The organism is Maribacter sp. PR1, from assembly GCF_028464145.1.
Lineage (GTDB): Bacteria > Bacteroidota > Bacteroidia > Flavobacteriales > Flavobacteriaceae > Maribacter.
The window spans coordinates 1-115343 of the sequence record NZ_JAQPCG010000009.1; the positions used below are offsets into that span (position 1 = coordinate 1).

At 39.4% G+C, this 115343-nt stretch carries 96 protein-coding genes and 1 pseudogene (1 of these 97 running past the window's edge); 40 read left to right on the forward strand and 57 right to left on the reverse strand.

All coding sequences use genetic code 11. The annotated features are described in order from the left end of the window. Positions 1 to 126: 126 nt before the first annotated feature. From PP182_RS17415 to PP182_RS17450, 8 genes are all read right to left on the reverse strand, one after another. Positions 127 to 522 carry a VOC family protein gene (locus tag PP182_RS17415; RefSeq protein WP_272652548.1) on the reverse strand — a complete coding sequence of 132 codons (396 nt, stop codon included), beginning with the start codon at positions 520 to 522 and terminating at the stop codon, positions 127 to 129. Between the two features lie 29 nt (positions 523 to 551). Next, complete coding sequence (locus PP182_RS17420; RefSeq protein WP_272652549.1) at positions 552 to 974, reverse strand: helix-turn-helix domain-containing protein; 423 nt, start codon at positions 972 to 974, stop codon at positions 552 to 554. Positions 975 to 1285: 311 nt separating this feature from the next. Continuing rightward, the gene (locus PP182_RS17425) at positions 1286 to 2008 is read right to left on the reverse strand and encodes a head GIN domain-containing protein (RefSeq protein WP_272652550.1); all 723 of its coding nucleotides are present in this window, start codon (positions 2006 to 2008) and stop codon (positions 1286 to 1288) included. Positions 2009 to 2029: 21 nt separating this feature from the next. Further along, a complete protein-coding gene (locus tag PP182_RS17430) occupies positions 2030 to 2173 on the reverse strand; it encodes a hypothetical protein (RefSeq protein WP_272652551.1) in 144 nt (47 codons plus the stop codon). Next, positions 2173 to 2838: a hypothetical protein gene (locus PP182_RS17435; RefSeq protein WP_272652552.1), complete on the reverse strand. Its 666-nt coding sequence runs from the start codon at positions 2836 to 2838 to the stop codon at positions 2173 to 2175. The genes PP182_RS17430 and PP182_RS17435 overlap by 1 nt, the downstream gene beginning before the upstream one ends. Positions 2839 to 2912: 74 nt before the next feature. Continuing rightward, positions 2913 to 4001, reverse strand: a complete 1089-nt coding sequence (locus tag PP182_RS17440; RefSeq protein ID WP_272652553.1) for a hypothetical protein — start codon at positions 3999 to 4001, stop codon at positions 2913 to 2915. Beyond that, entirely contained in the window at positions 3979 to 4518 is a 540-nt protein-coding gene (locus PP182_RS17445; RefSeq protein WP_272652554.1) for a hypothetical protein, read from the reverse strand. The genes PP182_RS17440 and PP182_RS17445 overlap by 23 nt, the downstream gene beginning before the upstream one ends. Further along, positions 4518 to 5060 carry an RNA polymerase sigma factor gene (locus PP182_RS17450; protein ID WP_272652555.1) on the reverse strand — a complete coding sequence of 181 codons (543 nt, stop codon included), beginning with the start codon at positions 5058 to 5060 and terminating at the stop codon, positions 4518 to 4520. Before PP182_RS17450 ends, PP182_RS17445 begins: the two co-directional genes overlap by 1 nt. 169 nt (positions 5061 to 5229) lie before the next feature. On the opposite strand from PP182_RS17450, the gene PP182_RS17455 reads away from it, so the two are divergent. From PP182_RS17455 to PP182_RS17465, 3 genes are all read left to right on the forward strand, one after another. Then, the gene (locus PP182_RS17455; protein ID WP_272652556.1) at positions 5230 to 7635 is read left to right on the forward strand and encodes a TonB-dependent receptor; all 2406 of its coding nucleotides are present in this window, start codon (positions 5230 to 5232) and stop codon (positions 7633 to 7635) included. Between the two features lie 2 nt (positions 7636 to 7637). Next, on the forward strand, positions 7638 to 8486 hold the full coding sequence (locus PP182_RS17460; protein WP_272652557.1) for a DUF4249 domain-containing protein: 849 nt from the start codon (positions 7638 to 7640) through the stop codon (positions 8484 to 8486). A 205-nt stretch (positions 8487 to 8691) separates the two neighbouring features. Next, positions 8692 to 8994 (forward strand): hypothetical protein, encoded by a 303-nt coding sequence (locus PP182_RS17465; RefSeq protein ID WP_272652558.1) that lies wholly within the window; start codon positions 8692 to 8694, stop codon positions 8992 to 8994. A 263-nt stretch (positions 8995 to 9257) separates the two neighbouring features. Here PP182_RS17465 and PP182_RS17470 read toward each other — a convergent pair whose 3' ends face one another. Continuing rightward, positions 9258 to 9650 (reverse strand): DUF1398 domain-containing protein, encoded by a 393-nt coding sequence (locus PP182_RS17470; RefSeq protein ID WP_272652559.1) that lies wholly within the window; start codon positions 9648 to 9650, stop codon positions 9258 to 9260. A gap of 882 nt (positions 9651 to 10532) precedes the next feature. Between PP182_RS17470 and PP182_RS17475 the strand changes: the two genes are divergently transcribed. Further along, positions 10533 to 15335, forward strand: coding sequence for a RecQ family ATP-dependent DNA helicase (locus tag PP182_RS17475; protein ID WP_272652560.1), 4803 nt, complete (start codon positions 10533 to 10535; stop codon positions 15333 to 15335). 60 nt (positions 15336 to 15395) lie between these two features. Here the strand turns inward: PP182_RS17475 and PP182_RS17480 are convergent, their stop codons facing one another. Both PP182_RS17480 and PP182_RS17485 read right to left on the reverse strand, forming a co-directional pair. After that, on the reverse strand, positions 15396 to 16124 hold the full coding sequence (locus tag PP182_RS17480; RefSeq protein ID WP_272652561.1) for a toll/interleukin-1 receptor domain-containing protein: 729 nt from the start codon (positions 16122 to 16124) through the stop codon (positions 15396 to 15398). Between the two features lie 295 nt (positions 16125 to 16419). Further along, positions 16420 to 16653, reverse strand: a complete 234-nt coding sequence (locus tag PP182_RS17485) for a helix-turn-helix domain-containing protein (RefSeq protein ID WP_272652562.1) — start codon at positions 16651 to 16653, stop codon at positions 16420 to 16422. 350 nt (positions 16654 to 17003) lie between these two features. Between PP182_RS17485 and PP182_RS17490 the strand changes: the two genes are divergently transcribed. From PP182_RS17490 to PP182_RS17505, 4 genes are all read left to right on the forward strand, one after another. Continuing rightward, entirely contained in the window at positions 17004 to 17126 is a 123-nt protein-coding gene (locus PP182_RS17490) for a hypothetical protein (RefSeq protein ID WP_272652563.1), read from the forward strand. Between the two features lie 318 nt (positions 17127 to 17444). Beyond that, on the forward strand, positions 17445 to 20477 hold the full coding sequence (locus PP182_RS17495; RefSeq protein WP_272652564.1) for a SusC/RagA family TonB-linked outer membrane protein: 3033 nt from the start codon (positions 17445 to 17447) through the stop codon (positions 20475 to 20477). 11 nt (positions 20478 to 20488) lie between these two features. Continuing rightward, entirely contained in the window at positions 20489 to 21979 is a 1491-nt protein-coding gene (locus PP182_RS17500; RefSeq protein ID WP_272652565.1) for a RagB/SusD family nutrient uptake outer membrane protein, read from the forward strand. A gap of 15 nt (positions 21980 to 21994) precedes the next feature. After that, a complete protein-coding gene (locus PP182_RS17505) occupies positions 21995 to 24985 on the forward strand; it encodes an amidohydrolase family protein (RefSeq protein WP_272652566.1) in 2991 nt (996 codons plus the stop codon). 82 nt (positions 24986 to 25067) lie between these two features. Here the strand turns inward: PP182_RS17505 and PP182_RS17510 are convergent, their stop codons facing one another. The 5 genes from PP182_RS17510 to PP182_RS17530 all read right to left on the reverse strand — a co-directional run bounded on the left by PP182_RS17510 (position 25068) and on the right by PP182_RS17530 (position 28501). Beyond that, the gene (locus PP182_RS17510) at positions 25068 to 26129 is read right to left on the reverse strand and encodes a hypothetical protein (RefSeq protein ID WP_272652567.1); all 1062 of its coding nucleotides are present in this window, start codon (positions 26127 to 26129) and stop codon (positions 25068 to 25070) included. Positions 26130 to 26187: 58 nt separating this feature from the next. After that, positions 26188 to 26478: a DUF6520 family protein gene (locus PP182_RS17515; RefSeq protein WP_272652568.1), complete on the reverse strand. Its 291-nt coding sequence runs from the start codon at positions 26476 to 26478 to the stop codon at positions 26188 to 26190. Between the two features lie 87 nt (positions 26479 to 26565). After that, positions 26566 to 27009, reverse strand: coding sequence for a MauE/DoxX family redox-associated membrane protein (locus PP182_RS17520; protein ID WP_272652569.1), 444 nt, complete (start codon positions 27007 to 27009; stop codon positions 26566 to 26568). Between the two features lie 99 nt (positions 27010 to 27108). Next, on the reverse strand, positions 27109 to 28074 hold the full coding sequence (locus tag PP182_RS17525) for a helix-turn-helix domain-containing protein (protein ID WP_272652570.1): 966 nt from the start codon (positions 28072 to 28074) through the stop codon (positions 27109 to 27111). 49 nt (positions 28075 to 28123) lie between these two features. After that, entirely contained in the window at positions 28124 to 28501 is a 378-nt protein-coding gene (locus tag PP182_RS17530) for a DUF7793 family protein (protein WP_272652571.1), read from the reverse strand. Positions 28502 to 28705: 204 nt separating this feature from the next. Here PP182_RS17530 and PP182_RS17535 point away from each other — a divergent pair, with 204 nt between their 5' ends. The 5 genes from PP182_RS17535 to PP182_RS17555 all read left to right on the forward strand — a co-directional run bounded on the left by PP182_RS17535 (position 28706) and on the right by PP182_RS17555 (position 33733). After that, entirely contained in the window at positions 28706 to 31111 is a 2406-nt protein-coding gene (locus PP182_RS17535) for a bifunctional aminotransferase class I/II-fold pyridoxal phosphate-dependent enzyme/GNAT family N-acetyltransferase (RefSeq protein ID WP_272652572.1), read from the forward strand. Between the two features lie 15 nt (positions 31112 to 31126). Continuing rightward, the gene (locus tag PP182_RS17540; protein ID WP_272652573.1) at positions 31127 to 31966 is read left to right on the forward strand and encodes an RteC domain-containing protein; all 840 of its coding nucleotides are present in this window, start codon (positions 31127 to 31129) and stop codon (positions 31964 to 31966) included. A 283-nt stretch (positions 31967 to 32249) separates the two neighbouring features. After that, the gene (locus PP182_RS17545) at positions 32250 to 32528 is read left to right on the forward strand and encodes a helix-turn-helix domain-containing protein (protein WP_272652574.1); all 279 of its coding nucleotides are present in this window, start codon (positions 32250 to 32252) and stop codon (positions 32526 to 32528) included. Positions 32529 to 32534: 6 nt separating this feature from the next. Beyond that, entirely contained in the window at positions 32535 to 33074 is a 540-nt protein-coding gene (locus PP182_RS17550; protein ID WP_272652575.1) for a hypothetical protein, read from the forward strand. Beyond that, a complete protein-coding gene (locus PP182_RS17555) occupies positions 33071 to 33733 on the forward strand; it encodes an ATPase (protein WP_272652576.1) in 663 nt (220 codons plus the stop codon). The genes PP182_RS17550 and PP182_RS17555 overlap by 4 nt, the downstream gene beginning before the upstream one ends. Positions 33734 to 33958: 225 nt before the next feature. On the opposite strand, the gene PP182_RS17560 is transcribed toward PP182_RS17555, so the two are convergent. The 13 genes from PP182_RS17560 to cobA all read right to left on the reverse strand — a co-directional run bounded on the left by PP182_RS17560 (position 33959) and on the right by cobA (position 48613). Further along, entirely contained in the window at positions 33959 to 34159 is a 201-nt protein-coding gene (locus tag PP182_RS17560; protein WP_272652577.1) for a hypothetical protein, read from the reverse strand. Between the two features lie 33 nt (positions 34160 to 34192). Then, on the reverse strand, positions 34193 to 34441 hold the full coding sequence (locus PP182_RS17565; protein ID WP_272652578.1) for a RidA family protein: 249 nt from the start codon (positions 34439 to 34441) through the stop codon (positions 34193 to 34195). After that, entirely contained in the window at positions 34438 to 35184 is a 747-nt protein-coding gene (mddA, locus tag PP182_RS17570; RefSeq protein WP_272652579.1) for a methanethiol S-methyltransferase, read from the reverse strand. The genes PP182_RS17565 and mddA overlap by 4 nt, the downstream gene beginning before the upstream one ends. A gap of 26 nt (positions 35185 to 35210) precedes the next feature. After that, positions 35211 to 36254 carry a hypothetical protein gene (locus tag PP182_RS17575; protein ID WP_272652580.1) on the reverse strand — a complete coding sequence of 348 codons (1044 nt, stop codon included), beginning with the start codon at positions 36252 to 36254 and terminating at the stop codon, positions 35211 to 35213. Positions 36255 to 36264: 10 nt separating this feature from the next. Next, a complete protein-coding gene (locus tag PP182_RS17580) occupies positions 36265 to 36840 on the reverse strand; it encodes an OsmC family protein (RefSeq protein WP_272652581.1) in 576 nt (191 codons plus the stop codon). A gap of 99 nt (positions 36841 to 36939) precedes the next feature. Further along, a complete protein-coding gene (locus PP182_RS17585) occupies positions 36940 to 37806 on the reverse strand; it encodes an AraC family transcriptional regulator (protein WP_272652582.1) in 867 nt (288 codons plus the stop codon). Positions 37807 to 37998: 192 nt separating this feature from the next. Next, positions 37999 to 38517, reverse strand: coding sequence for a GNAT family N-acetyltransferase (locus PP182_RS17590; RefSeq protein ID WP_272652583.1), 519 nt, complete (start codon positions 38515 to 38517; stop codon positions 37999 to 38001). 312 nt (positions 38518 to 38829) lie between these two features. Beyond that, entirely contained in the window at positions 38830 to 40269 is a 1440-nt protein-coding gene (locus PP182_RS17595; RefSeq protein WP_272652584.1) for a rubredoxin, read from the reverse strand. A 10-nt stretch (positions 40270 to 40279) separates the two neighbouring features. Then, a complete protein-coding gene (locus PP182_RS17600) occupies positions 40280 to 43810 on the reverse strand; it encodes a nitrate reductase (protein ID WP_272652585.1) in 3531 nt (1176 codons plus the stop codon). 162 nt (positions 43811 to 43972) lie between these two features. Then, positions 43973 to 44641, reverse strand: a complete 669-nt coding sequence (locus PP182_RS17605; RefSeq protein ID WP_272652586.1) for a response regulator transcription factor — start codon at positions 44639 to 44641, stop codon at positions 43973 to 43975. Between the two features lie 170 nt (positions 44642 to 44811). Continuing rightward, the gene (locus PP182_RS17610; RefSeq protein WP_272652587.1) at positions 44812 to 46104 is read right to left on the reverse strand and encodes an alginate export family protein; all 1293 of its coding nucleotides are present in this window, start codon (positions 46102 to 46104) and stop codon (positions 44812 to 44814) included. A gap of 75 nt (positions 46105 to 46179) precedes the next feature. Next, on the reverse strand, positions 46180 to 47595 hold the full coding sequence (locus PP182_RS17615) for an MFS transporter (protein ID WP_272652588.1): 1416 nt from the start codon (positions 47593 to 47595) through the stop codon (positions 46180 to 46182). A gap of 247 nt (positions 47596 to 47842) precedes the next feature. Further along, positions 47843 to 48613, reverse strand: coding sequence for a uroporphyrinogen-III C-methyltransferase (gene cobA / locus PP182_RS17620; protein ID WP_272652589.1), 771 nt, complete (start codon positions 48611 to 48613; stop codon positions 47843 to 47845). Between the two features lie 126 nt (positions 48614 to 48739). Between cobA and nirB the strand changes: the two genes are divergently transcribed. From nirB to PP182_RS17650, 7 genes are all read left to right on the forward strand, one after another. Beyond that, the gene (nirB, locus tag PP182_RS17625) at positions 48740 to 51271 is read left to right on the forward strand and encodes a nitrite reductase large subunit NirB (RefSeq protein WP_272652590.1); all 2532 of its coding nucleotides are present in this window, start codon (positions 48740 to 48742) and stop codon (positions 51269 to 51271) included. A gap of 88 nt (positions 51272 to 51359) precedes the next feature. Further along, positions 51360 to 51737, forward strand: coding sequence for a nitrite reductase small subunit NirD (gene nirD / locus PP182_RS17630; RefSeq protein ID WP_272652591.1), 378 nt, complete (start codon positions 51360 to 51362; stop codon positions 51735 to 51737). Between the two features lie 20 nt (positions 51738 to 51757). After that, complete coding sequence (locus PP182_RS17635; RefSeq protein ID WP_272652592.1) at positions 51758 to 52351, forward strand: DUF4202 domain-containing protein; 594 nt, start codon at positions 51758 to 51760, stop codon at positions 52349 to 52351. Positions 52352 to 52369: 18 nt separating this feature from the next. Further along, a complete protein-coding gene (locus PP182_RS17640) occupies positions 52370 to 54211 on the forward strand; it encodes a PAS domain-containing sensor histidine kinase (protein ID WP_272652593.1) in 1842 nt (613 codons plus the stop codon). Further along, positions 54198 to 54479, forward strand: a complete 282-nt coding sequence (locus tag PP182_RS21070) for a hypothetical protein (RefSeq protein ID WP_419197741.1) — start codon at positions 54198 to 54200, stop codon at positions 54477 to 54479. The genes PP182_RS17640 and PP182_RS21070 overlap by 14 nt, the downstream gene beginning before the upstream one ends. Further along, the gene (locus PP182_RS21075; protein WP_419197739.1) at positions 54457 to 54537 is read left to right on the forward strand and encodes an NAD(P)-dependent oxidoreductase; all 81 of its coding nucleotides are present in this window, start codon (positions 54457 to 54459) and stop codon (positions 54535 to 54537) included. Before PP182_RS21070 ends, PP182_RS21075 begins: the two co-directional genes overlap by 23 nt. A gap of 240 nt (positions 54538 to 54777) precedes the next feature. Beyond that, positions 54778 to 55149 (forward strand): DUF7009 family protein, encoded by a 372-nt coding sequence (locus PP182_RS17650; protein ID WP_272652594.1) that lies wholly within the window; start codon positions 54778 to 54780, stop codon positions 55147 to 55149. Between the two features lie 528 nt (positions 55150 to 55677). Here the strand turns inward: PP182_RS17650 and PP182_RS17655 are convergent. Together PP182_RS17655 and PP182_RS17660 are read right to left on the reverse strand one after the other, a co-directional pair. Beyond that, positions 55678 to 59076 (reverse strand): hypothetical protein, encoded by a 3399-nt coding sequence (locus PP182_RS17655; RefSeq protein WP_272652595.1) that lies wholly within the window; start codon positions 59074 to 59076, stop codon positions 55678 to 55680. Beyond that, positions 59069 to 59446, reverse strand: coding sequence for a hypothetical protein (locus tag PP182_RS17660; RefSeq protein WP_272652596.1), 378 nt, complete (start codon positions 59444 to 59446; stop codon positions 59069 to 59071). Before PP182_RS17660 ends, PP182_RS17655 begins: the two co-directional genes overlap by 8 nt. Before the next feature lie 605 nt (positions 59447 to 60051). Here PP182_RS17660 and PP182_RS17665 point away from each other — a divergent pair. From PP182_RS17665 to PP182_RS17740, 16 genes are all read left to right on the forward strand, one after another. Then, on the forward strand, positions 60052 to 60660 hold the full coding sequence (locus PP182_RS17665) for a DapH/DapD/GlmU-related protein (RefSeq protein WP_272652597.1): 609 nt from the start codon (positions 60052 to 60054) through the stop codon (positions 60658 to 60660). A gap of 27 nt (positions 60661 to 60687) precedes the next feature. Further along, entirely contained in the window at positions 60688 to 61602 is a 915-nt protein-coding gene (locus PP182_RS17670) for a hypothetical protein (protein ID WP_272652598.1), read from the forward strand. A gap of 59 nt (positions 61603 to 61661) precedes the next feature. Beyond that, positions 61662 to 61904 carry a type II toxin-antitoxin system ParD family antitoxin gene (locus PP182_RS17675; RefSeq protein WP_272652599.1) on the forward strand — a complete coding sequence of 81 codons (243 nt, stop codon included), beginning with the start codon at positions 61662 to 61664 and terminating at the stop codon, positions 61902 to 61904. Then, the gene (locus PP182_RS17680) at positions 61891 to 62184 is read left to right on the forward strand and encodes a type II toxin-antitoxin system RelE/ParE family toxin (protein WP_272652600.1); all 294 of its coding nucleotides are present in this window, start codon (positions 61891 to 61893) and stop codon (positions 62182 to 62184) included. The genes PP182_RS17675 and PP182_RS17680 overlap by 14 nt, the downstream gene beginning before the upstream one ends. A gap of 19 nt (positions 62185 to 62203) precedes the next feature. Next, a complete protein-coding gene (locus PP182_RS17685; protein ID WP_272652601.1) occupies positions 62204 to 62590 on the forward strand; it encodes a hypothetical protein in 387 nt (128 codons plus the stop codon). Positions 62591 to 62674: 84 nt separating this feature from the next. Then, entirely contained in the window at positions 62675 to 62917 is a 243-nt protein-coding gene (locus PP182_RS17690) for a hypothetical protein (RefSeq protein ID WP_272652602.1), read from the forward strand. Continuing rightward, on the forward strand, positions 62910 to 63206 hold the full coding sequence (locus tag PP182_RS17695) for a type II toxin-antitoxin system RelE/ParE family toxin (RefSeq protein WP_272652603.1): 297 nt from the start codon (positions 62910 to 62912) through the stop codon (positions 63204 to 63206). Before PP182_RS17690 ends, PP182_RS17695 begins: the two co-directional genes overlap by 8 nt. 245 nt (positions 63207 to 63451) lie before the next feature. Next, positions 63452 to 63739 carry a hypothetical protein gene (locus PP182_RS17700; RefSeq protein ID WP_272652604.1) on the forward strand — a complete coding sequence of 96 codons (288 nt, stop codon included), beginning with the start codon at positions 63452 to 63454 and terminating at the stop codon, positions 63737 to 63739. 1 nt (position 63740) lies between these two features. Beyond that, complete coding sequence (locus PP182_RS17705; RefSeq protein ID WP_272652605.1) at positions 63741 to 64031, forward strand: hypothetical protein; 291 nt, start codon at positions 63741 to 63743, stop codon at positions 64029 to 64031. Continuing rightward, on the forward strand, positions 64012 to 66432 hold the full coding sequence (locus tag PP182_RS17710) for a TraG family conjugative transposon ATPase (RefSeq protein ID WP_272652606.1): 2421 nt from the start codon (positions 64012 to 64014) through the stop codon (positions 66430 to 66432). Before PP182_RS17705 ends, PP182_RS17710 begins: the two co-directional genes overlap by 20 nt. Positions 66433 to 66463: 31 nt before the next feature. Continuing rightward, positions 66464 to 67024, forward strand: coding sequence for a conjugal transfer protein (locus tag PP182_RS17715; protein WP_272652729.1), 561 nt, complete (start codon positions 66464 to 66466; stop codon positions 67022 to 67024). Further along, entirely contained in the window at positions 67025 to 67858 is an 834-nt protein-coding gene (locus tag PP182_RS17720) for a hypothetical protein (protein ID WP_272652607.1), read from the forward strand. It abuts the gene before it with no gap. Between the two features lie 45 nt (positions 67859 to 67903). Next, a complete protein-coding gene (locus tag PP182_RS17725) occupies positions 67904 to 68539 on the forward strand; it encodes a conjugal transfer protein TraK (RefSeq protein WP_272652730.1) in 636 nt (211 codons plus the stop codon). 4 nt (positions 68540 to 68543) lie between these two features. Then, complete coding sequence (gene traM, locus PP182_RS17730; RefSeq protein ID WP_272652608.1) at positions 68544 to 69485, forward strand: conjugative transposon protein TraM; 942 nt, start codon at positions 68544 to 68546, stop codon at positions 69483 to 69485. Positions 69486 to 69502: 17 nt separating this feature from the next. Then, a complete protein-coding gene (locus PP182_RS17735; RefSeq protein WP_272652609.1) occupies positions 69503 to 70309 on the forward strand; it encodes a DUF4138 domain-containing protein in 807 nt (268 codons plus the stop codon). Positions 70310 to 70926: 617 nt separating this feature from the next. Further along, positions 70927 to 73098, forward strand: coding sequence for a TonB-dependent receptor (locus PP182_RS17740; RefSeq protein WP_272652610.1), 2172 nt, complete (start codon positions 70927 to 70929; stop codon positions 73096 to 73098). A gap of 478 nt (positions 73099 to 73576) precedes the next feature. Here PP182_RS17740 and PP182_RS17745 read toward each other — a convergent pair whose 3' ends face one another. The 10 genes from PP182_RS17745 to PP182_RS17790 all read right to left on the reverse strand — a co-directional run bounded on the left by PP182_RS17745 (position 73577) and on the right by PP182_RS17790 (position 99761). After that, entirely contained in the window at positions 73577 to 76267 is a 2691-nt protein-coding gene (locus PP182_RS17745; RefSeq protein ID WP_272652611.1) for a DUF5695 domain-containing protein, read from the reverse strand. 39 nt (positions 76268 to 76306) lie between these two features. Next, positions 76307 to 79366: a beta-L-arabinofuranosidase domain-containing protein gene (locus PP182_RS17750; protein WP_272652612.1), complete on the reverse strand. Its 3060-nt coding sequence runs from the start codon at positions 79364 to 79366 to the stop codon at positions 76307 to 76309. A gap of 109 nt (positions 79367 to 79475) precedes the next feature. Beyond that, complete coding sequence (locus PP182_RS17755; RefSeq protein ID WP_272652613.1) at positions 79476 to 82757, reverse strand: VCBS repeat-containing protein; 3282 nt, start codon at positions 82755 to 82757, stop codon at positions 79476 to 79478. 2 nt (positions 82758 to 82759) lie between these two features. Next, positions 82760 to 86107 carry a VCBS repeat-containing protein gene (locus PP182_RS17760; RefSeq protein WP_272652614.1) on the reverse strand — a complete coding sequence of 1116 codons (3348 nt, stop codon included), beginning with the start codon at positions 86105 to 86107 and terminating at the stop codon, positions 82760 to 82762. Further along, positions 86104 to 86697, reverse strand: a complete 594-nt coding sequence (locus PP182_RS17765; protein WP_272652615.1) for a hypothetical protein — start codon at positions 86695 to 86697, stop codon at positions 86104 to 86106. The genes PP182_RS17760 and PP182_RS17765 overlap by 4 nt, the downstream gene beginning before the upstream one ends. 10 nt (positions 86698 to 86707) lie before the next feature. Beyond that, positions 86708 to 90091: a VCBS repeat-containing protein gene (locus PP182_RS17770; protein ID WP_272652616.1), complete on the reverse strand. Its 3384-nt coding sequence runs from the start codon at positions 90089 to 90091 to the stop codon at positions 86708 to 86710. 86 nt (positions 90092 to 90177) lie between these two features. After that, on the reverse strand, positions 90178 to 91704 hold the full coding sequence (locus tag PP182_RS17775; RefSeq protein WP_272652617.1) for a RagB/SusD family nutrient uptake outer membrane protein: 1527 nt from the start codon (positions 91702 to 91704) through the stop codon (positions 90178 to 90180). Positions 91705 to 91720: 16 nt separating this feature from the next. After that, positions 91721 to 94678, reverse strand: coding sequence for a SusC/RagA family TonB-linked outer membrane protein (locus tag PP182_RS17780; RefSeq protein ID WP_272652618.1), 2958 nt, complete (start codon positions 94676 to 94678; stop codon positions 91721 to 91723). 738 nt (positions 94679 to 95416) lie between these two features. Continuing rightward, the gene (locus PP182_RS17785; RefSeq protein WP_272652619.1) at positions 95417 to 97396 is read right to left on the reverse strand and encodes a glycoside hydrolase family 127 protein; all 1980 of its coding nucleotides are present in this window, start codon (positions 97394 to 97396) and stop codon (positions 95417 to 95419) included. Between the two features lie 49 nt (positions 97397 to 97445). Continuing rightward, positions 97446 to 99761, reverse strand: coding sequence for a glycoside hydrolase family 127 protein (locus PP182_RS17790; RefSeq protein WP_272652620.1), 2316 nt, complete (start codon positions 99759 to 99761; stop codon positions 97446 to 97448). Between the two features lie 605 nt (positions 99762 to 100366). On the opposite strand from PP182_RS17790, the gene PP182_RS17795 reads away from it, so the two are divergent. Beyond that, positions 100367 to 101059 carry an NUDIX hydrolase gene (locus PP182_RS17795; RefSeq protein WP_272652621.1) on the forward strand — a complete coding sequence of 231 codons (693 nt, stop codon included), beginning with the start codon at positions 100367 to 100369 and terminating at the stop codon, positions 101057 to 101059. 224 nt (positions 101060 to 101283) lie between these two features. On the opposite strand, the gene PP182_RS17800 is transcribed toward PP182_RS17795, so the two are convergent. After that, entirely contained in the window at positions 101284 to 101412 is a 129-nt protein-coding gene (locus tag PP182_RS17800) for a hypothetical protein (protein WP_330098007.1), read from the reverse strand. 506 nt (positions 101413 to 101918) lie between these two features. Between PP182_RS17800 and PP182_RS17805 the strand changes: the two genes are divergently transcribed. From PP182_RS17805 to mobB (PP182_RS17815), 3 genes and pseudogenes are all read left to right on the forward strand, one after another. After that, entirely contained in the window at positions 101919 to 102242 is a 324-nt protein-coding gene (locus tag PP182_RS17805; RefSeq protein ID WP_272652622.1) for a BfmA/BtgA family mobilization protein, read from the forward strand. Positions 102243 to 102305: 63 nt separating this feature from the next. Then, on the forward strand, positions 102306 to 102503 hold the full coding sequence (locus PP182_RS17810; RefSeq protein ID WP_272652623.1) for a hypothetical protein: 198 nt from the start codon (positions 102306 to 102308) through the stop codon (positions 102501 to 102503). Between the two features lie 32 nt (positions 102504 to 102535). Then, positions 102536 to 103520 (forward strand): annotated as a pseudogene (mobB, locus tag PP182_RS17815) (MobB family relaxase). 346 nt (positions 103521 to 103866) lie between these two features. Here mobB (PP182_RS17815) and PP182_RS17820 read toward each other — a convergent pair. The 15 genes from PP182_RS17820 to mobB (PP182_RS17890) all read right to left on the reverse strand — a co-directional run. Then, a complete protein-coding gene (locus tag PP182_RS17820; RefSeq protein ID WP_272652624.1) occupies positions 103867 to 104484 on the reverse strand; it encodes a hypothetical protein in 618 nt (205 codons plus the stop codon). 30 nt (positions 104485 to 104514) lie between these two features. Then, a complete protein-coding gene (locus PP182_RS17825; RefSeq protein ID WP_272652625.1) occupies positions 104515 to 104955 on the reverse strand; it encodes a DoxX family protein in 441 nt (146 codons plus the stop codon). Further along, positions 104952 to 105413 carry a pyridoxamine 5'-phosphate oxidase family protein gene (locus PP182_RS17830; RefSeq protein ID WP_272652626.1) on the reverse strand — a complete coding sequence of 154 codons (462 nt, stop codon included), beginning with the start codon at positions 105411 to 105413 and terminating at the stop codon, positions 104952 to 104954. Before PP182_RS17830 ends, PP182_RS17825 begins: the two co-directional genes overlap by 4 nt. 9 nt (positions 105414 to 105422) lie before the next feature. Continuing rightward, entirely contained in the window at positions 105423 to 105875 is a 453-nt protein-coding gene (locus tag PP182_RS17835) for a carboxymuconolactone decarboxylase family protein (RefSeq protein WP_272652627.1), read from the reverse strand. A gap of 81 nt (positions 105876 to 105956) precedes the next feature. After that, entirely contained in the window at positions 105957 to 106529 is a 573-nt protein-coding gene (locus PP182_RS17840) for a Crp/Fnr family transcriptional regulator (protein ID WP_272652628.1), read from the reverse strand. Positions 106530 to 106669: 140 nt separating this feature from the next. Next, positions 106670 to 107113, reverse strand: coding sequence for a DoxX family protein (locus tag PP182_RS17845; protein WP_272652629.1), 444 nt, complete (start codon positions 107111 to 107113; stop codon positions 106670 to 106672). A gap of 10 nt (positions 107114 to 107123) precedes the next feature. Further along, positions 107124 to 107477 carry a nuclear transport factor 2 family protein gene (locus tag PP182_RS17850; RefSeq protein ID WP_272652630.1) on the reverse strand — a complete coding sequence of 118 codons (354 nt, stop codon included), beginning with the start codon at positions 107475 to 107477 and terminating at the stop codon, positions 107124 to 107126. 110 nt (positions 107478 to 107587) lie between these two features. Then, positions 107588 to 108160: a Crp/Fnr family transcriptional regulator gene (locus PP182_RS17855; RefSeq protein WP_272652631.1), complete on the reverse strand. Its 573-nt coding sequence runs from the start codon at positions 108158 to 108160 to the stop codon at positions 107588 to 107590. A 392-nt stretch (positions 108161 to 108552) separates the two neighbouring features. After that, on the reverse strand, positions 108553 to 109512 hold the full coding sequence (locus PP182_RS17860) for a nitrilase family protein (protein ID WP_272652632.1): 960 nt from the start codon (positions 109510 to 109512) through the stop codon (positions 108553 to 108555). 75 nt (positions 109513 to 109587) lie between these two features. After that, a complete protein-coding gene (locus tag PP182_RS17865) occupies positions 109588 to 110385 on the reverse strand; it encodes a helix-turn-helix transcriptional regulator (RefSeq protein WP_272652633.1) in 798 nt (265 codons plus the stop codon). A gap of 322 nt (positions 110386 to 110707) precedes the next feature. After that, a complete protein-coding gene (locus PP182_RS17870) occupies positions 110708 to 111052 on the reverse strand; it encodes an Arm DNA-binding domain-containing protein (RefSeq protein WP_272652634.1) in 345 nt (114 codons plus the stop codon). Positions 111053 to 111293: 241 nt separating this feature from the next. Next, positions 111294 to 112313 (reverse strand): acyl-CoA dehydrogenase, encoded by a 1020-nt coding sequence (locus PP182_RS17875; RefSeq protein ID WP_272652635.1) that lies wholly within the window; start codon positions 112311 to 112313, stop codon positions 111294 to 111296. Further along, entirely contained in the window at positions 112282 to 112881 is a 600-nt protein-coding gene (pnuC, locus tag PP182_RS17880; RefSeq protein ID WP_272652731.1) for a nicotinamide riboside transporter PnuC, read from the reverse strand. The genes PP182_RS17875 and pnuC overlap by 32 nt, the downstream gene beginning before the upstream one ends. Positions 112882 to 113119: 238 nt before the next feature. Next, positions 113120 to 114616, reverse strand: coding sequence for a type IV secretory system conjugative DNA transfer family protein (locus PP182_RS17885; protein ID WP_419197740.1), 1497 nt, complete (start codon positions 114614 to 114616; stop codon positions 113120 to 113122). 131 nt (positions 114617 to 114747) lie between these two features. Beyond that, a protein-coding gene (gene mobB, locus PP182_RS17890) for a MobB family relaxase (RefSeq protein WP_272652637.1) crosses the window boundary here: on the reverse strand, positions 114748 to 115343 show its 3' portion. 424 nt of this gene lie beyond the right edge of the window; the window shows 596 of its 1020 coding nt (coding positions 425–1020); its start codon lies off the right edge, out of view; the stop codon is at positions 114748 to 114750.

A 115343-nucleotide genomic window follows, 5' to 3' on the forward strand; every position in this document is an offset into this window, starting at 1 on the left:
CAAGCCGAAATTTGTCATTGACTTTTGATTGATAAAAGAAAAAGCCGCTTAGAGCGGCTTAAAAGGACATGCTTTTTTGAATATTAATGGCTTGTGCAACGGTTACCAATGTTGGCAGTAGTGTTTTTACAATTCCTCCACAAGTTGAATATTATTTCCACAAGTATCATTAAAAACTGCAACTTTTACAGTTCCCATTTCAGTTGGTTTCATACTGAATTTTACTCCAAATTTTGTCAATCTTTCATATTCTTCATCAACACTTTTAACGTCAAATTGAGTGTATGGCATTCCTGCTTCCATCAGTGCGTCTTGATAGATTTTACACGGCTCAAAATGATTTGGTCCTGGTTCCAATAATAATTCTGGTCCATCCTGCCATTCTGAAGAAACCAAGGTTAGCCATCTATTTCCACCTCCTAATGGTAAGTCCTTCTTTTTTAGGAAGCCCAATTTTTCTGTATAAAATTTTAAAGCTTTTTCTTGATCTCGAACTGGAATGCTAATTAGTGTTACTTTCATTTTTGATTTATTTATTAATTTTCCAAAGTTCAGAACTCTGAATCTAATTTGCTTCTCGAAAGTTGCTCTTTTTGAAATTCACTTGGTGATTTCCCCGTTTTAGTTTTAAACAAAGTACTTAATGAACCTAAGCTTTCAAATCCAACAGCAAAACAGGTTTCAGTTACCGACATTCCATTTTTCAGCTGTTCTTTAGATTTTTCAATCCTATTGTTTATTAAGTATTGTCTTGGTGTTAGACCATAATGCTTTATAAATAAGCGTAATAAGTGGTACTTGGAAATAAAACGTAAACGAGATAATAAATCCAAATTCAAATCAGTGTCATAGTTGTTGTCAATATAGTTTCGAACGCCAATTACAGTTTCTATTTGCTCTTTGTTCGAGTAAATAATGCTGTTAATTCTATTTAATTCTCTTTCGTAAAATGTCATTATTTCGTTTTCCTTCATTACTGCCAACGTAGGAATATAGATCATTAATGATCTATTTATCTTCTTATATGCATAACAAGATACTTCTTTTCAAAAATTGAACAAATACGGCATAACACTAGGCTATAATATGTTATCAACCTTTCTATCAAAAAAGGCTACTATAAAACCAAAAACATTTTTTAAAAGTATGTGTACCTCTTTTGCACCAAAGCATGAAGGCATTTTGTTCTATGAGGTGAGAGGATGGGCTTCCCCGATAGAAACAACTCCCCAATCCGGTTGGCCCTGGAGAGTTATTTTATACAGCTATTAAAAAGGTATTCCGGCTAGTTACGTTGCCGTACCTTGGAATCCCCAGTAAGGTGTTGATGTACAACAGTGGCATTGCCTTGATAGTTTAGGACACTGTCGCCACTCGCTTCCATATCAATTGTTCCATTTATGTAGAGGGAAGCTTGGCTATCCCCAGTAAGGTCAATGACAAGGTCAACCACCTGCAGGTCATAGTCCCTTAAGGTACTATCACCGCTTAAACGGGCATTGACATTTTCGGCATACCCAAACAGATCCGCCGTGGAATCGCCGCGAAGGTCCACCCGCAGCCGGTCAACATCCATTTCTCCAGTAAAATGGCTATCCCCATGAACGGTAACGGAAGCGTTATCGGCTAGGATAAGATCTTCAACATTCACAGAGGAGTCTCCGTACACTTCAAAATCCGTAATGTTCCTTGTGGTAATATACGCTCTTAGGGTAGGATTTCCCCGTACGATAACCTTGTTCTCCAGACCAATCTTTAAGGTGTTGCCGCTCTTTAACACGTCAATTTTTCTATGTAGGTTGTCGTTGGCCGTTATCGCTATGCTTTCCTCAGTTTCAGAAAAGCGAACGTACACCTCAAAATCACCGGCTATTTCCAGCTTTTGGTAATCGGAGAAGCCATACTCCACGGTGGTTACTTCGTCCAATGCGGTAAAGACCTGATGATCACAGGAGCTAAAAAGGATTGTTGCGGCCATACAAAGGGCCATGATAATTTTTGTTTTCATTGTGTTTATGATTGATGATGATTAACTAAGTGATCCTACGGGCAACCAACGGAACGCTACGGGTGACCATTCCTCATCTTTGTTCAACGTGTAGACCTGGTTGTTCTGGGTAAACACCCTAACCGTGGCAATGGTTTCGAGCATTGACAGATATTCCGTTTCCATTAGTCCAATTTTTTCTTATACCGGTTGCGCCCCATGTTGAAAACGCCTAGTTTTACCCCGATACCCCCGGAGAAACCGTTGATCCTATCCAAAGGACTGTCCGCCAATTCAATTTCACTGGAGAATCTATACCGTACCCCGGCTTCTAACTGCACATACCTGGAAATATTAAAAAGGACGTTCATCCCCGGTTCCAGAATAAAAACGGCATCTATATCGTCCTCGGTCAAATCCACGTCCTCTTCTTGGACAATGGCGTCATGATTGACATAGCCCACGCCACCCCCTCCGATAAGCACCGGGAAGGATAGGCTTACCTTGGATTTCCCAAAAAGAATGGGCTCCAGATGTAGGCCTCCATAGATGGCAACGATATCATCGTTGCTACGGTTTCTAGGGTTGAAAACATCCTGTTCCGAGTAAAGGACATTGGCCATAAAACCCACCTCGAACTGTCTGTTGGCAACGTAGGCGACTTTTAGTCCGCCAATGTAGGTGTCTTTGTCGTCAATTTCGCCAAAATAGGTGGAAAGGCCCAGATATACACCGTGTACCACATTTTTTCGATCGTTAAAGGTGATGTAATTCTCTTCATGGTCTTGGGAAAAACCAAGGATGCCGAATAGAAGAAAAAGTAGGAGTGCTGTTGTTTTTTGATTGTTCATTGTATTAGGATTGATTGAATGATGTATACTCAAAGACAGTCCATTTTTTTAAGGGTTGCATGGACAAGACTTTTTTAATCGTTAATTGTTACAATTCCCTTACTACCGCTAATGGAAATGTGTCCGGTTTTGGAGTCACCGTAGGTAGCTTCGATTTTTCTTAGTTTTTTTCCATTATCGAGCATATCAGATCGTACGTTTTCAAAATTTTTGGGAAGCCTTACCACGCCCTGTTCTAGGGTCGCATCGAACCGATGTGAAAACTCCCCGACATTCAGGGTAATGTCCGAAGATTCCTGTTCAATGATAATTTGGGCATCGGGTTGCCCGATACCGTAGATCACAAAATCGGTAATTTTTAAGTCGAGCCCCACATCGTCCATTAATTTTTGCAACTTAAAGGTGGAAAATTTTAGACTCCCAAAAACGGAACCGACCTCGTTGATGGCAATCTCGTCCTTATTCGAGTCCAATTCCAAAGCATTGGCCTTACCTATCTTTATCTCACTACCTTCCGTGGTTAGGCGTAAATTTTTGGCCTCGTCCATCGTCAATTGCCCATTCTCCAACATAATAGTGGCATAGTCCAGGTCTTTGGCCCTAATCTTTCCAAAGGTCAGTTTAATATCCGCCTTGTTCAGGCCATCGTTCAACCATAAGTCCCCGTGCTCCAAAACCACATGGAGCGGCCCGGTCCAATCCTCGATAAAAATATCCCCGAACCTATTGGTGATATCCAGTTTGGCTTTTTGGGGCAAAAACACTTCATAATCTATTTGCACCCGGCTCCGGTCCATATCAATGGGATTGGCCTTGTTAAAGAAATCTGCGAACCAGCCAGAATTTCGGTTGGCGATGACGGAAACCACGGAAATAAAACTACTGTTGGATTTTATTTCGGGGCGAATACGGTCTAACAATTCTTTCGCGTCTTCCCGCTTTCTGTGGTTCACCTTTACGTCCATGACCACTTTTACCTTGTTCTGGTCCCAACCGGTCAAGGTAATATTACCGTATTTATTCTCCAATTGGAGTTCGCCGTTCTCCGATAACGAAAAACTTTTTTCAATGGTCTTGGATACCCTCTCTTGTGCCGTGCCCACCATTGTGAGCAGCATTAGGGCCGTCCAAAGGAAGCTTTTATAATGTGTATCCGTATTCATGGTTCGTTTTTTTAGATTCGTTAATCTGATGTAATAAGTTCTCAATGAGCTCAATACGTGTTTTATAGTTGGCCACGATGGCCGCCAGCACTTGCTCGTTGTCCAGGTTGTTGTGCATTTCCTTGCGCAGTACTTCATATTCTGCGTCCAGTTCGTCCATAAAGGATAAAAATTCCGATTTATCGGCATCACTTAGATATTGGTTTTTACGGACCAATTCCACTTGGTAGGCAACCAAATCCTGATAGTGCATATCTATTTCAAGCAATTCCTTGGACACATAGTGTTCCTGCGCCGTATTCGTGTTGAAATATGCCAAGCCAAAAATTGTGGCCAATCCTATTAGCAATGTCACACTTGCCGCAACACGGAACATCGGGCGTTTCCAAAGGGGAATGACCTTTGGGGTGTCTTTTTCCAGTTCTGCCGATATGTGGGCCCATAGCTTGGCCTTGTCCGCAGTGTGCTCATTGAACTCACCGGCATTTTCCCTAATATGTTTTTCAAAATTGTCCATTACAATTCCTTTACGATTTCCAATAATTTCCTTTTGGCCCTGTGGTATTGTGATTTTGAGGTACTGGTGGTAATGTCCAGTATTTCCGAAATCTCCACGTGGTCATATCCTTCAACCAGATACAGGTTGATGATTTGCTTATATCCGTCGGGCAATTGTGCAATGCCCTGTTTTACCTTTTTAATATCCACCGCTTCGTTCCCCATCGTTTCTTCTTCCTGTGATAAGTGAAAGGCGTGTTGTTCCATCGGTACTAGGTCAATTCGCTTTGCTTTTAGATGATTGATGCTTTTGTTGATCACGATCCGCTTCAACCAGGCCCCAAAACTGCTTTCGTATTTAAACCGTTCCAAATTTTTAAAGGCATCCACAAAACTGTCCTGCACAATATCCTCGGCATCTTCCTTGTTACCCAAAAACCGAAGTCCCACATTATACATGGCATCCACGTAAAGGCTATAGAGTTCGTATTGTGAACTGCTATGCCCCGCTTTGGAACGTTCCACTAGGGATTGATGTGTAAATCGAATATCGGTTTCCACGTAATTAGGTTGATGCCTTAAGGTTACACTAAAAGACAAAGGAAAAAAGAAAGGGTTGCACTTGGGACAAAAAAAAGTAAAAAAAGCGCAAAGGGTGCAACCCTGTCATTTTTAACCTGTCCCTTGGTATTATAAAAATTAGTTCAACCCTCAAAAACAAAATCAAAAAATGAACAGACAATTAAATGGAATCTCGCCCGTCCGAAGGAAAATAGGGGTGTTCTGGATACTCCTCATGGGTTCCTTCCTAACCATTGGGCAGACTTCCCATACCATAAGCGGTACCATTACAGATCATGCCAACGGTGAAACCCTTTTTGGGGCTTCGGTGTTTTTATCGGGCACCAGCATAGGCGGCATTACGAATGAATATGGATTTTATTCCATTACGGCTCCCGAGGGCGACTATGTACTCCATATTTCCTACATGGGCTATACCGATATCAATCAGAATATCCATTTGGATCAAGACCTTAAACAGGATATCGAAATTTCCGAGTTTGCCACCGAACTAAACGAAGTGGATGTTATTGCCGAGGAACCCGAAAAGGTCCTCCTTAGAAAACCGGAAATGAGCGTTCTTAAAATGAACGTGGGCACGGTGAAACAAATTCCCGTGGTCCTCGGCGAGGTGGATGTACTTAAGTCCTTACAGATGTTGCCTGGGGTCACCAATAATGGCGAAGGCTCAGGAGGCTTCCATGTGCGTGGCGGGGCCCAGGACCAGAATCTGGTCTTGTTGGACGAGGCCATTATCTACAATACCTCACATATGTTCGGTTTCTTTTCCGTGTTCAATGCCGATGCCATAAAAGATTTAAAACTGTACAAAGGAGGCATTCCCGCACGATTTGGGGGCAGGGTTTCCTCCGTGTTGGATATTCGCCAAAAAGATGGCAACAGCAAGAAATTTGCCCTTACGGGCGGCATAGGGGCCATTTCCAGTAGGCTCACCGCAGAAGGCCCCATGTTTGGCAACAAGGGTTCTTTTTTGGTCGCGGGCAGGCGGTCGTATATCGATCTATTTTTAAAAGCCGCAGGGGAGGAGAATAGTGCCATGTTCTACGACCTTAACCTAAAGACCAATTATAGCATCAATGCCAATAACCGACTCTTTTTAAGCGGGTATTTTGGTCGGGACGGTTTTGAGCTGGGACAAACTTTTACCAGCAGTTATGGGAATGCATCAGGCAATCTACGATGGAACCATATTTTTAATGACCGGCTCTTCTCTAATTTATCCGCCATAGTAAGTCGGTACGATTATGACCTGAATCTCGATTTTGAAAAGTTTGAATGGATTTCGTCCATCAATAACTATAACCTCAAATATGATTTTAAATATTATTTGAACGATGTCTTTACCCTTGATTTTGGGGCAAGCGGTCTCTTTTATGAGTTTGACCCCGGACAGATCCAACCAACTTCGGAAACCTCTTCAATTAACCCACTGTCCTTAGATCAAAAAAGGGCCTTTGAAAGTGGCCTGTACATAAACGCCGAACATAAATTGACCGATAGGCTTACGGCCCAATATGGTCTGCGATACAGTGCCTTTAGCCGATTGGGAGGCCAACCTATATCCAATTATGAAAACGGCCTACCCGTGGTGTACAACTCCCGTTTGGGAATCTATGAGCGGGGAAGGGTCATGGGGGAGACCCAATATTCAAATAGTGAGTCCATTAAAAGTTTCAACAATTTGGAACCTAGGGTTTCCTTGGCCTATTTACTTAATGAAAATGCATCTCTAAAGGCCGGGTTTTCCCGTGCCGCGCAGTATATCCATTTATTGTCCAATACCTCTTCCGTGACCCCGTTGGATGTTTGGACGCCAAGCGGACCTTTTATCAAACCACAATTATCCAATCAATATGCCCTGGGCTATTTTCAGGATTTCAAGGACAAAAAGTACTCCTTGGAAGTGGAGGGTTATTACAAGACCGTGGATAATAGGATCGATTACATCGATGGGTCCGAGCTTATCGGACAAAACACCATTGAGACCGAAATACTAAATGGTGAAATGCGGGCCTACGGTTTGGAATTGCTGTTGCGTAAGAACGAAGGAAAATTGACAGGTTGGATTACCTATACACTTTCCAAATCGGAACAAAGAACACTTGGAGGTTCCGCCGGTGGGCCGGGTATAAACAATGGGGATTGGTACAATACTTTTTTTGACCGCACACACGATATTTCTGTTACCGGGACCTATGCGTTCAACGATCAATGGAGTGTAGGAGGCAATATGGTCTTTCAAACGGGAAGACCGGTGACCTATCCCAATGGTCAATACGAATATGAGGGGATGTCCATTGCCAGCTACTCGGCAAGAAATTCCGACCGATTACCTGCGTACCATCGTATGGATGCATCCCTGACCTACAGACCAAAAAAATATGAAACCAAACGCTTTAAGGGGGAGTGGGTCCTGAGTGTGTACAATCTATATCACCGAAAGAATGCGGCTTCCATATCCTTTGCCCAAAACTTTGAAACCGGGGCCAATGAAGCTACCCGAACCGCCATTTTTGGCATTTTACCCTCAATTACGTACAATTTTAAATTTTGATCATGAAAACATTGATAAAACTATATATACCACTAATACTATTCTTATTGGTGTCATGCCAAGATGTAATAGACGTCGAGTTACAGAGCGGTCCCGAACGATTGGTCGTGGAAGCTTCTTTGGATTGGGAGAAAGGAACTTCCGGACAAAAACAAACCATTCGTTTGACAAAGTCTTCCGCCTATTTTACGACCAATTCCGTTGAAGAGGTCCAAGGTGCGCTAGTTACTGTAACCAATACAAATACAGGCGATTCCTTCACTTTTGAAGATCAGAATAACGGTAATTACGTTGCCACCAATTTTCAGCCCATTATCGGTAATTCCTATGCCTTGCGGATTGAAAATGGTGGGCAGGTTTATTCGGCCACAGAAACCATGACCTCTGTGGCGGAAATCACGGATATTTTCCAGACACGTGACGATGGTTTTAGTGATACCGATTTGGAGGTACATGTGGTCTTCACCGATCCGGAGGTAGAAGGGAACAACTACCTTTTAAGGTTTCAAAAACAGGGTGACCTCTTACCCCTTTTTGAAAATGCCGAGGATGAATTTGTAAACGGTAACGAAATAGATTGGTGGTTTGAAATTGAAGAGGATGAAGTGGACGGATTGGAACCCTTTCAGCCGGGAGATGTTGTATCCATTGAAATGTATGGTATATCCAGGGGTTACTACGATTACATTAAGATTCTTATTGATCAAATGGATGGGGCAGGTTTGTTTTCTTCAACTCCCGTACCTGTACGTGGTAATTGTGTCAATGAAACCAACCCAGAGGACTATGCCTATGGTTATTTTCGATTGACGGAGGTTAACCATGCTACCTATACTTTTACGGAAGATTAATTGGGTTGATGCTGGAAATGCCGGGTTTCTAGGGCCTGGCATTTTTTACTACCATACCACAAAGAATTTTTCATATTCGGTTTCGTTTTTTTTATCCAGGCCATATACGCATTTTGTTTAGGTTTTGTACATGCTGCACAAGTTAGCGAAGAAAGCCATTGTTGATTATTGCCGATTCGGGGAAAGATCGTAACTTTAGGTAGGCATGGAAAAAAAGGAAAATCAGGAGAAGTTGTTCAATAGGTTCAATTTAAGAGATCGCGTACCCTATACGAATTTCTATAAGCGTTTTAAGGGTGTTGACGACTTGTGTTTTCTTTACCCCTTACCAAGAATAATCATGGCAACAGCGGCCAGAAGAGCATCAACCAAGTGGGGCAGTCCTTTATTAAAACCACTAGGGCAAGAACGTGAAATCCATAATCGTCAAGGTGGCCCGAAAACTATTGAAATGGACATTGGCCATGATCAAGACGGGATACCCTACAGGATAGGGCTAATCGAATAAAAAAAGAACATTAACCAAGTTCATAAAACAGTAGATAAGCCCGTACTACAAAACAGCAAGGGTGGCACTTTAAAAGTAATCACATATTTCTATCTAGTGACAGGCCCTATTATAAGCTATAATTCCAAGGGTACTGGTAAATCCAAAATAAAGTATATCACATATCGGATACCCAGCAAGTTATATCAAAAGAAAATATCAATCGACTTTGAAGAACTGGACTAGGGTTTTTCATAGGAGCTATTGTTGAGGATCTATTGTTTTTATTTTGAAGGTACAACTTCAGTTAAAATATCATTTCCTTCTTTGTCGTAGTATATACAAGTCATCCTATCTAGATTTGCAACCCACTTTTCAATTCCTGTTTCCGCACAATGCGTACAAAAGGTAAAATAATCTGTTTCACCTTTTTGGTGAATCTTCAAATACGTTTCAAATTTGGCTTTATCAGAAGTATCCGAAATGGTCAGTTCTTCATATTTCGGTTCGGATTTCGTTTGAAAGCCACCTTTTCCAAAATATATGGTATGACTGTCAAATACCCAGGTCTCAAATTCGGCAACTCCCATTTCCTTAATTTCTTGAATATATTTCGGAAAGTCAGCTCCTGACTTGACTTTTCCGTGCGCACGTTCGATTTGTTCTACTGTAAACATATATATTATCTTTTGGTTTGTTCTTCAATTGAGTGTTCTGATGTCAAGCTAAACACAATTATCATCTAGGTTTTAAATTACGTGAATTTATGGATAAACAATTTGAGAAATCTTCCTGATAATGAAGCAAAGCTAAAAAAGTACTCTAAAATGACGATTATCACAGAATAATTGGGAGGGCTACATTTTTGGGAAAGGCTACAAAACCAGATCTTTTTTCTATTTTATTGTATGGTGCTAGATTTACTGGTGTTAGTGAAGAATTGATTTAATTTAAAACATTAGGAATCAATAAACCTACTCATTTCAATCTGGCTTTCCATAAATTAAGCATACCCACTGACAGAATGATTTATGAGTTATTTCACTGATAGGTGTTTTTATAGAAAAATTTATAAACGTTAAGAATATTCCGACTGTGGTGTTCAATGAGACATATACCCCAATTTAATTAATATAGGTCCACGTAACTTCTTTAATGGGATACTACACTAGCAACAACGGAACTAAATCGTAGCGATAAATAAATAGAAGCCTGTACAGTGGATGTGTATAACCATAGCATTTATTGATTGGCATAGTACTTTTCAATGGTTTATTGGTGGTTTAGCAATACTCAATTTACCCAATGATAGCGATGTACCTCCCCACTTACTTTTCCAGCACACTATCCATATTGTTAAAAGATATCTAAAAACCGTAAATTGACGAAGGAAAAACGATGCTCAAAAGTAGGGGAAACCACTAAATTCCATGATTGAAACTATGACCTAACTTTGAACTTGGGCAGTTCAAATCCGTTTGTAGACATATTGATCCAAATAGTTTTTGCGAAAATTGATCAGGTATGTTAGAGTGGACTAGGTGAAACGATCCTATAATATGCAAAACATTCTGTTTTTAGACATTGAAGTCAATCCCAAAACCAATACAATAGATTATGGAGCAACTTTTAAGGGGCTGGAATTGCATGAAAGAAATAGCAATAGACTGGAGCAATGGATTAAGGAAGCTAAATTCATTTGTGGTCATAACATTATCAACCATGACATTCCAAAGCTAAAAAGTACGTTAGGCGAAGAAGTTTTCATAGGAAAGAAATTTATCGACACCTTATTATGGTCCCCCATTCTATTTGTTAAAAGGCCAAACCATAAGCTTACCAAAGGCTACCGTATTGTCAATGCATCAGAAGTCAATAACCCACTTTCAGACTGTAAATTAACGGAAGACTACTTGACCAAAGAGTTGAACAGGTTTATAGAATTAAGTATAGAGGAACAAAGTGTGTATTATGAACTGCTCAAAAGTAATCCTAGCTTTAGCGGCTTTTTTGAAATGGCTGGCTTTAATGGTTCGAAACTGGTTAAAACACACATTGGTCAGCTACTTGGAGAAGAGATATGCTCAGATGTAGATTGGGATTATTATTCGGAGCGGTTTCCTATTGGTCTTGCTTATGTGTTTACCTTATTAAAATTAGGAGATAACGATGCTGTATTGCCTCCATGGGTTAGACAAGAATATCCAGAAGCTGAAAAAATACTCAATGATATCCGTTTTGAATCTTGCCATACTTCGGGATGCCCTTATTGCTCGAACAAGTTGGATCCCAAAAAAGCCCTGTACGAATATTTCAATTATAGCGGTTTCAAAAAATTCGAAGAACACAGAGCCACCAGTTTACAAGAAGAAGCTATTAGGGCAGGTTTGCAAAAAAAATCTTTTGTGGCTGTATTTCCTACAGGTGGAGGGAAGTCACTGACCTTTCAATTGCCAGCCTTAATGCGAGGTGCTTCCACAAGACATTTGACCGTGGTTATTTCTCCCTTGATATCCCTTATGAAAGATCAGGTTGATAATCTGACGGCACGTTTTGGGATAACCAAGGCAGTTGCAATTAATGGGTTACTGTCGCCTCTTGAACGTCAGGAAGCATTTGAAAGGGTTTCGGATGGAAGGGCAGATTTACTTTATCTGTCTCCAGAATCGTTACGGTCTCCATCAATTTTTAGATTGATATTAACGCGTTCTGTGGGTCGAATAGTTATTGATGAAGCACACTGCTTTTCTAGTTGGGGGCAAGACTTTAGGGTCGATTATATGTTTATAGCCGATTTTATAAAAAAAATAGAATCCGAGAAAAATGTAACACAGATACCGGTGTCATGTTTTACGGCCACGGCAAAGCTTCAGGTAATTAAGGACATAAAATTTTATTTTGAGGACCACCTAGGTTTGGAGTTGGACGAGTTTATTACGAATAAAGGAAGAACCAACCTATCCTATGAAGTAATCAATGTTGAAGACCCTGAGCGCAAAATGAGTTATTTATTGCGTGTACTTGAAGATTGTGAAAAGCCAGCAATTGTCTATGCCTCCAGAACTAAACAAGTGGAAAATGTCTGCGCTTTGGTGAATGAGGCTGGTTTTAATGCCACTTTTTTTCATGGGAAATTGGACAAGGATACCAAAAAGACAAACATGAATGCCTTTATGCAGGAGGAGAACGACATCATTGTGGCTACTTCTGCTTTTGGAATGGGTGTTGACAAGGACAATGTGAAGACTGTCGTTCATTACAATATTTCAGATTCACTAGAAAATTATGTGCAGGAAGCAGGGCGGGCCGGAAGGGATGAAAAAATTCATGCCAAGTGCTACATTTTATACAGTGAGGAGGATTTGAACAAACATTTCAGTCTGTTACAGCAGACCAAACTGAACCACAAGGAGATTAAGGATATTTGGAGAGCTATCAAAGGTCAGGCGAAGTTTAGGGTTAAGATCAGTCAATCCGCTTTGGAGATTGCCAAAAAATCCGGTTGGGACGCAGAAATGTTGGACTTGGAAACGAAGGTAAAAACAGCTATCTCTGCTTTGGAGGATCAAGGGTTTTTGGTGAGATCTTTAAATTCACCTCGAGTATTCGCAGATAGTTTATTGGTTAAAAATTTTGGTAATGGGCAGGAGATTCTTAGAAAAAGTAAAAAAATAACAGATCAAGATAAGAAAGACTGTGGCATTGTTTTGAAACGGATAATCACTGATGGCGAGACTAGGGTAGATTATCTTGCAGATACTACCCAGTTGAGTGCGAAAAGAATACAAGATGTTATCCGTATGCTTAGGGACCATGTGATATTGGGGGATGCTAAAGATTTAACCGCATTTTTGAGTTTGGTTCAATCTAAGAATGGTTCAAAAAGAATACTGGAGGACTATTTAAAAGTAGAAAAGGGCATACTTGAAATGATTACCTCCAATAGAATACAAATTCCATTACGGGAATTAAACCAAAAGTTATTGGATAGTGGGGTTGTGGAGTCCAATGTTGCATTTATCAAAACCTTGCTAACGTATTGGGATAAAAGGCGATTTATCAAGAAGAGCAGAACAGACAGGGAAAGGGATATATATGAAATAGCATTTATTAATCGGGAAAATCTCATTGAAGATATTCAATGGCGTCACGATCTATCGTTGTTCACTTTCAGGTTTCTTGAAGATCTTGCCATCCATAACAAGGAACATACAGGAGGAAAGGAAGAAGTGCCTGTTTCGTTCTCCCTACTTGAGTTAAAAGAATCCAACCAGTTTATGGGGAGTCTGGTAGAAGAAAATACCAAAAAATACGAAATCTGTCTGTTGTTCTTAAATGATATAAAAGCTATATCCCTGGAGGGAGGGTTTATGGTTTCGTACAACAAACTGAATATATCGGAAGTGGATACGGACAGAAGAGTGTTCACTACGGATAACTACAGCAAAATCAAAGAATTTTACCTACATAGAACAGAACAAATCCATATTGTCGGGGAATATGCCAAGAAATGTGTTCAAAACTATGAATCGGCTTTAGCCTATGTCAATGATTATTTCACATTGGATTACGAGGAGTTTTTGGCCCAGTATTTTCCCAGAAAGAAAAAAGAAATACAGCGGTCGATAACCCCAAAACGCTTTATGGAAATCATTCAAGATTTGGATACCGACCAGACCAAGGTCATTGAGGACAACAAATCGGATAATATATTGGTTTATGCCGGTCCGGGCAGCGGTAAGACCAAGGTTTTAGTTCATAAAATAGCAAGTTTGTTGCTGATTGAAGATATAAAGCCGGAACAATTTATGATGCTAACCTTTTCCAAGGCCGCTTCATTGGAATTTGCACAGCGAGTTAGAAGCCTCGTACCTGAATATTCAGGGCTTATCAAAATTACCACTTTCCATGGTTTCTGTTTTCAATTGTTGGGTCAATTGGGAGACCTTGACAAGTCTCAAAATGTAATTCAGGATTGTATTCAAGCTATCAAGGAAGGGGAAATTGATATTTCATCCCTTGAGAACAAGAGTATCCTGATGTTTGATGAGTTTCAAGATATAAATAAAGAAGAGTGGGAATTAATAGAATTGATAATCGAAAAGGCAGAAAAACCACGGGTCATCGCCGTTGGGGATGATGACCAGAATATCTATAGTTTTAGGGGTTCTTCCAATGCATTTATGGGTAAGTTTAGAAGTGCCTATGGCGCAACCTTATACACACTTCCCAAAAATTACCGAAGTTATCCAGCCATTGTAGAGTTTAACAATCACGTTCTGGCCTATCTTAGAAATAGATTAAAAAACCAACGGCTAATTCCCGGCCGAAATAAGGGTGAAGGGCATATCAACATTATTAAATACAGTGGGAAATACTTAGAGAAACCTTTGGTTGAATATTTGGCTGATTCGCAGCTACATGGAAACAAAGCCGTTTTAACCAGAACAAATATTGAAGCCTTGCAAGTGAGCTCCATGCTAAAGGGGCTTGGGTACAAGGTAAAATTAATGGCAGGTTTTGAGGGGTTTCGGATTTCCGATCTGTTTGAAATTAGGTGCTTTGATCAAAAATTGAGCAGTGAGGTTGGGGAATCAGGGATGCTATTTGAGGCAACATGGGATTTGGCATTGGATTGGTTTAGGAATGTTTTCAAGCAAAGTTTGCACTTTGAAACTTGTATGGCCTTGATCAAGAAATTTGACTTTATAAATCCCGACAAAAAGTTATTGGTGGATTGGAGGGAATTCTGTAGGGAAATAAATATGGAGGATGCCATACACCCTGATTCCGAAAGTATCGTCGTATCAACGATGCACAAGGCCAAGGGAAAGGAATACGACCATGTACTCATGTTGGTGGTCGATTATGATTATAGCACTGATGACTCCAGAAGGTTGTTATATGTGGCTAGTACAAGGGCCAAGAAGACCTTGCATATCCATACCAATATTAACTTTTATGATAATGTTGAATCAAAAAACATTACCAGAAATGGGTTCACCGGAGAATTGAGTGAACCGTTGAGCTATGAGATGGTTTTGGGCCATAAAGATGTACGTTTAAGTTCTTTTAACTATCCAATCCCGTTATCAATTTTGAAGACGATTAAAACAGGCGATCTACTCGAAAAGGGTGGTAAGACTTTCGGTAACACTGAAGCTCCTGGTCTGGCTAAGAAATCGCAAGGCAATTTGTTATTGTTCTCAAAGAAGTTTGTTGCAGAACACTATAACCCAATGATCAAAAAGGGCTATGCTATAACCAGTGGCACAGCAGAATATATTGTTTATTGGTACAACAAGAATGATGAAAAAGAGTATAAAATCGTTTTACCTAGGTTGAAATTTGCGAAAAACTAACTTTGGAGAACTGGACTAGGGCTTTTCATAGGATACGTTTTTGTACCCGGTACTTTTTACCTAACTTACTAATTCTACCGATACTAATTCTGCAAGTTTACCGGAAATAAGTTCTAAAGTTTCTTCTGAACTATCTAAACCACTTCTTGAAGCTAATAAAGGACTAACATCTCTCAGCTCTTCGTAAGTCGTACCGTGAACTATTGGAACGAGCTGGTCTGTCGCAAGCAAAGCGGAAAGTTCTTTATCCGCAATTCCTGCATTTTCTATTCTTTCTAAAAATTTAGGTGTTACTAATACGATGCCTATTTTAGATTTCGCAAGTCCTTTATCAATTTCGCGCAAAAGGGAAGTTCCTAACGGTACATCTTTTTCGCTGAACCAAACTGAAACACTTTTAGAGATAAGTAAATCATATAAATCTTTCGTACTATTTTTTCTGTCGTCCCAAGCATGGCAAAGAAATATGTCCCGTAAATCAGGTTTTTTAGATCTTTCCTCTACAATTTTTCTTGCAGGTGTAAGAGTTTTGATTTCGGTAGGTGTATAATATATTGAAGAACCAGAATTTGACCAACTTGGTTTTTTAGTCCTTCCCTTATTTACATTGTAATTACTGCTTCTTCCAGATGTACCTCTGGATGAACTTCCAGAAAAATTAGGTGTATATGTCGGTTCATAGTAGGAATATGACCTCGAATAACCTCGAGATTTATATCTACAAACTGGACAATTCGCTGCCGCACTTGCTGATTTGTGACCTCTAATCGGTGCTGTACATCTTGCCATATTCTTATATTATGATTATTAATTTATTTGCTGGTTATGTTTTGAGTTCTTATGTTTTTTCGGAATTACACATAACTAGTCTATATACCCAACTTTATTAAGCTTATAATGCCTATTTAATTGGCTATCCATAACTTTTGCAATTAAATCCACAGCATACTAATCTAATTGTTCAATAAAATTTTGGGGAGATAACGTTAAATGTAAGAATTTTCTAGAAAGGATGATACGGGAATCTGTAAGGAAATTAAAACAGAGATTTTAAGGGAAGAATATTATCCTTAGCTTTTCAACTTCAAAGTCTAACCATATTAAAAAAAGCACTAAGCTTTAAGTCTCTCGCTTCACAAATTTTATGTAAGGTTTCTACCGGTATTCTATATTCTTTTCTACCTTTTATTTTCCTTACTGTACTTTCATCAATATTATGTTTAGCAGCAAAAGAACTCTGGGATTTTCCTTCATTAATCCAAGGAAGCAACCACTCCTTAGTTATATAGCTACATATTTCCACATTAATGTTTGACATCAAGACAAAGAAATAGGATGGGGAATACAATATCTCGGTCGTTCGACCGAAATTGAGATTTTTTTACTATATTGCATGCTGTTATATAAATTTGCGATTCTTCGTTTAGAACATATTTGAAGCTTTCGCTTGGAGTCCCAACTAGAAAACTGGTAATTTTTTGCAACGGGACAATAAGCAGACGGCTCACGACCCGGGCGTGGGCTCGCTTATCGTTGCACGGTATACCAGTACCGCTAGTTGATAAGTTGAGTTTCGCGCCTTTTTTTGCGTATAATCCACTTACCTTCTTCATAGCGTTTGCCCTTATATCCTTTTTTCGTTGTATCGTATCGTTTAATTAAGGTATTATGGCAGACCGCTTTTACAAATTCTCTTTGCATACCGTAAACGGTTCAGTGCGTTCCCAGTATGGCATCGCCTTTACCGCCTATGACCGTTTGTTCAAGAAAAAACCAAAAAATCCGGTCTAACTTTTACCGGCCGTAACCTTGGGCCTACGAATACACTTTTCCGGTTAACGATTACACCCATTACCCAAGGTTTTATCCTAACATTCATGGCATCCGGTCCTAGTCCGTAACATCGGCCACCCCCTTTGTACGCTTTACATATCCAATCCTGCACAGGTGTTGGACAGCCCTACCCTTGCCAAAAGGTAACGGAAAAAAGGTGTTTCCCTTTCCGGGAATTACACCCTTTCGTCCAAGGGTCGCTCTCCAATACCCACACCCGGAAAGGGATAGGCAAGGCCTGTTTTAATCGTATTGTCTAACCAAACATTCTAAATTATGAATAAAAAATCAACATCCAACCCTAGTCTTACCGCTTTAATTACGGTCCTACTGGTGCTCTCCCCTTTTCTCAATACCATTTTGGAGGCAGTTCCCCCAAAGCGCAGGACACCCAGAAAGCATTTCAGAGTACAGCAGACCACCGTCACGGGTACTATAACCAATCCCAACGATCAGCCTGTTCTTGGGGCCACCGTCCGCATTGCAGACTCCAATACCGGTACGGTAACGGACCTAAACGGTACCTATCGCCTACCCGCCCAAACCGGGGACGTGCTTGTCATTTCCGCTATAGGCTTTAAGACGGAACGGGTTACCGTAGGCCAACAACGGACCATAGACCTACAACTTTTCGAGGATATCACCCAATTAGAGGAAGTCACCCTAAACGCGGGCTACTATACGGTTTCTGAGCGGAAACGTACAGGAAGCATTGAAAAGGTGACCGCCGCGGACATTGAAAAACAGCCTGTATCCAATCCGTTAGCAGCCCTACAGGGGCGGATGACTGGGGTGTACATCCAGCAAAACACGGGACTTCCCGGCGGGGACTTTAACATACGTATTCGGGGCACCAACAGCCTTCGTCTCAATGGCAATGCTCCCTTGTATGTTGTAGACGGAGTTCCTTTTCCGTCCGCCTCCATTAAGGATTCCCGAGTGTCATCCGCAACCGTCACTTCAAGTCCACTGAACAACATCAATCCTTTGGACATTGCCAGTATAGAAATACTCAAGGATGCGGATGCCACCGCCATTTACGGTTCCCGAGGAGCCAACGGCGTGGTGTTGATCACCACTAAAAAGGGAAGCAGCGGAACCGTTAAATTCAACGTGCATATGCAAACGGGAACTGCTCGCATAGCCCATAAAATGGATTTGCTGAATACGGAGCAGTACCTACAAATGCGGGAGGAGGCCTTTGCCAACGATAACCTAACACCGACCCCGGCAAATGCACCTGACCTTACCGTCTGGGACAGAAACCGCCATACGGACTGGCAGGACCAGCTCCTCGGAGGCAATGCCTATATGAACAATGTCCAATTATCCGCCTCTGGGGGCAATGAACGGACAACCTTTCGGTTAGGGGGTGGTTTCCGTAACGAAACGACCATATTGCCGGGCTCTTTTGGTGTCAAAAAAATCAATGGTCTTATAAACCTTAACCATAAATCAACCGACAATAGGTTTACGGCATCCGCTTCTGCAAGCTTTGTACACAACCATTCGGATATGATGTCCGGCCTACTACTATTTCCCGCGCTTAAGCTTGCACCAAATGCTCCAGAGCTTTACGATGAAGACGGGAACCTTAATTGGGCGGACAACACCTGGACCAATCCCTTGGCCGAACTGGAAAAGAAATACAAGAGCAACACGGGAAACCTCATCACCAACGCCAATCTTGCCTTTGAGCTGCTACCCGGTCTGGAATTAAGTTCAGGGATGGGGTACAACACCTTGTTTACCAAGGAATCCCAATTTACCCCATTGTCTTCCATACGACCGACATACAGGGCGTTTATTCCAAGATCGGCCAACCAAAATACCAGTAGCATTAGCACATGGATTTGGGAACCCCAATTGAAATATAAAAGAAAATTTGGAAAGTTGGGGATGAACACCCTGCTTGGGGCCACCCTACAGAAAACCACAAATCAGTTCTTTGTAATCAACGCCAAGGGTTTTAACAGCGATGCATTATTGGAAAATATGCAAGCGGCCACTACCCTTGAAGTTTATAAGGACAGTGAAACAAAATACAAATACCAGGCAATTTTTGCCCGCTTAAACTTTAGCTACGATGATACCTATTTTATAAACCTGACCGGTAGACGGGACGGGTCTTCCAGATTTGGTCCCGGCAAACAATATGGAAACTTCGGGGCCCTTGGTGCCGCTTGGATCTTCTCCAACGAAAAGCCTTTTGAGCAGGGTTCCGTGCTGAGTTTTGGAAAGCTACGTGGCAGTTATGGTACAACAGGAAGCGACCAAATAGGAGACTACCAATACCTCAACCTTTGGAGTCCGGTTGCTCAGCCCTACCAGGACCAAACCGGACTCATCCCTTCCCGGTTGTACAATCCTAATTTTGGTTGGGAGACCAATATTAAAATGGAAGTGGCCCTGGACCTAGGCTTTTTTAACGACCGGCTATTGTTCAGCTCCAATTTCTTTCAAAATAGATCCGGGAATCAGTTGGTTGGCCTTGCCCTCCCAGGGACTACGGGCTTCACTACCATACAGTCCAATTTACCGGCAACCGTCGAAAATACAGGATGGGAATTCCAACTGAATACCAAAAATGTGAGTTCCGACACTTTTCAATGGAACACCTCCATAAACCTTTCCGTTTTACGGAACAAGTTGTTGGAATATCCTGATTTGGAAGACTCGCCTTACGCAAATACCTACGTTATAGGGGAGCCCTTAAGTGTATTTAATGGTTACAGGAACACGGGAGTGGATTCGGCAACGGGGGTGTACTCCTTTGAAGACGCGAACGGGGACGGCTTTCTCTCTTTTCCTGATGATGTACAAGTTCTAGGCAACCAATCGGTGGATTTCTTTGGGGGCATACAAAACTCGTTTCAGTTGGGCAATCTAGGTCTGGAATTCCTAATACAGGGAGTCAAACAAACAGGTTCCAGTGCAGAATTTTCATTTGATCCACCAGGATTTCAGTCCAACCAACCCACCCGTGTCCTGAACCGTTGGCAAAACGAAGAGGATGTTGCCCATGTTCAACGGTTCACCTCCACTTATAATGATGCCGCTTTTAAATATTATGACCTACTGGTTAGCGATTATACACTGGTCGATGCCTCCTTTCTTAGACTACGCAATGTTTCCATTGCATACGACGTGCCTCTTCCCGACAAGTCCAATATCGGGCTTCGACTATATCTCCAAGGACAAAATTTGGTCACCATCACAAACTATAAGGGTCTTGATCCAGAAAATCCAGGGGTGAATGAAATCCCTAATCTTAGGCAATACACCCTCGGACTTCAGTTAAATTTTTAAAACATATGATTATGAAATACTTCAAAAGCTTAATATCCATGGTAAGAAACTTACCATTGAATTTAACCCAAGGAAAAAATAGGCAAGGTTCCAAAGTTACTTCAAAACCCCTACAACAAAAGAAAATCCTTGCCTGTACGCTCCTTCTTGTCATTAGCGTTATGGCCTTTCTTGCTTCCTGTGAATCGATAGCAGTGGATGAGCCTACTTATTTGTTGTCAGATACCTCCGTTTTTCAGGATGAAACTACAGCGGAATCTGCCGTAGTCGGCATCTATAGCCAAATTATGGGCGGAACCGCTTTTGCCAGTGGTGGTAGGCAAAGCGTTACCTATTTAAGTGGATTATCGGCCGACACCTTTACCAATTACTCCTTTCTGGCCGATGAAAACCAATTTTACACCAATGCTCTAAATGCCACTAACAATACACTGGAGCAGTCTATATGGAACCAAGGGTACAACCATATTTATACGGCGAACAGTATTCTTGAAGGCCTGGCTAAGGCTACCGAGATTTCAGCGGATACAAAACAACGCTTGGAAGGGGAGGCTAAATTTATAAGGGCTTTTTTCAATTTCTATCTCGTTAATCTCTTTGGGGATATTCCTTTGGTAACCACTACGGATTATTTAATTAACAGTACGATTTCCAGAAGCCCTGTTGCGGACATTTACGAGCAGATTATTGCTGATTTGGAAGATGCTGAAAAATACTTGCCCAGCGATTACTCCTTTTATTCCGGAATGCGCACAAGACCTACCCGTTTTGCAGCTAGTGCCCTATTGGCACGGACATTTTTATATACAGAACAATGGAGTATGGCCGAACAGGAGGCCTCTAAACTTATAGGGGCCACAGATGTGTTTACCTTGGAAAGTGATTTGGACAATGTTTTTCTGGCTACCAGTAAAGAGGCAATTTGGCAATTGGCATCCATAGACGGGACACGGGATACCTGGGAAGGATACAATTTCATTTTGACCAATACACCACCAATCGCTGTAACCTTGGCGGATGGCTTTCTACAGAATTTTGGACCAAACGATTCCCGGTTGTTGCAATGGACCGGCCATATCACGGATGGAACCCAATCATACGGCTTTCCCTTTAAATATAAAATAAGGGCCGGTGGGACGGGAAGCGAATTTTCGATGGTACTTCGCCTCGCGGAACAATATCTGATACGTGCCGAAGCAAGGGCCATGTTGGGAAATCTTCCAAATGCCCTAGCAGACCTGAACACCATTCGTACCCGTGCAGGGGTTGCTAATATCCAGGCAAGCGAGATTCCAGAATTTAGCGATTTACTTATGGAAGAAAGACATTTAGAACTCTTTGCGGAATGGGGACATCGATGGCTGGACTTGAAAAGAACCGGAAGGGCGAATACTGTTTTGTCGCCCTTAAAGCCGGATTGGCAGGAAACGGACGTCCTATACCCCATCCCCCAACAGGAAATACAAACCAACCCAAACCTCTCCCAAAACCCCGGTTACTAATAATTGTAAAATCATATGAAAACTATTCACATATGTATGCTAATATTGGGCGTCCTGAATTCTTGTAATGCGCAGTTGGGCCAAGGGAATTTTTACCGAGACAGTTTGCCTTTAAGTCCAGAACGTTTTTTTACTATCAGGACGGATGAAGGCACCTGTATGGATTTGGACATTTCACCCGATGGAAGGCAACTGTTGTTTACCCTCTTAGGAAACGTTTTTATCTTGCCCAGCACAGGGGGAAAAGCTGTTCAATTGACCAAGGGTCTATCTTGGGACAGGCATCCTAAATGGTCTCCGGATGGGCATAAAGTGGCATTCCTGAGTGATGGTACGGGTACTGAGAACATTTGGGTCATGAACCTCGATGGATCTGAAAAGCACGTTATTTCCAATGAGGGTCTAAATTCGTTTATTAGCGGTTTTAAATGGTCAGGTCCCGAAAATAAGATTGAGGCGAATGGTTTCAATTATGACCCAAACGGGATTAAAAAACCAGAGTCCAAAAATATATCAACATCCATATACCCTTTGCTTCAAGACTTGGAAATTCCCTACAGCAAAGCCATTGTATCCCCGGACAGGGAGTGGTTGGCCTATATAAACCTAAAGGTTTGGAATGAACGCAAAGATGGCAACAACGAGCTCAAGTTACGAAACTTAAATACCGGCGAGGAGCGCTGTTTGGTCTGTCCAATAGACCAGTGGCGGGAAAACTGGGAGCAATTTACATTTTCCAAGGATTCGAAGACCTTATGGATTGGTTATGGGGGTAAAATACATCGTATAGATATTGCTACGGGGGCTAATCTAATAATTCCCTTTACTGCCGACATTCAAGTCGAAATGGGACCTCCCATAAATCACGTGTTTTCAATAAACAACAATGATGATAAGGTTTCCTATATCCAAAGTGGACATCTTTCCCCAGATGGCAAAAACTATGTATTTAGCGCACTTTCCCAACTGTACACGATGGAACTACCTCATGGGAAACCTAAATTATTGGTAGATCAGACTATAGGTCAGTTCGCGCCAAAATATTCCCCAGATGGGTCAAAGATAGCCTATATCACTTTTGAAAAGGACACCATTGGCAACCTTTGGGTAGTCTCCGCAGATGGGGGCCTGCCCAAAAAATTAACCAGTTCGGTAGGATTTTACCAACAACCCAATTGGTCGCCAAACGGCAAATGGATATCCATAGTGAAGGCTAGGGAACCTTATAACATTGTTAGCTCATCCAAAAATACTGGTCAATTAATGTTGTTCTCCAGCGAAGGAAAAATGTCGAAAACTCTACTGGATAGCGTTGAAATCAACCATGCAGCGAACTTTGTAACCGGTGGAAAAGAAATATCTTTTGTGACCCGTAGCAGGGCATCATACCTTAAGGAATTAAAAACGATGGACCTGGAGTCCGGAAAAACCACCATCCAAGCCCATGTGGACCATTTTGCCAAGGAGGTATCCCTTGCTCCTGATGGACGGCATGTGATATATCGAATTGGCCACAGTTTGTATGTATCCGATATTTCCCTTCAAACGGATTTCATTCCAACATTGGACCGTGGTGCCAAAAAGGGACAAATTGTAAAGGTCAACCCAATTCTTGGAGGGCATGGGGCGCAATGGACAAAAGACGGCAAAAGTTTTTATTATATATCCAAATCCAATATACTTAAATCTTCCTTGTTCGAGATAAGCTCGATTCTTGATGTATCAAATTCACTGGATACATGCATAGGGGCCAACAAAAAGCAGGTAGTTCCCCCGGTCACCTTGGCAAAGATCGTACTCCCGTTCAAAAAAAAAGTAGGCGAGGGTATACTGGCATTAATGGGTGCAAGGATAATCACCATGGACGATATTGGAATCATAGAAAACGGTACACTTTTAATCAAGGATGGCCGAATCATGGATATAGCCAGTTCGGATAGTCTATCCATACCACTAAATGCACTGAAAATCGATGTTAGGGGTAAGACCCTTATCCCAGGTCTTATAGATATGCATGCCCATAACCATCCCCCTGAAAACTTTTTCCCATCGGAATGGTGGGCTTTCAATGAAAATATCAATTTTGGGGTAACGACTGTAAGAGAGCTCAATGCACCATTAAACCAACTAGGTTATGCACAATTAATAGCTTCTGGCAGGGAAAAGGGCCCACGACCGTTTGGTTCAATAGCAATTGCCTCCGACCAATTCCAAATCTCCTCTCTAGAAGAAGCCCGGTTTTTAGCCCGTACGGAAAAGGCAAATAGTGCATTATTCCTCAAGGTTCATGATGCCTATTCAAGAAAAGAAAGGCAGTATTTGGCCATTGCCGCTAAAGAGGAAGGTTTAAATATTACCGGACATGCGTCACCCATAAATCTATATGGCATTTATAATCTATCCATGATTCTGGACGGGTTTACAGGTCGGGAGCATAAAACGGGCAATGGCCGTTTATATGACGATGTAGGGCAGCTATCCACCGTTTCAAAGATTTGCCACACCCCTACCCTAATTACTAATTCCGGGGATTTCAGCCCTATACAATACCGCTATACATCGTTATTAAATTATCAACCCATAAAAGGTTTGGACTACGTTGCCGAGGATAATACAAAAAAAGCTATTGGCAATAAAAATCTGATGGGTAAGGACTCAAGAGGTATGTACTATGCCAAGAATTTAGCGGAACTTTTTAAACGCGGGGTATCTATTACGGCGGGGTCACATGGGGACTATCCCGGGTTAGAGTTGCATTGGGAACTTTGGTTACTAAAACAGGGTGGGCTTTCTGCTTATGACGCGCTATGCATGGCCACCATTCGTGCGGCGGAAGGATTAGGTTTACAAAATGATTTAGGGTCCCTTAAAAAAGGAAAAATAGCGGACTTGCTAGTCTTGGAAAAAGACCCTTTACGGGATATCAAGAATACCTTAACTATCGAGTCCACAATAAAGAATGGTGTCATTTATAAGGTGCAACGAGGTCTAATGGAAAAAGAATAAAAGGATTCAAAATAAGTTTTTGATTTAGCTATTTACCTGTCCGGTGCGTTTTCATAGCAATACTGGGCAGGTATAAATCAAATTATGGCTTTAATCGATATGTAACCAAGTGATTTTGATAGAGAGCAAAAACAGTTTGGTCTACAATTTGAAAATAACGCAATGTTCTATTTTGATATTTGGGGATATAGAAACTATATTGGTAAATTCCTTTTTCTGTAGTGTATACGTCAATAACGGAATTATTGGCAAAGGAATCCCAAGATTCGTTATCCGCTTTTATGGAAGAATTCACATAAAGTTTAGAACCAAAAACACAACTTCTACGATTTACTTTGGTAGGGGGTTTACCAAAGGTCCTTTCCCGGCCCGAATTGATGTGCACCAGTTCTATCTGGGCTTTGGAAATAGTGTCTATGGTTTTCGAAACATAGCGTTCCCGCAATAGCGTATCCAGGCTTATTATTTGGTTCCTGTAATAAAAAATGTGTATGATCTGTTCCCTATCCCTATCAATATGAAGCATACCATCACAACAAAATATTCCATCAACCTGCCTTTTAAATGTAAAGGTTGGTGATACCTGCTTATGCCTATTTTTAAGGGTCAGTTTGGTTTCACTCCTTTCAAGTTGCAAGGTTTTAAACAAGGTTGAATTTTTGGATATGCCATAGAAATCATCAAATGAAAATCCATCATATGCAGTTACTTTGAAGTTGTCGGAAATCAGACTCCCTCTCAACACAATCCCTGCTGGTCCTTCGTGCATATATATCGCAGGAGAATCTATGTAAACCTTCAATCGGGCTGCATTGAACCTTGGGTATTTCGTTGAAACTTGAAATTTTAGATTAAAGTGGGTCGTATCCCTTAAGTCGATATCCGCCATTAATATATGTGCCGGAGCCTCCCTATGGCTCAAGAAAAGATTCTTGTTTGTATTTCCGGCAATATAATACCCATCAAACCCTAAATCCAACACCATTGAAACGGATAATATAAAATTCTTAGTTTCAAATCTGCGAACAAAACCATTCTTTTCTTGGGACCTCCGAGTATTTATCATAAAAAGGACCAAAGGAAGCGAAGTTCCAATAACAACGCTAGCACACAGAACTACCAAGGGTTTTGAATAAGTTTTCATTGTAAACTTTTAGTTATAATAAATAGGCCCCAAGTAATTTGGGGCCTAGATCAACTAATCAAGGATCTCTACGTAAAGGGGTGGACTGATCCGCATCAAAAATCTGATGGAGACCGGCTTCTCCCGGAACAGGAAGTAAACATAGATCTGTATCAGTTACCGGGTTACATGCAACTTGCATTTGCCTCCACGGTTGATTTGGAATCTTGTAATACCCTATTTGGGCCATTTCCTCGGTATTGGAAGATGCGATTGTTGATACATCAACTTCTGGTGCCTGGGTAACAAAAGCGCTCCCTACGGCAAACACGATGACAGCAAAAGCTATCGTTAAACTGGATTTTTTCATGATTATAAATTATTATAAGTTTTCCCTACTCTTTTTTTTCAGGTTTTCGGGTTCCCCTGACCTTATTGCGCAATAAAATATCGTTCCTTAATCGAATCTTGTTTTTTTAAGCCTATAGTCACTGATAAGAATAGCAAATACGGCCATCAGGACGAATGAAAGATTGAAAATGAGATGTTCCTCCCAACCTAGGCTTTCCAGAATCCCTCCACACGAGCAGGGTATGTTTTCAGTGAAATAAAGAATCAGTATGATATAGGTCGTAAACCCCACCATTAAAACCAATGAAGCATATAGACTCAAAAAATGAAACCTTGGTACCAATAACATAGCGGAAACCAACAACTCCGATAAGGGGACCACCCAAACAAGCCAATCCGCTGTTAATGAAAGAACCGGAGATTTGCCTATTTGTACTTTGAAATCTTGGAAGTCCAAGAACTTGCTTGTTGCAGTATAAAGAAATAGTACTACAAAAAGCATTTTAATAAAAAATGCGCTCTTGGGAATATACTTTTTAGATGAAATCATTTCCTTTGAATTGATACCATAAAAGTAACGGAGTACAATTAACCCTTGCGAATAATAAATTGACTTACAGGTATTTAATAGAAAATGTATAGATTAATCTTAAGAGAGTTTTCTTAGACTACTTGGTGTTTGGCCATAATTTTTTTTGAAGACCCTGGAAAAATGAGGTATACTTTTAAAGCCCGTTTTATAGGCAATGGTCTTCATAGGAGAATCGGTATGTTCAATCAACATTTTTGCCTTCCTCAGTCGTTCCTGTAAAAGAAAGCGAAATACCGTGGTACCATATAGTTCCTTAAATCCATATTTCAGCTTAAACTCATTGGTACCAAGTTGATGAGCGAATTCCTTTAATGACGGAAAATCCCGTTCCAGGTTGTTCATGATGATCGTTCGCCCTTTTCGTATTTTTCGGATATCCTCATAACTCAAACGGACACGTTTTTCCTTAGCCTCCAATTTCCCCTTTTTAAAAGTTTCATTTGTATCATTACCCGATGCAGATTTCCTTTTTAGTGATTCTTGCCTTTCTAGGGTATCCCGGGTCTGTAGTACCACGGTAATCAGTATTTGCTTAGGTTTCTGTGGACCACCGAGACAGCTGGTCATATGGCAAAACCGGGGAACCAGAAGTCCGTCTTTAGTGACCAGGGTAAGGTCCAAGGCAGCATCATAATGATCTCGCTTGCCTGCCTTCCGTATAAAAGCATCCCATTGGGTCCTAGATGACGGATGAAGTAAATCCCTAAAATCGTAACCGATAAGATCCTTCCTAAGATAGGACAAAATCATACAGGCTTCCTGGTTGACCAAGCCCACCTTTCCCTTGACATCCAAAAGAAAACTCATTTGAACAAGATGTTTTACCACCCCTTCGGTATTAACGAATCCACCATGCACCAACGATTCCTGAATTTCTTCGGCAAGCATATTCAGCATAATGGTCATGGCCTCCACATTATCCGTTCCATAGGTACTATCCAGTCGATAAAAGAAATTACCCTGTGCCATGGACATCAACATTTTATTGATTTTCGCAAGGTGTGCCTTTCTTATTTTTTCCATGGTTGTATTTTTTTTGGATTCCTGTGATTTATACAACAACAATAGTGTACTAATTCGAGGGCCTTCTCAAAAATGCCTTTGCAGCTTCTATATCCGTAAAATTTTTGGAGGGAATCGGCGGCTTGTTGATATGAATATAAAACTCTGAAATGGCCTTTGAAACTGTAGTTTCCACCAAATATGCAACGGCATCGATAAGCAAGGACCCTTCTACGGCCAGGTAATCCCTGGCGGCTTTATCGATAGACCGAACCTCCCTGATATCGCAGAGAACCGGATAAGATAAACCTTCCTGTAATACAAGTCGATCCTCTACAATCTGAATGGCGGTAGGTAGATTGATCAAGATTCCCTTTTTATAGGTGACGAACAAAATATCTTCTTGAATATGATAGGTCGCATATTCATTTTCTGAAAAAAGTGGCATGGACTCGAAAACTGGTTATTACCCTTAAAGATAAAAAATCATTTAAGCCATGATGGACGAAAACCTTCTTATTACTTGATTCAAAAGGATAGTATCATTATTTATCAAGGATTAATAATTATCCATAAAGGATTTTGAAATATCAATAATCCCCATTTTCCTACAATTACCGTTACATTTTACCTCACTCTAAAAATCATAGTCATGGCAAAGATCAAAAACAACAATTTTCTGAACACCGTACATGAGGTATTTACAGACGCCACCCAAGAAGGGGTCTTACACCTATACGCCCAAGGAAACTCCTTTTCAGGTAGAAAGATCCAAGTAAACAACAGTGAACTGTTTCACTTTGGTACCACGGGCTATTTGGGACTGGAACAGGACCCCAGGTTGAAAATGGCCTCCATAGCCGCCATTAAAAACTATGGCACCCAATTTCCACTGTCCAAATCCTATATCTCCAACCCCTTGTATGCCGAATTGGAAGCACTGGTACACGAGATGTACGACCACCCCATCATTATCACCAAGAACAGTACTTTGGGTCATATTGGGGTCATCCCTAGTGCAGTGGATGACGAGGATGTCATTATTTTGGACCATCAAGTGCACTGGAGCGTACAGAATGCCGCCAAGATGTTGAAATCTCGTAGTGTTCCCATAGAAATGATCCGCCATAACCGGCTGGACATGTTGGAGGATAAGCTCAAAAAGTATATCCATTCCAAAAAACATATTTGGTATATGGCCGACGGCATCTATTCCATGTACGGCGATTATGCCCCCATCCGTGAACTTATGGAACTTGGGAAAAAATATCCCCAATTACGCTTTTATTTTGATGATGTGCATGGAATGAGCTGGACCGGAAAGAACGGTACGGGGTATGTCATGAGCCAACTCGGGGAACTTCCACCTAACGTGCTACTCTTTGGTACCCTAAGCAAAACCTTCGGAGCCAGTGGTGCTCTTTTAGCATGTTCGGACCGGAAACTGCACCAAAAAATCAAAACCTTTGGAGGACCATTGACCTTCTCGGCCCAATTGGAACCGGCTTCGGTAGCAGCTGCAATTGCGTCCGCTAAAATACACCTATCCCCTCAAATCTATGGATTGCAAGAAGAACTGAAAGAACGAACCGGGTACTTTAAGATGTTACTTCAAGAGACCGAACTCCCGCTTATTGACGAAAACAACTCCCCGGTATTCTATATTGGCACGGGCATGCCCAAGACAGGCTATAACTTTGTCAATCGCCTTATGAAGGAAGGCTTTTTTGTCAATTTGGGCATCTTTCCTGCCGTACCCGTAAAAAATACAGGGGTTAGGATCACTATTTCAAGACATAACCAAAAGGAGGAAATCGAGGCTTTGGTCGATGCCATGGTCCATCATTTCCCAAAGGCCTTAGCGGAAACCCAAACTACACCTTCGCGAGTTTTTGCCGCCTTTAACATGGAGTATCATGATAACGACATTCCTAAAATCCAAAGGACGGGAATGAAGGTTGAAATCAAGGAAACCATCGAGCAGGTATCCACGGAAACTTGGAACCGACTTATGGGTGGACGAGGAGTGTTTGACTGGGAAGGGCTTCAATTTTTGGAAAAGGTCTTTCAAAACAATGTCCAAAAGGAACATAACTGGACCTTTAAATATGTTTTTGTTACCGATGCGGATAATAAAATAATCCTCGCAACCTTTTTGAGTTTGGCCCTCTGGAAAGATGATATGTTGGCAGGTGCCAAGGTGTCCAAAAGTTTGGAAGAGATTCGGAAGACCGACCCCTATCACCTTACCTCGAAAGTCCTTTCAACAGGTAGTCTTTTTACGGAAGGGGAGCACTGTTTCTGGGATCAAACCCATCCCAAAGCCATGGAAGCCATAGATATCCTACTACAAACCATGGAGGACCTAGCCGAGAAAAATGAAGCCAAGATGACCGTACTTCGGGATTTTAAACAGAAAAGTCCTTGGCATAATCCAATGCAAGGGCACGGTTTTGTACGGGTCCAGATGCCCGAAGCCTGTTATATACGACTTACCGATGTTCACGATATCGAGACCTACATCAGCCAACTTTCCTCCCGTAATCGAAGGCACTACAGAAAGGATATTATTCCCAATTTGGAAAAGGTATATGTGGAAACCAAGAACCATTGTAACCCCAACCAACTAACACAAATAATGCAATTATTCTCCAGTGTACACGGGAACAATCTTGGTTTAAATACATTTTCATTCCCGAAAGCCCTTTTCCATAACATGAACGAGCACCCCCATTGGGAATTTATTCTCGTCTCCCCAAAGGACCGGGATGATGATATCATCGGGGTAATGTTCTGCTACAAGAATATCGGTCGCATTTATGTACCTGCATTCGTTGGTATGGATTATGATAGGCTTATGGATTTCGGAACCTATAGGGTATTGCTGCTAAAGACCATAGAACGTGCCATAGCATTACACATGGATAAAATAGATTTGGGTATGACCGCAGCGTTTGAAAAAAAGAAATTGGGCGCGACCGTCGAAGAAAAATATGCTTATTTACAGACACAGGACAATTATGCACTGGAACTCCTGGGAATCATGGAAGGCCAATGAAAAAGTTAGTTTGTCATGCAATACCAGAAACTGCTTACGGAATTCGAGGCCCAACTGGACCTGTTGGAACGTGGAAAAGAGGATATTCTGCTCAAGGCCGAAATGGGCATCGTCCTCGTAGAGAAATGGATCAAAAAACTACAACGTCGCATCGTCAAAAAAACATTTGCCACCCAAGATGATGAGATTTATTTCTTTAAACATATAAAGCCCCAAATCTTCAGTAAGCTTATCTATTTTGTAAAGCTTTTCAATATCGAGAGCAAGCGTCCCCGAAGCAACCATTCCACACAGATCAAATACCTTAAGAACCACATTGAAAAACTACAGACCTTCTTCAACGATAATCTGGAATTTTATAATTATTACCGTCGTGGCGCCATGTCCCTGGACGAACACTATTTTGTCCGTGGCAACCGCGACCTTAGACTTCCCCTAGAATCTGTCCATTTTTTAACGGACGAACAGTTTTCCACCTGTCAGGATGCCACGGTTTCGACGATCATGGCCTATGACATGCTCATCGTGTACCTAAAAAGAGAGGTGGATGAGTTGGACAATACCATTGAACCTTCAGAAAATATGCCTATGCAAAAACCATCAAAATTGTTTTGGACCGGAAGCAAGACGGACCTCATTGAATTATTGTATGCCCTACATGCCAGTAGTTCCATAAACAGCGGCACAGCGGACATTAAGGAACTGGCCTCCCATTTTGAGCATTTTTACAATATCGACCTCGGCAACTATTATCACACGTTCATTGAAATAAGGTCCAGAAAGACAAGTAGGACAAAATTCCTGGACCGACTGATCGAAATGCTGAACCTTCGCATGGAGTCCCTCGAGGAGTAATCGAATAGTCCCCACCTATGACCCAAGATGGGAAAAGTACTGTCAGGTAAGAAAATAAGGAGTAGGTATTCAAAATGCTGGCTGTAACTTCCCGTTTAAACAAAATATCAACTGATTTACATCAGATTACCAAAGCGAAAAAATCTTTCCCACCTCTACCCTAGCCTTGGAAAAAGAGTATTCAAACACCTTCATATTTACAGAACGAAAGTCAAATCATGGCAAAGTCGCCGCTAAAAAAAGTTAACCATGGCGGCTTTGCTTTTTTTAAAACCAATGTATTATGTCAGCAACTATTATCACTACGGACGATCTTTATGAATTTAAGGCCGAACTCGTCGAGGAAATCAAACAACTTCTCCAGGCCCATGGAGGCCAATCCAAAAAGAAATGGCTCAAATCACCAGAAGTCAGGGAACTATTGGGAATTTCTCCGGGAACTTTGCAAAACCTTAGAATCAATGGTACGCTTCCTTACACCAAGGTGGGCGGTGTCCTGTATTACGATTATCAAGAGATCATGCAGGTATTGGAAAAGAACCGGGTTCAAAATAGGTTTTAATAGGGTTTGGGAGATGTCAATTATATTACCCATCTGAACGGGGTGTTCCAACAATTTTCTAGGGACGGTCGCTTGAATCCGACCCATATAAGTCTATATGTGGCCCTGTTTCAATTGTGGAACAATAACTACTTTAGGGAGGAATTCTTTATCAATAGGGAGGAAGTGATGGACTTTGCCAAGATAGGATCCAAGTCTACCTACCATCGGTGCATCAAAGAACTCAGCCATTGGAGTTACCTGTGCTATACCCCGTCTCACAATCCCTTCAAGGGCAGTCGCATCAAGATGTTCGTTTTTGGGACAAGTAATGGACAAGCTGTGGACCTAAGCTGTACCAAAATCGGGACAAGCGATGGACAAGCAGTGGTACCTATAAACAAACATATACAAACTTTGGAAAACCATAAAAACAAAAACAAACGGCGAATTTTTGAAAATTCAAATTTCCAGAATAAAGAAAACGAAATCAAACTAAAGGGCACTGTACCATATCGAGACAACCTCAGGACTTCCCGGAAAAAAAATTACGACGAGCCCCTATGAAACACCCTTCGCCACATATCATTTCGGAAGGTGGGGTTCAGTTTGAACTAGGTGGGCTTAGGGGCAATTGTATTGAATACGATTTTAAAAAAATGCTCATCTATTTAGAGGCCAAGGGAAAGCTCCTGTTTGGGAAAAAGTTCAAGATTTACCGAAAGGACTATGAAGTCCTTTACAAACTCTGCAATTACCAGATCAAGGATTGGAGTACCTGCAAGAGACTCGGTATCGACCCTAAAAAGGGCCTATTACTGTCCGGGCCTGTGGGATGTGGGAAGACCAGTTTAATGAAACTTCTACGGTGCATGACCCCCCACTACCCTACCTACGAAATCATCCCAGCACGAAATATTTCTTTCGGCTTTAACCATATCGGCTATTCCATCATCGTACAATATGGGGACCATAGTTTCTATTGTTTTGATGATTTGGGTATAGAACCCACAGGACGCTTTTTTGGGAAGGATTGCAATGTTTTGGGTGAAATCCTGCTTTCGCGTCATGAACTATTTCTAAGCCATCGCGTAAAGACCCATGCCACCACAAATTTAAATGCCCAGGAATTGGAAGAGCGTTATGGTAATCGGGTAAGGTCTAGGATGCGGGAAATGTTCAACTTAATCAGTTTCGATGCTGAAAGCAAGGACAAGCGAAAATAATTCAGAATCAAATTCTTAACTATTGATATTATTAAACCACCCTCGGCGATCGCCGGAACCTACTAATTTCTTTTTGGAGACAAAGTCAAATTAAAGGAGGTAATAAATAAACCTCGAGAGAATTTCGCAAATACATTTATTTGAAATTTATATACATTTGCTCCAGCTCCATAAAAGGTTGATTTTATAGGACTTTTCGAAAAAACCAGATTTTAGCTTCAGCACTTACGTTATGCCGTAGTTAGCCTTGTTTTTTAAATCTTCAATTTCAACTATCATATAGACCGAAGCTAAAATATTATTGGGAACACGAACTCTAACGGCTGTTAGAGTATGCTTACCAATTTCATCAAAAACTTGTACAATAAAATTGGACGAACCATTCATCGCATCTGATTGTTCGGTATTTTCTGAAGTAGAATTCACTAATCCGTGAATTGCAAAATGCTCGTTACCTTGTCAAGTGGGCAAATTATTTTTATAGCAGCTAAACATCCAATTGCGCATAGTTTTTGCATTTTTGTTTTCTTCCAATGTTATATCTTTTCCAAGTTTACCTTTTTTAATCACTTCATTTTGAATAGGAATTTGTCCTGCGGTATAAATGACGTTTCCGGTTCGTTTTGCTGGAATATAATTTGCAACGGATTTTGGTGCTTCTGGTAATTGAATACGCAATTCAATTAATTCTGACTCTATTTTACTCATCTGCCCTTGAATTTGTTTCTTGTAAATGGTACGATCATCGGGACCTCTTTTTGGTACGTTTCATATTTTTCACCAATAGATTTACGAAGGTCTTTTTCCTCCAAATATTTCACAGCTACAAAAATGTAAATAGTGGTTACTAGAGCAAATAGTAAATGCCCAACGGTCATGGTAGGTGTTGCCCAAAAGGCGATGATAAATCCTAGCATTAAGGGATGTCTAATGATTTTATATAGATAGTTGGTTTGAAATTTGGGATTGGGAGTTTGCCTGTTTTTTAGATTATCAAAAATCTGTGCCAATCCAAAAAGCTCCAAATGATTGATCATAAATGTTGATAGCAGAACTATAAGCCAACCTAGAAAATATATTCCAGTTATTATACTAGAAAGAATTGAGTTTTCGACTTCCCATACAATAGTAGTGATAGGTTGCCATTGCCAATAAATTAAAAGCAGCGCTAAACTTGATAAAAGTATATACGTACTTCGTTCCATAGCCTGACTAAAAATGGAAATAAACCATTTTTTAAATGATGGGCGGGCCATTATGCTATGTTGTAAAGCAAAAACACTTAACAATATACTATTAACGTATAGGGCCGAAACCAAAGTGGTTTCGGTACCTGAATCTATTGATTTTGGTACAAAAAGGTTACCTACAAAACCAATGGCATATAAAAAAGCGATTAGAAAAACAAAATAGGCTACAATACCGTAAAGTAAGATGATTGATTTTTTCATAATTAATAATTCTAGTAGTTGATTATTTAATTTTTTGTAACAAAAACAGAATTCGCTATTGAGAACTGAGAACCATCTGTTAATGCTGTTTCTATACCATTTTTCCACATTGTTGCTACTTCATTTGTAGTTGTAGTATTAATCTTATATCCCACCACATACACATCTTCTTCAATAGCAAAAACTGAGTTGGCGGCTGAAAATTCAGTAGCAGCAGTTAATGAAGATTCTATACCATTTTTCCAAATTTTGGCAACAGAATGGCCATTAAATTCAAATCCAACCACATATACATTTCCTTTAGCAACACAAACCGAGTTAGCACGGGTGTTTTGACTGGCAGAACTTAAAGGAGTTTTTAAACCATTTTTCCAAATGGTTGCAGTTGCTTTATTGGTAGCACTAATTAGCTCAGTACTTGCAACATACACATCGTTTTCAAAAACAGATACAGAATATGCTTGACCACTACCATTTGTAGGAGAACCTGCGTCATTTTTCCATAGTTTTGATTGCCTAACATTACTGTTAGATGATGTAATGAAACCAGCGCCATACACGTTGGTTTCAGAAACAAAAACCGATCTTACAACTGAGGCTGCTGCATTGTTTTGAATAGCTATTGGGCTACCATTTTTATATATAACAGCCGCTGGACTGCCTGATAAAGGTCTAGAAAAACCTCCAACATAAACATCATTTCCAAATACAAATATTGAGTTGGCACTTGATTCATTCGCAACAGAAATTAAAGATGTTTCGATACCGTTTTTCCATACTTTAGCCTTACTTTTTGTGCCATCATATTCTAAACCAGCTACATATACATCGTTTCCGGATACAAAAATGGAATTTGCAAATGCATCATTAGTACCATCTGTCAATATTGTTTCTACTCCATTTTTCCAATATTTTGCAACAGTAACACTACCATTTGATTCGTATCCTGCTACGTATATATCGGCTACAAATTGAATTGGTTCCGAGGTTATGGTGTCATCACCCTTGCTGCAAGAAAAGTTAAAGATGATCAGAAGTAAAAGTGCGACTTGCTTAAAGATATTTATCATATTTTTTTAATTACTTAATCTTAATGTCTGTATTTAATGTAATCGGGATGCCTTTTTTTATGGTTTGATAAACAATACAACTAAGCTTTGCTCCATTTATTAAGGTCTTCAAGAGCTTTTCATTGGAGTTTTTGGCAATAATTAGCGCATCGATATGCATAGATTGAAACTCAACTGGCACAGATTTATCAATCATCAAAGAGCCCCTTACATCTACTTGAGCATTCGCTCTTATTTTTGTTTCTAAAAGTTCTATTCCTAATTTATTAGAAATCAATCTTATAGTACTTTCAAAACAAGATGCTAAAGAGGCACATAGTAAATCGCCTGGGTTTGGAAAATCATGATCTCCACCAACTGCTTCATGAACTCCAATCCTAAATGGAACCTTCATTTTGTCATTGATGGAAACCGTTGTTCTAAATGGATCTTGTAAATTAATTCCAATAACCTCTGCAGCATCAGTGATCCACGCTGATGTAGAATCTTTTAGATAGGTGACTTTTAGAAGGGTATGTCTTTGGTGAACGACAGAACGGCCTCTAGTGTGTTTTAAGTTATCGGTTGAATATTCTTTTCTTGACATCATCTGTAATTAAGTAATGATGCAAAGGTTGGAGATATAATGCCTTTTAAGATTTCTTAAAAGTCCAAATAATGTTCTTAAAGGTTCAAAAAAGTATAATTATACTTCCTTTTTAGGTATTCTAAATTTATTGGGAGTTACGCCTTCTTTCTTTTTAAAGGCTTGAATAAAATGCGAACTATTTTTAAAACCACATTCAAAACCAATTTCACTTACGGTCAAATTTGTACCTAGTAACAGCATTTTGGAGTGCTCTAATCTCTTATTGATCAACCATCTACTCGGGGTAGTGCCAAAACAGGCAGTGAACGCACGTTTAAAGGAAGATAGACTTTGTCCACAAAGTTTTGCAAAATCAACTATTTTCAAATCGTATTGAAAATTTTCCACCATTATATTTTCAATAGTTGATTTCGTGTTTTGCGTTATTGAATTGAAAAAAGAGAGTATTTCCTTGTTATTTGAATTAAGAACAATATTAAATAGCAGTTCTTTAAATTTAATTTCTACTAGTTCTTTCGGAATTTCTTCCCCTTGTTTTAAATAATGAAATATACTTTCTATTAATGTTTTAAATGCTTCATTTGTAGTAATCTCGAAAATTTGATTATGCTCTAGCTTGTGATCTAATTCTGCTTTGAAAGATGGATTTTCGGTAATGAATCTTTTGATAAATTTATCAGTGATGAAAAACAGCATCACACAGTAATCACTTTCCAAATACTGCCTTGTAGTGTAAACACCTTTCCGGATAAAAAGAGCGTCTCCTGTTGAAAGTTCATGTGTTTTTTTTGATGTAATCCAATCCTTTTTACCACTTATGACATAAGTTATTAAATGATTCTCTATCCATAACTGATATTCTTCAATATTGAGGGGGCATTTATATTCTACGAATAAAAAATCATTGCCAACAAGTTTGTTGAATTTCGGATGATTTTTGAAGTATTCGTATGCATTGATCACAATGGTGTTTTCAGTTTTTTAAATTATGCCCGACAAGGGTATATGGTCCTCAACCATATACATTCTATCCATCTGATAAAAGTAGGCATTTTAGGCCATTGGTTTTACCAATCTAAGAAACCCATAAAAAACCGGTTTTTCAAACCATTTCAGAAATACAGCAAAGTTTTAAGAATCGTTAGTTTTAAAATACTAGTGCGCTTCCAAGGACCTAGTGCTCTTTGCCGGTTTTTTCCTTTTGTATTCATATACAAAGCAATCAGTCCCATCGAATTGCCTTTCTTCGATAAATTTAAATCCAAGCCGTTCGTAAAACTTATGGGCTTTGGTATTCGACTTTAGCGGGTCTATCAGGATTCCTTCTACAGAAGGATTTCTAAAACACCTTTGAATAGCAAGTTTCATCATTTTTGTTCCATACCCTTGATTGAGGTTCCTTTCTTCGCCAATCCAGATGTCGATCGCTCTTTTGTTCCTTTCAACATTACCCCAATAATTTGTTTCCTCTAAATACGGGTCGATTATTAAGATAAAACCTATCGGCTTCCCGTTCAACTCCGCTATCAATTGCTCTCGCCATTCGGGATTCCGATTCAGCTCGACCTCCCAGTTCAACCCATCATCGGGATCACAATCAATGACATGTTGTTTCGTGTCCCAATAGTTCAGTAGCTCAAGGTCCTTCATCGAAGCTGGTCGCAATTCTATCACGTTTGTATTTTTTAGTCCTAACACACAAGTGCATGCAGTGGTTATTCCAGGTATGCTTTATACCTTTAACAGAAGTGAGGAATGTAACAAATATAGTTCTAGGAGTCAAGGTGCTGCAATTGGAATCAAATAACGGATGAAGATAAATGGCTGTTTACCAATAAATGTTCCTTAACTGGTCCTTGGAGGCTGAAAAATTGAAATTTAACTGACTTCTTAATTTTTTCTGAAATCTTGCGAATAAAACCTTTTTGAACTTTTTCGTCCAAGTCAGCTGGGCAAGAACAACACGAAAGGAAACAAAGCCAGATTTCAAATAAGCCTCAACTCGGTCTTTACAAACTTTGATTTAGGGGAATCACAAACAGGACATACATATGAATCGTGAAGATTCTTAAAAACTGTTCCCGCCTTGATGCCAGCTTTAGGATCTCCATACATCTTATCGTATATTGTAAAACATGATTGACATTGAAATACTATCTTGGAGGAGGTTTCCTCTGTTTTCCTGACAACTTTTGGCTTTTCTACGATTCGTCTCAATTGCTCGAAATAATTCTTGCTCAGCTCCATGAGCAGTCCTGGTAGTTCTATTTTATCAACATCTTGGGCATATGAAAGGTATTTCTGTGTGTTGGGATCAAAATTTTGAAAGTGCAAAACATTATAGGTAGGTCGTACCTCAAACTCTTTTACGATGGCCGGAGGACTATTTTTTTCGATAACTATAGACGAAAAATGGGAACGCTTACCCACATCATTGCTAATCCCGAATGTTAAGCCGTAAGTACTGATATCATTTTGGTCAAAACTGCGGACCAAGAATTTTTTGAGCTCCAAAGCTTCCGTATCATCTACTGGTACGTGCCAATTCATTTCCAATTGAGAGTGGCGCACATTGATTCCCCTTTGGCCTAAAAAGCGTTCAAGTTCTGGTCTGCTCTTTTGTTTGATTCCCTTAATGATAAACGATTTCCAAGGGGTAAAACAAATTTTTCCAATACTATTATCCAAACAAAATCCGCAGAACTCCTTTAAAAAAGAAAGGTCATATCGGTTGTTTCTCCAATATAAACCTAGCCAATATTGGTCGATGCCCATGCGGTTCATTCCTTCATAATACGGAAAGGTGAGGTATGGCACGTTCAATTCCTTTTCTATGGCCTTATTGTTCATATCCAATTTTTTATTGACTACAAAAAAAAGTTCTTCCTCATCAACGATATCTTCGTAGATTTCCTCTATTGCTTTCGAGATGGAAATAATGTCCCAACTGTAAATCAATACTGGGTAAAAGGCCGATGTTTTCCAATGGGGAAGCTTTACATTCAAATACCAATATTCTTCATTATCAGATGCAATGAAATTTAGATTACCGCTAAAAAGCGGTACCAGTCGTTGTTTGGGGTCCGTTATATTTATCTTCAATTTTGGCAGATAGTCAAAACCCTCTAAAATATAGAGATAGGTAGAGCCTTTAAGCCAATAGGTCATGTCAAAAACATCTGCAGAAACATATGAGCTTACAATGTTCTGATATCCCCTATTGGTAACAATATCGGTATTGAATTGAGATAATTGCTCTAGCTGTTGTTCTTCATTGGTATCCTTTAAAGGAAACAACAAATCTTGCCGCGACCCCAAATACACTTCTTTCAAGCCTGCAGTTTCCAACATCAAAATGATGTCCTTTAATTCTCCTGGAGAGGTTACCCCCCCTTTTAATAGAATGCGATGTAGGTCTTCGTTCATATTGCTTACTTTAGTGTGCGAGCTGCAATTGGTTATCCAATAGCGCTTTGATTTCGGGCTTACAACTTCCACAGCCCAATCCTGCCCCGGTGTGTGAACAGAGTGCTTTAAAATCGGAGCATCCACCCATTATGGCATCGGCAACATTACCCTCTCCTACTTGACTGCACGAACACACCAATTTTCCTTTTAAGGGAACCGTATTTGAAGACCCTCTTAACAACTCGTTCCGTTTTTCAGAAAGTTCGATTTCTTCTTCTATCAATCGCTTGAATTCCGCAAATTCATTTTTATCCCCCATTAAAATAGCTCCCTTCAGGGTATCATCTTTTACAATGCATTTTTTATAGAAACGCTTGCTGACATCCATTAAAATAATCTCTTCGTAACTGCTGTCATCCTTGGGGGCGTTTACCATACCGATGCTGCACAGGTCTAGATTTTCAAACTTTAAAATATTCATCAAAACAGAACCATTATAAATACTACTGAAATCTCCCAAAATATAATTGGCGGCGATATCGGCCTGTTCTTCAGCTGCGGAAGTGATTCCGAAAAGAGAATTCTCGAACTCCGCTATTTCCCCTAAGGCAAAAATCGACGCATCACTAGTCTTTAAATAAGAATCGACCAGTACCCCTCGCCTGGTTTCTAGATTCGCGCGTTTCGCCAGTTCAATATTAGGTCGCGTACCAATGGCATAAACAATCGCATGACATTGTATGGTACGCCCTGTTTTTAAATTGACCAAAAGGGAATTAGAGCTTTCCTTTTCCTCAAAAACGGTACTTACTTCGTTATCAAAATAGATGTTGATCCCCCTTTCCAAAACATCTTCAGCCAATAAGCGGCTCGCAATATCATCCAATTGTCGCTCCATCAAACGAGGGGCACGTTGTACAATACTGATATGGATATTAATTTTCTTAAGGGCGGCAGCGAGTTCCAATCCCAATAAGCCACCACCAACGATAACCACATGCTGCTCTTCAGTCGTCATACCGGTTTTTTGTAAATATTGTTTCAATTTATCGGCATCGCCACGCTCACGCATCGTAAACCGACCCGGGAAATCCATTTTTACATCGCTTGGCACAAAAGCCCGACTGCCTGTGGCCATTATGAGTAGGTCGTAGGAGTGTACTGCTCCTTCTGTATCGATCACCTCTTTTGCTATTTCATCAATTTTTGTAATTCCGATTCCGGGATGCAGATTGACATTCAACTTCTGAAGCTCCCCTTTCTTTAGTTTTTCAAGGGATGCCCACGATAATTCATCACTAACATATTCAGGAAGCAACACTCGGTTGTAAAAGGGATCTTTCTCTTTTGAAAAGACATGCAGGATGTCTTTTTTATTCTTTTCTCGATACGACTGTATGAAACGGTATGCTGCTGCACCCGCACCGATTACTATAATTTTCTGTTCCGGTTTTACAAATTTTTCGACTTGAACGGCACAGTATTTAAAGTCAGGTTCTTTTGAAACGGGGTCGACCAAATCATTGGTAATATTGTTAGCACGGCCGAAATCATTATTCAAAACCTTGCCCCAATGCATGGGCAGAAAGACCACCCCCTCGCGGATATCCGAGTTGATAACTACCTTAACCTGCACTTCTCCCCTAAGGCTATTGATTATCGCAATATCCCCTTCCTTAAGCTTTCTCAGATAGGCATCTACCTTGTTCATTTCCAGGTAGGGCTGAGGAATATGGGTCAGCAAGCGTTTTACTTTTCCGGTTTTGGTACGAGTGTGCCATTGGTCACGTACCCGACCCGTATTCAAGATTAAAGGAAATTCAGCATTGGTTTGCTCCGAACTATTATAGAGACTTTGAGGAGCATTAAAGTGAGCTTTTTTATCGTTAGTGTGAAATTCAAAATCCGTAAACAAACGAGGTGTTCCGGGATGTGTCGCATGCGGTACTGGCCATTGAAAACTACCTTCGTTTTTGAGCCGTTCGTAAGATAGTCCTGAAATATCGATGTTTGTACCTTTCGTTAATAGACAATGCTCGTCGTACACTTCACTCGCATTGTTATAATCAAAGCCCTTAAAACCCATGGCTTGACCAAAACGCCATAGAATTTCGACATCAGGCAAAGCTTCCGCCGGTGGGTCGATTACTTTGGGTAGATAACTAATACGCCTTTCCGAGTTCGTCATAGTACCTTCCTTCTCCAACCATCCGGCAGCCGGCAAAAGCAAATCCGCGAATTTAGTGGTTTCGGAGTTGTGCGATATATCTTGTACCACCACAAATGCGGCATTTTTTAAAGCCCGTTCTACTTTGTGTACATTAGGCATACTTACAGCAGGATTGGTGCAGATAATCCAGATGGCTTTTAGTTTTCCATTTTCTAGTGCATCGAACATTTCCGTGGCGGTGTAGCCGGGTTTGGCATTTATTTCTTTACCGCCCCAAAAATCGGATACTTCTTTTCGGTGGACGGGATTGTCCAAATCTTTGTGGGCGGCCAAAAGATTTGCCATGCCCCCTACTTCACGCCCACCCATGGCATTCGGTTGACCTGTTAATGAAAACGGACCACAACCGGGTTTTCCGATTTGACCGGTTAAAAGAGAAATATTTAGGAGTGATACATTTTTAGACACCCCGATTACACTTTGATTGAGACCCATCGTCCACATACTCAAAAACTTACTGGCCTGGCCAATATATTGTGCCGCTTTACGGATTTCAGAAGCCGAAATACCGCACTTTTCAGCGGCCTTCCGAATGGTAAGCGAAAAGGCCATTTTTTTGACAGCTTCAAAATTGACAGTACGCTTACTAATAAACGTTTTGTCGATGTTTCTTTTCTCAATCAACCAACGGGCGATGGCATTGAAAAGAACTACATCGGTGCCGGGTAGAATCTGTAAGTGTAAATCCGCGGCGGCGGCGGTTTGTGTTTTTCTAGGGTCGACAACGATTACCTTTACTTCGGGATTACCCGCTTTACGATTCTCCAAACGGCGGTATAAAATAGGATGGCACCAAGCAGGGTTCGCCCCCGAGATCAGAAAAGTATCGGCCAATTCAATATCTTCATAGGAAATGGGAACGGAGTCTTCTCCTACTGTTTTTTTATAGCCCACCACCGCCGAACTCATGCATAAACGGGAGTTTGTGTCAATATTATTAGTACCTATAAAGCCTTTGGTAATTTTATTGGCGAGGTAATACTCTTCGGTCAAGCATTGACCAGACACATAGAACCCGACACTATCAGAACCGTGTTTGGCAATAATACTTTTAAAAACGGCAGCGGCTCTTTCAAAAGCGGTATCCCAAGTCACTTTTTGTAATCGGTGGTTTCTACTCCAACGCATTTCAGGATGCAAAATGCGGTCGCTAGTATCTTGGGCAACATAATTCAGATTTCGACCTTTAGAACAAAGCATGCCTTTATTCACAGGGTGATCTGGGTCGCCTACAACCGATATTGTGCCTTTCGAATCTACATCAACCAAAATACCACAACCTACCCCGCAATAGGAACAAATCGTCTTTTCTGTTTTCTTTTTCTGCATCGCCTGAATGTTTGATGAAATACAACAAAAACTACATGCAAATTAGAAAATTACGTAGTAATACGTAGTTACAATATGGTAATAGTGGGGCTTAATTTTAAAATATCATTAAAAATAAAAGGGACAAAATAAGAATCTCCAAATGAATTTTTAAAATTTGACTTACACTAAATTAAATTCCTGCGCCTTTTTAGAAAGGTCCATCAAATTTTTGACATCCATCTTTCGCATTAGATTAAAACGATGGGTTTCTACAGTGCGTTTGCTGTTTTGTAGTTTTTCGGAGATTTGTTTGTTGGTAAGTCCTGATAAGACCAACTCCAAAACTTGAATTTCCTTTTTCGTTAAGTCGAAAGGGGTGTTAGTCGGAGTAGTTTTTTTTGAAAATTCAGGAGTCTTGGAACTTGGGTTCAGTAAATTATTTACCAACACATTTGAAATATCGCCGCTGTAATATTTACCACCCTCTTGTACGGTGTGAATGGCTTTTATGAATTCTGCTTTTCCGGTATCTTTGAGCAAATAGCCTTTGGCCCCTGCCGCTACCGATTGTAAAATATATTCTTCCGAATCATGCATTGAGAGAATAATGCATTTCACATCTGGGCTTGAGGCACTCAATTTTTCTACCGCTTCAATACCTGTCATGTTAGGCATGCGAATATCAACAATCAATATATCTGGCTTCTTCTCTTTTACAAGTGAAATTGCTTCTAGACCATCGGCGCCCTCGCCTATAACGTCTAAATCTGATTCGCTTTCCAATAGCGCTCGAATCCCATCACGTACTAGGGAGTGGTCGTCTACTAAAATTATAGTGGTCTGGCTCAAAATTTACGTAGTTATACGCACAAAGATACGTTAGTAGGTAAAAAGTATCAAGCATAATGAGATAAACTCTTTGGCTTGGACTCAATACACTCGTCTAAAAATTCAAAGAGCCGCCCCGACCAAAAAGTGATCATGACGGCCCTTCTCGAAGCATCATTATTGACTCTAATTTATTTCGCCTTTGGAGAATTTAGAAATTTTGGTTTTATCGTCAATTGTACCCAAGCCCAGTTTTGGATATTGGCCGCATCTGCTTTGGTGACGCTTTTAAGTTCGTACATGCCATCGCTGGCGAACATATGGGAGTACCCAATGGCTAGACCGTAACCGTTGAATTGCTTTGCAAATACCAAATCTACTTCCGTGCCCAATGATTTTTCTCCGCTAGGTAATTTCTGTTCCCCACTAAAGTTTAAAACTTTTACTAATAGGCTGGACTTCTCGCTCAATGTAAATTTGACACTGGCATGTACATCGAACAGGCCGATAGAATTGGCATGGTTCCCGACGTAGAAATAATCCATAAAACCATTGAATTTATGATTGGTACCATACAACGGAAAGAAAGCTCCCGTTTCACCCGCTTCGCCATCATTACCACTAATCACTTCCACACCTAAACCTAGGCCGACTTTTGCCGTTGCTTTATAATTTAAGTCGAGACCCAATAAGTAAGCTCCTTTCACATCAACTTGATTTTGCCTTTCACCTATTTGAACAAAAGCATTGAGAGCAGCACTGAAACTTGTTTTTTTGTAGTTCAAATGCGTTCCCAAAGTTTGTAGATTACTTGTACCATCAGGCACACGGGTGTCAGTATCCCCCGTGAAATTCTGGAAGCCGTTGTTTAAGAACAAAAGACTTCCTGATAAATTGGCCCATTGTTGCTTTAAATATGCGTATTGCATTGTTTTATAAGTAAAGAAACCACTTGTATTGTAAGCGGTACCAACGGACTGAAATCCAGATGGATTATCAAAGTCTTGACTAAAGGCCAGACCGATATCTATCATAAACTTTTTCTTTTTGTATTTTAAAAGTCCAACATCGTGATTACGTGCCTGTTGGGCCCAATCCAAGCCTCCAAAAATACGTTGGTCGTCATAGGAGAGTACTTGACGGCCCAATTTCGTGGACCATCCTTTTCCTAAGCTGATATTCGCCCAAGCCTCAAAAACCGCAAAGGAATCATTTTGGTCATCAGGTAGAATTTGTCTGTTCTCTCCCCAAACCATAATATCTTGTAAGCTTACATAAAATTGATAGGAATCAAAAGTATAGCCAGCATTCAATCGTATTCTGGTGGAAACTGCGTAACCAGGATCCGCCGCATCTGGAATGATGCTACCAAAACCATTTCTGTATTCGGTTCGGGGCTTGAATTGCCCGTCTAAAGTAAATTGTGCAGAGGTTACAGTAGCGCATAGCAAAGCTAAGACAACTACAAAATGTTGTTTTTTCATAAGAATGTTCTGTGTTAGGTTACAATGAGAATGGTAGAATGACTCAGGATAACATTTACGAAAATGTTCTCCTCTCTATTTATCACCTCCGGTTAATGCCAGATCTCCTTTCATTTCGGCCTCGACCAATTTTTCGTCCGCAGTCGAGAATTTAATAGCCAGGGTTGTCAAGGCACTAATGACCACAAAACCTCCGATCATAAAATAACCGCTAGACACTGCACTTGATGCCGCAGCTGATTGGGCCGCCTTCATTGCCTCTTCCCCTAAATTGGCGTTGGCTGCCAAAGCATTTGTCTCCGCAAAGGCCGACTTTGACTTCAAAAACATCGCAGCCAGGAACGCACCCACATTTCCCCCTGCACCAACAATACCGGAAATGGATCCAATCGCCTTTTTATTAACAAACGGAACAACGGAAAAGGTTGCTCCCTCCGCCATTTGCACTGTAAGGCTAAAAGCGATCAAGAACACCATTCCTACCGCCAAACTAGTTGTGGTTGAGAAAATAGAGAGCATTAGGCCCTCTGCAGCCAAAATCATGGTAAGAAAGAGAACCCTACCTCTTAGTCCTTTTAGTTTTCCAAATCGATCACCGAAAAATCCGCCCAAGGTACGGGCAAAAATATTCATCAAAGCAAATGACAATACCAAGTTACCTGCCATGGAGCGAGTAAGGCCAAAGGTGTTTTGTAAATAATCGTCCATGGTGCCGTACACGGTAAGTTCCATTCCAAAACAAGCTGCGTATACGATAAAAAGAATCCACACGCGATAATCCTTTAGTACACTCATGAAAGATTCTTCATCTTTTTTAAAGGACGGCATCTTGCCTTCTTTCTTTAGTTGGGCGAAGTTACCTTCGGGGGTATCTTGTGTAAAGAAATAATACACCGCGCCCATCAACATCGCAATTACACCTGCAATGACCATCGAGTACCGCCAAGCAATTTCGTCCGCAACTCCAAAACTAATCACGGCAGCGGCAATCAAGGGCATCCCCAAACGGTTGGCGCCTCCACCCAGATTTCCCCAGCCAGCCGAGGTAGCGTTCGCCGTACCTACAATATTGGGGGCAAACATGATAGAGGTATGAAATTGTGTGATTACGAAAGAAGCTCCGATAAAACCAATGAAAAGTCTACAAATCAAAAACTGCATGGGTGTTTGCACAAAGCCAATAGCAATTACGGGAATTGCACCCAGAATCAAGAGATAGGTATAGCACAAACGCGGACCATATTTATCACATAGTTTACCAATTAAAAGTCTTGCGAATACCGTACCTGTTACCGCTAAGATAATAGAATTCCATTTTTGGTCAGGAGTTAACCCAAGGTCCTTCACGACATCGGGCATAAACGGCACGATACCAAACCAGGCAAAAAAGCAGATAAAAAATGCAATGGATGTTATCCAAAAAGTACGGATAGGCATTGATTTGATATCGGTAAGTTTTAAGGTGGTCGCTTTTTTCTTAGTTGTTTTCATAATACGGAATTTTAGAGATTAACGATTATCAAAACTACGTATATAAATACGTATTTATACGTATTTATATAAAAAACATCATCTTTATACGTATTTTTATAGCGATGAAATAAAGTGTAATCAAAAAATTCAGAATTGATAAAAATACGAGCGTCATATTAAGAAATTCATATTTTTAAGGAAATGCAATACCTAATTAATGAGGAATTTTAAATGGTATTTCTATTAAGGGACATCCAACCCATACTTATAAAGCAGAATGAAGAACACGTTGTACTTCTTCTTCAAAAAAGGAAGGATGCTCGGTCACCACTTCACCAATAACGATAATACCAGGTTTTGAAACATCAATACCCGCAAGCTTATTGTGTATGTCATATAATGTTGAGATAGTACAGCTTTCACCCTTCATTGTGCCGCTCTGAATCAGAGCTATCGGTGTCCACGAACCTCGATATTTATTAACTTCTTGGACAATTTCTATTAACTTTCGTACCCCCATCAAGATAACCATGGTTGTGGAAGACTGGGAAGCATATTTTAAATCCTCAGAAAAGGAACCATCTCTTTTGGTAGCGGTCATTACCCAAAAGCTACTACTTGTATTACGTTTGGTCATCGGTATTCCTTGACTAGCTGGTACGGCCAGTGCACTTGAAATTCCTGGCACGACATCAACAGGAATTCCAAAAGATTCCACATACTCGATTTCCTCATAGGCTCTTCCAAAGACAAAAGGGTCGCCTCCTTTTAAGCGTACCACATGTCCATATGTATACGCATTTTCCACAATCAACATATTAATATCATCTTGAGTGAATGAATGCCGATTACATCTTTTACCTACGTATATCTTTGGAATGGCGACATCAACTTGCGCAAGCATCTCCTCGCTCACAAGAGCATCATACAATATGACATCTGCAGTCTGTAAAACCCTTAAACCCCTTATTGTAATAAGGTCTTCACTTCCGGGTCCTGCTCCTACTAAACTTACTTTTGGATTTATATCGGTCATAATATTCTGATATTAATTAGGTTGAATTATCAAATCCACAACAAGAGTACGTATTTATTTCCAAATAAACATATTAAAAATACGTATAAATACGTATTATTGTATTTTATTTTTAAATCGAAGCAAATGAAAACTATAGTCGTAGTTGGGAATGGAATGGTAGGATATAAATTCTGCGAAAAATTTATTTCTCGTAAAGAAAGCAAACAATTTAGACTAATCGTTTTTGGAGAAGAGCCTAGGGCAGCGTATGACCGAGTGCATTTAAGTGAATTCTTTGAAAACCAAGATGCCAAGGCATTGGAGTTGGCGCCTTTAAATTGGTATACCGAAAACAATATTGAATTGGTCGTCAATGAACGCGTTACTGATATACATCGAAAAAGCAAAACAATTACGACTGGAAGCGATCGAGAATATGCATACGACTACCTCGTTTTAGCTACAGGTTCCGTGCCGTTTGTACCCCCGATAAATGGTGTGGAAAAAGAAGGCGTATTTGTATACCGGACCATTGAGGATTTAGAGGCAATGCTCGCCTATGCGGAAAAAATAAAAAGTACCAAATCAGATGGGAAAGCGGCTATACTCGGCGGAGGACTATTAGGTTTAGAAGCCGGTAAAGCGGTAATGGATATGGGACTCGAACCCCATGTGATAGAATATGCGCCAAAGTTGATGCCGCGACAGTTAGACGCTAGAAGTAGTAATGTATTGCAACTTACCTTAGAATCTATTGGCATCAACATTCATTTAGGAAAGGCCACCAACCGTATTTTAGGCAATGGTGCCGTTACGGGAATGGACTTTGGAGAAGATGATGCCCTGCAAGTAGATATGTTGGTCGTTTCCGCAGGTATTCGACCACGAGATGAATTAGGGAAAACCTGTAATCTGGAAATGGGAACGCGCGGTGGCATTATCGTCAACGATAAAATGCAAACCTCAGACCCGTCAATCTATGCCATTGGGGAAGTCGCGCTATACAATCAAATGATTTATGGTCTAGTTGCCCCTGGCTACGAAATGGCCGAGGTGGCCGTAAATCAGATTCTTGAGAAAGAAGTGGTGATGCAACAAGAAATTGATATGTCAACCAAACTAAAACTAATCGGAGTTGATGTTGCTAGTTTTGGTATTCCTTATATGCCCGCAGACAAAGGGCTTTCCATTATTTATGAAAATAAAACTAAAGGGGTTTACAAAAGAATCAATGTAAGCCATGACGGTAAAACACTTCTAGGAGGCATAATGGTCGGTGATGCCGAAGACTACAGTATTCTACATCAGATGTACCTGAATAATATTCCCTTACCGGATAATGCCGAAGAATTGATTGTTGGAGCCCGAGGGGAAGGCGGTTCTCCTTTTGGTAGCGCAATGGATTTACCTGATACCGCAGTCATCTGTTCTTGTGAGGCCGTAACCAAGGGTGCGGTTTGCTGTTCGGTTTTAGAAGATGGCAATGAAACAGTAAAGGCCATCGCAAAAGCTACCAAGGCAACCACAGGTTGTGGTGGGTGCAAACCCATGGTAGCCGATTTGGTAAAGGAAAGTTTAAAGACTTTAGGCAAGACCGTAAAAGAAAGCATATGCGAGCATTTCGATTATTCACGGCAAGAACTTTTTGATATTGTAAAATTGAGGGCCATAGAAGATTATGACGAACTTCTAGATTCGGTCGGTAGAGGTCACGGCTGCGAAGTGTGCAAACCTGCTGTTGCCGCCATTTTCGCCAGTATTTACAACGAAACCGCAAACAAGCAAAACACGATTCAAGATACTAACGACCGTTACCTGGCAAACATACAGCGTAATGGCACCTACTCCGTTGTACCAAGAGTTGCAGGTGGAGAAATTACACCAAAACAATTGATGGCCATGGGTAGAATCGCTCAGAAGTACGACCTGTACACTAAAATTACCGGCGGTCAACGCATTGATATGTTCGGGGCGAAGTTGCACGAACTTCCTTTAATTTGGGAAGAATTGATAAAAGAAGGTTTTGAAACGGGACAAGCATACGGAAAATCTTTGCGTACCGTAAAAAGCTGTGTTGGCTCTACGTGGTGTCGATACGGAATGGATGAAAGTGTGAGTTTTGCTATAGAAATTGAAAATCGTTACAAAGGTATTCGATCACCCCATAAATTCAAGGGAGGTGTTTCAGGTTGTATTCGCGAATGTGCCGAAGCACGTGGCAAGGATTTTGGTTTTATCGCCGTAGAAGGTGGATGGAATGTATACGTGGGTGGAAATGGTGGCGCAAATCCAAAACATGCCATATTACTAGCCGAAAAAGTAGACAAAGCAACCGCCATTAAATACGTAGATCGCTTTATCATGTTCTATATTAAAACAGCTCTACCGCTGCAACGCACCGCCCCATGGTTAGAAAAATTGGAAGGGGGCATTACCTACCTGCAGAATGTGATAATTAATGATTCTATCGGAATTGTAGATGAATTGGATTACGAAATGCAAGCTTTGGTAGACTCTTACAAATGTGAATGGAAAGAAGCAGTAGAAACTCCCGAAATACGGGAACGCTATACCCACTTTGTAAATTCCGACAAAACCGATGACAATATTGAGTTTGTTTCACTACGGGAACAGAAAATGCCAAAGGAATGGGCATCAAGAAGCTACGAGAGTTGAAATACGAAGTGCAAAATACATAAAAACATCTGGTCCATTCTGTCTGACACCCAAGTAAGGGCAGTTGAGACCTAAAACATAGGAAGCAATGATAACAAATCTAAACACATACGAAACGGTGAAACTCAAAGCAGCAAAAATCTGGTACAAAGCGGCACCGGTTTCAAAATTCCCAAAGAACGGAGGCGCCTGTATCAAATACAAGGACAAACAAATCGCGGTGTTCAATTTTTCCCGTGAAGGCACTTGGTACGCCTGTCAAAATCTCTGTCCCCACAAAATGGAAATGGTACTTTCCCGCGGCATGATCGGAGAAGAAAACATGGAAGCTAAAGTAGCCTGTCCTTTACATAAAAACAACTTCTCCTTAAAAACGGGAAAACACTTGAACGGAGATTTAGATGCCATTGCCACCTACCCAGTTAAAGTAGTAGATGACTTTGTGTATATAGGCTTTTCTGAATAGATTTGACGAAACTTCGATCCATGGCAACTGCGGATAAATTACGGCAAGCATACGAACGATTTGATGCGGCCAATCAAGAGGATCCTAATACGGAAGTTTTTCAGGGAAAAGCTTATCCAAAAGAGGTACTCTATGCACAACGGATGACAGCACAATTAAATAGCTTTGCTCCAAATGCCTCAGAAGTATTACAATTAACGGTACGTAGTCAGCATATTTGCCGATGGGAAATCGCTAGGGACTCTTACGATATGAATCGAGAAGGGTATTTAAGATGGCGCCAAGACCTTAAAAAGTTCCACGCCAAAAAAGCGCGGGAAATTCTGAAGGAAGTAGGCTATCATGAGGAAACCATTGCCAAAGTTGCTTTCCTTTTAGAAAAGAAACAACTCAAAAAAAACGAGGATACCCAAACCTTGGAAGACGTCATCTGTTTGGTGTTCTTGGAATATTATTTTGAAGCCTTCTCCAAAGAACACCCAGAGAACAAGGTTATCGACATCCTTCAAAAAACTTGGCGAAAAATGTCCGAAAAAGGTCATCAAGCCGCTTTAAAATTAAAGCTTTCAGAAAGTGCTCTGATTTTAGTTTCCAAAGCAATTAGTACCTTATAAAAAACCTTGAATATAGCAATGCCGAACAAAAGACATGAAAAACCACTTGACACTACAACCTTTCTACGGATTCGTAAGTGGTATTTGTTGGCACTTGCTGGTATCGCATTGACGATTATTATTGCCCAAGTATTGATTCAAACACATTTAAACACTCAGTTGAACGATTCTCGTGTCATCAATGTGGCGGGTCGTCAACGAGCATTGAGTCAAAAGTTGGTCAAAGAGATTTTACTTCTTGAAGAGGCAACAACCCAAGAGCATAGTAAAAAGCTAAGGTCAGAGATACAACAAACATTATCCGTTTGGAAGGCTTCCCATGAAGGACTGCAAAAAGGAAACCTAGAAATGAACCTTCCCACAGAGGAAGATGTCGAAATTCATTCACTCTTTCTAAATCTTAGTGCGCATCATGAGGCCATGGTTAATTCTACGGAAGCAATCTTATCCCAAGAAAAATCAGCTAGTGATTTCGGTGAGCAAAAGGGCATTCTTCTAAAAAACGAAAGAGACTTTCTGCGTTTAATGGACAACATTGTAAACAAATATGATCAACGCAGTAATGCCAAGGTTCAAAACTTGAAACGGAAGGAGTACTTACTGCTGGCTTTTTCATTGTTAATTTTGCTCCTTGAGATGTTTTTTATTTTTAGACCGCTATCAGTTCAAATTCGTAGGACCATCTCCAATTTGATGCGAACTCGAGAAGAATCAGACCACAAAGCTGTAAAAATAGAAACGCTCTTAAATGAAAAGGAAAAATCATTACAAGAATTACAAGAATTAAATTTTGTGATTGATAATGCAGCGTTATTCGCAAGCGCTAGAAAAGACGGTAGCATTGTTTTTATCAGCAAAAAGTTTCTTTCGCTCTTAAATATCAAAACAGAGCATCTCAACAAACCATTATCAGAGTTATTGACTACGGACGAGGGGCAGCAGCAATACCTAAAAGAGGTGCTGAAAAGCAATCGCAAGAACAGTATTCGCAATGAAGAGATACAGGTAACATCTAACACAGGTGAACCTTTATGGTTGGATATTTCTATCATTCCCATGCATCAGGCGAGCAAGCAACAGAGTATCTTAATCTTATGCTCCGATATTACCGAGCGGAAACAAAACGAACAAAAAGTAGAGCAATTGACACAACAAAACTTTGAAGAACGCATGCTTCAAAAGAAAATTCAGGCGAGTCAAATTGTCGAAGGACAAGAGGAAGAGCGAAAACGTATTGCCAAAGATATTCATGACGGTATTGGACAAATGTTGACTGCATTGCGATTTAACATAGAATCGATTGACTTGAAGAATTCGGAAAAAGCAGCAGAAAAAATTTCTTATTTAAAAGCTTTAACTGCCGACTTGATTAAAGGTGTGCGGACAGCAACTTTTAATTTGACCCCACCAGAATTGAGCGACCATGGCATCTTTCCTGCCTTGCATAAAATGACCATTGAGCTTTCAAAACTTACTGGTAAAACGATTTTGTTTGAAAACAAAGTTGAGGAGAACATTCGTTTTGATTCGCTTGCAGAAACTAATATTTATAGGGTCACTCAAGAAGCGGTTAACAATGCTATCAAATATGCTCAAGCAAATTATATTTTGGTATCCATAAATTTTAACGACGGTGTATTGAGCATTGTGATCGATGATGACGGAAAGGGATTTGACACCTCTATTTTAAATGAAGTTCCAAAGAATACCAGTGAAGGTGGGATGGGACTTTTCTTTATGAAAGAACGCATTAGTTACATTAATGGACGTTTGTTCATAAATTCTGATTTAGGCAAGGGAACACGTATAACCATTAACTATAAAACCGATAAAAGTACGGCATTACATGGAGAGGAATGAACTATATCCTGTTTTTCTCAAGGTGCCTCAACTGAACATTTTAATCGAGGGAGGCGACAATCTTGCAGAAGAAAAACTGACGTTTTTGTTGAAATCGAGACCAAGGGCAAATCTAGAAATGGTTTCTCAAGTATTGGGAAGCTACTATAGCACTTGCCAAAAAATTTGGAATTCAAATGTATTTGGCAGCATACGACTCGAATTATTTGCTATGGAATCACCTGGTCATAGCTACCGCCGATATCATTTCGGTAAACGAGAGAGCTAATCAAGACTGTAGAACGCGAAATATTCTGGTTAATGTAGCCGATAAACCCCCATATTGAGATTTTATATGGGAGGAATCTTGAACAATGGAAATGTAAAAGCGGCTATTTCTACAAATGGGAAGTCGGCTACCACCTCAAAACGTTTGCGTCAATTCTTTGAAGATGTGATACCTTAGAATATCGAAGATTTAATAAAAAACTTTACGGTTATAGAAAAACCATAAAATGGGTGTTTTGAAAAAAAAATTGAAACATTGAATTAGTTTACCAAAGGATTGGTTCAAAAAAAGAGTAAGAATGAAGATTCGCATCAAAGGAAATTCGGTACGGTTACGACTGACCAAAACCGAAGTAGGAGTATTTTGTAAAAAAGGCTTGTATGAGGAAAAAACACATTTCCCCGACAAGATCTTTACCTATTCATTGCAAAAGAAAAACGGCATAGACCATATCGAAGCCAATTTTTCGGATGATAGTATAATTGTAAATATCTCTGAAGATTTGGTAATTGATTGGGATATCAACACAGTTGTAGGATTTCAACACTATCAAAAATTGCTAAACGACGAGACGCTTTTTTTATTAATCGAAAAGGACTTCGTCTGTTTGGATGAGACGATAGAAGACCAGTCTGATAATTATCCGAATCCCTTGTCAAGTAAAACCTAAGATATATAAAATGGGAGGTATTCCGGAAAGCATAACTGCTTGTTATTGTTAAAGACTAGAGGTTCTTGGCTAATTCGAAAGTATGTGGATTTTAAGTAATTCTCATTCTTTTTAAAAACGGCCGTTTTGTCTGACTCTTTCTTAAACCACAAGATTTTCATAAAGAGTGTGCCAAACGTGGTCTCTTTTATTGGTTTCGATAATTGACCTTTTATGGGACACTTCGAGTTTATTTAAGCTACCGTTTATATAAACTTTGGACGTTCTACGAATTCACTACCCCCATATAATTCATTGCGACGTACTAATTAAGTAGTTTCTATTTTACCTTTATTTGAACTTCTAGACTATTACTAAAATGACTTTATCTTAGATTTTTACTCTTTACGAAAAGCGGATTTTGTAAAGAGTAGCTCTTTAACGTGCTATATTTTGATGGATTCAATTTCTACACCAACAGTATGACCGACGGGCGTAATGTAAAGAGTTGTAAAAAATTGTACTTTTTAGAATGTCACCTAATCATTACTAATTATAAATGCCTTTTACGTCTTTGTAGATTTTAAGTACTTCATCATAATAATCTCCTAGAAGGACGAATTCCTTCTTCAAAATATTTTCAAAATCCCTTATAATTTCTTTGGGCATACCATAAAATGTATTTCTTAATACTTCAAAAGTATATCTGTTTTTTTGTTCTACCAGAATTGAATTTATTAAGTATAATTCCTTTAAAAATTTAGAAATTACATTTACAATTAAAGGGTTGCCATGTCGACTATAATTTAAATTATCCAAGCATCGGTTGAAGTAATTTTCATTACCGACCAGCATAGCATAAAACTCATTTTTTAAAGTATCTAGGCTTATGCTAACACCGATATAGTTGGCCTTAAGTAAGTGACGGTAAAATTCAGTATTACACTTTTCAGGAAAAAATTTCAATAAATACTTTTCAGGGTTTACAATATTATGCTGCAAATTACCTCTAATTTGAAAAAGAAGTAAGCTACTATTACTACTTATTAAGTTAAAATTTTCTCTCATTGATAAATGCATGTTATCCACGAATAACTTCATTGGATAATCAAAGTCATTCATCTTTTCATCAAGCTTATAGGTAATGTCTAATTTTTCTTCGACTAAATCAGTTTCACAATTATTATTAATCCATACTAATAAAGATTCGAAAAATTCAATTCTATTTTTTTTATAATCTTCATGGTTATAAAACCTTCTAATGCCCTTATCAGTTATCTGCAATGACAAAGGAGATTCTCTCGAATGTTTTTCCTCTGTAAGAAGGAGTCCAATCCACTCTTTCAAAATATATGATAGCGAGAACTTATTTGTAAATTTAAAATCAAGCTCCTTCTCTAGATTAAAAAATAGCATCAATGAAGTTATATCCAAAGCGAATTTTGGGTTTTCCCTTGTCTGTATTTCCTTGGTCATTGAGGAGGGTATGGTGGTAAACATGTTCTCCTTCCCACTCGTCAAGTACAAATAAGCATCAATGGGATTATTCCTAAAAACTACTCTTACAATTTCAGTAAAACCTAATTGGTATGTATAATAATCATTCAAATGCTTCTCTCTAATCTTCTTTTCTTGCGAGCCCTGCATTCCAAATTGTTCGACTAGAAGCTTTTCAAAATCTTCTATTTTTTCAGGAACTTGAAATGATGCAAAACCCAATTCATTGAGAGGGTTCTGAATTTCCTTTTGAATATCATAGCTAAGCTGTAGCTCATCATTATAAATATCAATGATTTCAATTGTATTAATAAGGCCTGTAAGTTTATTCTCTTTTATAAATTTATCTCCCACCTTTCTTCCTATAAATTCTTTGTGTAGACCTGTATCCTTTTCAATTTTTAGTTCCTCTACTTTTTCAATGTCTATAGAATATTTTACCCAAGCTCCTTTTACAACAACTTCATATTTTTTAAAATAATCTTGACCAAATAAATGCGATATTCCTAAGTAATATTTTCTTGCCTCAATATTGGATCTGTTTGAAGCTAAATTATGCATGATATTCCTTCCTTTCTGAATATCAATATTATTTCTAAGAAGCAACCTGCTAACACCTACTCCAGTATGTTCATTTTCAAATTTTTCCTTGATAGACTTAGAAATGTTACTTATTTCGTCAAATTGCTCTAATTTTTCAAGGCATATTAGATAGAAAAAAAGGTAGCTTTCATCGTTTGGAAAAGATTGATATAAGATGTAATCTATTTCTTTTAGTTCACCCCAATCATTTTTTTGTAGATTTAAATTATGCTCAATTCCTAATAATTCCTTGTCGGGATATTTACTTCTTAAACGATATAATTTCAGTAACTCTAGTAATTGCTTATATACCCCTCTTCCTCCTTCTTTGTTTTTTGAAAGCTGTTGTTCAAGTGAAAGGACATACAATTTAAGTGAAGGTGAAGTTTTAGTTTTATCAACATAGGTACTCATAAAACTTATTGCTTCTTCAAGTTTGCCCAGGTTCAAAAGATTCTCTGAAAGCAAATCTTTATAATTAACATCTAGACTATTATCATCAATCAACCCTCGTAAATCTGAATATAATTTTTCAGAATCAAACTCATTTAAATACCTAATTTGACAAGTAATATTATATAGTAATTTTAGTTCCTTACTACTGAATTCTTTGGAAAGAACTTTTGCACAAACCTCCTTAAACTCCGACTCTGTTAATTGACTATACAAAGAATTTAAAAAGGCATTAAGCAAATTAAATCCTACTCTTTCATCAATAATATTTATAGAACTCAAATACTCCCCAAAGGTTTGGGGGATTTCTTGCTTTCTATTAGACAAAAACAATAAAACGGCTTTGAAAAGAAACAGTTCGCTTATTTTTTCACCTCCATCATCCTCATATTTTTTTACCACAGACAATGATTTTTCAAACTCCTCATTATAATTCAACACTTGACAAAAAGTCATTGTGTAAAACCAGTTTAAATTATGTAAGCTATTATAAGTTTCCTCTATGCTTTTCATAAAGGCTTCATCTTTTGTTTTATAATATTTGAAGTATTGATAAAAAAAGCTCTGGTGGTATATGGACTCTTTAATCTCAGTTTCCTCCAAAGGATTGAGAAATGCTTCTAAAAAAGTTATTGCATCATCAATAATCTGTTCATCTTCAAAAGCGAATTTATAACCAGAAATATATCTAATAGGGTTGTCATTAAATATCTTGTTAATCAACAAGTCGATTGCAACTATCCATGCCTGTTTATTTGGATAAGTAAGAGTCTTGTATTTTTTGAGGTCTATGTTTAGTGTTAGTCCATACTTTTCTAAATCCTCAATAAAGTTTAATCGTGAATTTTTAACTATCCAATAAATCAAGTTTAATTGGAAATTGTAGTCCTCTGAAACCAGCTGGGGTAATTCCAATAATGTTTTCTCAAAGTCCTTTGAAATTAGAAGTTTAGCAAACCATGCATTAAGGTTGTTAGCATCAATCGATATGATTTCCTCAATCAACTGTATGGATTCTTCTTCTTTATCTAAATTCAGATATTCAATGCATGCCTTCTCCTTCAACTTCTTATCTTCTTTATTCAAAAGATAGGATTGCACAAATTCATTAGCAGTTACTTTTATTGAATAATCAACTAATTCGCTTTTACATGTGGCTTTTAAAAAAAGTATTTTGCTTGAAATTTTATTGTCCTTGATTTCACCTTCATTAATTCTAGATTCAATTTCTTCTAAAAGCTGTAAGGCTGTTCTGGGTTTAAACTCATTTATGAGCTGCTCAATAGCCTTTAATTGCGCTTTATACTCATTCAATATTATTGAAAGACCATCGATAAAGTAAGTAACATTATCTCCTATCTGTAAGTTTCCTCCCCTTGTATTTATCTGGCCCTGATTAAAATTCTTATTAGTCATATTTATCTCCAATATGAATATCCCCACCTTTAGAATCAATGTTACCAGTATTTATATTCTTATAGTTCTGGATTGTGTTTTTAGGAAGAATGTCAATAATTTCTTTTAAGTAATTTACATGAACAGGATTATCCTCAATGGAGTTTTCTACTATTGCTTTTACCATTGCTTGTTTATCTTCTTTTGTTGGATTTTCTTGTAACTCTTTCAGAGCTTTTTTGGGCTTTCCATTTTTGTATAATAAAGATTTGAACCAATTGACAGCTTCTTCAGAGGCTTTCTCCCCTACGTTTTCAAAGGCACTTTCTAACCCTTTATTCGCCAAAGTTGTTATTAGGGCTGTTAAGGCTGCTGTTGTGATAATAGGCATGTTTTAGTGATTTAATTCCCTGCAAGTTAAATAATAAACTGTAAGAGAAATCACATAGATATTAACAACCTTCGCAATTAAATTTACTAATTAGTTCAACTGGTCATCAATCTTCTTTATTCCCTTAATCTTACTCAAAAACTTTGCACATGAATCCTGTTCGGTTTTGTAGTGTTCTGGCAGTTAAGCGTTAAGCAAAAACCGAATGGAGTGCACCAACTTTGTTATTAAGGTAAGTCATTTGGACTCAGCCCATCTTTTGTACTGTTCTAGCTCCCTTGGGTTCTTAATTAAATAAATGTTATGGTTGTCGATTAAATATTCTTAACTCTTTACAGAATGCACCATTTGTAAAGAGTCTATTACCTAGTAGTAATTTTGTTATCTTCCTTCAAAGTTTAAATAAACGATTCTTTATCATCTAGGGTGGAGGCATAAAAAAGCCGATAACAAATATCGGCCTAGACTAGCTAACTCAAACTTAAGAACGTATCCATGAATGGAACTGCAAAGTTACTAGGGCTAAATAGAATGACAGAAAGATATAGTTGATCAAATGGTTACTAAATTGTATTTTCCAAGTTCAAATCAAGGATTAATTAGAAATGGATTTATCAGATTTTATTAAGGACGTATATCACGATTTGCCCATGTTACCTAAGGAATCGCCTCCCTGGAAAATAATCAGCAATCTTGAGATAATGCTTGAAGATTTGTTTCCCACGTTAGAATCAAAAAACTATATGGTATCAGATTGTGTAGCGGTTCATGAAACTGCTTTGGTTGAAAATGGTGTAACGCTTAAACCAAACACGATAATTGGACCACGTTGTACTATAAAGTCCGGTTCATATTTTCGAAATGGCGTTTATTTGGTAAGTGATGTAGTTATAGGTGCAAATTGTGAGATTAAGCAGAGTATCATATTGAAAAATTCAAGTGCTGCACACCTAAACTACATCGGGAACTCACTAATAGGGGAGGATGTCAATTTAGAAGCTGGATCTATTCTTGCCAATCATTTCAATGAACGAGTAGACAAAAATATTCGAGTCTTGTTAGAAGGTATGATAGTAGAAACCAATATGGTCAAGTTCGGCTCGTTAATAGGGGATCATTCTAGAATAGGGGCGAATTCCGTACTCAACCCTGGAACTATATTGCATCCGAGATCTATTGTTCCTCGCTTAAAACATATAGATCAAATAAAGTAGAACGAAGTTGAAAAGTTCAAGTAAAGGATGAACTCTAATATATTACTAGGTAAAATTTTGCAACGCTTTTGTGATAGTGGAATCTCAAGAGTAGAAGGGTACAATAGTTTTGAGTATTTACGTGAGACCAGTAATTACGTGTATGTAAAGCGCGAAAATGGTCAGGAAATTTCAATTCCTTTTAAAAAGATCATTGTAGGAATTGAAGCATTCAAATTGAATCCAGAATTATTTAATCTAGGACCATCTGAATTGAGACCATATGGTATTACACATATAACAAGCCCAATTTGGTCTCTTTTGCATTTACTTGCGCCTGAAGAATATGGCAATGGCGACATTTTGTTGGATAGGACTCAAAAAAAATCAAGTCTTAATATATATGGAGTTTTGGAACATGAGTTGGAATTGACATGGCGAATCTATGAACTTGCTTTGAAGGCCTATCATCACGCTGACTACTTATTTCATAAAGGTAGAGGTGAAGAAATGAGAATTGTATCCAATTCAATGTCATTAAAATTTATAAGAATAGTATGCGCCAGAACCTGTGTATTAGAAATTTCTAAATTGATAACTGAAGGGCAAAACAATCATTATAGTTTCTGGAATTTAGTGAATAGGATTAAGAATAAAAAAATTGTCGGAAACATCAATATTTCTGCCAATACTTTGAGCGAAATTGAAAGTTCTTTGTTGAAGAATAAAGACAACATTAAAACATTTAAGACCATCAGAGATAAATTAGTGGCGCATGATGATTTTGATAATTATCATATCCCAAGGCCACTATTGAGTGACTTATTACCATTACTAGAAATGACATACAATATACTTTGCAAACTCTGTGTTGAACAATATCAAAAAGAGTGTCCACCTGGACCAAAGAATAATGTCAGTATGGACTTAGAAAATTTCCTAAATATGCAAAAGTTCAAATAAACGATGAATAATTATTATGTGGTGCTAAAAATAACTATATTGCACCATAATTATTATTTATGCAAACTACTAGAAAGTCAATAACATTTACGGACCAACAGGATAGTTGGATTAAGCTCAGAGTTGAGAAAGGGGATTTCACCAACGATAGTGAATACATCCGTGAACTGGTCAGAAAGGACCAGGCAGAGAATATGAAACTCTTGGAACTCAAACAAGCTATAGATGAAGGTCTACAAAGTGGCCGAAGCCCCTTGAAAATAAGCGATATTATCAAGAAGGTGGATAATGGGGAGCTATAATCTTTCCACTAGGGCTCAATTTGATGTTGTTGGAATTTATAAGTACGGGATAAAGTATTTCGGTACCGAACAAGCTGTTGTTTATTTGACCGAGCTAGAAGATTTTTTGGAAGAACTAGCAGAACGCCCAGAACTCGCCAGAGATGCTTCACTAATTGCCAACGGATTAAAGTTCTATAATTTCAAAGGCCATGTAATTTATTATTCATTTGATAATGCTAGTGAAATATACGTGGTCAGGATTCTAGGTAAAAGAATGAATTTCGAAGAACATTTGTAAGTTCAAATAAACGATTCAAATGACACTGAATGATATAATAGAAGAATTTAAAAATGAGTTTGGTATAATCTCGAATAAGTTTGTTGTCATTGAAGAAGACCTGATTAATTTATCAACCTCAGGAAAAAAATATGTTTATCACCCAGGGGTATATGTTTTCTTCTTGGAAGGTGTTGTTGTAAAGGTAGGGAGACATTTGACTAATAGCCGAAAAAGAGCTCTAGAACATATTAAAGACAATACAAAAAATAATGAGTTCGAGATGGCATCTTTAAAAAACAATGTTAAAGCAAAGGTTTTACTTTTTAACTTAGAAAACCCTGAAGATTATCATTGGTCTGCATCTGTGGAAATGTTTTTGGAAAAGAGGTTAAGTCCAATCATAGAATCAAAGCGAAAAGGCTAAAACTAAAGTTCAAAAAAACGATTCCCTGAAAACATCTATTTAATAGTTTGCATGATTTTTGTAATTTTATTTTAAAGAATTGATATGAGCACCTCTGAATTAAATACTACAAAAAAGGAACTCGTTAGCTGGATACAGTCTTTAAAAGATGATACGCTTGTTGGTTTGCTAAACTCAGTGAAGCTTTCTAGTGAGGGTAAATCAAGCGATTGGTGGGATGAACTTACCGAAAGCGACAGAGTGAATATCCTGAGTGGCATAAGGGATTATCAACAAGGTGAGACGCTCGATTCGAAAGAATTCTGGAACGGCCTGGCCAATGGATAACCACTACAAAGTTATTTGGACCAGACGTTCACTGACAAACGCTTTGGCCATCAAAAGTTATCTGAACAAAAAATTCAGCAAGAAAGAGGTAGTCAATTTCGAACGTTTACTCAGACAGTTCGAACTTACAGTCTCCAACTTTCCTACACTATATCCAGAGTCAAACAAACAAAAGTCATTAAGAAGAGCTGTAATACACAAGAACACCACTGTATTCTACATTTTCGATAAAAATCAGGTGACTGTAATTGCGATGAAGGATAACAGGCAAGAGAAGGCAAGTAAATAACAGTTCAAATAAACGATATTCTCATGTTAAGATTGGGTATCTAGATACCATCCTGCCAAGAAAAACTCCCTAATTAACATCATCGCTTTTGCATTTAATTCATTTCGGTACAAATTCCTATCAAATCAAAACATCAAAAACCAAATTTTATTTTATTCACAAACAATTGATTATCAGTTATTTAAATAGATTATTCTTGTACTTTTCGAGTATCAAAAACCGTCAAATTCTAAAACGTTTACGATATGAGAAAAACACTATTCACTACCTTATTGTTGGCCTTTATTTCCAACACATCGTTTGCCCAAATTGGAGGCATCGAGGATTCCGTCAATGATATTTCCGACACTATCAGGGCCATCTTCCCCATCATTCTAGGGGTCATCTTTTTGGTGGGCTTCCTGTTCAACGCAGGACATTTCTTCGGGGAGAATGCCGACCTAAAAAAAGGGATTACCCGCGTACTCATCTTCGTGTTGATCGCCGGGGCGGTCGTGGGCATCTTTACCTACCTCATAGGCATTGTCGTATAGCATGAAAAAATACGAAGTCTATAAGAACATCCGTAAGCGGGCCATCCTCATGGGACTGCCCATCAACCTTTTTGTCCTGATGATGGTCTCAGTCATCGGGTCATTGCTCGTCATCATATTCTCGTTTAGCCTAACCATGATCATTTCATTACTGGTACTGAACACCGTCCTGTACAGTGTGCTTACCTATATGGCCAAAAGCGCACGTACCCCTTCCCTACCCAAGGTATTTCCAACATCCATCAGCAATAAAAAAATCGGTCTAAGCAGTTATGCAGAAAATCAATCTTAACACCTACCATCCCATATTGGACATCCAAAACCATACGGTCTTTGCCACGAATGGCAATGTGGTGCTCTGCTATCGAACGGAACTTCCCGAGGTATATTCCCTTTCGGAATCGGACTTTGACGAGCTGCACGGTCTTTGGTTCCAAGCCTTCAAATCCTTGCCTACGGGAACAGTGGTCCATAAACAGGATATCTATCAAAAACTGGGCTATGATGCCAAGGTATTGACCCATACCACCTTTTTGGAAAAGGCAACCCATGACCATTTCAAGGGACGGGAGTACCTGGACCACCAAAGCTACCTGTTCTTTATCCTGCCCTTGGACAAGACCTTGAACGCCTCCAAATATATCAACCCTTTTAAAAAGACTGAAAAGGGGCTTCACCGCAAATTGGATATGCAGGTTGCGGGGTTTATGACGTCGGTCAATGATGCGGTCTCCTACCTCAACCACAGTCGAAAAATCCAGCTGACCCCTTTGACCCCCAACACGATCATCGGCCTTACCGAGGTCTATTTCAATGGTTTTAACAAGGGCTTTGATACGGATATCCTTTTGGGCAAAAAGCATATCGAGATCGGGGACCACTTTTTTGATGCCATCACCGTTAACAATGAAGGATGCTTTGGAGGTCCGGTCCAGAGCGGCAAGACCAACGAGAAGTTCACCTCTGACGATTTCACCTTCCATCAGGGCTTTATCGATGGCTTGGGGCTGAATTTGGACGAGAACCATATCGTCAACCACATCCTCTATCTGGACGACAAGCATATCTGGCGCAAACGCTTGGACAAAAAAATTGAGGAACTTGCCAAAAGTTCCAATTTCGGCACCCAGAACAAGGTCGTGCTGAAGAAGATCCAGCACATCGTCGACCAAATCAACCAGGACGATAGCGCCCGTATTATCCGTGGCCATCTCAATATCATTTTCTGGCATACCGAATTGGAGCCTTTAAAACGGATTGCTACCCGCATCAATGCGGAATTCAAGGAACTGGATATTGTCCCGTATTATCCCAAGGGGGAAGAACGCAAGCATTATTTTTTGAATTCCTGCCCGTGCCATGCAACCCATTTCTCCAACGAAGACCTTTATGTTACGGACCTCAAGCATGCCCTATGTCTGTATATCAACAACACCAACTACAAATCGGATGCCCAGGGCATTATCTTTAATGATCGGCAATACAATATCCCGGTCATTAAAGATGTCTGGGACGCGCAAAAGAAACGCATCAAGGCAAGGAACTTTGCCATTTTTGCTCCTACGGGGGAAGGCAAGTCCTTTTTGGCCAATAACATTTTGCGCCAGTATTTTGAGCAGCAGGTCCGTCTGGTCATTATCGACCTGGGAGGTTCCTACGCCAAATTCGCCAAGCTCTATCCCGATACCCATATTGTCCTTCGATATGAACAAGGAAAAAACCTAGGCATCAATCCTTTTTATATTTCCGGAGAGGGTGACCTGACCCCGGAACGCCTGGAGGACCTTACCGTATTCCTTTTGGAGCTGTTGGCGGAGACCGTGACCACCAAAGCCCGGCAAGTGGCCATGAAAAAGGTACTCCTGTATTATTACGGGCACGTACGGGAAGGACATTCTCTGGTCTCCCTCTATCGGTTCATCGATAGCCATAAGGACACCCTTATCCAAGAGCTTCAGATTCGAGAGGCCCATTTCAGTGTGTACGACTTTCTGCATATTCTTTCGGAATATGTGGACGGTGGCTTGTACAGCTTTCTATTTCATGTGGACGAGGACCAGACCTACAAGATCGAGGACAAACGGTTGATTGTATTTGAACTGGACGAGGTCAAGGACAATAAGGAGATCTTGTCCGTGATGCTCAAGTTAATCAAATCCGCCATCCAACGCACCATCTGGCGCAACCGCTCCGAAAGGGGCATCATACTCTTTGATGAGTTTGCCAAGCAACTGAAGTTCCCCAATGTGCTGGAAAGCGTGGAATTCTATTATCAGGCCATACGAAAACAGAACGGGGCCATTGGCATCGTGCTACAGTCCATCAACCAGCTGCCAGAGAATTCCACTTCGGTAAGCATCCTGGAAAACACCCAGGTCATCTATAGCCTGAGAAACGAAAAGGGCTATGACGAACTGCAAAAACGCTTGAACCTTTCTAGCCATGACCTGAACCAATTGAAGTCTATCCGCAATAACCTGATCGGGGAACGGAAATACACCGAAATTTTCATCAAAATCGGCAAGGAGAGCAACATCTTCCGCTTGGAGGTGCCTCCCGAGGTCTATGCGGCCTACCTGACCGACGGTACCGAAAACGAGGTCATAATGGCCCTTTATAACGAATACGATTCGATGGAACAGGCCATCAGAACATTTATTAACCCAAAAAAACAGAAACATGAGAACAATTAAAAAACAAGTCGTTAGGAAATGGGCCCTATCCATGGGGTGTGTACTGACCTTTACCCTATTACTGCCCAGCCGTGCTATGGCCCAAGGGATGCCTGTGTATGATAATACCAACTTTATCAGTTTGGTGAAACAGTTGGTCGAATCCGGAAAACAGACCTCCAACCTGATCAAGACCGTCAAGTTCCTGAAGCAACAAAAGGAGAATTTGGAGAAGGTCAATAATGTCATCAAACAGTTGAATGCCGTTAAGGAACTCTATCGCAACAACCAAAGGCTGTATGAAATCGTCCAGGGCGACCTCCGGGAAATCCTGAATTCCCCCTATATCAAACCTGGTGAGGTCGATCGGGTAACGGAGGCCTTCAACAGTATCATCGACAATTCGGTATCGGCCCTCGAATATATCGACCAGATACTTTCCAGTGACCACCTCAAGATGTCGGATGCGGAGCGTGCGGCCATTTTAAAGGAAAAGGAGCTGGAATCCAAGGAAATGGTCGCTGAAATCGAGAGCAAGACCCAACGCTACCGGGAGATCATCGCCTTTCGAAAAATGCAGGACCTGATCAACCACCGCGAAACTGAATACTAAATGTTTATGGGAATAGGCTTGGAATATGTGGATGCGGTCTTCCAGACCATCAAGGGAAGCGACTTTGCCCAGTATACCCTGACCGGTATGAAGGCCTTGGCCGTCCTCTTTTTTCTGGTCAACATCCTTAAAAAATACAATGAGGGGGTCTCGGCCACGGACGGTCACACCTGGGGCCTGACCCCCCAGGAGCTTGCCAAGAACTTTGTCATCGTCCTTTTGGTCATTTTCTCCTCACAGGTATTGGGTGTATTCGATGGCATTCTGGTCGCCATCGAAGGCCAATACCGGAACACGGCCCCGGCACTCCTCCCCTTACAGCTACAGGATGTGGATTTGGAGCGGGAAGTGGGTGCTTTGGAGGCCGCCAAAAAAGCCATGGCCATGCTCTATGAAGCTTTGGTCACCCCCTTGTACGGCATGAAACTATTGGCCTTTATTGGTGGGGTCCTCCTTTGGTTGTTAGATATTTTTATCTACCCCCTGTTTCTCGCCGAGCGTTTTTTCCTGTTGGGCATCATGCAGGCCTTCTTTCCTTTGGTCATCAGTATGGCCGTCTTTGAAAAATTCAGGACCATGGCCTACGGTTTCTTCAAGCTGTATACCGCGGTCTATATGCTGGTACCTGCCTTTTTTCTGGTGAACGTTTTCATCAACAATCTGTACACGGAGGTCGTCACCCAATTTTGGACCAATCTCTTCGGCACGGACTGGGGCAGTGCTTTTTTTGCTCCCCTGCTCGAGTTGGCCACCATCGGTTTTATCGTGATGCTCAAGTTTAAGCTCTACCGCAAGGCCGTTTCGTTTACTTTAAAACTATTTCAGGGAAGTTAACCCTGGGCTACAACCTATTAAAAGCATACCTGACTTATGAAAACTATAGAAACCCCTTTTAAAAACATCTACAAGGTCCTCCGGTTGAACCGATTTATCGTGCTGACCGTGGTCCTTGGTGGCGTAGTAACCTGTATCGTCTCCGTGCTAATGGTCATCAAACTCCATAGAGAGGTGGTGAACAAGGCCTTTGTCGTGAATGGGGAGGGAAACGTCATCCCCTTGACCTTCGTGGCGCAACGGGAGAACCTGGAAGTGGAGGCCTTGGCCCATCTCGAACTGTTTCATTCCTTTTTCTATGACCTCAATACGAGCAACTATGAACGGAACCTTGAAAAGGCCCTTTGGTTGGGCAACAGTTCCGTGGATGCCCTGTACCGTCAAAAAAAGGCCGATGGATTTTATAACCGGCTCCTGCAATATTCCCTGGTCCAAAAGGTCTTGCGCATTACCTCGGACGTAGCCCTTGACCGGGAGCCCTATACCTTCCGGACCACGGTCATCTTCGAAATCAATCGGGGTACGGTAACGGATACCTACGAACTGAACACCACCGGTAAATTGATGCATGTGGACAGAAACTTTCCTAATAACACCCATGGGCTGTTGATCACGGATTTCTTTGAAAACTCCTTACGAAAACTGGAAAACCCCGAAGCCCTATCGGACCCTAAAAACTAGTATTATGTTAAAAATCGAAAAAAGCAAGATCGTATTCTCCCTATTGTTGTTAACCCTGTTGTTGTTCCTGGGCTTTTACTATGCGATGACCTTTGGCGATGCCGAAGAAAACGGTTTGGAACCCAAGGATATTCCCGTGCCCGAACTGGAGGACGAGCAAAAGCAATACGAATCCAAACTGGAAGCCCTGGAGGCCCTGAAGGAGGAACGGGAGCGAACCGCACCTTCGTTGTACCCCGAGCATATGGTGGATGAAAAGGGCTATTTCAATCCCGATTATATGACCTATGAAAAGCAGCGAATCATCGACAGTATTTACGGGCAGGATAGTACAACACCAAAACTGCGAAAGTATGAGTCCCATCTATCGGACAGAAAGGGCAACCAAGGGGCACCAGAAATGCACCGGGACACCCTAATGGAAGAAGCGGTCAGCAAACGTGTGACCAAGGCCAAGGAACTGGGCCTGGAGCATCAACTGTTTTTTGCCTCCGACCCACTAACCCAGACCTACCTGGATAACGCCGGGACCGATACAGAACTATTGGTACGGGTCGATGGCACCCAAACGGTACGGAATAATTTTCGGTTGAACATGCGGTTGGTCCATGAGGTCCAAATCCATGGAAAAGTTTATCCCAAAAACCTACCCGTATATGGCTTTATCAGCTTCAAGCCCAACCGGACCCTGGTTACCATTTTGCATTTAGGCCAAAAGCCTATCTCATTAACGGCCTATGACTATCAGGATCGCAGTGAGGGCATATATATCGAAAACAATTTCAGGGCCCAGGTGTCCCAAGAGGTCATAGGCGATGTGGTGGATGATATCAATATTGCCGGGGTACCCCAGGTCAGCGGGGTTAAAAAGATATTTAAAAATAACCATCGGTCGCCCAAAGTCACCGTACAGGATAATTACTTGATCCTGCTAGCATATCAATAAAAATAAAATCAACGATCATGAAAAATTACCTCCCTTTCCTCCTACTCTTTCTAGTATCCTTCAAAGCCTTGAGGGCCCAGTCGCCATTGGATACCCTCTATGCTAATGAAACCAAAAATGTCGCCTTGTTTTTTCCAAGTCAAATCCATCAGGCGGTGACGGGAAGCTCCCATTTTGTATTTACGTACAATCGGGAAAAAGGGCAATATTTCGGACTGCTCCAGGCCCAGCCCGGGGCGGAGAGCAACCTATTGGTACTGACCAAGGACGGACGTGTGTATTCCTACTTGCTCAAGTATGCCAAGCACCTGTCCCAATTAAATTACTTCGTACCCGTTCATGAAAGCATTGGTCAAGAGCACTCCCAGGTTGTTCCGGAAAGCACCAAAACCAGGGATTCCATTGTACCGACCAGGAAAAAATACTATGAGAGGGCCGCGCAATACCTCTTGAACCTTCCTAGGGAGTCCATAAAGTCAAATCAAAAATCCGGAATCCAATTGGCCCTGGAACGAATGGTTTATAATGGCCCGGAAGTCTATTTAGTGATGTCCATCAGGAATGCCACGGACATCCCTTTTGAGGTGAACTTCCTTAAAGTGTATGTCACTCAGGAGAACCGACAACGAAGGACCTCCTATCAGCAATTGGAACAGCCGATCCTTTATGCCTTCCGAATGCCAGAAATACTCTTGGTAAATCAAGAATACCGGTTCATACTAGTACTGCCCAAATTCGTTTTGGGAACCAAGGAAGAACTGGAAATTATCCTGCAGGAACAAAACGGTAATCGTGCGGTGGACATCAAAACCAAGCGTCGTTGAACGCGATGATAAAAATTATTTTTGGACATAACCCTAATTTAGAAATCGTTTCTGTAAAGAATACTTTGGACCTAATCAGGTACATAATGCTAATTCGGTATCCAATAACAATAATGCATTGGAATCGTCCCCTATTGCATAAAAGTCATCAATCAGTTGTAACCAATTGTTGGAATTTGTCAGATAGGGTAATCAATGATGCATAACCTTTCTATGTTATAAATGTATTATTTTTGAACTATGAATGTTCTTGCCGTTCTTATGGCTATTTTAACGCTCTCCTTGTCAAGCTTTCCTTGTTGTAATGAAGACAAGGCTACCGAACAGGAACAGCACTTGGATTGTGATCATTCCTCGAATCATGAAGATGGACCTTGCGACGAACCTTGCTCTCCATTTTTTACATGTGGAAGCTGCTCTGGTTTTTCGATTCAGGAAATTCCGATAATTCATTTTACTATTGATAAGTTGCCTACCCTCAACATTGAAGCCATCACACATTTTGTTCTTGGAGACTTCTGTCCCTACCTATTCAAACCACCGCGGATATAATTAAAATAGATCTCATAATTCACTTTGTGTGAAAATTGTCTTTTTTAATTATCTAAAATTTCAAAATGTTGAAACATCTTCTATTGATGCTGATGTTGCTTGTATGTAGCACAGCGGTGACTCAAAACCGATTTGAGGCCACCATAAAAAATATTGAAAATGAAGAACCTCTATACGGGGTTTCTGTAACGATTGATACCTTAAGTAAAGGAGCAATCACGGATATGGATGGTTTTGTGGCCATTACCAATATTCCCGATGGGAAGTATACAATTGAGGTACGATATTTGGGTTTTGAAACCCAAACCCTTACTAGAATATTTCCTTTAACCGAGGAAAGCAACAATAAAATAATTTATCTACACCCTGCCGAAGAGGAACTGAACGAAGTAGTCATACAATCTACCCGAAGTTCAAGGACTTTTCAGGATATCCCAACACGGATCGAGTTTATCGCAGGGGAAGAACTATCAGAAAAGGGAAACATGAAGCCTGGTGACATACGCATGCTTCTCAACGAAAGTACAGGAATACAAACACAGCAGACTTCCGCAACGAGTTATAACTCGAGCATACGAATTCAAGGACTGGATGGAAAATACACCCAATTGCTCAGGGATGGACTTCCCCTATATGGAGGGTACTCCGGAGGATTAAGTTTAATGCAAATTGCACCGCTTGATTTAAAGCAAGTAGAAGTAATAAAAGGAGCTTCGTCCACCCTTTATGGAGGAGGGGCCATTGCAGGGCTTGTAAACCTGATAAGCAAAGTACCCGAGAACCAACCCGAACTTAGTCTTATGGTCAACGGAACTTCTGCCCTAGGTCTGGATTTAAGTGGTTTTTATTCTGAAAAATATGGAAAAACGGGAACGACCGTTTTTGCATCCTATAATCTGGGAACTCCTTACGATCCTGCGGATAATGGATTAACGGCCATTCCTAAGTTTGAACGATTCACCTTAAACCCAAAATATTACATTTATTTTAATGAAAGAACCGATTTGAACGTTGGCTTTAATTATGTTACGGAAGATCGAGTTGGTGGGGCCATGGATTTTGTAAAAGGAGATAGTGGAACTGGGTATTTTGAAAGAAATAAAACCAATAGGCTTTCAACCCAATTACTTGGGAGTCATCGATTAAACGAAAAAACATCATTGACCATAAAAAATAGCATTGGCTTTTTTGAGCGGGAAATTGAAATTCCCAATTACATTTTTGCAGGAAAACAGACCTCTTCGTTTTCAGAATTCAATATTTCCACGCTTCAGGATAAAGCGGAATGGATATTTGGGGGAAACCTTTGGACGGAAAACTTTGAACAGCAACAAGGGGACCAAAACCAAGATTTAAGCTTTAGTAATTATACTTTGGGAATCTTTGCTCAAAATACATGGGACCTAGATAAAAAATGGACACTCGAAACAGGATTTCGAACCGATTACCAAAATAATTATGGCCTTTTTGTATTGCCTCGCTTATCGTTGATGTATGAGCCGAGCAGTATGCTCACCTTAAGGATGGGAGGCGGAATGGGCTATAAGTCGCCCACCGTTTTTACGGAGGATGTAGAACGTTTGCAGTTTCAAAGGGTATTGCCCATCAATATCGATAATACGAAGGCCGAACAGTCGGCAGGTTTTAATTTAGATGGAAACTACAAATGGCTTCTATCAAATGACCTTAGTCTTTCTACAAATGTTCTTTTTTTCTATACCAGCATCAACGACCCCCTCATTTTGACACGATCGACAGATTCAAATTATGAGTTTATCCAACCCGAAGGGAAAATCGAAAGCCAGGGTATTGAGGTAAATATGCGCTGGAAGTACAAAGACCTTAAAATGTTTATCGGTTATACCCTGGCGGATGTAAGTCAGCGTATCCATGGAGCTGTCGAGCAATACCCCTTGGTAGCCAAACACCGACTCAACAATGTATTGATGTATGAGAAACACGAGAGCTTTTGGATTGGACTGGAAGGATATTATTATGGTCCACAGCAATTGAATGATGGAACAATAGGAAAGTCCTATTGGATTTTGGGTTTGATGACAGAAAAGAAACTGGGAGAACATTTTTCTTTGTTCCTGAATTTAGAGAACTTCCTTGATACCAGACAATCAAGATTCGACACTATTTATACCGGTTCGTTGAACGATCCCAATTTTAGGGATATTTATGCACCCGTAGATGGTTTTGTGATTAATGGAGGATTCAAAATAAAACTGTAAAATAAATTCATAACCTTGGCTCTAATAGTAAAAAACGGGTCAATCTTTTGAGATTTCCTTCATACCATATTTAGTACGTTGGGCCCAATTGCGCATTACATCGTTCCTTTAACACTTTCGGTCTAGTGTTTCCGTGTTTTGTGAGGCATGTGCTTGAAAAAGATAATATCCATAGTTACCCTATATCCCTTCTAAGCAGACGGTCAAAGGTTCGAACCCTTTAGCGATCACCTGTGAATAAAGGGCCTTGGAGAGTTTTACTTTCTGAGACCTATTTTTTTGCAAACAATTTGCAAACAGGGTTAAATTTTAACGTTTTTAACATAAATTGAAGGTATTTGTCCTACTAGGTTGACGGATTTTGATGATGGAGTTGCAGGTTTAAGGACTTCCTTATGAAAGGATTTCAACAATGGAGAATATTTCTCTTGCCATACCAACAATCTTCAGTATTCACTAGACCGTGTAACAATTACTTCTATAATTTAATTTCAACAGAACTATCACGCAAAGGAATCACATATGCCCCATTAAGCTTACTATAAGATAAGTTCTTTTCTCCATTCACCCTTAAATAGGCATTTGGTGTAAAATCATTCTTCTCATCTAAAGAAATAGTGACTTGTTTCGTTTTTATATTGTAGGTAAACTGTTTAAAGTTCCCTGCATCCAATGTTATCCAAAGATTACTTGGAGCAATGTAAATTTTTGATTTGGAAGCGGTTGTTATATCCACTTCAACAATATCTCCTTCTACGTCGAGATTACCGCCAAAAGAAAGCCACCCCATATCCTCATCATATGTTAGATAGGTGGCTGAATTTATGGCGTAACCATAAAATCCCGAGCCATAGTCACCGGAAATTCCATCAATTCGTAACGTAGATGGAAAAGAATGAAATGCTGCGGGACCAAATCCATCTTGGGTAATATTCGAAATTCCACCTAACAATCCACCATAGCCCACTTTTAAAAGATAAAGATCATCAGACGTTTTCCGGTACTGTGTCAAAACCGGAATCGCGTTCAAGGAAGACCCATAATGATGTATTTGACGCTCCACCCTGGAAGTTTCCCCAGCCTTTCCTCCATACAAAAAGTCCCAATATCTACGGGCATTGCCATTATAGGCCCAATGTGGCATGGTAGGCATATAGGCCAAGATAGCGTTCAGCGTAATTTTAGCCTTTTCGTCATATCCAAAATAACTTGACCATAAGTATACTTCCTCTTGCCCGGTAGAATCCCAGGGCATTTCACTTCCAAAGGGATAATCCAAAGCACGCCAGTGATTGGCACGATCCTTCATTCGGCTCTCCAAATCACTACTTAATTCCGTATAGCCCTCATTTTTCAAATCCTCTAAAATATACAAGAAAACAGAACCTTCCATCTGACCGAAAACCGAGTAATAAGGTGCCTTTTCCAACATGGCAATACTGGTTTGATAGGCATTTTTTAAATACCATTCCCACGACCTGTTATCCACCAAACCTTCTCGGTATCTAGCCAAGCGGTACATTACCCAATATGCGGCAGCTACATGCGGATAGTTATATGAACGTCCCGGATCATTTGCATGTTCATGGCTCCAGGCTGCCCAAGTCTTATAATTGATATCCTTGCTATACGTTCCTTTTGGCAAAGAATCTGGCTCATAGTAAAATATACTTTTTTTAACCCCATAGGTGTTGGGTCCTTCGTTATATTGAATTCCACCCCATAACGTAGAATCAATAAATTGTTCAACTTTTTTTATCTCGGAAGGTTCTGGCTGAATTAATTGTTTCATAACCGCTGCCAACCAACTACCGGCACCGCCTTCATCACTAAGACCACTAATCCAAACCCGACCATCTTGTGTCATCATTTTCTTTTGCTCGTAGTCGTAACTAATAAAAGACTTTGTTCTATGAAATGGATCATTAGGATCATCAAACCATTGATTCGTTGCCAAGAAATTTCCAAAATCTTTGACCACTTCAGTTTCAGGTTTAATTACTTTATAGTTCACCGTTTGTTGCTTTCCATCAGCGTAAGTAATTGCCAGTCTTGCCCTTCCCCATTTTTTTCCAGTGACGCTATATTTTTGTTGACCTTTAGGGGTCTTGCCCAATTCTTTAAGTTCCAAAGCACCTTTTGGTTCAATGCTAATTGATTTTATTTCGTTTTTATAGTCAATGAACAGTTGTGCCTTCACATCATGGGGAAGTACATAACCGGGAAATCCATTAATAACCGGGATTTCTTCTTTTATCAACGTTTCTTGAACTGCCCTGATGCCTTTAGAAAGGACCAATTTAAAGGAGAAATTTTTTGTCTGCTCTGGCTTCAAGATTAAAGATGTTGGCCTGTTCCACTGCTCCACTCCTTTCCATTCATTTTCAGCATACGCTTTACTATACACCATCCATTCATGAAATCCTTCAAAAACAATACTTCGTGGCGTAGGGTCATCCAACAAAGGACGATAGGCTTCAAAAGACATATTCTCTTTAGGTAGAACCAAAAGCACTGAACCTTCACCGGTTAAACGTTTCACTTCCAAATACCCAGCATCTTTTCCAATATAGGGGTCAAAAAACACATTCTGTGCATGGGTTTCTACCAGTGACTTTCCTTCTAAAATATTATTAAAAACCATAGGAACTCCTAAAGCCCCTATTTCAATAGATTGATCTGAGGTATTCCTTATTTCAAATCGAATGACCAAATGATCTCTATCTAATTCATAATACCTGTTTATGGACACCGGTATATCGCTGGGCAAGGTATTGGACAAATCTGCGCCTGCCAATATATCACTTGAAACTTCCAAAGGTTGAACAGTTGCTCGTTTAGCGGCAGTAGAATAGCTTTTCCATGTTCCATTAGTTTTCTTGATTCTTAGGTTGATATCGCCTAAGTGGTACAAACCGTCCTTATCCCTAATCTCAAGTCGGTCACCAGGTGTAAAATCAAAACGTGGATTCTCTTTGGGGCTTAAACTTGCCACAGTTTGCGAAGCTTTAACCAATTTTAATTCGAACTCTGGAGTTTCAAACTTTTGATAGATTTGTGCAATACCTAAAGTTGGTTCCTTTTTCTCTATTTTACTCCAATAGTCCTGCGCTTGAACCGAAAAAGACATTACAAGAAACAACAGTACATTATAAATTCTAAAGTTCATGATCTTTATTTTTTTCGGGGAAATCATTATTTCAATGGATTATTTTAATTCTATATCCAAATAGACCGAATGATGCCCATAGGTCTCATAAAATGGTTTAAAAAGAACCCCATCGATACTAAACTCCAAATTTCCAGATTCTTTTTGAATCGATTTGCCAATATTTTTGGTATCCAAGGTTACCTTACGCCACTCTTTCAGGGGTTCTGTTTCTTGAGCGGCCAATAATACTGGGCCATAAAACAAACTAGCTATATTTTCTTGGTCCATAATTGGATCTAAATGAAATTCAAAAGGCATTTTCAATACGATAGTGTCACCTTCTTTCCAGTTTTGACTCAACTTAAGATAACTACCTGGAACCGCAGATACTTTTTGCTCCTTACCATTTATTGTGACAAAAAATCCTTTGGTGGCCCATTTAGGCACCCGAACATTGATATCAAATTTCCCTTTGCCCTGTATGGTTAGCGCAGTTTGGTCTTTATTAGGAAAATCGGTTGTTTGCTCTATAGTTACATTATTTTCACTCCAATACAGGGTAGAAGGAACATATAAATTTACATACAAGGCTTGGTTGTCCGCACTTCTAAAATAAATGGAATTTTGAAGTTTGGTACTACTTTCCAAAGCAGTACCGTTACAACAGGTAAACCCTTTCATATCTGGATTACCAAACTCTTTAATAGATCCTGGCCGTAAGGGTACGTGATAGGTGTTCGCAGTTGAATTCTCTGCCACAGATGCCAGAATATGATTATAGAGACCACGTTCGTAATAATCCATCAACTCGGCACGTTGGTCAAAAAGAAATAGGTTCCTAGTCAATTTAAGCATATTGTACGTAGCACAAGTTTCGTTCTGACCACCGGCAGATAATCCATTTTCATAAATTGTTGCTGGCTCACTTATAAAGCATTCTGCATTTGCAGGATTGCGTGCCCCGGCTACGCCACCTATACTATACATATAATCATTTGTGGTCTTGTTCCAGAAATTATCCGCAATTCTGTAATATTCTGGGGTTTTTGAATCCCTGTACATTTCAAGTGCTCCCAGAATTTGGGGTATATGCTGGTTGGCATGAAGACCGCGGAAGGTATCCACATTTTTGGCCAACCCGTGGGAATGTTCCGCATCACCATAAAATACTTTGATATTATCAAAAGACTGGGCGACTTCCAAAAACCTAGATTCATCAGTAAGTCGATATAAGCGGGCCATAACTTCATTCATTCCACCAAATTCCCCTGCAATATAGGTGTTCCACATACTGATAAGCGTATCAGTGGATAACTGGCTCATACGGGCATGCACCCAGGTGCCCATATTTTTTGCGATTTCCAATGCTTTTTCATTTCCACTGACTTCATAGATATCCAAAAGGCCTGCTAAAATCTTATGTAACGTATAGTATGGTGCCCAAATTTTGGTGTCCTCAGTTCCGTAAATGGCTCCCTTTTCCAACATGATGAACTGATCTGGCGGATAAGCACTAATGTATCCCAGTCCCCAATTCCAATAATCCGTTCGAATACCTTCAACACTTAAATCGGAATCATATGTTATTTTTCCAGGTCCGGGAGGTACCGCCACTGGATCGAAAACATGATTGCCTCCATTTTTTGTTGGCTTTCCAGACATTTGGGATAATTTGTAAAGAACATCTACCATGTAATCCATCTTGCCTTCAAAATTTTCTTTTAGCGTTCGATCATAACCGGTACTGGCATATGCCTGAGCAATTGCCGTTAGGTAATGACCGGTGGCATGACCCCGCAATTTAGTTTCCTGACTATCCCAAACCCCCAATTCATTTGCGCCTTTAGGTTGTTCTTGACCAAATGCATTTCGGAACATATACAGGAATTCATCAGGATTGGTCCGCGCAAGAGTTGTAATGAACTTGTCCCTATTTTCTATGAATTTTGTGTGATGCCCATGAACATCATTAGTCAAGGAGACTTGATCAAGCTCAAAAGTTTCCAAAACCCTATTTGGAGTATTAGGAGCTTTTAGGTCTTTTACAACAATATTTGCGACAGCTTGGATATCTGAACCTGGGATAGTACCTATTACGGAATAGTTGCCCGGCTTCAGCACCATGTGGTTATCTTTTGGGGCAGGCCATATAACTCGAACGCTTCTTTCTATCAATCCATTACCATATACCGCCTTTATGTAACGCGGTAAGCGTGGTAGAAAGCCCACTTGGGTTTCCAGCCTAATTGCTGGAACGTCCCTTAGGAATTGATTGTAAAGTTGGGGCGTATCTTCCGGAAAAATGGGAAGATTGCCGTCTTCATCCTCCATCGTGTTCACTACGACTTCCTCCTCTCCCAAAGCGTTTTTATAGATTCTTCTGATTTGGGATTCATTTAAAGGAACTCTATATAATCTAAAATCATGCAAATTAGCATTTAAACACCCGTTCTTAGATGCAATGGATCTGCCGATATTTACTATATTGTCACCTTCCGAACTTGAATCAAAAACTTGGTCAAGTTTAATATCCTCTATACCAATCTGCCCGCTTAATTCTCCATTGAGGTAAAGCTGTAAAAGTTTCGAAGGGGTGTCAATGACTAAAGCCAAATGATTCCAAGTATCCGGCTCAATTGCCGATTGACCCAACAGGCCAACACTTCTATTTTTTGTGATAATCTCTACGTTAGTATTGTTATCAGGACCCTTTGGGCCTACCACTAAATGTGAAGAAATATCTTTACCAAAGTCAAATAGGACTTGGCCCTTTTCCGAAGAAAGCGGATAGATCCATCCTGTAATCGTTAACGATTCCTGTTTGGCGACTACTTTACCCGGAATGGAAACAAATGAATTCCCTTTACAGGATAAAAAAAGAACCTTGCCAAATTGTTCATCTATCGTATAGTGAAACTCCCCCTGGCCTTGAGCATGCAGATTATTACGGGACCAGTCCTTTGCATTTCCGTCAAAAATGTACCTGGCCATCAAACCGGTCTCCCCAATTCCATCAAGAATTTGATCCCCTTGGGCTGTTAAATGCAAGACAGACAACAATGTGAAACCTAAAAATAATCGATATAAGCTTTTATTCACTTTCCAATTTACATTCATTTTGAATGATTATTAATTATAAATTTATCTATTTCAAGGAAAAGCTGATAAGACAGGGTTAATTGTAAAAGTAGTACAATGGTTACCTGAACTTGTCTGTCAATCTTTGCTAGTTTGAACTTATTTCAATTGGACCATCACTGTTCCCAGTAATTATCCATTGAATATCACCTACATTGATACTTTTGATATCCCTTGCCATTCCTTTCACAGAAAAACCACTTTCCTTTGGTTCTATATATTTCCAACTTCCTGTTTTATTACCTAATAGAAGATTTCCATGTGAAACATCTTGTTTACCTAATGAGGGTGTAAAACCTTTAAAATTACCAACAGCCATGATATCCATTACTCCATCAGCATTTACATCTTTGGTCAAAAACGCGAATATGGGTGCCATTTGTAATTCTTTGGGTAATGGTATGGACTCGTAGGAACCATTCATATTATTAAGGTAAAGGGTTGAAGACAATATTTGGACAGTTTTAATTTGAGCCGAACTTAAATCATCTTTTGAAAACACGTTTCCCAAATCATCATTGGCATAGGATTCGTAATTACTATATCTTTTTCGTACTAGTGGCATTTGTTTTTTCAATTCATCCAAAGAATTATAAAGCCATTCTTTCCCGTTTTTAAAATAAGTAATGATAGGATCTATAGAACCGTTTTGATCCCAATCTTTTACAATCAATTTAAGGGGCTGATCTATTGTAGCGGACCATGAACTATTAAGACCCAGATTTCCCGCTAATAAATCCGTTTCATTATCACCGTTTACATCTGCCCTATAAACGGTATTCCACAAACCTGTAGAATTACTCAATTCTTGCTTAATAAATGCTGAATTTTCCTTAAAACCTAAGAAGGTTATGGGCATCCACTCACCTACTACGACCAAATCATTTTGCTTGGAATCCCAACTAGCATCCGTTACCATACCCAAATTCTTTAGAACACCAATCTTAAATATTGGATCATTATTCAAATTAACTCCTTTATTCCATAAAATATAACTATCCGGAGATACCCCATAACCACCAAATCGTGATCTTGTACCAACAAAAACGTCAATTGAACCATCTTTGTTAAAATCGCCAGCTTCAACAACAGAACCGTTGGATTTAGGCAATTCGCCGGAATATCTTATGAAGGTCCCATTACCTACATTTAAATATAACCGATCCAAATACTGGGAAGTGTCATGGGTAAAACCACCACCACTAACTACATATAAATCTTGGTCACCATCCGCATCAATATCAAAAAAAATAGCATCTACATCTTCGAAATCACCATCCCTCTCAATGGCCTGGTCGTAAACCCTTTTAAAATAATTTGAATTTTCATCACTCATTTGCATATACAATGCCCCTGGCTGTCCTTTCGCCCCTGCTACAAAGAAATCTTCCATGCCATCATTATTGATATCTCCAACCGCAATTTTAGGCCCTTCAGTCGACAGTTTATGGGGAATTAAATATTCATTGGCAAAGTCGTCAAAATTGTCTTCTTGATGGACGAAATCAACCACTGAATCTTGTATTTTTTTGAAAATTTTGGTTGTAACTTTCCTTTTATTTTCATCCAAATCACTATTGTTATAATCTAAAATTAGCATAGTATTTATGGCAATATCCTCGCGCTCTTCCGTTTGACCGTCGGACCAAATGACTTTTACTTTATCCACTTTATTTGCCTTGCCCAGCCCAAATAGCAAATTGTCATGGGATGAAGATAGCCAGCCTCTTTCAGGGTGCATTTCCTGAACAATGGATTTTCCCGAAACATCAACAATTACCTTAGCCCCTATACCATTTTTATTTTGTATGTCTCCATTTAGTTTTATTTTCAAATAATTGTTGTCATTAATCATCTCCGAATTGTTTCTGTAAATTGTATTGGCCTGATTAAGGTTATTAACCACTAGATCCAAATCGCCATCATTGTCCAAATCGCCATAGGCAGATCCCATAGAACAGCCTACCAAATCCAATCCCCATTCTTGTGAAACATTTTCAAAGGACAAATCCCCTTTATTTCTATATGCATAATTAGATACTTTGCCATCAGGCATAAGCTGAGCTAATTCTAAAGAGGACTTTTTTTCTTCTGAGGCGGAATTATATGTATAATTGATATAATTAAGGTCGTTTGGCCTTCTTAAAATGCCATTAGTAATGTATATGTCCTTTGTGCCATCATTATCATAATCTGCCAAGAGTACGGACCAACTCCAATCTGTGGCATCAATTCCTACCATTTGAGAAATTTCACTAAATTGGGAATACCCTTTAAATAGACTATCCCTATTAAGTTGTAACATATTGCGAGGAAACTGGTCATAATATCCAAAACCTTTCTTGAACTCATAAATATCATATGGATCAGCACCAGCAGATTTTTTACGAATAACCTCATCTTCAGGTTTCATATCCAAGGTCATAATATCCAAAAGACCGTCATTGTTCACATCTGCAATATCACTACCCATTGAAAAGGTACTTGTGCTAGAAGTGCTCTCCCTGATTCCTTCTTTAAAAGTGCCATCACACTGATTATAATACAGGTAATCATTATCGTGGAAATCATTTGATACATAAATATCCGGACAACCGTTGTTATCCAAATCACCTATGGCCACCGATAAACCGTAACCAGTTGCACCACCAAAAATTCCGGCTTTATCACTTACATCAATATACCTGCCTCCTTGGTTTTCTAATAAACGGTCTCCAGCCAAACTATCCCTGATAGCTCTTTTTTCTACATTCACATAAACATCGCGATTATGTATGGAATGATTTAATTGATACATGTCAAGGTCTCCATCATTATCAAAATCAAAAAAAGCAGATTGTTGCGCGTACCCTTTTAGATCCAAACCATACTCCGATGCTTTCTGGTCAAATGTTCCATCTGTATTATTTAAGAACAATTGGTTCCCTCCTTTGAACATATCACCGTCCCATAAATAATTCACATAAATATCCAACCAACCATCTTGATTTATATCAACTATGGTAACGCCCGTACACCAAATTCCAACACCGATAGGGCCAGCTACTTTAGCTTTCTCTGTAAAATCTTCAAATTCCAGATTGCCTTTATTTATAAAAAGTTTGTTGGATTCTTGGTTTGATGTAAAATAAATATCCGGTAGACCATCATTATCGAAATCTGCCACGGCGACACCGCCTCCATTATGGGCATACAAATACGTGTTGATATTAAAACTATCACTTTCAACGACCGTATTCGTAAAATCAATGTGCGTATCACTAGTAGATAATTCAGAAAACAATTTGACCTTGTCCTTACAACTAAAAAAAACTAAAGCAATCGCTATGCAAATAAAGGTGTTCTTAAAAAATGGCTTTTTTAAATCCATATCTATAGCCCCTCCTTAATCTTGACAAACTGCACCGCATCATTATTTTTGGCTACTAAAAAATAATCCTCACCATCAATATCCATTTCTTTTATATCTCTCACCTGCCCATTCATTCTTAATCCGATTTCATTATTTGGCACAGCTTTGAACGAGCCTTTACCATCATTCAAAAGGCATAGGCCGTAACTGGCATCATACTTCCCAATTTCAGGTTTTACCTCTGAGAGGTTGCCACCCAAAAGCAAATCCTTGAAACCATCGTTATTCACGTCCTTAGCGGCTATAGCGTAAATGGGAGAATACTGGGCCTGTCTGGGTAATGCCTCTAATTTTAAGCCTTCTGCATTGTTCCAAATTACTGCCGACTCTAAATAATTTACTTCATTTACATGGGACGATGATAGTTGTTCTTTGGTGAAGATATCCTGAATTTTTTTTAGCTTGTAATCCTCATATTTTAGAAATTCTTTTTTTAAATATGGAAGTTGTGCAGTTAAATCATGACGCAGCACTAAGGGATAAGCTTCACCATCGTTATAGGTACATATTATTTGTTCAATTGTTCCATTTTTATCAAAGTCATTTATATAACAGGAAATAGGTTTTTCATCAGATGCCTTAAACCTACTATTAAGACCATGATTCCCCAAAATATAATCATCGTCTCCATCATTATCCAAATCCACCGCCTCTATAGTATTCCACCAACCAAAAAATGATGATAGGGCTTTATCTGTAACTTTTTCAAACCCCTTATCCGTCTGTGTAAAAAGTTGAATGCTCATCCACTCTCCTACGATGATTAAATCTTGTTTTCCGTCATTATTAAAATCCGTCCAAACCGCATCCTTAATCATCCCTAACTCTTTTAAACCAGGGGCTAATTCTGCCGAGACATTATTAAATATTCCTTTACCGTTGTTCTGTAAAATATATCCATTTTGAGGAAGTCCATAATTTCTATTCTTTAGTCGTACACCAACAAAAAGATCTATATCACCATCACCATCATAGTCAGATGCACTAACACATGAAGTGCTCTCAAAGGAAGATGTAGGAAGTGTTTGCCCGCTGTCTTCAAAATCACCATGTCCGTCGTTCAAATAGAGACGATCGCTCAGGGCAGAGGAAGTAGTTGGGTATTCATTACCCCCACTAACTACGTACAAATCTTGATCTCCATCTTGATCAGCATCAAAGAACAGAGCGTCCACATCCTCTGAACGTTTATTTTTGACAAAATCATCGATTTTTCTAATTTGAAGCTTTCCTCCTTTTGTCTGTATAAATAGTTGACTTTCAAAACCCGCCGCTCCACAAAGGTAAACGTCTTCCAGGCCATCACCATTAACATCAGCAATCGCCATTTTAGGCCCCTCTGTAGAACTCATTTGAAAAATCATACCGTCTCTATCAAAATCATTAAAGACATTCTCCTTATGTGTTAGACTACCTATACCCTCATTTGGAACGGTACGTAAATCAAAACTTAAGGTTTTGTTCTTTTTTGTATCTTTTTCTTCAAATTGTAATCCTAATTTGCCTTCCTCAATTTCAAGTTTTTGATTAACGTCAATATCCAAAATTTTAGAGGCTTTGCCAGTTGGCCATTCTACAATAATTGAATCGATATTTGTTCTGTGTTTAAGGCCAAAATTCAAAATAGGATCTACGGAAGATTGAAATCCTCTACTAGGCATCTCTCGTAAAACTTGAACTTCCCCTTTTTGATAGACCGATACCTTTGAACCTAATGCATAGGTATTCTTATCCGCTCCCTTTAATTGTACCTTTAAGTACTGCGCATTAGGAGCAATTATCTCCGTATGGTTTCTATAAATGAAAGCCTCTGAATTTACATTGTTGACCACAAGGTCTAAATCTCCATCATTATCCAAATCCCCATAGGCCATACCATTGGAAAATCCCGGTTTCTGAAGCCCCCACTCCTTAGTACTATCATGAAAGCCAATCCCTTTTTGACCAGAAAAGGCAACATTCGAAATAGGTTTAGAAGGTATGATATCTATCAATTTCTTATAGTTAACCCCATTTTCTGTAACCATACTGCGAGCGACTACTTCACTTGATATATAATTTAAATAATCCTGATTTAGGATGTCTTGGTAGACACCGTTTGTAATATAGATATCCTTATATCCGTCAAGGTTAAGATCGGCCATGAGCACACTCCAACTCCAATCCGAAGCTTCCATACCTTCCAACCTAGAAATTTCACTAAATGAAATATCATTATTGGCATCCAAACCATTATTGAGGTGGAACATATTCCTTGTGAATTGACTATGGTAGCCACTTCTTATCTTGCTTTTATAGTTGTTCCAACTCTCAAAGGACATCGATGTCTTTAAACGGGACTCTTCATTTGGAAGCATTTCTGTAACGAAAATTTCCGGGAAACCGTCATTATTTATATCACCTTCATCGATACCCATAGAAGCCATACTAATGGAAGGCATTTGCTCTTCCAATTTCTCGGAGAAAGTTCCATCCGTGTTATTCATATAGATATAATCTCTCTCAAAAAAATCATTACAGACATAAATATCCTGCCAACCGTCGTCATTAATATCCGTAACTATCACCCCTAATCCAAAGCCGATGGTGCTTCCATAGATACCTGCTTTTTCACTTACATCCTTAAAATGACCATTTTCATTCCTATATAACCGATCCCCATTTAAAGAATCCCTAATATGCCGTTCGTTTTTATTTATGTTGAACGAACCTATTGCCCTAAAAGAATTGTTAACAACATAGGCATCTAAATCGCCGTCATTATCATAATCAAAAAATACGGAATGGGTAGAAAGGCCATTATCAGCCAAACCATACTGTTCAGCACTTTCTGTAAAAGTCAAATTTCCATTATTTATAAAAAGTTCGTTTTGCTTATCGTCACCATCAATATCCCCAGAATTACAAACATAGATATCCAAAAGACCATCTGCATTAACATCTACCATATTCACCCCTGTAGACCATGAGCGGTTGCCCTCAATACCTGCCTGTTTTGAAATGTCCTCAAAATAAAAGTTTCCTTTGTTCAAGTATAGTTTATTGGATTGTAGGTTTGATGTAAAATAAATATCAGACAAGCCATCATTATTAATATCTCCAATAGAGACCCCACCACCATTATAGTAATTTCTATATGTAAACACATTAAAATCTTTATCATATTCTAGTTGGTTGACAAAAGAAATACCGGTGTCATCTTTATCCAACAACTCGAAAAGTTTCGTTGTTTCTTCTTTTTTAGCCTCTTGAACACAGCTTACGAAAGACAGAAATCCTATTGTAGCAAATAAAACCTGTTTCCTCATTGACGTTCTTCTTTTAAATTGGTCAAATCAACATACCATAAGTTTATTATTTGGCCACTTGCATCTGGATAAACTGTAATTCTACGATTTCCATTAACCTTTACATGAACATCCTCCTTGTAAAATTTTGGGCTTTTAATCTTGAAAGTCTCTCCCCCATACCATTTATCCAATAGGTTAAGAACATCGAGCATAAGACTATCTCTTTCGAAAATGCCATCCTTAAATTTAGCGTTCTCATAATAAATGGCAGCATTCATTTCATTAATAGAGTCATTTTTAAATTGGGGATAAAAGGTCAAGGTTGCCGGGTAGCTCATTTCATTTAATTCAGTTTGTACCCAATTGGGGCTTTTTTGCCCACCTTGTTTAAATTTTCCTTTAATATTCATATCAAAACTATAGGTTCTAAACTCCTTAAGTGGCATTTTAAGATAAAGCCCTTTGAACAAACTATCATGACGAATCCCTTTGGCCAATTCATTTTTTTCTAAAAGTTTATATTTGGCTTCATTTGATTTAGCACACCCTATAAAAAAAATGGATAGGCTAAAACAGCCAATTATAAAAAAAACTGATTTCGACTTCATCGATTTGTTTTTAATGCCTTAAAACTGAAAGGCTATCGTTCAATTTTAAAAATAGCGTAACTTTTTCGTCGCCTACCTTTATACTTTTTATATCACGGACCTCCCCTTCTACAAATAATCCTGATTGCGAAGTGGTCAAGGTTGAAAAATTACCTTTACCATTTCCTTTAAGTAAAAGAGACCTATTACCGTCGTAAATTCCCACCTCAGGTTTTGACCAATAAAAATTGCCTCCCAAGAGGATATCCAGATTCCCATCACTATCATAATCCAATACCTCAATAGCATATATGGGTGTAAACTGAGCTTCTGAAGGAAGATCTATTTTCACGTATTTTCCATTTTTATACATAAAACAAGTAGTTTCGGTAGTTTGTACTTCCAGTATTTGTGATTCTTCAATGGCTTTTTTTCCAAAAATATCCTCCATTGTTTGACCTTGATAACTCTCGAATTTCAAATATTTCTTCCTAAGATAAGGTAGCTGTGATACCAAATCTGTCTTTCCTATCAGGGGGTATTCCTTTTCACCTTTATACGTTGTTACTATATGTTCCGTTTTTCCGTTTTCATCAAAATCCTTAACATACATTCTAACAGGTTTATTAGTTGAAGCCTTAAACCTAGAGTTAAGTCCGTGGTTGCCGACTATCAAGTCTTGATGACCATCTGCATTTAAATCGGCAATTTCAATTGTGTTCCAAAATCCTTGGCTATCCTTTAATCCAAGTTCTTGAGTACGGTTTATAAAAGAACCCTCTCTATTTTCAAATACGGTTATTGGCATCCAATCCCCTACAACCACTAAATCTTGGTCGTTGTCCCCATCGTAATCAAACCACTTTGCATCAGTTATCATACCTAGGTTTAAAAGACTTGGCGTCAAACTTTCGGTCTTATTGGTAAAATTTCCACTTCCATCATTAATTAAAATGTATCCGTTTACAGGTTGACCATATTCAAACGATTTGGAACGTATACCTACAAATAGATCAATATCACCATCATTATCAATATCAGCGGCCGCTACGCTTGAAGAGTTCTCGTAACGCCTAGTTGGTAAATTTTGGTTCGAAAGTGAATATACCCCATTACCATTATTAATATATAATCTATCCTTTAAGGAGGATGAAGTAGAAGGCAGTTCATTGCCTCCACTACAAACATATAAATCTAAATCACCATCATTATCGGCATCAAAGAAACAAGAATCCGAATCCATACTGGATTTATCCTTTTCGAAACTGACCTGTGGTTTTATATAAAACCTACCGTTAGCATTTTGAACAAACAACCTCCCAGGTTCACCCTTGCCTCCTCCAATAAAAACATCTTCTTTATGGTCTGTATTTACATCGCCCATCGTAATTTTAGTACCTTCGGCAGATTGCATGTGAAACAGTAAGGGGTTACGGTCAAAATCATCAAATCCGGACTTTTTATAGTAATACTCCAGACCCTTAGCGCTCCTTTCAGAATTGAATATGGGCTTAAGATAATTTTGGTAATTCGGTTTCAAAAAAGAACTTCCATCTTCATTGATTCTGTTATTGTAGGAAATGAGAAGAATAGTATCAATAGATATGTTCTTTTCTATTTGCACCGTTAAATCTGGCCATTGAATACGAATAGAATCAACCTTTGAACTTGAACCAAGCCCGAAGTGCAACCTATAGTCTACAGACGATTGATACCCTCTCATTGGTGCCAGTTCTTGATATTGCACGTTATTATCCTGGTATATCGTAACCTGACTACCCAAAGCGAATGTATTGTTGTCCTTGCCCTGCAAGGAAACCGTCAAAAAATGATTGTCTTCACGTAACTTTTCCGAGTTATTTCGATAAACAGAGGCCGGCATGTTCACATTGTTCAATACCAAATCAAGATCACCGTCATTATCCAAATCTGCATAAGCAGACCCGTTAGAAAATGTGGGCATATCAAGCCCCCAAACCTTTGCCTGGTTTTCAAAAGTTAAATCTCCATTATTTTTAAAAGCAAAATTTGGCTGGGGATTAGATGGAATATTGTCTATCAATTCTTTTAAAAAACTTCCCCTTTCTTCAAAAAGACGGCGTGCAGTTATAGGATCAGCATAAAAATTCAAATAATCTAGATCAATTAGATCCTTATAGATTCCATTAGCTACAAATAAGTCTTTTAGACCGTCGTTATCCAAGTCGGCTATCAAGGCTCCCCAGCTCCAATCCGTAGCTTCAACTCCAGAAAATCTGGAAATCTCACTCATAAAAACATCATTAGATTCGCCTTTGTAACCTCTGTTCAATTGTAGGACATTCCTTGAAAATTGTTTGTAATATCCAGCCTTTATATTTGCCTGATATTTATTCCAATCCTCAAAAATTGCCTTTGTCTTTAAACGGGATTCCTCTTTGGGTAGCATTTCTGTTACAAATATTTCCGGAAAACCATCATTATTGATATCTGCCATATCTGCGCCCATTGACCCCAAACTAATTTCACCGATACTATTTTCTAGATTTTCAGTAAAAGTGCCATCCCCATTGTTTATATAGAGATAGTCTTTTTCAAAATAGTCATTGGATACAAAAATATCTTGCCAACCATCTTTATTAATATCTCCAATGGTTACCCCCAAGCCAAAACCTATGGTACTTCCATAAATACCGGCTTCTTCACTTACGTCGGTAAATGTAGAACCGTCATTTCTATATAATTTATTTCCACCATAGGGATCTCTTATTAGACGTTGGTCTTTCTTAAGATCATAGTTTCCAATAGATTTAATGGAATTATTTAACAGATACATATCCAAGTCTCCATCCTTATCAAAATCAAAAAATGCAGAATGGGTAGAAAATCCGTAATCCGCTATTCCATATTCTTTAGCCATTTCTTGAAATACCGGAAATGTACCAGTTTCATCCAACCCTTTATTGATGAAAAGTTCATTATACCTACGCTTTCCTTCAGGCTTTCCTGATTTGCATAAATAGATATCCAATAACCCATCTCCGTTTACATCGGCAAAACTTACGCCTGTTGACCAAACACCTAAGGAATTAAGACCACTTTCATCGGTAACGTCCTTAAAATTAAAATCACCTTGGTTGAGGTACAGTTTGTTGGATACCATACTTCCCGTAAAGAACAGGTCCTGAAGTCCATCATTATTTATATCAGCGACCGCAACACCGCCACCATTATAAAAATTACGATAGGTATAGGTATTGAAATCTTCGGTATACCTTAATTCATTTTCAAAATGAATATTTGTTTGGGAAGGAGATACTAACGAAAATAGTTTGGTTTCATTATTTACAGATTGCTCATTTCCAATTTTTATTTCACATGATAGGAATAGTACTGGAGAAAGTAAAATACAAAAAAATAAAACTTTTCTTTTCATTCGATATTTAGGATAAAAAATAGGAAAGACACATAAAAATAGCATCTTTCCTAATTTAACTAACGCAAACAACAATTTTTAGTTCCTTAATATCCTGGATTTTGAACAAGATTAGGATTACCATTAAGCTGATCTGTTGGTATGGGGAAAACCTTTTTATTGGAATCGGTAATGGTTTTTTCCCACCATTGTGTATCAAATCTATCAAATCTATTCATGACTGTTCTTGCTTGGCATTCAAATGCCAATTCTCTTTGAATTTCATCATAGAGCGCGTCCTCGGTAATAGGATCAATTGCTCCCAAACCTACCCGTTCACGTACTTGCCTAATCAATTCAACCGCCTCTGCACTTGAGTTATCAAGCCTCCATAAGGCTTCTGCCCTCATAAGTACAACATCTGCGTACCTTACCACCGGAAAATCGTTATCCATTGCCGTACCAATTCCATTTTCAATATTATATTTTCCAATACGTGCGCCAGACTGGCTAAAAGCCTTTGGTGTTAATTCATTAATAAAGGGAGTAAATATTAATGGTGGACCATCAGGCTCAGGATTACCCTCCGAATCCACCTCAATAGCTCCATTTGGATCGTTGATAGGTTCACCGGAACTTGTGTATTGTTGACCAACAATAAACATTTCCTTACGCCCATCTGCTTCATCAAATGAGTTATAGAATTCCTCCAATGCCGTATATCCATTCCATGGTCCGTTTTGCAAATCATAAGTTTGCTGGTTTAAGGGGTGTAGGGTCTCCATATGAATCGTAAATTGTGCCCCACTAGACTTGGAATAAGGAACCACCAAAATGTTTTCATTTGAACCTTCGTTCTTTATTTCAAAATTATCTAGATAATTGGGTTCCAAAATAAATTGACCTCCATCTATTATTTGTTGTGTCAAAGTGGCAACTTTATCCCATTGAGCTGTTCCGGTATATATTTCTGCATTTAAATATACTCTAGCCAATATACCCATTGCCGACCAACTATTGATTCTACCGTAAAGCTCACCTTTCGTACCTGTTGGCAGAAGTGGAATCAGTTCTTCCAATTCTGAAACGATATAATTAAAAACTTCTTGCTTTGGTGTTCTCGATGGGTTAGCATCAGCTGTAGCAAACGTTGTAACTAATGGAACATCCCCATAGAGATCCATGGCCATATAAAAATATAGCGCTCTCAAAGCACGAAGTTCGTTAACAGCAGCCTCCGTATCAGCAGTTGATGTTTGAAATTCCTCTATAAGCCTATTACAAGTAGATACTCCGCTAAAACACAAATTCCAAGCCCCATTGATATCACCGGAATTATTTTCCCATTCATGTCTATGTAACCTTGCCCAAAGTCCTCCATCGTCCCATGGACCAAATTTTGCAGGAGCTGCACTAGTTTCTGTAGATAGTTCTTGAAGGTTGAAATAACTTCCAGCATAACCTTTTAGTGGCTCGTAAGCAGTTAAAATAGCCGCCAATTGTGTATCAGTAGTAGTGTATTCCGTTTCCGGTGTCAAATCGCTATAAATCTCTGTTTCAAGATCCGTACAAGAGATGCCAAAGACAAAGGCTAGGGCACCTATAATTATTGATTTTATTTTTAATGTTTTCATGTTGCAAATTTTTTAATTATAGTCCAATGTTTAAGCCTAAACTAACCGTTTTCGTACGGAAATATGAATTTCTATCATCAATACCAGGTGCTAATGGTGAATTCCCATAAGAATAATGTACTTCAGGATCTACACCGGTATATCCGCTTATAACAAATAAGTTTTGACCAGAAGCATATAACCTAAAGCTTTTTATTGGAGAAGTTTTTGCAATCTCAAAGTTATAACCCAAGGTAATGTTGTCCAATTTCACAAAATCGGCTTTTTCGACATAATAGCTATTCCAACTTTCTGGCTGGGTCAATTCTGGCAGGTAATACTTCGTCCTTACTGGATTGTAGTTATTTGATGCAGCAGGAGATTCATAGTATGCTCTATTAATATTTACAAGACTATGGCCAAATGCCCCCCTAATGGTAAAGTTCAAATCCAGATTCTTATAGTTAAAAGAGTTGCTCCAACCCATCTCAAAATCTGGTAGCCCATTACCTGCCACGATTGCATCGTCCTCTTGGTTAATTGTTCCATCCCCATTCACATCTGTAATAATTCTTCTTCCCTGGTCATCCAACCCTTCATAGGTAGGAGCCATGATATCTCCAATTTTCTCACCCTCTTTTACGCGTATTACCAGAATATTGTTTAGTCCAGGAGCGCCAAGATTTCCTAAGAAAATTTGTTCCCTATCACCATCTAAACTCACTAATTCTGTATTAAAAGTGGAAAAAGTAATCCCGGTATTATAACCAAAATCAGGTTTTTGCACTACTGCACCATTCAGCGCTATTTCCAGACCATTCGATTTTAGCTCCCCAATATTCAACAACGTTGTTCCGAAAAAATTAGGTGGAACAGGAACACTAACTGACTGTAAAACATCGGTTGTGTTTCTACTATAAAAATCAATCGACCCATATAATCTAGAATCCAAAAAGCCAAAATCGAGTCCTACGTTTGTCTCCGCCTTTTCCTCCCATTTAAGATTAGGGTTTGGGTTTGAAGCAAAATTTACCCCTTGCAAATATCTACTATTGTTGAAAAAGCTTCTTGCACCCCTAGACAATCTAACACGGCTTTCATAGTTTTGGTTGGGCAGGTTCCCTGTAATTCCATAACCCGCACGAAGTTTTAGTGAACTAAACGGTATTTCATCAAACAGTTCAGCAAAATCAATTCCGCCACTTATAGAGTAAAAATCACCCCACTGTTCGTTAATACCAAACTTTGATGAACCTTCCCTTCTATAGGAACCACTAATAAAAAATTTATCCTCATAGTTCAACATAGCTCTTCCAAAAAATGAAATCAAACGTGATTCTTCTTTCTGACTATTCATACCTGCAAAAGCATCGCTTCCTGTTGCGGTACCCAAACCAAGTTCTAAGGCATTATATAACAAATCATCGGTTATAAAGTTTGTATTAAACGCATTAAAGTTTTCGAATACAAATTGTTGCCAAGAATAACCTCCTAATAGGGAAACCTTAAGACCATTAAAACTCTTTTGATAATTAGCAGTTAATTCAAATAATTCATTTTCCCTGTCTTCGGTTTCCTTTCTTGCACGGCCTTGTTGTCCTGAACCACCTGAAAAACGGGTTTTGGAGGAAAAATATTGGGAACGTAGGTCGCTCTCATATTGAAGCGAATAAAACGCAGTTAAGTCAAGGTTATCCGTAAAATTATACTTGGCCCTTATATTACCAAGTAAGGTCTTAAAAGTACCTTCATCCGTAACTTCATTAGCAATTCCAACGGGATTATGGTATTCTGGAGTACTAGGTTCCCAATATCCATTGGCAGGGTCACCACCATTATAAACTGGAGCAGTCGGGTCGGCTATTATAGCAAACCTTAGCGCTTCATAAGGCTTGAATTGGGCGTTCCTTCTTGTAATACCTCCATTTAATGTTAACGTTAACTTATTGTTTAATGCACGTTGCTCAAAATTGAATCGTGCGTTCAGCTGATCGAAACCTGTGCCCTTTGCTATTCCTTCAACATCCCTGTAATTGATTGAAGCCCTATAATTACCATTTTTTGTTCCGTTGGATATGGCTAAATTGTGAACTTGTGTAATTCCGGTATGCGTTACCAAATCCAACCAATTTGTCTCAAACCCGTTATCTACTCCTCCTGCCTCACGATACTGATCGGGGGTAGAATTTTGAACAAATTTAGCAACGCTTTCCATAGCTAGATAGGTATTGTAGTCAACTCTTGAGGCATCTACACCGGTCGCTTTTTTTGTAGTAACGAGGATTACACCTGAAGCCCCTCTTGTACCATATATGGCTGCAGCGGAAGCATCCTTAAGAACTTCTATAGACTTAATGTCATTAGGGTCGATTAAGGATAGAGAACCGCCTATTACACCATCTATAACAATTAAGGGTTGAGAATTGGCACCAAATGTCGATAGCCCCCTCAATCGTATATTAAAACCTGCATTAGGATCACCACCAGGTTTAGCGATTGAAAGACCAGCAACTTTACCTTGTAAAAGTTGTGCCGGATCGTTGATATTACCCTTGTTGAACTCTTCAGCATCAACACTAGCAACAGCACTGGTAATTTCTCTTCTTTCAACTGTACCATAACCAATACTTGTTACTGTCACCTCACTTAGTTGGGTGAAATCCTCCGTTAACGATACATCTAGTATGGTCTGATTTCCCACTTCTATTTCTTGAGTCTGAAATCCAATAGATGAGAATTGCAATTCATCAGTGGCAGATGCCTGAATTGAATATTTCCCATCAAAATCAGTTACGGTACCCACGGTAGTACCTTTTACGATTACATTGACCCCCATTAAAGGAATATTATCGGTGGCACTTATCACCGTACCTTGTATTGTGCCTTGAGTTTGACCAAAGCCCCATAAAGTAGTCAAAAGTAATAGAAAAGTCAATATCCCAACATTCTTGGGAAATCGAAATTTAAATCCGAAAAGAGTTAGTTTTTTTTTCATAATGTGAGTTAGGTTGTTCGTTAAGTGTGAAAATTACACATGTAAATAAACTGAAGATAATTGAATTTAGCAAGAAAAAAACATAATTACGTGTAATTTTAACACGAAAAAATATTAATATTCAAATTAAATAACAGTTTAATTGATTTTTTGGGAGATATTCTGCTCTTGCTAATTTGTATTGACAAAATGGTGTTAAACAAATAATACAAAGTTCTTGCCGCAGTGGATTGTATTATCTTTAGTTGTGAAAATGAAGAATTTAAAACACTATTGGTCCAACGTGTTTTTAAACCTGAAAGTTGAAAGTAATCATTACTTGTAGAGGTAAAAAAATGAAGGAAATCTGGATAAAGCCTTACCAAGAATTTTACATCATTTGACAGGACTTCATGTCATCTATATGGAAGCAGGCATATTCATTCTAAAAACTAAATCGTGACCCTGTAGTATATACAATTTGGGTAGGTCATTATACATTGATCGGCATTGTCTCTCATAATGAAGAACTCTTAAAAAAATCCAATACAAAGGTTTGGTATTAAAGAAACACCTATATTAATCTATGATCACGATTAAATGGCAGAAAGAGCTATGGCAAGATTAAAAAGAATAGCACTCAGTACGTCCATTAACTATGAACTGTTTCCTGAGAAATTTACCATTTGGCACCTATAATAATTTTAAACTGCTATAAAAATTTGTTATCAACCCAGTATCCTTATCAATAAAGGCAAGTTACTTTGAATTCAGCCAAACCGCCATTTCTCCCATTTCTCTATGTGCCCAAGCAAAATAAGGTATAGCAGTGATTTTTTTGTTTTGACCTTCAATTTGAAAAGTGCCCGTAATTTTACCCAAGCCCTCCAGTAGTCCTTTGTCAAATGTGTATTCAAGATTCATTTTGTCGGGGATTTCTAATGATAATACACCGATAGGATTATCTACCTCTTCGGCACAGTAAACCAATGGTCCCCTCTCCATAGCTATTTTTCCACGATTGGCCATTACCTTATCATTAGCCACTACTTGACGAACGGCCATCTGAAAATTCAATGAGATATGGTCCCCAGCCTTCCACGAACGTTTGCCTAAATCCAAATATCCGTTATTCATGTTCAACTCCTGACGTTCACCATTAACACTCAACCCTACTTTAAGGTCCTTTTTTTCAAGGTATTCATAAAGATTTCCCGGCATTACCTCTCCCCGCAGCCAACCTGGCACCCGAATCTTAAGATTAGTAGTAACTTCTTCCTTATTGTCGAAAGTAAATTCAATTGTGCCGTCCCACGGGTAATTTGTTTTCTGATTTATCATTAAAATTTGGTCGTCTACTTCCACATCCGCCTTGCTTCCAATAAATAAATTCACATACACTTCCTCGTCTTTAACGGCATAAATATATCCAGGTAGGGAGGGTAGAACCCTTACAACATTTACGGGGCAGCAAGAACAATCAAACCAAGGGGAACGTCCGCAAACCCCCTGATTAAATGTTGAAAAACCATCCGCCTCCAAGGGGTTGGGATAAAAGAAAGTATTTCCTTCAAAAGATACTCCGGATAAAAATCCATTATATAGTGTTCTTTCAAAGACATCCATATACTTCACATCCCCATCCAATAAAAAAAGTCTATGGTTCCAAAACATTAACGAAATTGCAGCACAAGTTTCTGTATAGGCTGTAGCATTTGGCAGTTCATAATCTGGTCCAAAACCTTCATGTTTGGGTTCAGCTCCAATACCACCAGTAAGATATATTTTGGTGTCAATTATATTGTCCCATATGCTATGTAAGGACGAATCATACTCATGGGTGCCCTTTATTGCGGCAATATCCGTGGCTCCTGAATAAAAATACCCAGCCCTAACCGAATGTCCTACGGCTTTCTTTTGTTTTACAAAAGGTTCTGCATCCTGAGAATATTCACCATATAAATTATGTCCTTTTGCATTACCGCGTTGGTCTATAAAAAATTTGGCAAGATTTAAATATTTATCATCTCCAGTAACCCTATAGAGCTTTACCAAGCCCATTTCGATTTCTTGATGGCCAGGCACTCCCATATTTTTACCAGGACCAAAAACCTTTTCCACTAAATCTGCATTTTTTATAGCTACATCCAAAAGACTTCTTTGTCCTGTTGCTTCATAATGGGCAACAGCAGCCTCATAAAGATGGCCTACATTATATAGTTCATGGAATGTCTCCAAATTGGTCCATCTATTCTTACCTCCCTTATCAGCAGCTTTTGATGGATCAATAGTCCTATTCGTATATAAATACCCATCATCCTCTTGTGCCAAAGCTATTTTCGCAATTAGATCATCAAGGTATTTTTTCAATTTATCATCGGGATGTACCTGAAGGGAATAACTAGCTCCTTCAATAATCTTAAATACATCTGAATCATTAAAGAATATTCCTTCAAATGGTCCTTCCTCCAATCCCGCAGCTCGTTCAAAATTATTGATTCTTCCTGTTTCCTCGCTCTTTTGAAATGTATAGGGAATAGTAACTTCTCTATTGGTCTCCAACCTTCTTTCCCAAAAATCATCCTCAATACGAACATTTGTAAATGCTATGGGTTGAATTGGATAGTCTTGCTTTTCCTGTTGTGCCCAATTCTCACCAAACATTAAAAATAGCAATATGGTTATCCCATAATCTGGCCTAAACAAAAATATCCTCAAAAAAAATTTCTCTTTATTCATAATCCATAGTTTGCGATACATTTCAAATGATTGAATGTATAAATATTTGTCAAGATTTAACAATTCTTAGTTCATAAAATCGAGGTGTTGGCCTGTCATTAGTGGAAGAAATTTTTATGGCAATAAGCTCGGTGTTACCTAATTTTATTCGAATGGTTTTATTTTTTGTTGAAATTATTTCAGCAGGTTTGCCATTAACCGATATGTCGATAGCATCCAATGAAATGTCATTCAATGCTGAAATATCCATATATTGACCTTCTTGATTTTTGTTCAAAAGTTGGTAAGACATATACCCGCGTGTACTTCTCCAAAACTTATCTTCATCATAACCAGAGAAGCTTTTTTCCCCTTCATATAAATGACCAACTTCAGGCTGTTGTTCGCCGCAACTTACCTTGTCAATGGTTTTAGCCTCAAGAGCGGCTGCAGCCATTTCTTGTTGTTTGAGAATAGCTTGTTTTTCTTTATATTCTTCAGCATTATAGGTTTGAAAATACATTTGGTAGCGCGCATCATGCACTTCAAAAAATGGTTGAAGTTCTAAAGAATCCATGCTAAAATGAAGTTTTCCAATATCTTTTGGTTTAGAAAGGTAGCTATCTTCATCACCAACCAATGCGTAAGCTTCATCCAAAGGAATATACTTACCATGCGTAGCGTGTCCCATGCGGCTGTCATCTGCAAATAAACCATCCAAATCCTCTGTGGAGGTTTTAGCAGCCAGAACAATCGGACCATCAACAAAAGCAACCCAATTAGAACCATCTGGTAAATGTTCTAAATGTGTCGAAGTTTTAAATCTGACTGCAATCTTGTCACCAGATTTCCATTTTCTATTTATCGTTATATAACTAGAAGGTTTTTCTTGTATTTTTTGAATTTCACCATTCACTAAAAACTCAAAATTTTCTGCCCATTTGGGCTGACGTATATTTAATGAAAAAGTCTGTTTCTTTTTAAGGTCTAAAACGATTTCGGATTGATTTTCATACGGGAATTTTGTGCTTTGAGTTAATTCAATGCCTTTTTCCTTCCAATTCAAGGTAGAAGGAATCAATAAGTTTACGAATACATCATTTTCATTATGGCTATATATGAGTTCCCCGTATTTTGTATGGTTTTCCAAACCAGAACCTACACAGCACCACATACTGGTTTCAGGTTGCGAATACACTCTATAGTGATTAGGTCGAATAGGTGTAAAGTATACAAAACCTCCTTTTTCAGGATGCTGACTGGACAAAATATGATTGTAAAGCGTACGCTCATAAAAGTTTAAATAACTCAAATCATTATTATCAAGGAACAAGGATTTGCTTAACCGGACCATGTTATAGGAGTTACATGTTTCCGGACCTTGATTGGATTTTATCATACCACTAAAATCATCGATAGGATTAAAATGCTCCGCCACGCTGTTGCCTCCGAACGCCACAGTTCTAGTTAGTGCTACATTTCTCCAAAAAAACTCAACAGCTTCGGATAAGGCTTCATTATTGGTTAACTCTGCAACTTTTTCATAACCTATAACTTTTGGTATTTGGGTGTTGGCATGTAGTCCGGTCAACTTATCTTCTTCATTCAGCAGTGGCTCCAAGAAGCTTTCATGAGTTAATTTTTTTGCCGTTTCCAGGTATTTCTCATCATTTGTGATCAAATATAAATCGGCAAAAGATTCATTGATGCCGCCATGCTCGGTTTTTAAAATGTTTTGTATTTGTTCATGAGAAAGTGGTTCTATAAGATTAATAAACCAATCCCCCAATTTTATAACAATTGATTTTGCTTTTTCACTACCGGCATACCGGTAAGCATCAATTAAGCCCGCAAACAATTTATGGATATTATATAGTGGCACCCAAGTATTGTTCAGACCAAAACCACTACCATCGATATCACCATTATGGATACGTTCCCAAAACACTTTCCCTTCAGGGATACCGCCGACATAACCATTACCATTTTTAATTTGGCAACGCTCCAATTCCGACAGCATATAATCTAAACGTGTCTTAAGTTCTTCATTACCTGTGGAAGCGTACATCATTGCTAAAGCCGATAAGTAATGTCCGCCAATATGCCCATCCAGTCCAATGCTTTCCCAGTTTCCATAGCGATTTTCTTTTGTGGGAAATCCGGCATCGATTAAATAGGGAGCTAAGAGCCTATCCGGCTCCAACTCAAGAATATACTGCATATCAACATCTTGGGCATTTTTAAATGGACCTTCCAATAGTCTTACATCTTGTAATTCAAAAGGTTGCATTTGTGCAAAAACAGTAAATGAACTCAGTAGAAATAACAAACGGGTAAAACATTTGCTAATAAGCGAATTTGATTTGGCGAAATTTTTTAACTGCATATATAAGGTCTTTTAATTTCCTTTGTAGTCCTTTTAAATAAAAAAAACACCAACAATCCTTTGTGCAAGTTCTTCCAATCGAACGATTATTTGACTATAATTTTTGCACTTCTGAAACTTCAAATATTATTGGTCTCCCTTTAAAAAGGAGCTATGGATATATAGAATCTTCAACAAAAACCACCTATTGTTTCTGACTCAATTAGTATGCCATTCTTAGATGGAAGATGAACAAATGTAACAAATACACTTAATAAATATAGTGGGATTATTTTTATAATTTTAATTTTTAACATTTATATCCTATAGGGACTTCTCAAGTTTGTTAAAAATCAGGCCTTTGCATCAAAAAAAGTAATCAAATATTATTTTCTTTATCCTAATGGTAAATAGCCAATGAAATAAAAGTAAAATTGATTTTTTTCGAATTGATTAATCACTACACGATTACACCAATTCATATTACTTATTAGGAAACTCAAGGTATAGGGTAAATTTGCAAACAATAATAATTAACAAAATTTGTTTTATATTCTTAAAACTGTTCTTATTTTGATGCAGTAAGAGACGTAAATAACCCATCGGGTTACTATTTTCCACATAAAATGACACTTAATACGTATAACAAAGAGGACAAAATATTATTGGCCGTCGATTGCATCATCTTTGGTTTTGATCAAGAAGAGCTAAAAATATTATTGATCAAAAGGAATTTTGAACCAGAACAGGGCAAATGGTCCCTTATTGGGGGATTCTTGAAAAAAGAAGAGATTCTGGACGAGGCTGCAACAAGGGTTCTGCAGCATCTTACCGGACTCAACGAAATTTACATGGAGCAATTACACACCTTCAGCAAGGTAGACCGCGATCCGGCCGATAGGACTTTATCCGTTGCTTACTATGCCCTCATCGACCTGTCTCAACCTGACAAGAATACTCTTCTTAAAGAATCTGCAAAATGGTTCACCCTTAAAGATGCCCCTAAGTTGATTTTTGACCATAATCTAATGGTGGAGAGGGCTATGGCACGTTTACGAAGAAAGGCACTTAGCAAACCCATAGGCTTTGAACTTCTACCTGAAAAATTTACCATGCGAACGTTGCAGAAATTGTACGAGGCAATCTTGGATAACAAACTGGATAAACGTAACTTTATTAGCAAGTTCAATTCCTTAGATATTCTAATAAAACTAAAGGAAAAAGATACGAGTTCATCAAAGAAAGGTGCGTATCTTTTTCAATTTGACGCAGAAAAATACAAAAGAAAAGTGGAGGAAGGTTTTAGTTTTAAACTCTGACTTTAATCTACTGCATCCCTTTAATATCCATTAACTGTCCATAATAAATTATTTGAAATCTAGCCATACTGACATTTCCCCATTTCTCTGTGAGCCCTTGCAAAATATGGTATAGCAGTTATCTTCTTTTTTTGGCCAGCTAGCATGGCAATTCCTGTAATTTTTCCAAGCCATTCAACAACCCTTTATCAAAGCTATATTCGAGAATTGGTTTTTCCGGAATTTTATAGTGAAATGACACCGGAAGGACTATCAGCTTCTTCAACATAGTATACTAGCGGTCCTCTTTCTAATGCAATTTTATCACGACTTGCCCCTACTCTTTCGTTGGACACTACTATACGAATTTCCATTCTAAAGTTTAAAGAAATTCTATCTCTCGCTTTCCAATTTCTTTTACTTAAATCATTGCAAGGTTACTATCAAGGATACCAAGACTATAATCTACCTTGATTGTTGGAGAACAAGAAAATGGGTAAAATTCATTATATTTAGAAAGTGTTTTGAAACACAATTAGTACGGTAGCAATTATATGATTTGACTTTCCTAAAGCCCGTACAAACCAAAAAAAAATTAAGTAGTAGCTGATTTCCAAACCAGCTTGTATTTATTCGTTCCCGCTTGCGGGACGAAGGAATAGCAAGAGGGTGATGCGCAAAATGCGCCATCACAGTTGTTTTCGAGTCTTCAACACGTTGAATACCAGTTAATTGAACACTTACTGGAATACTATGCAAAATCAGGGGCTATAGTAGGCTTTTTTGAAATCTACAGTAAACCCTTTGGGAAGCCCTGTAAACACAAGAAATTTTTGACGCAAAAAATGACGCAATTTCACTAAAAAATAAAATCGCACCTATGGAAAAGCAATCAACAAATGACAGAACGAAGAAGGGAACCGGTGGTTATTCCAATATTACCATAAAGAAAGAAACGGCCACACGCTTTCGCAGTTATTCCAAAAAGTTCAACAAATCCCATAGTGAGGTATTGGTTGGAATGATACAATACTTCAAGGAGAACAACCTTAACCCTTTTGGGGAGGGAACAAAGGTTATCCTTGACAGTATCAAAAAGTTGGAGCGTCAGCTGATGAAGAAATATGATAGGATCATCGCCATTCTCAAGAACATGGAAAAGACCAGTATCTGGCCCACCTATGAAATGGTACTCATTCTTTAAGAGTCCTATGTAAAGGAAGGGAGGAAACCAAGACGGAAACCCGTCCAGATACAGGAAGAACGAATGGATTTTTTGGAGCCCAGAAACACCGTTCCGAAAACAGAACACGATAGAATACTAAAAGAATTTGAAAGCTATAAAAAGCGTTGCAATGAAATCCTCCACAATGTGGAGAAAGTGGAGCCTATTATGGACAAACCACATCTAAAAATCAATATGTGCATCGGGGATTTTGAAAGCCTGAAATATCAATTAAGATAGCGCTTATGTACCTTACCATCTCGGCACAGAAAATGGGCAGTACCTACAACTCCAGTGTAGGGAACTATGTGGATTATCTGGAAAAGGAGAACCAAGATAGGTTGCCCGAACAAAGGGAAGAGTTCTTTGACCAAGAAAATGACAGCGTACGCCCACAAACGGTCATTGAGAAAATAGATGCCAATACTGCAAAACTAAGGCAGAAAGACCCGAAATTCTATTCCATAGTGGTCAGTCCCAACCAAAGGGAACTGAAGGCCATTGGAAATGACCCAAACATGCTAAGGGAATACACAAGGAAGCTCATGGAGGATTATGCCAAGAGTTTCCATAGGAACCAAGAGGTCAAGGCCGAAAACCTGAAATATTACGCTAAGATCGAGCATGAACGCACCTATCGGGGATTTGATAAGCAGGTTCAGGAGAATGCACCCTACCGAGGGGAGATAGCAAGGCTCAGGAACGAGATACGGAAAGTGGAAAGGGGCGAATCCATCGGGAATGTCAATGAGCTTGAAAAAAAAATCAAAGAACAAGAAAGATTGGCCCCACTCAAACAGAACGGACAGTTGGTGGCCGCAGGGATGCAAAAAGAGGGGCCACAGACCCATATCCACATCATAGTCAGCAGAAGGGACGTGACGAACACCTATACCCTTTCCCTAATGTCCAAGCCCAAGGCATCCGAAGTGGAACTGAACGGAAAGACGGTCAAGAGAGGATTTGATCGGGACAGTTTTTACCAAACGGCCGAAAAGACCTTTGAGGTTCAAACGGAACTATGTGGAATCCTATGTGGGGAGAAAGGCCCATGCCAAGGAACCGGGGAAGTTCTTTGCCAAGGTCATGGGACTGCCCACGAAGGAAAAGGACATGGTGTTTAAGCTACTTAAAACGATGGGGGTCAAAGCTCCCAGTATTCCGACCAATAAAGTACAAATGGCGGCCAAGATCATCAAGGCGCTTGGAAGGAGCATCAATAAGGCGAGGGGTACAGGTGAGGATATGGGCTACTGAAATCCAAAAAGTAGGTTGCGCCCTGTCGGGTTTTTGCTTCACACTTATCTATCGGAACACTACAAAAACTCTACAGGATCCATGCGCAAAAGTTGGGGGTAAGATTTGGGGTTCTTATCGTTCTACTTTTAAACAGTTCGGTTTTAAGGGGAGCTTTCACCGAACCTATTATAGCTTATGATCATACAGATGCCGGTGAACACAAAAAAAGTGTATCACATATAGGATGCCGAGCAAGTTATATTAAAAGAAAAAAAGTGGTTTAAGGCAAAAAGAAATTATTATTTAACTTTAGAGAACTGGACTAGGGCTTTTCATAGGATACAATGTTGGCGGTAGTTATTTTTCACTTCCCGATAAGTACTTCATAGTCTTTGGGTATTTCTACTCCTTTAAATTGATTTGTTAGACCGTAAAATATTGTAATGGTCAAAACAAATCCAAAAATCAAAATTGCAGTTGCTTGTTGTTTCGGTGTCAGGTTTAAGAATTTTGACTTCATTTTTTTGTTGTGAATTGCTGCTACGTGCCCAAAAAACGAAAGAATTGCAAGTCCGTAATACGGAATGAAAAATAAATTGAAAGGAAATGAATTTAGTCCTGAAACACCAAAATAAAAATTAGTGTCAAGATGTAGAAAAAGCCGACCACCTAAAACGGCACTTAAATGAATTATGAAAAATATTGCCAAATAAAGTCCTGTCCAAATATGAAGTTTGTCAAATTGAGATGTTGCTATTTGTCGGTGAGTTCTAAAAAGTTTCAGCCCTGAAATAATTTGAACAAGTATTGCAAGCAACAAAACTGTTTCAACAAATATGTTACGATAGAAATGTCGGAAATTGTTCATTATTTCTATGTGTTTGTCAGCACCAAAAATGCTACAAAAATGATTGAATAAATGCAGTCCAATAAAAATCGTTATCGTCAGTCCTGATATGTAATGACTTTTCTTAATTGTCATATTCTACCTGTTTTGTCAACTATCGAGTAATTAGCTTTTGTTCTTTTTGAGAATAGAATCCACTTCAAAATACTTGTTAGTTTTCATACTAAGTGAAAAAGCCGCTGCCGCTGCCGTGAATACGGAGTAGTCCAAAGATGCTTTCAAGCCTGTCGTAAATGTCATGGACAAGGCAAAACACAACAGTAAAATACCACTGAGCTTTGCAAATAGTTCGGTTTTAAATCCAGTGAGCAGACAGATGGCAAAAACTACTTCAAGCACGGTTGCAATAAGTCCGACAAATGGAACAAAAATATCAGGTATCCATGGGAGTAAGGTATGGGTGTAATTTAGAAAGTTTTCCCAATTTCCCCACGCAGAGACCTCTTTGGGCCAAGAGCCCAATCGGTCAAAAACAGCTGACAGAAATGCAGTTGAAAGAGCAACCCGTAGAAATACTTTTATGATTTTTTCTTGAAGATGATTCATAGCTCGTTATTGTAATAGTTTGAAAAATACGTTGCGAGAGTGTCTTCCGTGACTTTTTCGTCATACTTGTAAGCTGGCGATTTCAGGCTTTTCACGCTTTCAACTTTTACTTTTACCGCACAATGCACGAGATATTGAGATCCGTGGTTTTCCCAAAGTGGTTTTCCAACAAAGTCGTGTTCGGGAGTCCCTTGCTGAAAAAGGGTTGCTTTGCCTTCAAGACAGAACCCTTTTCGTCTAAAAAAATCAACCACGTTAATGGCTATTTTCGGATTGATTTTTATATTCTCAACGGTATTAAAAGACTCGATATGTGCAAAAATCACATGATACTCGTCCCAAACATCTAATGACGCTTTAGGAGAAAGATTTGGGCTACCATCAGGATTGACGGTAGCCACAAAACAGAGTTTTGCTTTTTTAATTATTGTTTCAACTTCTTGGCTTATTCTTTTCATTTGACTGGATTATTCTTGTGATTTAAAAGGCTCCAATAATGTTCCTCTACCTATTCTGTTCCACGCGTTGATACAAGTGGCTGCCATGATGATGTCCGCTATTTTTTGGTCGTCAAACAAATCTTTTGCTTCTGTATAAACAGCATCTGTGATTCCTGCTCTGGTGATGTGCGTAACTTCATCTGTCAAACGCAAAATGGCACGCTCTTCATCTGAAAAAAACGGGGCATCTTCCCAAGCTGACAAAGCATGTAGCCTGTATTGTTTTTCTCCTTTCTCGATAGCTTCCTTGGTATGAGATTGGATACAGTAGGCACAGCCATTTATATGAGAAGCCCTGATGTAAATCAGCAAAAGTTCAGCATTGGTAAGTGAACTAGCTCTTAGTTGTTTGTCCAATTCGATGAGAGGCGTGTAATATGAAGGTTGGACTTGATGAATGTCAATACGTTTTGTGCTCATAATTTTTTGTCTTAAATGATTAATGACACAAAAGTATCGGGCTCAAATGAGGAAAATCTTAATCTATTTCAAGAAATGATATCATATGGTATTGCTCCGTATTTTGCTATAAAATTCTGGGGTCATCCCCAAGTAAGATGCAATCACATATTGAGGTACTCTTTGTAGGAATTCCGGGTTTTGGCTAACAAATTTTTGGTATAGTTCTTTCCCCGAATAGCTTAACATGTATTCAAGTCTCCGCTGTGAGGCAATAAATGTTTTTTCCATTATTATCCTGAACAGCGTATTGATTTTTGGGATTTCCAAGGTAAGTTTTTCAAAAGACGTTTGGTTCAAGGTTAATAGCAAGGTATCCTCAATTGCCTGTATATAAATGTTCGATGGATTTTTGTTGATTAAGCTGTCGTATTCTGTTATCCACCAGTTGTCAAGCCCAAAATGGATGATTTGCTCATTGCCTTTACCATCAATATAATATAACCGTACACAGCCCTTTACCACAAAATACTTTGCCGTACAGGTTTGCCCTGCTTTGAGTAAGAAATCCCCCTTCTTTAACACGGTGTTTTTTAGGAAAGACTGAAAAAGTTCGTTTTCCTCTTCGGTCAGTTCAATGTATCTTTTTATATAGGATGATAAATTGTTGTTCACTTTCATTTTGTTGAATGGCCTGTAGAAAACAGTTGCGGTGTAAAAGCATTTCACTTTCAAACCGCCACAAAGTTACATAATTGTAATATGCTCTAGGCAACCACTTGACTGAAATTGCCTATGTATATTGTTAGGCGTTTTCATTTTTTGGAGATGGTGCCATCAATGGAATACTTACCTGCTCCCGTAAATATTAGGCTAACAGCCATTCCAATCCACAGGAGGAAAAATTCATAGCCTTCACCCGGCTGATTCCCGAACCAATTCATAAAAAAGCCATTTTGGATATGAGACGTGAATACAATGCCAAATGCTAAAAAAATATAGCAGACAGCAATCGGTCTTGTAGCTACACCCAAAATGAGGGCAATAGCACCGATAGATTCTAGAACAATGACCAAAAATCCGATAATCCATGGCAGACCAACGGTTTCAGTAAAGAAATCCATTGTGCCTGAAAATCCATAGCCACCTAACCAACCTATAAGTTTTTGTGCTCCATGTGCGAATACCACTATACCTAACATTACACGAATAATAAGTGGTGCATAGGAATCTGTAGTTTGAAATAGTTGACGTTTCATATTTTTCGATTTAATTGTTATAGTAAAATTTTTCTTTGATAATTTTTCCGTCCTTCCATTCTTGGACAGACACTTGGGAATAATTCCGTACGCCCCATTCTTTGTGCGTGTAGTCATAATGCCACTCTACCATAGTCGTATTTTCTCCGAGTGTTACTTTTAGCGGATTGGCACCTCTAAATTCTGTAATGTTGCCAAAAAATTCTTCTTCACGTTTTCGGTTGGCTTCTTTACCAACAATGGGTTCAGATTCATTTTCCTGCATGATGACATTTTCATCATAGTATTTTTCAAAGGCTTCCATGGCCTTACCTTGAAGAACCAAGTCATTCAAGTCTGACATTTTTTCTAATAATTTTGACATATCCTTTGTATTTAAAATTTGATATGACAAAGATCAGCAAGGAAAAGCTATCAGCAATTCACATAGGAGTAAAAAGGATGTTCACATAGATTAACAAAAAGCTAACTTTCTTAGATAAGTTCTGCTCTTATTTTGCTAAGAAATTGCTTTGTTATTCCAAGGTAGGAGGCGATAAGGTACTGTGGTACACGCTGTTCAATGTCACGATACTGCTTACGAAAATTGAGGTATCTTTCTTTTGCGGTGAGGCTGAAGTTTCTAACGATTCGCTTTTGAGAAGCCACATAGGCTTTTTGTATAATGATTCGAAAAAAGCGTTCCAGTTGTGGGATTTGCGCATATAAAAGTTCGAGGCTTTCGTGTGAAAATTGTGCCACTGTTGTTTTCTCCAGGCATTGCACATTGTAGTCGGCAGGTTCTTGTGTGATAAAACTACCCAAGTCAGCTGTCCACCAATTTTCAATGGCAAACATGACGACATGTTCGTTACCTTCTGTGTCTATAAAAAAGGTTTTGGCACAACCCGATATGACGAAGGATTCATATTTGCACACCTCTCCCTGCTGTACAATATACTGCCCCTTTAGGTAAGTTCTAATCTTCACATGTTCTGACAGAACTGTAATTTCTTGCTCAGTCAGATTGATGTATCTTTTTATATAGGATAATAGATTCGTGTTCACTTTTTTTAATTACTGCCAACGCCCTGCTAAACGCAGTGACGTTCTGGGTTTTAAACTAAGTGAATTTATTCACAAATAATTTGAAAGACAATAAGAACGTTGCCAAATTGCCTTTAGGTGACGTTGGGTCGGGTTTTTGGTGTTTTCGATTGTGGGGCCGTAGGTTTCGGGTCCCGACTGCATTGGCAATTTGGTTTAGCTATGAACAGTACGGTAGCAAACTGGCATTTGCTTGTCGCCACGCGCGTAGCGAAATCTTATTGTTTTGTTCTATTTTTTCTTGCCCTGAGCAAAATCCATAAGATTTTGCGGTCTTCATAAAAGTACGCAAACCCTGAGATTAAGCCCAAAGCCCGTAATGTTAGGAGGTTGTGTTATGCACAGGCATTTTTTTAGTCTTTGGATGCTTTCCCCTTCATCCATACAGGCGTAGTGTCCGATTTGTGATTACCGCCAATTATGTCCTTGTATAGTTCAGGTCTTCTAGCATTTTTGTATCTCCAACCTCCCGAAAGTTGGATTTTATCTTTTGTGATTTTTGAAATTGTAATTTCGTCTTCAAAAGATTTGATTTCGGACAAAACCTCTCCATAAGGGTCGATTATCATCGAATTTCCATTTTTTAAATGTTCGCCGTCATAACCAATCGGGTTAGTGAATGCGTAGTAAACTCCATTATCATATGCCCTTGCAGGTAGCCATCGCATTAACCAACGTCTACCTTTGGGTCCGTCAAATTCCATTCTTAATGAAACTGGGTCGTTTTCACGATTTTGCCAATATTTATCATCTACATAATCTCGATGTGGCATTGCAGATGGTGTACAACCTGTTACGTGGGGAGCAAAGATTAGTTCTGCTCCTAGAAGGCTTGTCGCCCGAACGTTTTCTATTACGTTGTTGTCATAACAAATCAAAATTCCACATTTCCAACCAAGTAAGTCAAATAGACAATATTCGTTACCAGCAGACATATATTTACTTATAAAAGGATGAATTTTTCTATACTTAGCCACTATACCGTCTTTAGTAACGCAGATATAAGTATTGAAAATTTCTCCATTATCTTTTTCCACAAGACCAGCCAAAATCGGTATATCGAATTTTTTGGAAATCGCAATTAAGTTCTTCGTACTTTTTCCATGCGGCACTTCCTCTGCTAACTCTGTTATTTCCTCCAGATTTAAATCCTTTGTAAATGTATATGCGGTAATCGACATTTCGTGAAAACTGATTAAATCCGCTCCGTTAGATTTTGCTTTTTCTGTAAGTTTTCGGATTACCGATAAGTTGTATGTTTTATCTCCATTTTTCGGTTGAAATTGAGCAACAGCAATATTTAGCTTATCCATATGATTAACAATTTGAATGCAAAATTATGGATTGATTTCTTATGAAAATTGGACAAACCCGACAATTGATAATTCTTAAATCTCAATAAGATTAACGGCAAGTCGCGGTGTATTTAGATATTTAGAAGGTACCAAGCCTACTGTTTTTTTAAATTCTTTTATAAGATGAGCTTGGTCGTAATAGCCAGCTTGAAGGCTTAAATTAGTCAAAGAAGAAAAACCACTTTGATTTCTCAATAAACTTAAAAAGTAATGTAGTTTAATATTGCTGATGAATTTTTTTGGATTAATACCAATTTGATTGAAAAACATTCTTTGCACTTTTCTCTCATTGATCCCTGCCTCTTTACAAAGTTCATTAACAGAGATGTTACCCCTTTTTTTGTGAACAATTTGAATGGTATTAATTAGAATAGGATTTAAAGTATAATCAGATAATTTTAATTTTTTAGTGAAATAGAAATTTAAATAATTGATTACTTCACTAGGATTTGAGCTTAATTCCAAGCGGTTCTTAAGTTCAAGAATCTCTTTACCAAAAATTAGGTAAGAGTCTTCAAAATCATTAAAATAATTAGTTGCAGAAATACCAGTTAAGCCATATAAGCCAAAAGGTTGAAATAATACAATTACTATAGATGTAGTTCCTTTGATGCTAAAATCTTGATTTTCTGAAATTTGTCCAAAAATGAAAGTTTCGGGTAATGCAGCCTTTGAATTTAGCGAAAGGAATTCCTTTTTTTTTAATGTAAAGACTAGCCCATTATAACCATTTGAAAAATGTCTATATCGTTTTCGACCATTAGACGGAATGTCAAATATTAAATAGTGTTTAATAAATTCACAAAGATTATGAGATGGTGCGAATTGCATAGTATTAATATTAAATACACTAAATATAATTCATGTCGATTGGCTGCTTGTGCATAACGCCCTGCTATACGCAGTGACGTTCTGGGTTTTAAATTATGTGAATTTATTCACAAATAATTTGAAAGACAATAAGAACGTTGCCGAATTGCCTTTAGGTACTGTTGGGTCGGGTTTTTGGTGTTTTAGATCGTGGTGCCGTAGGTCTCGGGTCCCGACTGCATTGGCAATTTGGTTTAGCGGGGCGTTGGGACGGATGCCCAAGGGGCGGGAATTGCGGAACAATGTAGCGACTTGGTTGGGGCCGGAGGCTTTCAAATGTTCGTTAAGGCAGATAGTTTACAAAGTTAAAGGGACATAGTTTACACCATATTTTGACTTCAACAATTGACAAATAGTTCAATTTACCTTGACCAGATAGTTTGTTTAGAATATCATTTGCACGAGCTTCCTCTTTTAATAAAAGTGTATTCAATCCGGCAATGGATTCCGTCCTGGTGTAGTTTCTTTTAATGGAACCTTTTTGATGATCCCAAAATATTTCGGATATTGAAAAACCAGTTGCGATGGAAGTTGTTTTTCGCAAATGGGTAAGGCGAAAAATGATAGGGTACGAGCCATCTTTTTTCGCTCTTCTGTTATCCAATAACAGGGTCAAATACGTTCTCATTTACTTCAAGTTAGAAAAAAAATTTGCAAACAAATGCTTGATTTCATTTGATGTCAATTGAGGTCAATTGAGGTCAAAATAAATGTAACATATTGAATTTCAATAAAATATATTGATTTTGGTTTTTGGAAGATTTACCCTTAAAGCGGCGGTTGAGCATCCCCCTTCAAGACAATGAACCAATTACATTATGCTTTACGCTTTGTACCTTATACCCGATGGTTTCCTTTTGGGGCAATATTCATTCTTTATGGAAAATATGGTGCTGTGTTGCCGTAAAGTAATCCAGAAACACCCGGTTCAAAGGATGTCCGTTACCCGCTGCCCGTACGCCGAGTTTTGGATATATGCCGATAATGGCCTTTGAAATAGAGGGTACCGAACCGGATGCTCTTTGATGTATTTTGGTCTTCCATGGAATGGGAATATCCTGAGCCTTATTTATTTTTGTCTGTATTTGATGGGCATAATCTTGTAAAACACCCAGTTCTTCGTGAAGTAAGCTTTCAAGGACCGTAAGGGAGGTACCTTGCCGGTTCATCTTTTGGGCTTCCATTAAAAAATGTTCCGCCATGCCGATATAGTTGACCCATAGGGTCAAATCGGAAAAAATCGAAAAGGGCACCTTGAATATAGGCTGTGGCAAGTATAATTTGTCATATAAAAAACTGTATTTCGCATGAACCCATTCGGACCGAACCGCAAAGGAATGGGTCGCGGTGGCCTTTAGCCCCATGGTCTTCCAGTCCTCGATAATCTGTACCTGCTTTATTGGAAGTACGAAGGATCGTACCATGGGTTCCCCATTAGTGTCCACCACTTCCCTACCCGATTCCCAAATCTTAGCGTTTAAGGTAAAATGGGTAAGCAAGGGTGCACCTGTGGCATAGCGCCATTCCCCGGAAACCACGTACCCTTCCCCATGTCGTTCCGCGATACCCGAAACCCCTCCACTTCCTCCGAAAATAGGTTTTTTCGAACCAAGAAAGATTTCCTTGGCCACGGTCGTTTTAAGGTTGCCCACAAAAAAGTTGGCTCCGCTGCACAGGGTCACGGTCCATCCAAGACTGCCGTCAATCTGGGCCAAAATCCGTAATGCTTCCAAGCCCTGCAACAAGGACACTTCCATCCCACCGTAAACCTTAGGCACCCATAGGTTCCAGAGATTTTTGGAGGCAACTTCCTTTAACACCTCATCCACAAAGTAGTCCCTTCCAAAGGTCAGCTTCTTAAAGGCCAGCATAGGTTCTATCGCTTTCATTGTCCAGTATTTTTTTCCATTCGATATATCCAGAAACGGCTACTACGAATAAAAACGCGGTGAGCCCGGCATAGATATATAACCCCTTATATAGTAAGAGAGGTATGGATATCAGGTTGCTGATGTTCAAATATATCCAGTTTTCGATCTTTCGTTTGGCCATCAGCCACATCCCTGCCCATGCAAAGGCACAGGCCAAGGCGTCCCAAAAAGGCACATCGGAATCGGTATGTTGGGAGAGCCAATAAGCCATCAACGCAAAGCATCCGAGAACGATGCCCAGGGCAATAATCTTTTCTTTACGTGTTGTATAGGAAATCGGAGCTGCCTTTTGCCGTTTTCCCATTTTCCAATAGAACAGGCCGTAACAGCTCATCACAAGGTAATAGAGATTGAGGAGGATGTCGGCATAGAGACGGGATTGGTACATCACCCAAAGGCTGATCAGTATGGCCACGATCCCGAAAAAATAATTGTTCACGTTGTTCTGTCGTGCCAATAGCACTTGAACGACACCGAAGGTCGTACCCACCCATTGTAAGATATTTAATTGTGAAAACAGTTCCATGATTTTCGAGTATGGTCTATAAACGACATGGAGACCCAAAATGGAACACGGGCCGCAATGGCCCATTTACATTCCCTACGCCAGTATTATCTGGATCAGGTGTGAAGTCCTCGACTTCCGGGTATGATCTCAGCCCTTGTAAAGGGCACCCCATGTTGGGAATAAAGTTAGGCAATCCCAAGGACTTTCCGACCTTGATTTCGGGGTGCGCTATGGAATCGTGAAAAATCCAACAACTTTAGGTCCCTTTGGTATATCCCTGTTCCGGACCCTTAAATATCGACCGTACTTCCCGGTGTACCTTGAGGTAATGTTCGTGCAATTCCTTATCCGTAATATGTACTGGTTTTGGCAGGCCCTTTTGGATATTAGGCTTGGGAAACCGCACCTTTCGGTCCTTCCCATCCGCAAAGACCACAAACTCCCCTTGTAGTAATCGAAAGAAAACCTCCGCCCTACGTTTGGACACCTCCTTCTCCCCTTCCGTGATGCGTCGCTCCAGGCTCAGCCCCGAACTTTTGCTCACGCTACGGGTAGGCATTTTGACCAGTTCAAAGAAGCGCTCATAATATCTGGCCGTATCCGGATCGTTCACCTTGCCAAAGAATTGATAAGACAGGTTGGAGAGGATGGCCTTGCTGGCCTTTTCCCCGTACATCATATCGTTCTGGACCTTGTCCTGCAACACGTATACACTTACAATGTCATAGCTTCGCAGTGTGGCCGGGATGCGGTGCATGTTCAACAACCGGAGCGTCGAGGCCTCTTCCAACAACATGAAGGAAGGTTTGCGGTAGCGCTGGCTCATCTGTTTGGATATGGTATGGATGATGGTGGCGATGACCGGGGAAAGGGAAGCGTCCTTCTGTGGATTGTTCACCAGGGCGATGACCGAGGGATGCCTTTCATGATTGAGGTCCAGGGGAAGCTCGTCTGCGGAGAGTACCATGAAAATTTTTCGGGTGCTGATCTTTTTGATGGCATTGGCCAAAGTACTCAACACCCCTGCCGTCTGCCGCTCCGACCCTACCCCGCTGACAAAGGCATCGGCCATGGCACGGGAAGTGATATTTCCTCTTAAGAACTTTATCAGGCTTTTAATCCCCAATTGTTGGTACAGGGCCATCAGGTGCGGCAAGGTACAGAAATCGGGGTAATCCGTTTTGAGCCGCCATATGAGCCCACTGATCAGGCCTTCCGCCGCATCCTTAAAGAAACGGGAGGTACTGTTGTCATCGGAATCCCGGTGCTCCATCAGGTTCTCCAATAGCACCCGGGACACCTCATGGACACTTTCCTCATCGGGCAGGTATCTCGGGGCGATGGGATTCACCCGATTATAGATCGGTCCAAAGGAGACGATATGGAAGGGTACACTTTGATCCTTCCACAAAGGGCAGGCCATTTCCGTGATCTCGAAATCCTTATAGTCATGGATGATCCCCGAGAAGCCCTGTTGACTAAAGTGTTTTAAAAAACCATAGATCACGCTCTCGGTCTTCCCGCTCCCGGCCGAGGCCATTACGGACACTCCTCTTCGGATGTTGCCCAATATCAAGGGACGGCCCCTTACCTTCAATTTCACCTCAAAGACCTTGGAAGGCTTATGGGTGTCCCTGTAATAATCCACAAGGGCAAAGCTCACGGTATGTACGAACAAAATGGGCAGCCACAGCCACAAGGAGGTTTCCAGAAAGGAGGCCCAACCCCAAAAAATCCAACTGACTATGGCCATAGCGACGATCAGCCCCAACATCAGGACCGTCCCATATTTAATGTACCGAGTGGCCAGTAAGGATAGCCCTGCCCCTATAATTAAACAAACCCCTATTTCCATCCATCCCAGATTTTCCATTGTCCTATGTGTTATATTCCTATCGAACCCGATTCCAGGGCCTTTCCGATACCCCGTTTCAATTGCATTAAGGCCTTATAGGCCAGCTGAGCCTTGTTGACGGGAATGTTCGGTATGTTAATTCCCGCCTTGAACAACAATAGTTTTGCCGCTTGCCTTTCATTGTGGGGAAGGCCCAAAAGTGCGGTAAAAAAACGTTTGGGATCCTTGTCCAAAAGGTTACGGGCATGGTAGGTCTCCACAAAGTTCCTGCGGTATCCGAACTGCCGATCGAATGTCTTTTCGGCTGCCCTATAGAATTTGTCCCGGTCAAAGCCCTGTTTGACCTTCACGCCGTGCAGGATGGTCTCCGAGGTCCGGAATTTGGATCCTGGGGACAGGCTATGGGTATTGGTGGCATCCATCCGGCTAACAATGATATGGATATGGCTTTGGTGGCCCTTTTTGGCCATCCCGGGAACGATGCGTTTACCTTGCAATTGATGTGGTGCCTCCTTTTCCAAGGCCTGTATCTGCTCCCGCAGCTTTGCGACATCCCCTTGTTCCCTTCCTTCGTGGATGGCCCTGGTCCTATTTTGAAGTTCCAATATTTTGCTGGCAAACGCCT

What these genes read in the sequence shown, in the direction of transcription:
- PP182_RS17415 (WP_272652548.1), bottom strand. Translation starts at nt 522, where the DNA reads ATGAAAGTAACACTAATTAGCATTCCAGTTCGAGATCAAGAAAAAGCT.
- PP182_RS17420 (WP_272652549.1), bottom strand. Translation starts at nt 974, where the DNA reads ATGAAGGAAAACGAAATAATGACATTTTACGAAAGAGAATTAAATAGA.
- PP182_RS17425 (WP_272652550.1), bottom strand. Translation starts at nt 2,008, where the DNA reads ATGAAAACAAAAATTATCATGGCCCTTTGTATGGCCGCAACAATCCTT.
- PP182_RS17430 (WP_272652551.1), bottom strand. Translation starts at nt 2,173, where the DNA reads ATGGAAACGGAATATCTGTCAATGCTCGAAACCATTGCCACGGTTAGG.
- PP182_RS17435 (WP_272652552.1), bottom strand. Translation starts at nt 2,838, where the DNA reads ATGAACAATCAAAAAACAACAGCACTCCTACTTTTTCTTCTATTCGGC.
- PP182_RS17440 (WP_272652553.1), bottom strand. Translation starts at nt 4,001, where the DNA reads ATGAATACGGATACACATTATAAAAGCTTCCTTTGGACGGCCCTAATG.
- PP182_RS17445 (WP_272652554.1), bottom strand. Translation starts at nt 4,518, where the DNA reads ATGGACAATTTTGAAAAACATATTAGGGAAAATGCCGGTGAGTTCAAT.
- PP182_RS17455 (WP_272652556.1), top strand. Translation starts at nt 5,230, where the DNA reads ATGAACAGACAATTAAATGGAATCTCGCCCGTCCGAAGGAAAATAGGG.
- PP182_RS17460 (WP_272652557.1), top strand. Translation starts at nt 7,638, where the DNA reads ATGAAAACATTGATAAAACTATATATACCACTAATACTATTCTTATTG.
- PP182_RS17465 (WP_272652558.1), top strand. Translation starts at nt 8,692, where the DNA reads ATGGAAAAAAAGGAAAATCAGGAGAAGTTGTTCAATAGGTTCAATTTA.
- PP182_RS17470 (WP_272652559.1), bottom strand. Translation starts at nt 9,650, where the DNA reads ATGTTTACAGTAGAACAAATCGAACGTGCGCACGGAAAAGTCAAGTCA.
- PP182_RS17475 (WP_272652560.1), top strand. Translation starts at nt 10,533, where the DNA reads ATGCAAAACATTCTGTTTTTAGACATTGAAGTCAATCCCAAAACCAAT.
- PP182_RS17480 (WP_272652561.1), bottom strand. Translation starts at nt 16,124, where the DNA reads ATGGCAAGATGTACAGCACCGATTAGAGGTCACAAATCAGCAAGTGCG.
- PP182_RS17485 (WP_272652562.1), bottom strand. Translation starts at nt 16,653, where the DNA reads ATGTCAAACATTAATGTGGAAATATGTAGCTATATAACTAAGGAGTGG.
- PP182_RS17490 (WP_272652563.1), top strand. Translation starts at nt 17,004, where the DNA reads ATGGCAGACCGCTTTTACAAATTCTCTTTGCATACCGTAAACGGTTCA.
- PP182_RS17495 (WP_272652564.1), top strand. Translation starts at nt 17,445, where the DNA reads ATGAATAAAAAATCAACATCCAACCCTAGTCTTACCGCTTTAATTACG.
- PP182_RS17500 (WP_272652565.1), top strand. Translation starts at nt 20,489, where the DNA reads ATGAAATACTTCAAAAGCTTAATATCCATGGTAAGAAACTTACCATTG.
- PP182_RS17505 (WP_272652566.1), top strand. Translation starts at nt 21,995, where the DNA reads ATGAAAACTATTCACATATGTATGCTAATATTGGGCGTCCTGAATTCT.
- PP182_RS17510 (WP_272652567.1), bottom strand. Translation starts at nt 26,129, where the DNA reads ATGAAAACTTATTCAAAACCCTTGGTAGTTCTGTGTGCTAGCGTTGTT.
- PP182_RS17515 (WP_272652568.1), bottom strand. Translation starts at nt 26,478, where the DNA reads ATGAAAAAATCCAGTTTAACGATAGCTTTTGCTGTCATCGTGTTTGCC.
- PP182_RS17520 (WP_272652569.1), bottom strand. Translation starts at nt 27,009, where the DNA reads ATGATTTCATCTAAAAAGTATATTCCCAAGAGCGCATTTTTTATTAAA.
- PP182_RS17525 (WP_272652570.1), bottom strand. Translation starts at nt 28,074, where the DNA reads ATGGAAAAAATAAGAAAGGCACACCTTGCGAAAATCAATAAAATGTTG.
- PP182_RS17530 (WP_272652571.1), bottom strand. Translation starts at nt 28,501, where the DNA reads ATGCCACTTTTTTCAGAAAATGAATATGCGACCTATCATATTCAAGAA.
- PP182_RS17535 (WP_272652572.1), top strand. Translation starts at nt 28,706, where the DNA reads ATGGCAAAGATCAAAAACAACAATTTTCTGAACACCGTACATGAGGTA.
- PP182_RS17540 (WP_272652573.1), top strand. Translation starts at nt 31,127, where the DNA reads ATGCAATACCAGAAACTGCTTACGGAATTCGAGGCCCAACTGGACCTG.
- PP182_RS17545 (WP_272652574.1), top strand. Translation starts at nt 32,250, where the DNA reads ATGTCAGCAACTATTATCACTACGGACGATCTTTATGAATTTAAGGCC.
- PP182_RS17555 (WP_272652576.1), top strand. Translation starts at nt 33,071, where the DNA reads ATGAAACACCCTTCGCCACATATCATTTCGGAAGGTGGGGTTCAGTTT.
- PP182_RS17565 (WP_272652578.1), bottom strand. Translation starts at nt 34,441, where the DNA reads ATGAGTAAAATAGAGTCAGAATTAATTGAATTGCGTATTCAATTACCA.
- mddA (WP_272652579.1), bottom strand. Translation starts at nt 35,184, where the DNA reads ATGAAAAAATCAATCATCTTACTTTACGGTATTGTAGCCTATTTTGTT.
- PP182_RS17575 (WP_272652580.1), bottom strand. Translation starts at nt 36,254, where the DNA reads ATGATAAATATCTTTAAGCAAGTCGCACTTTTACTTCTGATCATCTTT.
- PP182_RS17580 (WP_272652581.1), bottom strand. Translation starts at nt 36,840, where the DNA reads ATGTCAAGAAAAGAATATTCAACCGATAACTTAAAACACACTAGAGGC.
- PP182_RS17595 (WP_272652584.1), bottom strand. Translation starts at nt 40,269, where the DNA reads ATGAACGAAGACCTACATCGCATTCTATTAAAAGGGGGGGTAACCTCT.
- PP182_RS17600 (WP_272652585.1), bottom strand. Translation starts at nt 43,810, where the DNA reads ATGCAGAAAAAGAAAACAGAAAAGACGATTTGTTCCTATTGCGGGGTA.
- PP182_RS17610 (WP_272652587.1), bottom strand. Translation starts at nt 46,104, where the DNA reads ATGAAAAAACAACATTTTGTAGTTGTCTTAGCTTTGCTATGCGCTACT.
- PP182_RS17615 (WP_272652588.1), bottom strand. Translation starts at nt 47,595, where the DNA reads ATGAAAACAACTAAGAAAAAAGCGACCACCTTAAAACTTACCGATATC.
- cobA (WP_272652589.1), bottom strand. Translation starts at nt 48,613, where the DNA reads ATGACCGATATAAATCCAAAAGTAAGTTTAGTAGGAGCAGGACCCGGA.
- nirB (WP_272652590.1), top strand. Translation starts at nt 48,740, where the DNA reads ATGAAAACTATAGTCGTAGTTGGGAATGGAATGGTAGGATATAAATTC.
- nirD (WP_272652591.1), top strand. Translation starts at nt 51,360, where the DNA reads ATGATAACAAATCTAAACACATACGAAACGGTGAAACTCAAAGCAGCA.
- PP182_RS17635 (WP_272652592.1), top strand. Translation starts at nt 51,758, where the DNA reads ATGGCAACTGCGGATAAATTACGGCAAGCATACGAACGATTTGATGCG.
- PP182_RS17640 (WP_272652593.1), top strand. Translation starts at nt 52,370, where the DNA reads ATGCCGAACAAAAGACATGAAAAACCACTTGACACTACAACCTTTCTA.
- PP182_RS21070 (WP_419197741.1), top strand. Translation starts at nt 54,198, where the DNA reads ATGGAGAGGAATGAACTATATCCTGTTTTTCTCAAGGTGCCTCAACTG.
- PP182_RS17650 (WP_272652594.1), top strand. Translation starts at nt 54,778, where the DNA reads ATGAAGATTCGCATCAAAGGAAATTCGGTACGGTTACGACTGACCAAA.
- PP182_RS17655 (WP_272652595.1), bottom strand. Translation starts at nt 59,076, where the DNA reads ATGACTAATAAGAATTTTAATCAGGGCCAGATAAATACAAGGGGAGGA.
- PP182_RS17660 (WP_272652596.1), bottom strand. Translation starts at nt 59,446, where the DNA reads ATGCCTATTATCACAACAGCAGCCTTAACAGCCCTAATAACAACTTTG.
- PP182_RS17665 (WP_272652597.1), top strand. Translation starts at nt 60,052, where the DNA reads ATGGATTTATCAGATTTTATTAAGGACGTATATCACGATTTGCCCATG.
- PP182_RS17670 (WP_272652598.1), top strand. Translation starts at nt 60,688, where the DNA reads ATGAACTCTAATATATTACTAGGTAAAATTTTGCAACGCTTTTGTGAT.
- PP182_RS17675 (WP_272652599.1), top strand. Translation starts at nt 61,662, where the DNA reads ATGCAAACTACTAGAAAGTCAATAACATTTACGGACCAACAGGATAGT.
- PP182_RS17680 (WP_272652600.1), top strand. Translation starts at nt 61,891, where the DNA reads ATGGGGAGCTATAATCTTTCCACTAGGGCTCAATTTGATGTTGTTGGA.
- PP182_RS17685 (WP_272652601.1), top strand. Translation starts at nt 62,204, where the DNA reads ATGACACTGAATGATATAATAGAAGAATTTAAAAATGAGTTTGGTATA.
- PP182_RS17690 (WP_272652602.1), top strand. Translation starts at nt 62,675, where the DNA reads ATGAGCACCTCTGAATTAAATACTACAAAAAAGGAACTCGTTAGCTGG.
- PP182_RS17695 (WP_272652603.1), top strand. Translation starts at nt 62,910, where the DNA reads ATGGATAACCACTACAAAGTTATTTGGACCAGACGTTCACTGACAAAC.
- PP182_RS17700 (WP_272652604.1), top strand. Translation starts at nt 63,452, where the DNA reads ATGAGAAAAACACTATTCACTACCTTATTGTTGGCCTTTATTTCCAAC.
- PP182_RS17705 (WP_272652605.1), top strand. Translation starts at nt 63,741, where the DNA reads ATGAAAAAATACGAAGTCTATAAGAACATCCGTAAGCGGGCCATCCTC.
- PP182_RS17710 (WP_272652606.1), top strand. Translation starts at nt 64,012, where the DNA reads ATGCAGAAAATCAATCTTAACACCTACCATCCCATATTGGACATCCAA.
- PP182_RS17715 (WP_272652729.1), top strand. Translation starts at nt 66,464, where the DNA reads ATGGGGTGTGTACTGACCTTTACCCTATTACTGCCCAGCCGTGCTATG.
- PP182_RS17720 (WP_272652607.1), top strand. Translation starts at nt 67,025, where the DNA reads ATGTTTATGGGAATAGGCTTGGAATATGTGGATGCGGTCTTCCAGACC.
- traM (WP_272652608.1), top strand. Translation starts at nt 68,544, where the DNA reads ATGTTAAAAATCGAAAAAAGCAAGATCGTATTCTCCCTATTGTTGTTA.
- PP182_RS17735 (WP_272652609.1), top strand. Translation starts at nt 69,503, where the DNA reads ATGAAAAATTACCTCCCTTTCCTCCTACTCTTTCTAGTATCCTTCAAA.
- PP182_RS17740 (WP_272652610.1), top strand. Translation starts at nt 70,927, where the DNA reads ATGTTGAAACATCTTCTATTGATGCTGATGTTGCTTGTATGTAGCACA.
- PP182_RS17745 (WP_272652611.1), bottom strand. Translation starts at nt 76,267, where the DNA reads ATGAACTTTAGAATTTATAATGTACTGTTGTTTCTTGTAATGTCTTTT.
- PP182_RS17750 (WP_272652612.1), bottom strand. Translation starts at nt 79,366, where the DNA reads ATGAATGTAAATTGGAAAGTGAATAAAAGCTTATATCGATTATTTTTA.
- PP182_RS17755 (WP_272652613.1), bottom strand. Translation starts at nt 82,757, where the DNA reads ATGGATTTAAAAAAGCCATTTTTTAAGAACACCTTTATTTGCATAGCG.
- PP182_RS17760 (WP_272652614.1), bottom strand. Translation starts at nt 86,107, where the DNA reads ATGAGGAAACAGGTTTTATTTGCTACAATAGGATTTCTGTCTTTCGTA.
- PP182_RS17765 (WP_272652615.1), bottom strand. Translation starts at nt 86,697, where the DNA reads ATGAAGTCGAAATCAGTTTTTTTTATAATTGGCTGTTTTAGCCTATCC.
- PP182_RS17770 (WP_272652616.1), bottom strand. Translation starts at nt 90,091, where the DNA reads ATGAAAAGAAAAGTTTTATTTTTTTGTATTTTACTTTCTCCAGTACTA.
- PP182_RS17775 (WP_272652617.1), bottom strand. Translation starts at nt 91,704, where the DNA reads ATGAAAACATTAAAAATAAAATCAATAATTATAGGTGCCCTAGCCTTT.
- PP182_RS17780 (WP_272652618.1), bottom strand. Translation starts at nt 94,678, where the DNA reads ATGAAAAAAAAACTAACTCTTTTCGGATTTAAATTTCGATTTCCCAAG.
- PP182_RS17785 (WP_272652619.1), bottom strand. Translation starts at nt 97,396, where the DNA reads ATGAATAAAGAGAAATTTTTTTTGAGGATATTTTTGTTTAGGCCAGAT.
- PP182_RS17790 (WP_272652620.1), bottom strand. Translation starts at nt 99,761, where the DNA reads ATGCAGTTAAAAAATTTCGCCAAATCAAATTCGCTTATTAGCAAATGT.
- PP182_RS17795 (WP_272652621.1), top strand. Translation starts at nt 100,367, where the DNA reads ATGACACTTAATACGTATAACAAAGAGGACAAAATATTATTGGCCGTC.
- PP182_RS17800 (WP_330098007.1), bottom strand. Translation starts at nt 101,412, where the DNA reads ATGGAAATTCGTATAGTAGTGTCCAACGAAAGAGTAGGGGCAAGTCGT.
- PP182_RS17805 (WP_272652622.1), top strand. Translation starts at nt 101,919, where the DNA reads ATGGAAAAGCAATCAACAAATGACAGAACGAAGAAGGGAACCGGTGGT.
- PP182_RS17810 (WP_272652623.1), top strand. Translation starts at nt 102,306, where the DNA reads ATGGATTTTTTGGAGCCCAGAAACACCGTTCCGAAAACAGAACACGAT.
- PP182_RS17820 (WP_272652624.1), bottom strand. Translation starts at nt 104,484, where the DNA reads ATGACAATTAAGAAAAGTCATTACATATCAGGACTGACGATAACGATT.
- PP182_RS17825 (WP_272652625.1), bottom strand. Translation starts at nt 104,955, where the DNA reads ATGAATCATCTTCAAGAAAAAATCATAAAAGTATTTCTACGGGTTGCT.
- PP182_RS17830 (WP_272652626.1), bottom strand. Translation starts at nt 105,413, where the DNA reads ATGAAAAGAATAAGCCAAGAAGTTGAAACAATAATTAAAAAAGCAAAA.
- PP182_RS17835 (WP_272652627.1), bottom strand. Translation starts at nt 105,875, where the DNA reads ATGAGCACAAAACGTATTGACATTCATCAAGTCCAACCTTCATATTAC.
- PP182_RS17845 (WP_272652629.1), bottom strand. Translation starts at nt 107,113, where the DNA reads ATGAAACGTCAACTATTTCAAACTACAGATTCCTATGCACCACTTATT.
- PP182_RS17850 (WP_272652630.1), bottom strand. Translation starts at nt 107,477, where the DNA reads ATGTCAAAATTATTAGAAAAAATGTCAGACTTGAATGACTTGGTTCTT.
- PP182_RS17860 (WP_272652632.1), bottom strand. Translation starts at nt 109,512, where the DNA reads ATGGATAAGCTAAATATTGCTGTTGCTCAATTTCAACCGAAAAATGGA.
- PP182_RS17865 (WP_272652633.1), bottom strand. Translation starts at nt 110,385, where the DNA reads ATGCAATTCGCACCATCTCATAATCTTTGTGAATTTATTAAACACTAT.
- PP182_RS17870 (WP_272652634.1), bottom strand. Translation starts at nt 111,052, where the DNA reads ATGAGAACGTATTTGACCCTGTTATTGGATAACAGAAGAGCGAAAAAA.
- PP182_RS17875 (WP_272652635.1), bottom strand. Translation starts at nt 112,313, where the DNA reads ATGAAAGCGATAGAACCTATGCTGGCCTTTAAGAAGCTGACCTTTGGA.
- pnuC (WP_272652731.1), bottom strand. Translation starts at nt 112,881, where the DNA reads ATGGAACTGTTTTCACAATTAAATATCTTACAATGGGTGGGTACGACC.
- PP182_RS17885 (WP_419197740.1), bottom strand. Translation starts at nt 114,616, where the DNA reads ATGGCCATAGTCAGTTGGATTTTTTGGGGTTGGGCCTCCTTTCTGGAA.